Annotated in this window: 98 protein-coding genes, 1 tRNA gene and 4 pseudogenes (2 of these 103 cut by a window edge); 55 read left to right on the top strand and 48 right to left on the bottom strand. The window is 58.1% G+C overall.

Annotated elements, in window-relative coordinates; genetic code table 11:
- From infB to AC1DHT_RS16640, 6 genes are all read left to right on the top strand, one after another.
- Positions 1 to 1,913 carry the 3' portion of a translation initiation factor IF-2 gene (gene infB, locus AC1DHT_RS16665; RefSeq protein WP_427542740.1) on the top strand. 604 nt of this gene lie to the left of the window's left edge, so the window shows 1,913 of its 2,517 coding nt (coding positions 605–2,517); the start codon falls outside the window, past its left edge; its stop codon occupies positions 1,911 to 1,913.
- 159 nt (positions 1,914 to 2,072) lie between these two features.
- Positions 2,073 to 2,474 (top strand): 30S ribosome-binding factor RbfA, encoded by a 402-nt coding sequence (gene rbfA / locus AC1DHT_RS16660; RefSeq protein ID WP_019691795.1) that lies wholly within the window; start codon positions 2,073 to 2,075, stop codon positions 2,472 to 2,474.
- 3 nt (positions 2,475 to 2,477) lie between these two features.
- Positions 2,478 to 3,395 carry a tRNA pseudouridine(55) synthase TruB gene (truB, locus tag AC1DHT_RS16655; protein ID WP_054594058.1) on the top strand — a complete coding sequence of 306 codons (918 nt, stop codon included), beginning with the start codon at positions 2,478 to 2,480 and terminating at the stop codon, positions 3,393 to 3,395.
- Between the two features lie 117 nt (positions 3,396 to 3,512).
- Entirely contained in the window at positions 3,513 to 3,782 is a 270-nt protein-coding gene (gene rpsO / locus AC1DHT_RS16650; protein ID WP_011332409.1) for a 30S ribosomal protein S15, read from the top strand.
- Positions 3,783 to 3,978: 196 nt separating this feature from the next.
- Positions 3,979 to 6,084 (top strand): polyribonucleotide nucleotidyltransferase, encoded by a 2,106-nt coding sequence (pnp, locus tag AC1DHT_RS16645; RefSeq protein ID WP_477761403.1) that lies wholly within the window; start codon positions 3,979 to 3,981, stop codon positions 6,082 to 6,084.
- Positions 6,085 to 6,253: 169 nt separating this feature from the next.
- Positions 6,254 to 6,329, top strand: a tRNA-Thr gene (locus AC1DHT_RS16640).
- Positions 6,330 to 6,336: 7 nt separating this feature from the next.
- Here AC1DHT_RS16640 and AC1DHT_RS16635 read toward each other — a convergent pair.
- A complete protein-coding gene (locus AC1DHT_RS16635; protein ID WP_427542733.1) occupies positions 6,337 to 6,843 on the bottom strand; it encodes a hypothetical protein in 507 nt (168 codons plus the stop codon).
- 302 nt (positions 6,844 to 7,145) lie between these two features.
- Between AC1DHT_RS16635 and AC1DHT_RS16630 the strand changes: the two genes are divergently transcribed.
- Positions 7,146 to 7,451, top strand: coding sequence for a DUF6388 family protein (locus AC1DHT_RS16630; protein WP_054598178.1), 306 nt, complete (start codon positions 7,146 to 7,148; stop codon positions 7,449 to 7,451).
- A 38-nt stretch (positions 7,452 to 7,489) separates the two neighbouring features.
- On the opposite strand, the gene nadC is transcribed toward AC1DHT_RS16630, so the two are convergent.
- Positions 7,490 to 8,338 (bottom strand): carboxylating nicotinate-nucleotide diphosphorylase, encoded by an 849-nt coding sequence (gene nadC, locus AC1DHT_RS16625; protein WP_427542730.1) that lies wholly within the window; start codon positions 8,336 to 8,338, stop codon positions 7,490 to 7,492.
- Positions 8,339 to 8,694: 356 nt separating this feature from the next.
- Between nadC and AC1DHT_RS16620 the strand changes: the two are divergent.
- The 5 genes and pseudogenes from AC1DHT_RS16620 to AC1DHT_RS16600 all read left to right on the top strand — a co-directional run.
- Positions 8,695 to 10,122, top strand: a pseudogene (locus AC1DHT_RS16620) (DUF1631 family protein); the annotation flags it as partial.
- 151 nt (positions 10,123 to 10,273) lie between these two features.
- Entirely contained in the window at positions 10,274 to 10,834 is a 561-nt protein-coding gene (ampD, locus tag AC1DHT_RS16615) for a 1,6-anhydro-N-acetylmuramyl-L-alanine amidase AmpD (RefSeq protein ID WP_427542727.1), read from the top strand.
- Positions 10,831 to 11,667 (top strand): regulatory signaling modulator protein AmpE, encoded by an 837-nt coding sequence (ampE, locus tag AC1DHT_RS16610; protein ID WP_427542724.1) that lies wholly within the window; start codon positions 10,831 to 10,833, stop codon positions 11,665 to 11,667. The genes ampD and ampE overlap by 4 nt, the downstream gene beginning before the upstream one ends.
- Before the next feature lie 232 nt (positions 11,668 to 11,899).
- Positions 11,900 to 13,039: pseudogene (locus tag AC1DHT_RS16605) on the top strand (HAMP domain-containing protein); the annotation flags it as partial.
- A gap of 144 nt (positions 13,040 to 13,183) precedes the next feature.
- Complete coding sequence (locus AC1DHT_RS16600) at positions 13,184 to 13,897, top strand: methyl-accepting chemotaxis protein (protein ID WP_427542749.1); 714 nt, start codon at positions 13,184 to 13,186, stop codon at positions 13,895 to 13,897.
- A 28-nt stretch (positions 13,898 to 13,925) separates the two neighbouring features.
- Here the strand turns inward: AC1DHT_RS16600 and AC1DHT_RS16595 are convergent, their stop codons facing one another.
- Entirely contained in the window at positions 13,926 to 14,702 is a 777-nt protein-coding gene (locus tag AC1DHT_RS16595) for a TatD family hydrolase (RefSeq protein WP_427542721.1), read from the bottom strand.
- Positions 14,703 to 14,705: 3 nt separating this feature from the next.
- A complete protein-coding gene (gene cra / locus AC1DHT_RS16590) occupies positions 14,706 to 15,701 on the bottom strand; it encodes a catabolite repressor/activator (protein WP_427542718.1) in 996 nt (331 codons plus the stop codon).
- 308 nt (positions 15,702 to 16,009) lie between these two features.
- Here cra and ptsP point away from each other — a divergent pair, with 308 nt between their 5' ends.
- From ptsP to AC1DHT_RS16570, 4 genes are all read left to right on the top strand, one after another.
- Entirely contained in the window at positions 16,010 to 18,871 is a 2,862-nt protein-coding gene (gene ptsP / locus AC1DHT_RS16585) for a phosphoenolpyruvate--protein phosphotransferase (protein WP_477761402.1), read from the top strand.
- Positions 18,871 to 19,812 carry a 1-phosphofructokinase gene (pfkB, locus tag AC1DHT_RS16580; RefSeq protein ID WP_427542712.1) on the top strand — a complete coding sequence of 314 codons (942 nt, stop codon included), beginning with the start codon at positions 18,871 to 18,873 and terminating at the stop codon, positions 19,810 to 19,812. Before ptsP ends, pfkB begins: the two co-directional genes overlap by 1 nt.
- 11 nt (positions 19,813 to 19,823) lie before the next feature.
- Positions 19,824 to 21,563, top strand: coding sequence for a PTS fructose-like transporter subunit IIB (locus tag AC1DHT_RS16575; RefSeq protein ID WP_427542709.1), 1,740 nt, complete (start codon positions 19,824 to 19,826; stop codon positions 21,561 to 21,563).
- A gap of 259 nt (positions 21,564 to 21,822) precedes the next feature.
- Positions 21,823 to 23,364 carry an alkaline phosphatase D family protein gene (locus tag AC1DHT_RS16570; protein WP_427542706.1) on the top strand — a complete coding sequence of 514 codons (1,542 nt, stop codon included), beginning with the start codon at positions 21,823 to 21,825 and terminating at the stop codon, positions 23,362 to 23,364.
- 205 nt (positions 23,365 to 23,569) lie between these two features.
- Here the strand turns inward: AC1DHT_RS16570 and AC1DHT_RS16565 are convergent, their stop codons facing one another.
- The 3 genes from AC1DHT_RS16565 to AC1DHT_RS16555 all read right to left on the bottom strand — a co-directional run bounded on the left by AC1DHT_RS16565 (position 23,570) and on the right by AC1DHT_RS16555 (position 29,166).
- Positions 23,570 to 23,935 (bottom strand): endonuclease domain-containing protein, encoded by a 366-nt coding sequence (locus AC1DHT_RS16565; protein WP_427542703.1) that lies wholly within the window; start codon positions 23,933 to 23,935, stop codon positions 23,570 to 23,572.
- 231 nt (positions 23,936 to 24,166) lie between these two features.
- On the bottom strand, positions 24,167 to 26,698 hold the full coding sequence (locus AC1DHT_RS16560; RefSeq protein WP_442114569.1) for a PepSY domain-containing protein: 2,532 nt from the start codon (positions 26,696 to 26,698) through the stop codon (positions 24,167 to 24,169).
- Positions 26,699 to 26,841: 143 nt separating this feature from the next.
- Complete coding sequence (locus AC1DHT_RS16555; protein WP_427542700.1) at positions 26,842 to 29,166, bottom strand: TonB-dependent receptor; 2,325 nt, start codon at positions 29,164 to 29,166, stop codon at positions 26,842 to 26,844.
- Between the two features lie 206 nt (positions 29,167 to 29,372).
- On the opposite strand from AC1DHT_RS16555, the gene AC1DHT_RS16550 reads away from it, so the two are divergent.
- The 4 genes from AC1DHT_RS16550 to AC1DHT_RS16535 all read left to right on the top strand — a co-directional run bounded on the left by AC1DHT_RS16550 (position 29,373) and on the right by AC1DHT_RS16535 (position 34,337).
- Positions 29,373 to 30,053: a Fe2+-dependent dioxygenase gene (locus tag AC1DHT_RS16550; protein WP_427542697.1), complete on the top strand. Its 681-nt coding sequence runs from the start codon at positions 29,373 to 29,375 to the stop codon at positions 30,051 to 30,053.
- A gap of 2 nt (positions 30,054 to 30,055) precedes the next feature.
- Positions 30,056 to 30,811, top strand: coding sequence for a tetratricopeptide repeat protein (locus AC1DHT_RS16545; protein ID WP_427542694.1), 756 nt, complete (start codon positions 30,056 to 30,058; stop codon positions 30,809 to 30,811).
- A 381-nt stretch (positions 30,812 to 31,192) separates the two neighbouring features.
- Positions 31,193 to 33,409: an alpha-xenorhabdolysin family binary toxin subunit A gene (locus tag AC1DHT_RS16540; protein WP_427542691.1), complete on the top strand. Its 2,217-nt coding sequence runs from the start codon at positions 31,193 to 31,195 to the stop codon at positions 33,407 to 33,409.
- Between the two features lie 49 nt (positions 33,410 to 33,458).
- Positions 33,459 to 34,337 (top strand): hypothetical protein, encoded by an 879-nt coding sequence (locus tag AC1DHT_RS16535; protein WP_427542688.1) that lies wholly within the window; start codon positions 33,459 to 33,461, stop codon positions 34,335 to 34,337.
- Between the two features lie 43 nt (positions 34,338 to 34,380).
- Here AC1DHT_RS16535 and AC1DHT_RS16530 read toward each other — a convergent pair whose 3' ends face one another.
- On the bottom strand, positions 34,381 to 35,544 hold the full coding sequence (locus AC1DHT_RS16530) for a type III PLP-dependent enzyme (protein ID WP_427542685.1): 1,164 nt from the start codon (positions 35,542 to 35,544) through the stop codon (positions 34,381 to 34,383).
- Positions 35,545 to 36,148: 604 nt separating this feature from the next.
- Between AC1DHT_RS16530 and AC1DHT_RS16525 the strand changes: the two genes are divergently transcribed.
- Positions 36,149 to 37,072, top strand: a complete 924-nt coding sequence (locus AC1DHT_RS16525; RefSeq protein ID WP_427542682.1) for a hypothetical protein — start codon at positions 36,149 to 36,151, stop codon at positions 37,070 to 37,072.
- Between the two features lie 57 nt (positions 37,073 to 37,129).
- Here the strand turns inward: AC1DHT_RS16525 and AC1DHT_RS16520 are convergent, their stop codons facing one another.
- Genes AC1DHT_RS16520 through AC1DHT_RS16505 form a run of 4 tightly spaced genes read right to left on the bottom strand, consistent with a single transcriptional unit; the run spans position 37,130 to position 40,584 of the window.
- A complete protein-coding gene (locus AC1DHT_RS16520) occupies positions 37,130 to 38,287 on the bottom strand; it encodes an osmoprotectant ABC transporter ATP-binding protein OsmV (RefSeq protein WP_477761401.1) in 1,158 nt (385 codons plus the stop codon).
- Positions 38,284 to 38,937: an ABC transporter permease gene (locus AC1DHT_RS16515; protein WP_427542676.1), complete on the bottom strand. Its 654-nt coding sequence runs from the start codon at positions 38,935 to 38,937 to the stop codon at positions 38,284 to 38,286. Before AC1DHT_RS16515 ends, AC1DHT_RS16520 begins: the two co-directional genes overlap by 4 nt.
- 12 nt (positions 38,938 to 38,949) lie before the next feature.
- Entirely contained in the window at positions 38,950 to 39,843 is an 894-nt protein-coding gene (locus tag AC1DHT_RS16510; RefSeq protein ID WP_427542673.1) for a glycine betaine ABC transporter substrate-binding protein, read from the bottom strand.
- 24 nt (positions 39,844 to 39,867) lie between these two features.
- Entirely contained in the window at positions 39,868 to 40,584 is a 717-nt protein-coding gene (locus AC1DHT_RS16505) for an ABC transporter permease (RefSeq protein WP_427542670.1), read from the bottom strand.
- Positions 40,585 to 41,069: 485 nt separating this feature from the next.
- Here AC1DHT_RS16505 and AC1DHT_RS16500 point away from each other — a divergent pair, with 485 nt between their 5' ends.
- Positions 41,070 to 42,653, top strand: a complete 1,584-nt coding sequence (locus tag AC1DHT_RS16500; RefSeq protein WP_427530037.1) for a peptide chain release factor 3 — start codon at positions 41,070 to 41,072, stop codon at positions 42,651 to 42,653.
- 69 nt (positions 42,654 to 42,722) lie between these two features.
- Here AC1DHT_RS16500 and AC1DHT_RS16495 read toward each other — a convergent pair whose 3' ends face one another.
- The 3 genes from AC1DHT_RS16495 to AC1DHT_RS16485 all read right to left on the bottom strand — a co-directional run bounded on the left by AC1DHT_RS16495 (position 42,723) and on the right by AC1DHT_RS16485 (position 45,508).
- Positions 42,723 to 43,280 carry a protein-tyrosine phosphatase family protein gene (locus AC1DHT_RS16495; protein WP_427542667.1) on the bottom strand — a complete coding sequence of 186 codons (558 nt, stop codon included), beginning with the start codon at positions 43,278 to 43,280 and terminating at the stop codon, positions 42,723 to 42,725.
- Between the two features lie 157 nt (positions 43,281 to 43,437).
- Positions 43,438 to 44,424, bottom strand: coding sequence for an alpha-xenorhabdolysin family binary toxin subunit B (locus tag AC1DHT_RS16490; RefSeq protein ID WP_477761400.1), 987 nt, complete (start codon positions 44,422 to 44,424; stop codon positions 43,438 to 43,440).
- Positions 44,425 to 44,455: 31 nt separating this feature from the next.
- Entirely contained in the window at positions 44,456 to 45,508 is a 1,053-nt protein-coding gene (locus AC1DHT_RS16485) for a hypothetical protein (RefSeq protein ID WP_427542661.1), read from the bottom strand.
- 646 nt (positions 45,509 to 46,154) lie between these two features.
- Here AC1DHT_RS16485 and AC1DHT_RS16480 point away from each other — a divergent pair.
- Positions 46,155 to 47,273, top strand: a complete 1,119-nt coding sequence (locus tag AC1DHT_RS16480) for a hypothetical protein (protein ID WP_427542658.1) — start codon at positions 46,155 to 46,157, stop codon at positions 47,271 to 47,273.
- A 93-nt stretch (positions 47,274 to 47,366) separates the two neighbouring features.
- Here the strand turns inward: AC1DHT_RS16480 and AC1DHT_RS16475 are convergent, their stop codons facing one another.
- Positions 47,367 to 48,467, bottom strand: a complete 1,101-nt coding sequence (locus AC1DHT_RS16475) for a hypothetical protein (protein ID WP_427542655.1) — start codon at positions 48,465 to 48,467, stop codon at positions 47,367 to 47,369.
- A gap of 424 nt (positions 48,468 to 48,891) precedes the next feature.
- Here AC1DHT_RS16475 and AC1DHT_RS16470 point away from each other — a divergent pair.
- The 3 genes and pseudogenes from AC1DHT_RS16470 to AC1DHT_RS16460 form a co-directional block, all read left to right on the top strand.
- Positions 48,892 to 49,179 (top strand): annotated as a pseudogene (locus AC1DHT_RS16470) (IS110 family transposase); the annotation flags it as partial.
- A 161-nt stretch (positions 49,180 to 49,340) separates the two neighbouring features.
- Positions 49,341 to 49,850, top strand: a complete 510-nt coding sequence (locus tag AC1DHT_RS16465) for a GNAT family N-acetyltransferase (RefSeq protein ID WP_427542652.1) — start codon at positions 49,341 to 49,343, stop codon at positions 49,848 to 49,850.
- Between the two features lie 219 nt (positions 49,851 to 50,069).
- The gene (locus AC1DHT_RS16460; RefSeq protein WP_371919124.1) at positions 50,070 to 50,312 is read left to right on the top strand and encodes a hypothetical protein; all 243 of its coding nucleotides are present in this window, start codon (positions 50,070 to 50,072) and stop codon (positions 50,310 to 50,312) included.
- 120 nt (positions 50,313 to 50,432) lie between these two features.
- Here the strand turns inward: AC1DHT_RS16460 and AC1DHT_RS16455 are convergent, their stop codons facing one another.
- The 9 genes from AC1DHT_RS16455 to AC1DHT_RS16415 form a co-directional block, all read right to left on the bottom strand.
- Positions 50,433 to 51,404 (bottom strand): peptide ABC transporter ATP-binding protein, encoded by a 972-nt coding sequence (locus tag AC1DHT_RS16455; RefSeq protein WP_427542649.1) that lies wholly within the window; start codon positions 51,402 to 51,404, stop codon positions 50,433 to 50,435.
- Complete coding sequence (locus tag AC1DHT_RS16450; protein ID WP_427542646.1) at positions 51,404 to 52,372, bottom strand: ABC transporter ATP-binding protein; 969 nt, start codon at positions 52,370 to 52,372, stop codon at positions 51,404 to 51,406. The genes AC1DHT_RS16455 and AC1DHT_RS16450 overlap by 1 nt, the downstream gene beginning before the upstream one ends.
- A 10-nt stretch (positions 52,373 to 52,382) precedes the next feature.
- On the bottom strand, positions 52,383 to 53,294 hold the full coding sequence (locus tag AC1DHT_RS16445; RefSeq protein ID WP_019691855.1) for an ABC transporter permease subunit: 912 nt from the start codon (positions 53,292 to 53,294) through the stop codon (positions 52,383 to 52,385).
- A gap of 10 nt (positions 53,295 to 53,304) precedes the next feature.
- Entirely contained in the window at positions 53,305 to 54,315 is a 1,011-nt protein-coding gene (locus AC1DHT_RS16440) for an ABC transporter permease subunit (RefSeq protein WP_103315790.1), read from the bottom strand.
- Positions 54,316 to 54,389: 74 nt separating this feature from the next.
- Complete coding sequence (locus tag AC1DHT_RS16435; protein ID WP_427542642.1) at positions 54,390 to 55,985, bottom strand: ABC transporter substrate-binding protein; 1,596 nt, start codon at positions 55,983 to 55,985, stop codon at positions 54,390 to 54,392.
- A gap of 78 nt (positions 55,986 to 56,063) precedes the next feature.
- Positions 56,064 to 57,476: an OprD family porin gene (locus AC1DHT_RS16430; protein WP_427542639.1), complete on the bottom strand. Its 1,413-nt coding sequence runs from the start codon at positions 57,474 to 57,476 to the stop codon at positions 56,064 to 56,066.
- Positions 57,477 to 57,646: 170 nt separating this feature from the next.
- Positions 57,647 to 59,248 (bottom strand): ABC transporter substrate-binding protein, encoded by a 1,602-nt coding sequence (locus AC1DHT_RS16425; RefSeq protein ID WP_427542636.1) that lies wholly within the window; start codon positions 59,246 to 59,248, stop codon positions 57,647 to 57,649.
- A gap of 302 nt (positions 59,249 to 59,550) precedes the next feature.
- Complete coding sequence (locus AC1DHT_RS16420) at positions 59,551 to 61,176, bottom strand: ABC transporter substrate-binding protein (RefSeq protein ID WP_427542633.1); 1,626 nt, start codon at positions 61,174 to 61,176, stop codon at positions 59,551 to 59,553.
- A 258-nt stretch (positions 61,177 to 61,434) separates the two neighbouring features.
- Entirely contained in the window at positions 61,435 to 63,045 is a 1,611-nt protein-coding gene (locus tag AC1DHT_RS16415; protein ID WP_427542630.1) for an ABC transporter substrate-binding protein, read from the bottom strand.
- 506 nt (positions 63,046 to 63,551) lie between these two features.
- On the opposite strand from AC1DHT_RS16415, the gene AC1DHT_RS16410 reads away from it, so the two are divergent.
- A complete protein-coding gene (locus AC1DHT_RS16410) occupies positions 63,552 to 63,938 on the top strand; it encodes a DUF6124 family protein (protein ID WP_427542627.1) in 387 nt (128 codons plus the stop codon).
- A 46-nt stretch (positions 63,939 to 63,984) separates the two neighbouring features.
- Here the strand turns inward: AC1DHT_RS16410 and AC1DHT_RS16405 are convergent, their stop codons facing one another.
- Entirely contained in the window at positions 63,985 to 64,701 is a 717-nt protein-coding gene (locus tag AC1DHT_RS16405; protein WP_427542624.1) for an SIMPL domain-containing protein, read from the bottom strand.
- Between the two features lie 377 nt (positions 64,702 to 65,078).
- Between AC1DHT_RS16405 and AC1DHT_RS16400 the strand changes: the two genes are divergently transcribed.
- From AC1DHT_RS16400 to AC1DHT_RS16385, 4 genes are all read left to right on the top strand, one after another.
- Positions 65,079 to 66,341, top strand: a complete 1,263-nt coding sequence (locus AC1DHT_RS16400; RefSeq protein ID WP_427542621.1) for an ATP-binding protein — start codon at positions 65,079 to 65,081, stop codon at positions 66,339 to 66,341.
- Positions 66,334 to 66,894, top strand: coding sequence for a response regulator transcription factor (locus AC1DHT_RS16395; RefSeq protein WP_427542618.1), 561 nt, complete (start codon positions 66,334 to 66,336; stop codon positions 66,892 to 66,894). Before AC1DHT_RS16400 ends, AC1DHT_RS16395 begins: the two co-directional genes overlap by 8 nt.
- Positions 66,895 to 66,990: 96 nt before the next feature.
- Entirely contained in the window at positions 66,991 to 68,718 is a 1,728-nt protein-coding gene (locus AC1DHT_RS16390) for an ABC transporter ATP-binding protein/permease (protein WP_427542615.1), read from the top strand.
- Positions 68,719 to 68,909: 191 nt separating this feature from the next.
- Positions 68,910 to 69,656, top strand: coding sequence for a FadR/GntR family transcriptional regulator (locus tag AC1DHT_RS16385; RefSeq protein WP_427530074.1), 747 nt, complete (start codon positions 68,910 to 68,912; stop codon positions 69,654 to 69,656).
- Positions 69,657 to 69,660: 4 nt separating this feature from the next.
- Here the strand turns inward: AC1DHT_RS16385 and AC1DHT_RS16380 are convergent, their stop codons facing one another.
- From AC1DHT_RS16380 to AC1DHT_RS16370, 3 genes are all read right to left on the bottom strand, one after another.
- Positions 69,661 to 70,035, bottom strand: coding sequence for a hypothetical protein (locus AC1DHT_RS16380; RefSeq protein WP_427542612.1), 375 nt, complete (start codon positions 70,033 to 70,035; stop codon positions 69,661 to 69,663).
- Between the two features lie 635 nt (positions 70,036 to 70,670).
- Entirely contained in the window at positions 70,671 to 70,862 is a 192-nt protein-coding gene (locus AC1DHT_RS16375; protein ID WP_145015771.1) for a hypothetical protein, read from the bottom strand.
- A 14-nt stretch (positions 70,863 to 70,876) separates the two neighbouring features.
- Positions 70,877 to 72,496 (bottom strand): phospholipase, encoded by a 1,620-nt coding sequence (locus AC1DHT_RS16370; RefSeq protein ID WP_427542608.1) that lies wholly within the window; start codon positions 72,494 to 72,496, stop codon positions 70,877 to 70,879.
- A gap of 236 nt (positions 72,497 to 72,732) precedes the next feature.
- Here AC1DHT_RS16370 and kdgD point away from each other — a divergent pair, with 236 nt between their 5' ends.
- The 5 genes from kdgD (at position 72,733) to AC1DHT_RS16345 (ending at position 79,292) form a co-directional block, all read left to right on the top strand.
- On the top strand, positions 72,733 to 73,644 hold the full coding sequence (gene kdgD, locus AC1DHT_RS16365; RefSeq protein WP_427542605.1) for a 5-dehydro-4-deoxyglucarate dehydratase: 912 nt from the start codon (positions 72,733 to 72,735) through the stop codon (positions 73,642 to 73,644).
- A 74-nt stretch (positions 73,645 to 73,718) separates the two neighbouring features.
- Entirely contained in the window at positions 73,719 to 75,164 is a 1,446-nt protein-coding gene (locus AC1DHT_RS16360) for an aldehyde dehydrogenase family protein (protein WP_477761399.1), read from the top strand.
- A gap of 103 nt (positions 75,165 to 75,267) precedes the next feature.
- A complete protein-coding gene (locus tag AC1DHT_RS16355; protein WP_427542599.1) occupies positions 75,268 to 76,629 on the top strand; it encodes an MFS transporter in 1,362 nt (453 codons plus the stop codon).
- Between the two features lie 11 nt (positions 76,630 to 76,640).
- The gene (gene garD, locus AC1DHT_RS16350; RefSeq protein WP_427542596.1) at positions 76,641 to 78,194 is read left to right on the top strand and encodes a galactarate dehydratase; all 1,554 of its coding nucleotides are present in this window, start codon (positions 76,641 to 76,643) and stop codon (positions 78,192 to 78,194) included.
- Positions 78,195 to 78,350: 156 nt separating this feature from the next.
- Positions 78,351 to 79,292: an AEC family transporter gene (locus AC1DHT_RS16345; RefSeq protein WP_427542593.1), complete on the top strand. Its 942-nt coding sequence runs from the start codon at positions 78,351 to 78,353 to the stop codon at positions 79,290 to 79,292.
- 136 nt (positions 79,293 to 79,428) lie between these two features.
- On the opposite strand, the gene AC1DHT_RS16340 is transcribed toward AC1DHT_RS16345, so the two are convergent.
- The 6 genes from AC1DHT_RS16340 to gatC form a co-directional block, all read right to left on the bottom strand.
- Positions 79,429 to 79,821, bottom strand: a complete 393-nt coding sequence (locus AC1DHT_RS16340) for a carboxymuconolactone decarboxylase family protein (protein ID WP_427542590.1) — start codon at positions 79,819 to 79,821, stop codon at positions 79,429 to 79,431.
- Complete coding sequence (locus AC1DHT_RS16335) at positions 79,818 to 80,888, bottom strand: calcium/sodium antiporter (RefSeq protein ID WP_427542587.1); 1,071 nt, start codon at positions 80,886 to 80,888, stop codon at positions 79,818 to 79,820. Before AC1DHT_RS16335 ends, AC1DHT_RS16340 begins: the two co-directional genes overlap by 4 nt.
- A 50-nt stretch (positions 80,889 to 80,938) precedes the next feature.
- Positions 80,939 to 81,313: a septal ring lytic transglycosylase RlpA family protein gene (locus AC1DHT_RS16330; RefSeq protein WP_427530093.1), complete on the bottom strand. Its 375-nt coding sequence runs from the start codon at positions 81,311 to 81,313 to the stop codon at positions 80,939 to 80,941.
- A 148-nt stretch (positions 81,314 to 81,461) separates the two neighbouring features.
- Entirely contained in the window at positions 81,462 to 82,907 is a 1,446-nt protein-coding gene (gatB, locus tag AC1DHT_RS16325; protein ID WP_427530095.1) for an Asp-tRNA(Asn)/Glu-tRNA(Gln) amidotransferase subunit GatB, read from the bottom strand.
- A 10-nt stretch (positions 82,908 to 82,917) separates the two neighbouring features.
- Positions 82,918 to 84,369: an Asp-tRNA(Asn)/Glu-tRNA(Gln) amidotransferase subunit GatA gene (gatA, locus tag AC1DHT_RS16320; RefSeq protein WP_427542584.1), complete on the bottom strand. Its 1,452-nt coding sequence runs from the start codon at positions 84,367 to 84,369 to the stop codon at positions 82,918 to 82,920.
- A 16-nt stretch (positions 84,370 to 84,385) separates the two neighbouring features.
- On the bottom strand, positions 84,386 to 84,673 hold the full coding sequence (gene gatC / locus AC1DHT_RS16315) for an Asp-tRNA(Asn)/Glu-tRNA(Gln) amidotransferase subunit GatC (RefSeq protein WP_019691880.1): 288 nt from the start codon (positions 84,671 to 84,673) through the stop codon (positions 84,386 to 84,388).
- A gap of 210 nt (positions 84,674 to 84,883) precedes the next feature.
- On the opposite strand from gatC, the gene mreB reads away from it, so the two are divergent.
- The 8 genes from mreB (at position 84,884) to tldD (ending at position 96,086) form a co-directional block, all read left to right on the top strand.
- Positions 84,884 to 85,921 carry a rod shape-determining protein MreB gene (gene mreB, locus AC1DHT_RS16310; RefSeq protein ID WP_002555108.1) on the top strand — a complete coding sequence of 346 codons (1,038 nt, stop codon included), beginning with the start codon at positions 84,884 to 84,886 and terminating at the stop codon, positions 85,919 to 85,921.
- A 143-nt stretch (positions 85,922 to 86,064) separates the two neighbouring features.
- On the top strand, positions 86,065 to 87,189 hold the full coding sequence (gene mreC, locus AC1DHT_RS16305; RefSeq protein WP_427546862.1) for a rod shape-determining protein MreC: 1,125 nt from the start codon (positions 86,065 to 86,067) through the stop codon (positions 87,187 to 87,189).
- On the top strand, positions 87,189 to 87,671 hold the full coding sequence (gene mreD, locus AC1DHT_RS16300; RefSeq protein WP_427546838.1) for a rod shape-determining protein MreD: 483 nt from the start codon (positions 87,189 to 87,191) through the stop codon (positions 87,669 to 87,671). The genes mreC and mreD overlap by 1 nt, the downstream gene beginning before the upstream one ends.
- Before the next feature lie 47 nt (positions 87,672 to 87,718).
- Positions 87,719 to 88,336 (top strand): Maf family protein, encoded by a 618-nt coding sequence (locus tag AC1DHT_RS16295; RefSeq protein WP_427546841.1) that lies wholly within the window; start codon positions 87,719 to 87,721, stop codon positions 88,334 to 88,336.
- A gap of 45 nt (positions 88,337 to 88,381) precedes the next feature.
- The gene (rng, locus tag AC1DHT_RS16290; protein ID WP_054594003.1) at positions 88,382 to 89,839 is read left to right on the top strand and encodes a ribonuclease G; all 1,458 of its coding nucleotides are present in this window, start codon (positions 88,382 to 88,384) and stop codon (positions 89,837 to 89,839) included.
- A gap of 64 nt (positions 89,840 to 89,903) precedes the next feature.
- Complete coding sequence (locus tag AC1DHT_RS16285) at positions 89,904 to 93,707, top strand: YhdP family protein (protein WP_427546844.1); 3,804 nt, start codon at positions 89,904 to 89,906, stop codon at positions 93,705 to 93,707.
- A 70-nt stretch (positions 93,708 to 93,777) separates the two neighbouring features.
- Positions 93,778 to 94,638 carry a carbon-nitrogen hydrolase family protein gene (locus AC1DHT_RS16280; RefSeq protein WP_427546847.1) on the top strand — a complete coding sequence of 287 codons (861 nt, stop codon included), beginning with the start codon at positions 93,778 to 93,780 and terminating at the stop codon, positions 94,636 to 94,638.
- Positions 94,639 to 94,643: 5 nt separating this feature from the next.
- Entirely contained in the window at positions 94,644 to 96,086 is a 1,443-nt protein-coding gene (tldD, locus tag AC1DHT_RS16275; RefSeq protein WP_054594000.1) for a metalloprotease TldD, read from the top strand.
- Between the two features lie 48 nt (positions 96,087 to 96,134).
- On the opposite strand, the gene yjgA is transcribed toward tldD, so the two are convergent.
- Positions 96,135 to 96,659 carry a ribosome biogenesis factor YjgA gene (yjgA, locus tag AC1DHT_RS16270; protein WP_054593999.1) on the bottom strand — a complete coding sequence of 175 codons (525 nt, stop codon included), beginning with the start codon at positions 96,657 to 96,659 and terminating at the stop codon, positions 96,135 to 96,137.
- Positions 96,660 to 96,767: 108 nt separating this feature from the next.
- On the opposite strand from yjgA, the pseudogene pmbA reads away from it, so the two are divergent.
- Positions 96,768 to 97,949, top strand: a pseudogene (pmbA, locus tag AC1DHT_RS16265) (metalloprotease PmbA); the annotation flags it as partial.
- 67 nt (positions 97,950 to 98,016) lie between these two features.
- Here pmbA and AC1DHT_RS16260 read toward each other — a convergent pair.
- From AC1DHT_RS16260 to AC1DHT_RS16215, 10 genes are all read right to left on the bottom strand, one after another.
- Positions 98,017 to 98,295, bottom strand: a complete 279-nt coding sequence (locus AC1DHT_RS16260; protein WP_427546853.1) for an HPr family phosphocarrier protein — start codon at positions 98,293 to 98,295, stop codon at positions 98,017 to 98,019.
- A 15-nt stretch (positions 98,296 to 98,310) separates the two neighbouring features.
- The gene (gene rapZ, locus AC1DHT_RS16255) at positions 98,311 to 99,168 is read right to left on the bottom strand and encodes an RNase adapter RapZ (RefSeq protein WP_427546856.1); all 858 of its coding nucleotides are present in this window, start codon (positions 99,166 to 99,168) and stop codon (positions 98,311 to 98,313) included.
- Positions 99,169 to 99,170: 2 nt separating this feature from the next.
- A complete protein-coding gene (ptsN, locus tag AC1DHT_RS16250; RefSeq protein WP_054593995.1) occupies positions 99,171 to 99,635 on the bottom strand; it encodes a PTS IIA-like nitrogen regulatory protein PtsN in 465 nt (154 codons plus the stop codon).
- Positions 99,636 to 99,647: 12 nt separating this feature from the next.
- Complete coding sequence (hpf, locus tag AC1DHT_RS16245) at positions 99,648 to 99,956, bottom strand: ribosome hibernation-promoting factor, HPF/YfiA family (protein WP_054593994.1); 309 nt, start codon at positions 99,954 to 99,956, stop codon at positions 99,648 to 99,650.
- A 109-nt stretch (positions 99,957 to 100,065) separates the two neighbouring features.
- Positions 100,066 to 101,559, bottom strand: coding sequence for an RNA polymerase factor sigma-54 (locus tag AC1DHT_RS16240; protein ID WP_103315765.1), 1,494 nt, complete (start codon positions 101,557 to 101,559; stop codon positions 100,066 to 100,068).
- Positions 101,560 to 101,740: 181 nt separating this feature from the next.
- A complete protein-coding gene (lptB, locus tag AC1DHT_RS16235) occupies positions 101,741 to 102,466 on the bottom strand; it encodes an LPS export ABC transporter ATP-binding protein (protein WP_019691895.1) in 726 nt (241 codons plus the stop codon).
- A complete protein-coding gene (gene lptA, locus AC1DHT_RS16230) occupies positions 102,466 to 103,011 on the bottom strand; it encodes a lipopolysaccharide transport periplasmic protein LptA (protein ID WP_427530110.1) in 546 nt (181 codons plus the stop codon). Before lptA ends, lptB begins: the two co-directional genes overlap by 1 nt.
- Positions 102,998 to 103,570 carry an LPS export ABC transporter periplasmic protein LptC gene (lptC, locus tag AC1DHT_RS16225; RefSeq protein WP_427546733.1) on the bottom strand — a complete coding sequence of 191 codons (573 nt, stop codon included), beginning with the start codon at positions 103,568 to 103,570 and terminating at the stop codon, positions 102,998 to 103,000. Before lptC ends, lptA begins: the two co-directional genes overlap by 14 nt.
- Positions 103,571 to 103,577: 7 nt before the next feature.
- The gene (locus AC1DHT_RS16220; protein WP_401118396.1) at positions 103,578 to 104,102 is read right to left on the bottom strand and encodes a KdsC family phosphatase; all 525 of its coding nucleotides are present in this window, start codon (positions 104,100 to 104,102) and stop codon (positions 103,578 to 103,580) included.
- A complete protein-coding gene (locus AC1DHT_RS16215; protein ID WP_054593990.1) occupies positions 104,102 to 105,076 on the bottom strand; it encodes a KpsF/GutQ family sugar-phosphate isomerase in 975 nt (324 codons plus the stop codon). The genes AC1DHT_RS16220 and AC1DHT_RS16215 overlap by 1 nt, the downstream gene beginning before the upstream one ends.
- Positions 105,077 to 105,352: 276 nt before the next feature.
- On the opposite strand from AC1DHT_RS16215, the gene AC1DHT_RS16210 reads away from it, so the two are divergent.
- The 10 genes from AC1DHT_RS16210 to hisC all read left to right on the top strand — a co-directional run bounded on the left by AC1DHT_RS16210 (position 105,353) and on the right by hisC (position 113,322).
- Positions 105,353 to 106,162, top strand: a complete 810-nt coding sequence (locus AC1DHT_RS16210) for an ATP-binding cassette domain-containing protein (RefSeq protein ID WP_054593989.1) — start codon at positions 105,353 to 105,355, stop codon at positions 106,160 to 106,162.
- Positions 106,162 to 106,959 (top strand): lipid asymmetry maintenance ABC transporter permease subunit MlaE, encoded by a 798-nt coding sequence (mlaE, locus tag AC1DHT_RS16205; protein WP_427546729.1) that lies wholly within the window; start codon positions 106,162 to 106,164, stop codon positions 106,957 to 106,959. Before AC1DHT_RS16210 ends, mlaE begins: the two co-directional genes overlap by 1 nt.
- A complete protein-coding gene (gene mlaD, locus AC1DHT_RS16200; RefSeq protein WP_054593987.1) occupies positions 106,959 to 107,426 on the top strand; it encodes an outer membrane lipid asymmetry maintenance protein MlaD in 468 nt (155 codons plus the stop codon). The genes mlaE and mlaD overlap by 1 nt, the downstream gene beginning before the upstream one ends.
- Positions 107,427 to 107,438: 12 nt before the next feature.
- Positions 107,439 to 108,098 (top strand): MlaC/ttg2D family ABC transporter substrate-binding protein, encoded by a 660-nt coding sequence (locus AC1DHT_RS16195; protein ID WP_427546726.1) that lies wholly within the window; start codon positions 107,439 to 107,441, stop codon positions 108,096 to 108,098.
- Complete coding sequence (locus AC1DHT_RS16190; protein ID WP_427546723.1) at positions 108,095 to 108,400, top strand: STAS domain-containing protein; 306 nt, start codon at positions 108,095 to 108,097, stop codon at positions 108,398 to 108,400. The genes AC1DHT_RS16195 and AC1DHT_RS16190 overlap by 4 nt, the downstream gene beginning before the upstream one ends.
- Positions 108,401 to 108,514: 114 nt before the next feature.
- Entirely contained in the window at positions 108,515 to 108,766 is a 252-nt protein-coding gene (locus AC1DHT_RS16185; protein ID WP_019691904.1) for a BolA family protein, read from the top strand.
- Between the two features lie 22 nt (positions 108,767 to 108,788).
- A complete protein-coding gene (murA, locus tag AC1DHT_RS16180; RefSeq protein ID WP_427530124.1) occupies positions 108,789 to 110,054 on the top strand; it encodes a UDP-N-acetylglucosamine 1-carboxyvinyltransferase in 1,266 nt (421 codons plus the stop codon).
- A 125-nt stretch (positions 110,055 to 110,179) separates the two neighbouring features.
- Entirely contained in the window at positions 110,180 to 110,815 is a 636-nt protein-coding gene (gene hisG / locus AC1DHT_RS16175; RefSeq protein ID WP_007941260.1) for an ATP phosphoribosyltransferase, read from the top strand.
- Between the two features lie 126 nt (positions 110,816 to 110,941).
- The gene (gene hisD, locus AC1DHT_RS16170; RefSeq protein WP_054593983.1) at positions 110,942 to 112,267 is read left to right on the top strand and encodes a histidinol dehydrogenase; all 1,326 of its coding nucleotides are present in this window, start codon (positions 110,942 to 110,944) and stop codon (positions 112,265 to 112,267) included.
- 2 nt (positions 112,268 to 112,269) lie between these two features.
- Entirely contained in the window at positions 112,270 to 113,322 is a 1,053-nt protein-coding gene (hisC, locus tag AC1DHT_RS16165; protein WP_427546721.1) for a histidinol-phosphate transaminase, read from the top strand.
- Between the two features lie 215 nt (positions 113,323 to 113,537).
- Here the strand turns inward: hisC and AC1DHT_RS16160 are convergent, their stop codons facing one another.
- Both AC1DHT_RS16160 and AC1DHT_RS16155 read right to left on the bottom strand, forming a co-directional pair.
- Complete coding sequence (locus AC1DHT_RS16160) at positions 113,538 to 114,266, bottom strand: DUF4198 domain-containing protein (protein WP_427546718.1); 729 nt, start codon at positions 114,264 to 114,266, stop codon at positions 113,538 to 113,540.
- A gap of 12 nt (positions 114,267 to 114,278) precedes the next feature.
- Positions 114,279 to 115,343: the 3' portion of a TonB-dependent siderophore receptor gene (locus AC1DHT_RS16155; RefSeq protein ID WP_427546715.1), read on the bottom strand. Its footprint extends 1,041 nt past the window's final position; 1,065 of the gene's 2,106 nt are visible here — the last part of the coding sequence; its start codon lies off the right edge, out of view; the stop codon is at positions 114,279 to 114,281.

Below are 115,343 nucleotides of genomic sequence, written 5' to 3'. Positions count from 1 at the left end.
ACGCTCCACATCGCGCTTCGGTCAAGGAAAAGGCGCCTGCTCCACGCGTTGCTCCACGCACTACCGACGAAGAAAGCGATGGCTTCCGTCGTGGTGGTCGCGGCAAGGCCAAGCTGAAGAAACGCAACGCTCACGGTTTCCAGAGCCCAACCGGCCCTGTCGTGCGTGAAGTGAAGATCGGCGAGACCATCACTGTTGGCGATCTCGCTCAGCAGATGTCGGTCAAGGCAGCTGAAATTATCAAGTTCATGTTCAAACTGGGTACTCCAGCGACCATCAACCAGGTACTTGATCAGGAAACTGCTCAACTGGTTGCTGAAGAGCTGGGCCACAAAGTGACCCTGGTCAGCGACACCGCCCTGGAAGATTCCCTGGCCGAGTCCCTGAAGTTTGAAGGTGAGACTTTCTCCCGTGCGCCAGTCGTGACCGTAATGGGCCACGTTGACCATGGTAAGACCTCGCTGCTCGACTATATCCGTCGTGCCAAGGTAGCAGCTGGCGAAGCCGGCGGTATCACCCAGCACATCGGTGCGTACCACGTTGAAACCGAACGTGGCATGGTCACCTTCCTCGACACCCCGGGTCACGCCGCGTTTACCGCCATGCGTGCTCGTGGTGCCAAGGCGACCGACATCGTGATCCTGGTGGTTGCAGCGGACGACGGTGTAATGCCGCAGACCATTGAAGCCGTACAGCACGCCAAGGCTGCTGGTGTTCCACTGGTTGTTGCAGTGAACAAAATCGACAAGCCGGGCGCCGATCTCGATCGCATCCGTAGCGAACTGTCGGTTCACGGCGTGACCTCGGAAGAGTGGGGCGGCGACACTCCGTTCGTATCGGTTTCGGCGAAAGTCGGTACCGGTGTGGACGAACTGCTCGAAGCTGTTCTGCTGCAAGCTGAAGTTCTCGAACTGAAAGCGACTCCTTCGGCTCCTGGCCGTGGTGTCGTGGTTGAATCGCGTCTCGACAAAGGTCGTGGTCCGGTTGCAACCGTTCTGGTTCAGGACGGCACCCTGCGCCAAGGCGACATGGTACTGGTCGGTTCGAACTATGGCCGCGTTCGCGCCATGCTCGACGAGAACGGCAAGCCAATCAAGGAAGCCGGTCCATCCATCCCTGTCGAGATTCTCGGCCTGGACGGTACCCCGGACGCTGGCGACGAGATGAGCGTAGTGGCCGACGAGAAGAAAGCCCGTGAAGTGGCTCTGTTCCGTCAAGGCAAGTTCCGTGAAGTCAAACTGGCTCGTGCTCACGCAGGCAAGCTGGAAAACATCTTCGAAAACATGGGCCAGGAAGAGAAGAAGACGCTTAACATCGTCCTCAAATCCGACGTCCGTGGTTCGCTGGAAGCGTTGAACGGTGCCTTGAACGGCCTGGGTAACGACGAAGTGCAAGTGCGTGTAGTCGGTGGCGGTGTCGGTGGTATCACCGAGAGCGACGCCAACCTGGCACTGGCCTCCAACGCTGTACTGTTCGGCTTCAACGTGCGTGCCGATGCTGGCGCTCGCAAGATCGTCGAGCAGGAAGGTCTGGATATGCGTTACTACAACGTGATCTACGACATCATCGAAGACGTCAAGAAAGCCCTGACCGGTATGCTTGGCAGCGACGTTCGGGAGAACATCCTGGGTATCGCTGAAGTCCGCGACGTGTTCCGTTCGCCGAAGTTTGGCGCGATCGCCGGTTGCATGGTTATCGAAGGTGTTGTGCACCGTAACCGTCCAATCCGTGTACTGCGTGAAGACATCGTTATCTTCGAAGGCGAGCTGGAATCCCTGCGCCGCTTCAAGGATGACGCTTCCGAAGTACGTGCCGGCATGGAATGCGGTATCGGTGTGAAGAGCTACAACGACGTCAAAGTCGGTGACAAGATCGAAGTCTTCGAGAAGGTTCAGGTTGCTCGCAGCCTCTAACTCGCGCACTTCAAGAGCCGTGATGGGCAGCCGCATGCAAATGCACGGCGCATCACCCGGACTCTAAACGCAACGCCCGGTCTGGCTTCTGTCAGGCCGGGCGTTTGCCGCTTTCAGACCACACGGGTTTCACCGTGAGGCAGTAACAGGTAACAAGACATGGCAAAAGAATACAGCCGTACCCAACGTATCGGCGATCAGATGCAGCGTGAGCTGGCACAGCTGATCCGTCGTGAAGTCAAAGACCCGCGCGTCGGCCTGGTCACCATTACCGCTGTTGAAGTCAGTCGTGACGTCGGTCACGCCAAGATCTTCATCACCGTGATGGGGCAGGACAGCGCAGACGATATCGCCCAAAGCATCAAGGTTTTGAACTCGGCCGCCGGCTTCCTGCGCATGCAGCTGGCTCGCGAGATGAAGCTGCGCAGCGTTCCTCAGCTGCACTTCCACTACGACGAAAGCGTCGTGCGTGGCGCTCATCTGTCGGCATTGATCGAACGCGCCGTGGCTGAAGACAATCAGCACCCGGTTGCGGCAGAACCCGTAGACACCAAGGAGTAATCGGTGGCTCAGGTCAAACGTATCCGTCGTAACGTCAGCGGCATCATTCTGCTCGACAAGCCGCTGGGGTTCACCTCCAACGCGGCGTTGCAGAAGGTTCGCTGGCTGCTCAATGCCGAGAAGGCCGGGCACACCGGCAGTCTTGATCCGTTGGCCACCGGCGTGTTGCCGCTGTGCTTCGGTGAGGCGACCAAGTTCTCGCAATACCTGCTCGACTCCGACAAGGGCTATGAAACCCTGGCGCAATTGGGCAAGACCACCACCACGGCAGACGCTGAAGGTGAAGTTTTGCAGGAGCGCCCGGTGACCGTTTGTCGCGCCGATATCGAAGCGGTTTTGCCGAAATTTCGTGGGCAAATCAGTCAGATACCGCCGATGTACTCAGCCCTCAAGCGTGACGGCCAGCCGTTGTACAAGTTGGCTCGTGCAGGTGAAGTGGTGGAGCGCGAACCGCGTTCTGTTACTATTGCGCGCTTGGAATTGCTGGCCTTTGAAGGTGATACTGCGCGCTTCGCCGTAGATTGCAGCAAAGGCACCTATATCCGCACCCTCGTGGAGGATATTGGTGAAGCACTCGGTTGTGGCGCTTACGTTGCGCAGTTGCGACGTACCCAGGCCGGTCCGTTCAGCCTGGCCCAGACGGTCACGCTGGAAGAGTTGGAAGCAGTACATGCCGAAGGCGGCAACGAAGCGGTTGATCGCTTCCTGATGCCATCGGACAGCGGCCTGCTGGATTGGCCACTGTTGCAGTTCTCGGAGCACAGCTCGTTCTACTGGCTCAACGGCCAGCCGGTTCGCGCCCCGGATGCACCGAAGTTTGGCATGGTACGCGTACAGGATCACAATGGTCGCTTCATCGGTATCGGTGAAGTGAGCGAAGACGGGCGCATCGCGCCACGTCGACTGATTCGGTCAGAATGACCGAACGAGGGTGGCTGTTAACAGGCACGGTCACTACTCATTTTTAGATACAGGGATTTGTCCCTGGCCTGTTGAAGCTGTTTCTTTGAAACAGTTTCCTGATAAAAGGATTGCCTCATGGCTCTCGACGTTCAAGAAAAAGCTCAAATCGTAGCTGACTACCAGCAAGCTGTTGGTGACACCGGTTCGCCAGAAGTGCAAGTTGCACTGCTGACCGCCAACATCAACAAACTGCAAGGTCACTTCAAGGCCAACGGTAAAGATCACCACTCCCGTCGTGGTCTGATCCGCATGGTTAACCAGCGTCGTAAGCTGCTGGACTACCTGAAAGGCAAGGACGTGAGCCGTTACAGCGCTCTGATCGCTCGCCTGGGTCTGCGTCGCTAATCAGCGATTGCGCTAGAGGTTGGTTGTCTGTCGTGCGTCAGCGGGTTTCCCGCTGGCGCATGGCAGGCTCCCAGCCTCAAGTTTTATCTGGAGACACGTTTTACCCCTGGACAAGGGTTGGGCCGATTCCCGACATTGCCCAAGAATTTCGCAAGAAAACCAGTTCCCCCAAGAGCCACAAAGAAGGTAGGACACCGTGAACCCGGTAATCAAAAAATTCCAGTTCGGTCAGTCGACCGTTACCCTCGAGACTGGCCGTATCGCCCGTCAGGCCTCCGGCGCAGTATTGGTCACCGTTGACGACGACGTCAGCGTATTGGTGACTGTAGTCGGTGCCAAACAAGCCGATCCAGGCAAGGGCTTCTTCCCTCTGTCTGTTCACTACCAGGAAAAAACCTACGCTGCCGGTAAGATCCCTGGCGGTTTCTTCAAGCRTGAAGGCCGTCCTTCCGAGAAAGAAACCCTGACTTCCCGACTGATCGACCGTCCGATCCGTCCGCTGTTCCCGGAAGGCTTCATGAACGAAGTGCAGGTTGTCTGCACCGTCGTTTCCACCAGCAAGAAGACCGATCCGGACATCGCTGCGATGATCGGTACCTCGGCTGCGCTGGCGATCTCCGGCATTCCTTTCGATGGCCCGATCGGCGCTGCCCGCGTTGCGTTCCACGAAAGCACCGGCTACCTGCTGAACCCGACTTACGAGCAACTGAAAGCATCGAGCCTGGACATGGTCGTTGCCGGTACTTCGGAAGCGGTATTGATGGTTGAATCGGAAGCCAAAGAGCTGACCGAAGACCAGATGCTGGGCGCAGTACTGTTTGCTCACGACGAGTTCCAGGTTGTGATCAACGCTGTTAAAGAACTGGCCGCCGAAGCTGCCAAGCCAACCTGGACCTGGGCTCCTCAGCCTGAAGCCACTGCACTGCTGGACGCTATCCGTGCCGAGTTCGGCGACGCGATCTCCCAGGCCTACACCATCACCGTCAAGGCCGACCGTTACGCTCGCCTGGGCGAACTGAAAGACCAGGTTGTTGCCAAGCTGTCCGGTGAAGAAGGCCAGCCTTCGTCCAGCGAAGTCAAAGCTGCTTTCGGTGAAATCGAATACCGCACCGTTCGCGAAAACATCGTAAACGGCAAGCCACGTATCGACGGTCGCGACACCCGCACCGTACGTCCGTTGAACATCGAAGTCGGCGTTCTGCCGAAGACCCACGGTTCGGCATTGTTCACCCGTGGCGAAACCCAGGCTCTGGTAGTCGCGACTCTGGGCACCGCCCGTGACGCACAACTGCTGGACACCCTGGAAGGCGAGAAAAAAGACCCGTTCATGCTGCACTACAACTTCCCTCCGTTCTCGGTGGGCGAGTGTGGTCGCATGGGTGGCGCTGGTCGTCGCGAAATCGGTCACGGCCGTCTGGCCCGTCGTTCGGTTCAGGCCATGCTGCCTGCTGCTGACGTGTTCCCGTACACCATCCGTGTGGTATCGGAAATCACCGAGTCCAACGGTTCCAGCTCGATGGCGTCGGTCTGCGGTGCTTCCCTGGCCCTGATGGACGCTGGCGTGCCGATGAAGGCGCCGGTTGCCGGTATCGCCATGGGTCTGGTTAAAGAAGGCGAGAAATTCGCCGTCCTGACCGACATCCTGGGTGACGAAGACCACCTGGGCGACATGGACTTCAAGGTAGCCGGTACCTCCAAAGGTGTTACCGCGCTGCAGATGGACATCAAGATCAAAGGCATCACCGAAGAAATCATGGAAATCGCTCTGGGCCAAGCCCTGGAAGCGCGCCTGAACATCCTCGGCCAGATGAACCAGATCATTGCCCAGTCGCGTACCGAGCTGTCGGAAAATGCTCCGACCATGATCGCGATGAAAATCGACACCGACAAAATCCGTGATGTCATCGGTAAAGGTGGCGCGACCATTCGTGCGATCTGTGAAGAGACCAAGGCTTCGATCGACATCGAAGACGACGGCTCGATCAAGATCTTCGGCGAAACCAAAGAAGCTGCAGAAGCTGCGCGTCAGCGCGTTCTGGGTATCACCGCTGAAGCTGAGATCGGCAAGATCTACGTCGGCAAAGTTGAGCGTATCGTCGACTTCGGCGCATTCGTCAACATCCTGCCAGGCAAGGACGGTCTGGTTCACATCTCCATGCTGAGCGACGCTCGCGTTGAGAAAGTGACCGACATCCTGAAAGAAGGCCAGGAAGTGGAAGTACTGGTACTGGACGTGGACAACCGCGGCCGTATCAAACTGTCCATCAAAGACGTAGCAGCAGCCAAGGCTTCGGGCGTTTAATTACCCCGCAGCTTAAGCGCTGAACAAGCAAACGCCCCGACTGGTTCGGGGCGTTTTGCTGTGTGAAGTAAATGCGCCCTTGTAGCAGCTGGCTCAGAGCAAATCCGCGAAAAATGAGGCGCTTGTCCAGGTTGCCCGACCCCAAAGTCAGTGCTAGCTTTAGCCCACCGCCCGTGTAGCTCAGCCGGTAGAGCAGCGCACTCGTAACGCGAAGGTCGCAGGTTCGATTCCTGTCTCGGGCACCACTTCCCCTTATTTCACCTTGCGGCTCAATTCCTCGACGGTGCGTTTGAGCTGATCCATCGCACGGTCCTGATCGCTGATGGTCCGTTTCAGGTTCGAGATCTCGCTGCTATTCGAGCTGGAGCTGGAGCCGCTGTTGCGATTGAGATCTTCCACCTGCCGACCGAGCTTATCCAGATCACGTTCCTGCTCCTTGACCTTGTTCTTGAGGTCGTCGATCTCCTTGCTGCTGGAGCTTGAGCTGGAACCGTTGCTGCGCTTGAGTTCTTCGATCTGGCGTGTCTGGTCTTTGATGGTTTCCTGCATCTTTTTCAGTTCGTCGATGCGCAAGTCGCTTTTGACCAGAACGTCCTTGCCGTATTCACTGTGGATGGCGGAGAGTTTGTCATCGTAGGACGGACCGCTGTTGCTCAGCTCAATGCTGGCCATTGCGGTGCCCGGCAGAGCCAGGACACCCAGCAGGGCAGTCATTGCGGTGGCGGACAGAACAGAGGAAAGCTTCGAAAAACTGTGCATCACTGAGGTTCCTTGTGAAGTACCGATATGGCACATCGCTATGACTTTGGATTTTAAATTATGTTCCCGAGGCTCCTGATGCCCCCGGCATGAAACTTTTTGTGGAAGAGATGTAAAGAGCCGTGTAATTCGCGGGCCAAACGTCCTATATTCGTTGCCTGCATGAGCATCGCCCAGCAGTTTTCAGATGATCCCGAATGGTTCTGAAGGCCAGATAAACCGGGCTTCAAACGGTTTTCTGCGTCAGAGAGATCCTTGATGATCCAGATCCATCTTCCATTCCCATGATCAGCGAGAACGCCATGACCGTGAACGAAATGACTCAAGAACAAAGACACGAAGAGGCCCTCAAGAAGTACATGCTTGATGCGCCGGAATTGATGGAAGAGATCAAGAACCTGAGCGCCGACGATCAGAAAGATCAGATTCAGTGGGCGTTCGAGGACGAGGCAGAAGCACAGGGCTTGCAGCCTTGGGAGCTGACGCTCAAGTACACCTCAACGCCTGAAGAGTACGAAGCGACGCGCCTTGCGTTGCACAAGGAAGCAGCCGAAGTGCTGGGTGTCGAGTGGGAAGAATACTGCGAGATGAACAATCTGGTGGTTTGAAAGCAACGCCAGCCTCATGAGGCTGGCGTTTCTTTTTGTCAGAGACTCAAGCGCATCGACAGGTCTACAGCCTTCACATCCTTGGTCATCGCGCCAATCGAGATGTAATCCACGCCCGTCTCGGCGATTGGCCGCAAGGTGCTTTCGTTGACGCCACCGCTGGCCTCCAGTTTCGCCTTGCCGGCATTCAGCCGCACGGCTTCACGCATGTCGTCCAGGCTCAGCTCATCGAGCATGATGATATCGGCGCCCGCCGCCAGGGCCTCCTTGAGCTCCTCCAGGCTTTCCACTTCAACCTCCACCGGTTTGCCCGGCGCGATCTTGTGCGCGGCGGCGATGGCTTGAGGGATGCCACCGCAGGCCGCGATATGGTTTTCCTTGATCAGAAAAGCGTCGTACAGGCCGATGCGGTGGTTGTGGCAGCTGCCGCAGGTTACGGCGTACTTTTGCGCCAATCGCAGCCCAGGCAGGGTTTTGCGGGTATCCAGCAGTTTCACCTGAGTATCGGCAACGAAGTCGGCCAGGTATTGCGCACGAGTGGCGACACCGGAAAGCAGTTGCAGGAAGTTCAGTGCACTACGCTCGCCGGTCAGCAGCGAGCGGGCCGGACCTTCGAGGTGAAACAACGGCTGATTGGGGCTCACGCGCTCACCGTCGCGCACTTGCCAGTGCACCGCAACGCGCGGGTCCAGCTGCCGGAACACGGCGTCGACCCAGGCGGTGCCGCTGATGACGGCTGCATCACGGGTAATGATCGTGGCTTTGGCCAGGCGTTCGGCCGGGATCAGTTGTGCGGTGATGTCGCCGCTGCCGATGTCTTCAAGCAACGCACGGCGCACGTTGGCTTCGATTTCGGCGGTCAAATCGGCGAGGCGTAGATTCGGCATAACGGGCTCCACAAACAAAGTGATCCGATTATAGGGCCATGCTGCAAGCGAACCCAAGGCGCGCACTACTTTCAGCGGGTTCTAAAACCTGCATTTGGTCGACTCGCCATCGTTATTCCTCCTGCGTGCTGGTCTGTGATCGAACGCTGTTTTATGGGGGGATGCAGAGTCTGCTGGTACTCGGGAGGTCTTTTGCAGATAATTGCGCCTTTCATTTGACGTCATAGCCTTGACGTCTCTTTGGCTTCCCGATACTTGAAATGCAGCGCGGTGCATCACGATTGCGTTGTGAGCCGACGGTGAGCGTTTGTCGCTTCACATCGAACCGAGGAATCACCCCTTTGCAAGAGGCTTGGATGCACAACGACGGGAATGTAGTGCCTTTGCACAAGGCCGCTACCGATCAGGCGAATCGATCGCCGCTCGCGCGCCTGCCGGTGATTCTGCTCCAGGTTCGCGACAAGGCTGTGCAACAACTCAGGCTCGGCTTGCAGGAGCTGTTCGATAACGCCGACGACACCTTGTTCGAAATGGCCGACCGGGCACATCACACTGTCGAACAGAACATTTTCTTTGAAGCCATGCGCGATTTGCGCCTCAAGCGCAAAAACATCGAGCGCGGTTTTCACGAGCTTTTCTTCGAGGCCTTTGCCGGCCTCATCCAGTACGACCCGACTCACGCCGCCTTGCCGCTGGCGATGAGTGTCGACCCCTCGGACGAGCTCCCCAGTGACGAGTTTGAGCGGCAAGTGGCACTGGAAACCATGGTCGCCAAGGCGCTCAACCGGGACGGCTTTGCCCTTGGACAACTGACCGCGCGCCTGAGCACGCTGCTGGGCAAGCCTCTGGATGATTCGCGCAATCCCATGGGGCCGGCCATGCTCTGCGAGTACTTTTTGCAGGCCGGACGCAATCTGGGGATGGAGATCAAGGTCAAGCTGATCATCCTCAAATTGTTCGAACGCTATGTGCTCAGCGATGCTGATCAGCTCTATGCGCAAGCCAACCAGTTGCTGGTTGCCACTGGCGTTCTGCCTGAACTCAAGGCCGCTCCAGCGCGCCGTGTCACGGACCGGGCGGTGGCCAGTGTTCATGCGGAGTCCAGCGAGTCGGGCATCAGATCCAACAGCACGCACGTCGATGACAGCGTGCAGGAAGTTTTCGCCACCTTGCAGGAGTTGCTGTACCTCGTGCGCGGTAGTGTTGCGCCGACCCTCGAAGTCAGCGCCCAGAGCCAGCCCATCTCGACCCGCGATCTGCTGCGCCTGCTCTCGCACTTGCAGCAATACGTGCCGGTCCCTGCCACCCAGGATGATTTCGACCTGCGCAATCAGCTTGAACAGTTGCTGACCCGGGTCAGTGTCAAAAGTGGCAAGTCTCGGGTGGTCGGGGTAGTGGATGAGGATGTGATCAATCTGATCGCGATGCTCTTTGAATTCATTCTCGCCGACCGCAATCTGCCGGAGTCCCTCAAGGCGTTGATCGGCCGCTTGCAGATTCCGATGCTCAAGGTCGCAGTGCTCGACAAAAGTTTCTTTAGTCGCAGCAGTCACCCGGCCCGGCGTCTGCTCAATGAAATTGCCACAGCGGCAATGGGCTGGGAGCAATGCGATGATCATCAGCGCGACAGCCTGTACCTGCGCATCGAGCAGGTGGTGCAGCGGCTGCTGAATGACTTTGTCGATGATCCGGCGATTTTCTCCGAACTGCTGAGCGACTTTCTCGCCTTCACCAGCGACGAGCGCACTCGCACTGGGCTGGCCCTGGAGTTTCGCCGTGGCGCGGTGCGTACGTTCGACGACACCTTGTTGTTCGATCGGGCGCTGGAGTCGGTGATTGGCAACCTGCGTCGACTCAATTGCGGCAAGTGATCGCAACCTGAGGGGTGATCACGGCATACTGGAGCCCGTCAGAGCCGTCATTGAAGGAGCCTGTATGCAGTTGGACCCCGCGAGCGGTTGGTTTGAAGGCGTGCGCCATTGCCCGTCCCCCAACTTCAATGCGCGCCCCACGGGCGAAATCTCCTTGCTGGTAATCCACAACATCAGCCTGCCTCCGGCGCAGTTCGCGACGGGCAAGGTGCAGGAATTTTTTCAAAACCGCCTGGATGTCACCGAGCACCCTTATTTTGAAGGGATTGCCGACTTGCGCGTGTCTGCACATTTTCTGATCGAGCGTGACGGCGCGATCACACAGTTTGTCTCTTGTCTTGATCGGGCGTGGCACGCAGGCGTTTCCCGGTTCGAGGGGCGCGAAGGCTGTAATGATTTCTCCCTTGGCATCGAGCTTGAAGGCACTGATGATCTGCCGTTCACCGAGGCTCAATATCACGCCCTGATTGCCTTGACCCGCCAATTGCAGTCTACGTTTACAGCCATCACCCATTCACGTATCCAGGGGCATAGCGATATCGCACCCGGGCGCAAGACGGATCCGGGACCGGCGTTCGACTGGGCACGCTTTCGCGGGGCTCTGGAAAAAGGGGAAGCACAATGAGTTTTCTGGTGTTACTGCTGGCGGTCTGGGTCGAGAAGTTCTCGGCCTTGCGTCATCAAGTTCAGCGCGACAGTGGATGGCTGCGGGAGCTGGCCAAATATGAAGCCAGCCCAAAGCTTGCGAATCGGCCTTGGCTGGTACTGGCATTGCTGGTGCTGTTCCCTGTGGCGTTACTCGGCTTTTTGTTGCTGGTACTGGAACCGGTAGCCTATGGCTTGTTGGCCTTGCCGGTGCATTTGCTGGTGGTGATTTACAGCCTGGGCCGTGGTGATTTGCTCGGCGGCCTGGGACCGTTTCGTGATGCCTGGCGTCGGGAAGACCTGCAAGCGGCGGCGCTTGTCGCCAAACGTGACCTGGATATTTGCGCCGACAGCGGCGAGCAATTGCTGCAGAAGGTTCAAGCCCATTTGCTATGGCAGGCTTACCAGAGTTTTTTTGCGGTGATTTTCTGGTACTTCCTGCTCGGTCCAGTGGCGGCCTTGAGTTATCGCTTGCTGGCCCTGGCGGCCGAACATGGCAAGAACCCGGCAGTGGCCGAGCGCGCCGCACAATTGCGACATGCCTTTGACTGGCTGCCGGTGCGCTTGCTGGCAGCGAGTTTTGCTTTGGTCGGCAACTTCGTCGCGGTCAGCCGGGTGATGCTCCATGAATTGTTGAACTGGAATATCAGCGCCGCGCAACTGATCGAGAACGTCGGCGTGGTAGCGGGTGAGATTCCGGCGCCAGTGGCGGGGCCTGAAGGGGTTCAAAACCTGGATCAGATCTGGGAACTGCTGCTGCGGGCGGCGGTGGTCTGGTATGCCGGGTTTGCCGTTTGGACTGTGCTGCCCTGATTTCTGCATAACCCCGACCTGTAGCAACTGCCGAACGCAGCCTTCGGCAGCTGCTACAGGTGCGCGTGCGCTCTAGCTGTTAACCTTAAGTTACAAAACCTCCTTTCGATTTGAGCTATACAGAAGCAGCGCGCCATAGTGGCTATCTGCTGCATCTGCGTGCCAGCCCAAAAAAATAAGAAATGAAAGGGGGACGTCCGTGAAGAGTTTGCTCTATCCCGCCGTTGCGCTGATGAATCGCCTGAGCTTCGGCATGAAGTTCAGCCTGATCAGCGTGCTGTTTTTCTTCCCCATGCTGGTGACCAATTTCTATCTGGTTCGGGATTCGTATCGCGAGTTCCAGGGTACCCAGGTCGAATTGCAAAGCCTCGACCTGCTGGGCGGTGGGCTGACGTTGCGGCGGGATCTGGAAACCCTGAACAACCTGGTACAGATCAACGCGACCCTCGGGCAGTCTGGCAAGGCCGGAGATACCGAATCGAAAATCAGCGCTCTTGAGCAGGGAGTGCTTGCACGCCTGCAAAGYCTGACCGCGATGACCATCGATCCTGAGCAGGTCAGTGTTTTTGAGGGCAAGCGCGATGAAATGATTACCGCGTTCAAGGCTCAACAAGCGGAGACGTCCCTGCAAAGCAAAAGCGCGCTGATCGGCAAACTGCTCGGCAATGCGCAGATTTTCAGTCAGATCATCGCCAGCCAGGCCGGCTTGAGTCGTGACAACCAGAGTGATTTGCGCCAATTGAGTGAGCTGATCACCAACGTTACCCCGCGTGTGACGCAAACCCTCGGCGAAGGCCGGGCGATGGGGGCCTACTCGCTGGGGCAGGGGTTTCTCAACTCCGCTTCGAGCACCCGGTTCGATGAACTGCTGGCGCAGATCGACAAGCTCCAGGCCGAATATGCCTTGAAGTTGCAGGACGCACTGGCTGCCGGCAAAGCGGCGCGTGAGGTGCTGGAACCCTCGGCCAATGCCAGTAAAGCCACGCTCAAACAAGCCAGCGAGTTGTTTGAGGAGCAGGTGGTGGTGGCCGATACTCTCGATAAACCCTGGCAGGGTTTTTACGATCAGGTCACTGGGCTGATGGACAAGACCTATCAACTGAATGACGCGACGCTTAAGTTTCTCGGCGTTCAATTGCAGCAACGCCTGGAACAGAACCGCACGCACATGGTGCTGCAGGCGGTGGCACTGTCGGTGGTGTTCGTGCTGATTTTTTACCTCTACGGCGGCTTCTATGCCTCCACCCGCACCACCCTCAAGCGTCTCGGCGGAGTGATGGACAAGGTGGCGGCCGGTGACATGACCATCACGTTTACCGCTCACAGCCGTGATGAGCTGGGTGAATTGGGCAACGTCTTCAATGGCACCGTGGCGAAGATCCATGACCTGATCGAGTTGGTCGGCAAGACCGTCAACGAAGTGGAGCGTCAGGCGAGTCAGGTGGAAACGGTATCGGCCCGGAGCAATCAGGCGGTGGCCGGTCAGCGTACGCAGATCGAACAAGTCGCCACGGCGATGAACCAGATGTCGGCCACCGCTCAGGAAGTTGCACGCAGTGCGGCGGCTGCCGTCAGCAGTGCCCACAGCGTCAACGATGAAACCATTAGCGGCCGCGGCTTGGTCGAGTCGCAACAAGGCAGCATTGCGCAACTGGCCAGCGAGATCGACTCGTCAGTGCTGGTGATCAATCAACTGGCCAGCGACAGCCAGTCCATCAGTCGCGTGCTGGAAGTGATCAAGAGCATCGCCGAGCAGACCAACCTGTTGGCGCTCAACGCGGCCATCGAGGCCGCCCGTGCGGGTGAGCAGGGACGTGGCTTTGCGGTGGTGGCCGATGAGGTCCGTACCCTGGCCAAACGGACCCAGCAATCGACCGAAGAAATCGAGCAGATGATTACCAGGCTGCACGGTGGTGTTGGCGCAGCCGTGAAGGCCATGGGCGTCAGTCACCAGATGGCCAGCGGCACGGTCGGTCAATCGGAAAAGGTCCAGCAAGCCCTGGAAAACATCCTGGGCGCGGTGGGCATGATCGTCGATCAGAATCAGCAAATTGCCGCGGCAGTCGAGCAGCAAACTGCGGTGGCCCACGACATCGACCAGAACATTGTCGAGATCAACCGGGCCGGCGAGCGCACCGCCGAAGGTGCGCACCAGACCGAGCATGCCAGCCGTGCACTGTCGGCCCAAGTGGTGCAGTTGAAGCACTTGATCAGCGCGTTCAGGGTTTGACAATTGCCGGTCGCCGCAAACCGACGGATTACCAGTTGAACAGCTCGCAGGCGTTGGCGGTGCTGGCGGCGGCCAGTTGCTCAGGGCTGATGGCCATGATCTGCGCCAGTGCCGCGCAAATCGCCGGCAGGTGAGCAGGGCTGTTGCGTTGTCCGGGGTACATGGCGGGCGCCATGTCCGGTGAATCGGTTTCCAGCACGACCGATTCCAGCGGCAAACCGGCGATCACTTTGTGCATGCGCAAGGCTTGTGGCCAGGTTGCCGCGCCGCCCAATCCCAGTTTGAAACCGAGCTTGAGGTATTCGCGGGCCTCTTCCTGGCTGCCGGCAAAGGCGTGGATGATGCCGGCGCGTTTGAGCCTGAAACGTTTCAAGGTCGCAATCACCGCCGCATGGCTGCGCCGCACATGCAGCAGCGCCGGCAACTGGAAGTCTGCCGCCAGTTGCAGCTGTGCTTCAAACAGCGCTTGCTGGCGTTCGCGGTCCAGGTCCTCAAGAAAGTAATCCAGGCCAATTTCGCCCACGGCGCACAGTTGCCGATGGCCGGCCAGACGTGTCAGCCAGTCCGCCAACTCGGTCAGGTCAGCGGGACGGTGTTCATCGACGTAGACCGGGTGCAGGCCAAACGCGGCATGCAGGTCAGGATCGCTTTGCACCAGATCCCACACCCGCTGCCAATTGCGCTGATAAACCCCCAGCACCACCATCCGCTTCACACCCAAGGCGCGGCATTGAGCCAGCAGCGCCTGACGGTCCGGGTCGAAGTCCGGGAAGTCCAGATGAGTGTGGCTGTCGATCAGCTCCACGTTTCAGTCCTGGCGAATACGCTGTTTGAAGGTCCGCGCGATGGCTTGCACACCGGGTTGGTAATGGGCTTCTTCAATCGCCGCGACCGCCAGTTGCAGCGCTTTGTCGGCGATCAGTTGATGCTGCTGAGCCATGGCGTTGACCGGCAGCGGCAGGAAGTCCAGCAGCTGTGTGTCGCCAAACGTGCCGAGGCGCAACGGACGGGTTTTCAAAGGGAAGTCATGCAAGGCATCGAACACGCCTTGAAGCAGCACGTAGGACGTCGTCACCAGCGCATCCGGCAAGTGGCCGAGGCGTTGCAGTAATTCTTCCATCAGCTGTCGGCCGCAGTCGCGGCTGAATGCCTCGCCGTGTTCGATCAGGACGTCACCCTTGAAGTCGACTAAAGCCTGCTTGAAGCCGGCCGCACGCTCCTGGCTGATGCTCAGCTCGGGCCGCGCACCGATCAGCGCAATCTGCTTGGGCTCTGGCTGCAACAGGCTGCGGGTGAGGTTCAGGCTGGCTTCGCGATCATCGCTGATCACCGAGCAGAAATGCTCAGGCTCCATGACCCGGTCAATGGCAATGATCGGCAAGCCCTTGGCCTGCAACTGGCGATAGCTGTCATCACCGGCCGGCAGGCAACTGGCGACGATCAACGCATCGCAGCGCCGTGCGCGAAACAGCTTGAGCAACTGGCGCTCGCTTTCTGGTGCGTCGTCGGAGCTGGCAATCAGCAACTGATAGCCACGCGCCCGCGCACCCTGTTCGAGGAGTTTGGCGATCCGCGCGTAACTGGGGTTTTCTAGGTCCGGCAGAATGAAACCCAGTGTGCGGGTGTGCCGACTGCGCAACCCGGCCGCTTGAGGATTAGGCGTAAAGCCATGTTGCTCGACCACCGCGCGCACGCGCTCGACGGTGGCGTTGCTGATGCGCTGCTGTTCGGCCTTGCCATTGATGACATAGCTGGCGGTGGTGACGGACACACCGGCCAACTGGGCGATATCACTGAGTTTCAACCCGGGATTTCCTTGTTTTTTTCGAGCGTGTCCCGACATTTTGTCCAATCCTACCCGATTACGGCAGGCGACCTATGTCGCAACGCATCCGACAAGTTGGACTTCAAGGTTGGGAGATTATCGAGTAACGTGCAGACTCATCTAGATTAAACGTTTCAGCAAGCGTATTTTCTGCGCTATTGGCTATTTTTGCCGGTTCTGCCGCGAAACCGACAAAGGATGCTCTGAAAAAGAGTGCTCTGAATAAGGCCTAAACTGATTCAATCAAAACAATACCTGGCGCGACCCCGCGCCAAAAAGGAGAAAGCATGCTCGAGCTCACCATAGAGCAGATATCCATGGGCCAATCGGCTGTGGATAAAGCCGCCGCGTTGCATTTGCTGGCCGACACGCTGGTCACCGATGGCCTGGTGGCCGAGGGTTACCTCAGCGGCCTGCAGGCGCGTGAAGCCCAGGGTTCGACCTTTCTCGGCCAAGGTATTGCGATCCCCCACGGAACCCCCGATACCCGCGATCTGGTGCACACCACCGGCGTACGTTTGCTGCAGTTCCCCGAAGGAGTGGATTGGGGCGACGGTCATATCGTCTATCTGGCGATTGGTATCGCGGCCAAATCCGACGAGCATTTGCGCCTGCTGCAATTGTTGACCCGTGCCCTCGGTGAAACCGATCTGGGCCAGGCCTTGCGCCGCGCCAGTAGTGCCGAAGCCTTGCTGAAACTGCTGCAAGGCGCACCGCAAGAGCTGGCGCTGGATGCGCAAATGATCGGCCTGGGTGTCTCCGCCGACGATTTCGAAGAGCTGGTCTGGCGTGGCGCGCGGTTGTTGCGTCAGGCCGACTGCGTGAGCAATGGTTTTTCTGCGGTATTGCAGCAGGTCGAAGCACTGCCGCTGGGCGATGGCCTGTGGTGGCTGCACAGCGAACAAACGGTCAAGCGCCCGGGTCTGGCCTTCGTCACCCCGGACAAACCGATTCGTTACCTCGGCCAGCCACTGAGCGGGCTGTTCTGTCTGGCCAGCCTTGGCGAGGCGCATCAGGCTTTGCTCGAGCGTCTTTGTGCCTTGCTGATTGAAGGCCGTGGTCACGAGCTCGGTCGCGCCACCAGCCGTCGTGCGGTGCTGGAAGTGCTGGGCGGCGAATTGCCGGCCGATTGGCCGAGCGCTCGTATCGCCTTGGCCAACGCCCACGGTTTACACGCGCGGCCGGCGAAGATCCTTGCGCAATTGGCGAAAAGTTTTGAAGGCGAGATCCGCATCCGCATCGTCGACGGCCAGGACAGCGCGGTGTCGGTGAAGAGCTTGAGCAAACTGCTCAGCCTCGGTGCCCGTCGAGGCCAGGTGCTGGAGTTGATTGCCGAGCCGAGCATCGCCGCCGATGCGTTGCCGGCGCTGCTGAGGGCTATTGAAGAAGGCCTGGGCGAAGACATCGAACCGTTGCCGACGGTGAGTGCACAGAGCGAGGTCATCGACGAAATCATTGACGTCGTGGTTGCTCCCGCCTCCGGCAGCGTGATTCAGGCCGTTGCTGCTGCGCCGGGGATTGCCATCGGTCCTGCGCATATTCAGGTGTTGCAAGCAATCGACTACCCATTGCGTGGCGAGTCCACGGCGATCGAACGCGAGCGTCTGAAGACTTCACTGGCCGATGTTCGCCGCGATATCGAAGGGCTGATCCAGCGCAGCAAGGCCAAGGCCATTCGCGAGATTTTCATCACCCACCAGGAAATGCTCGACGACCCGGAACTGACCGACGAAGTCGACACTCGCCTCAAGCAAGGCGAAAGCGCTGAAGCGGCGTGGATGGCGGTGATCGACGCGGCAGCCAGACAACAGGAGTCCTTGCAGGACGCCTTGCTTGCCGAGCGTGCAGCGGACTTGCGCGATATCGGTCGGCGAGTGCTGGCGCAACTGTGCGGCATCGAGACCACGAGCGAGCCGGATCAGCCGTACATCCTGGTAATGGATGAAGTGGGTCCATCGGACGTTGCACGCCTTGATCCGACGCGGGTGGCCGGCATTCTTACGGCGCGCGGTGGGGCCACGGCCCACAGCGCGATCGTCGCTCGGGCCTTGGGCATTCCGGCGCTGGTCGGAGCGGGTGTAGCGGTGTTGCAGCTGGCGGCGGGCACGCCGTTGCTGCTCGACGGCCAGCGTGGTCGGTTGCATGTCGACGCCGATGCGGCGACGTTGCAGCGTGCCGCCGAAGAACGTGACAACCGCGAACAACGCCTGCAAGCGGCAGCGGCCCAGCGTCACCAGCCGGCGCTGACCACTGACGGCCATGCGGTCGAAGTGTTCGCCAACATTGGCGAAAGCGCGGGCGTGGTCAGCGCGGTGGAGCAGGGCGCTGAAGGGATTGGCCTGCTGCGCACCGAACTGATTTTTATGGCCCACCAGCAAGCGCCGGACGAAGCCACTCAAGAAGTCGAATACCGTCGGGTGCTTGATGGCTTGGCCGGGCGGCCGCTGGTGGTCCGGACCCTGGACGTTGGCGGTGACAAGCCGTTGCCGTATTGGCCGATTGCCAAGGAGGAAAACCCGTTCCTCGGCGTACGTGGCATTCGCCTGACCTTGCAACGCCCACAAATTATGGAAGCGCAGTTGCGCGCCTTGCTGCGCGCCGCCGACAACCGTCCGCTGCGGATCATGTTCCCGATGGTCRGCAGCGTGGATGAATGGCGTCAGGCGCGAGACATGACCGAGCGCCTGCGTCTGGAAATCCCGGTGGCTGACCTGCAACTGGGGATCATGATCGAAGTACCGTCGGCAGCTTTGCTGGCGCCGGTTCTGGCCAAGGAAGTCGACTTCTTCAGCGTTGGCACCAATGACCTGACCCAATACACCCTGGCCATCGATCGCGGGCATCCGACTCTGTCGGCACAGGCCGATGGCTTGCACCCGGCGGTGTTGCAACTGATCGACATCACGGTGCGTGCCGCCCATGCCCATGGCAAGTGGGTCGGCGTGTGTGGCGAACTGGCGGCAGACCCGCTGGCGGTTCCGGTGCTGGTCGGCCTGGGGGTGGATGAGTTGAGCGTTTCGGCGCGCAGCATCGGCGAGGTCAAGGCACGGGTTCGTGAGTTGAGTCTTGCGCAGGTACGACATCTGGCCCAACAGGCACTGGCCGTGGGCAGCGCGAATGAAGTGCGCGCATTAGTGGAGGCTCTGTAATGGCCAAAATCCTAACCCTGACCCTCAACCCGGCGCTGGACCTCACCGTTCAGTTGCCGCATCTGGAACCTGGTCAGGTCAATCGCAGCGACACCATGCACACCCACGCCGCCGGCAAGGGCATCAACGTGGCGCAGGTGCTGGCAGACCTCGGGCATCAGTTGACGGTCAGCGGCTTTCTCGGTGAGGACAATCTGCAGGCATTCGAAACCCTGTTCGCCAAACGCGGTTTTGTCGACGCCTTCATCCGCGTGCCTGGCGAGACTCGCAGCAACATCAAACTGGCGGAAGCGGACGGACGCATCACTGACATCAACGGTCCGGGGCCGGTGGTCAGTGCCGCCGCGCAGCAGGCGTTGCTCGATCGTCTGGATCAGATCACCTTGGGTCATGACGCTGTAGTGGTCGCCGGCAGTTTGCCGCGAGGCGTCAGCGCACAGTGGCTGCACGGGTTGTTGCTGCGCCTCAAGTCGCGGGGTTTGAAAGTCGCCCTCGACACCAGTGGCGAAGCCCTGCGTGCAGGGCTGTCGGCGGGCCCGTGGTTGATCAAGCCGAACACCGAAGAGTTGTCCGAGGCGCTGGATTGCGAGGCGGTTTCGGTGACTGCACAAGCTGAAGCGGCGAGTCGTTTGCACGCTCATGGCATCGAACACGTGGTGATTTCCCATGGTGCCGAGGGCGTCAACTGGTTCAGTGTCGGCTCGGCGATGCACGCCACGCCACCCAGGGTCAGTGTTGTCAGTACGGTGGGCGCCGGCGATTCATTGCTCGCGGGCATGCTCCACGGTTTGCTCAGTGCCGATACGCCAGAACAGACCTTGCGCACCGCCACGGCGATTGCCGCCATGGCCGTCACGCAGATCGGTTTCGGTATCGGTGACGCCGCGCAACTGGCGCAGCTCGAACAGGGGGTGCGCGTGCGCCCTCTGACAGAACAATAAGAGGGTTGGTCATGAAGTTAGCCATTGTTACTGCCTGCCCGAATGGCATGGTTACCAGTGTGCTGTGCGCGCGTTTGCTCGATGCCGCCGCGCAGCGTCAGGGCTGGAGCACTAGCGTTGAAGTGCATGACGCCGCGCACCCGGAACGCCAGCTGTCCGCCGCGACCCTGGAGGACGCCGAGTGGGTGCTGCTGGTCAGCACCGGGACTGTGGATATGTCGCGGTTTGTCGGCAAGCGGGTATTCCAGACCACGCCGTCCCAAGCCCTGCAAGACGTCGATGCGGTGCTGCGCCGTGGTGCTGAAGAAGCCCAAATCTACGTCGCCCCGCAAGCCGTCGTCGAACCCGCAGCCGTCAGCAAAACCGCGCCGCGTATAGTGGCGGTCACTGCTTGCCCGACCGGTGTCGCCCATACCTTCATGGCGGCCGAAGCCTTGCAGCAAGCGGCCAAGCGTCTGGGCTATGACTTGCAGGTGGAAACCCAGGGTTCGGTCGGCGCGCGCAATCCGTTGAGCACACAAGCCATCGCGGATGCCGATGTGGTGCTGTTGGCGGCAGACATCGAAGTCGCCACCGAGCGTTTCGCCGGCAAGAAAATTTACCGCTGCGGCACTGGTATCGCTCTGAAACAGGCCGAGGCCACACTCAACAAAGCACTGGCCGAAGGCAAGCAAGAAACCGCATCGAGCGGCGCCCAAGGCCCGGCCAAGCAAGAGAAAACCGGGATCTACAAACACTTGCTGACGGGTGTCTCGTTCATGCTGCCGATGGTCGTGGCCGGGGGCTTGATGATTGCCTTGTCGTTTGTCTTCGGCATCACTGCGTTCAAGGAACCGGGCACGTTGGCGGCGGCATTGATGCAGATCGGTGGCGATACTGCCTTCAAGTTGATGGTGCCGCTGCTGGCGGGTTACATCGCCTACTCGATTGCTGACCGTCCTGGTCTGGCGCCGGGGATGATCGGTGGCCTGTTGGCGAGTACCTTGGGCGCCGGGTTTATCGGCGGGATCATTGCCGGCTTCATCGCCGGCTACGCGGCGCAGGCGATCAACCGTTATGCGCGTCTGCCGCAAAGTCTGGAAGCACTGAAACCGATTCTGATCATCCCGTTGCTGGCGAGCCTGTTCACCGGCCTGGTGATGATCTATGTGGTTGGTAAACCGGTCGCCGGACTGCTGGAAAGCCTGACGCATTTCCTCGACAGCATGGGCACCACCAACGCGATTCTGCTGGGGGTATTGCTCGGCGGCATGATGTGCGTCGACCTCGGCGGGCCGATCAACAAGGCCGCTTATGCGTTCTCGGTGGGGCTGCTGGCGTCGCAAAGTTATGCGCCGATGGCCGCGACCATGGCCGCTGGCATGGTGCCGCCGATTGGCCTGGGCATCGCCACGTTCATCGCCCGGCGCAAGTTTGCCCAGACCGAGCGCGAAGCCGGTAAAGCCGCCTTGGTGCTGGGGCTGTGCTTCATCTCCGAAGGGGCGATTCCGTTCGCTGCCAAGGACCCGCTGCGGGTGATTCCGGCGAGCATCGCCGGTGGTGCGCTGGCCGGTGCGCTGTCGATGTATTTCGGCTGCAAATTGATGGCGCCGCACGGTGGGCTGTTCGTGATGCTGATCCCGAATGCGATCAACCATGCGCTGCTGTACTTGCTGGCGATTGTTGCCGGGAGTTTGCTGACAGCGGTGGTTTACGCAGCGGTCAAACGCCCGGAAGCCGCCGAGCTGGCATTGGAACCGGCCAACGCCTGATGCCGGTCTGGGCGCCTCACACGATCCGTAGCAGCTGGCGCAGCCTGCGTTCGGCTCGGTCCGCGTTCGGGCGAAGCAGTCGTAGAATCAGGCAACGCGGAGTTTCAGGTTCACCGCAGGCGCAGGTTTCACGACTGCTGCGCAGCCGAACGCAGGCTGCGCCAGCTGCTACGGGGGGCGTGGCGTTTGAGGACTCGGTGGTGAGTGTCACCGCGCGTTCACACAGCCATGTTTAAGTTTTCCTTTTAGGGAGAACTCCATGAGCGAATTCGACTTGGGACGCCGTCGAGTGATGCAGGTTGTCGGCGCCGGTTTGTTGTTACCTGGCCTGGCTCCGGCAGTGATCGCCTCGGTCAAGGATCGTCCACAGCTCACCGATGGTGTGCAGTCCGGTGATCTTCTGGGCGACCGAGCGATGATCTGGAGCCGCAGCGACCGCCCGGCGCGGATGGTCGTGGAATGGGACACTCGCAGCCTGTTCAGCAACCCTCGGCGTTTCGTCTCACCGTTGGCCGATGCCCGCACCGACTTCACGGCCCGGGTCGAGCTGAGCGGGTTGCCCGCCGATCAGGCGATCTTCTATCGCGTGTACTTCGAAGACGCCCAAAGCGGCGTGGCCAGCGAACCGTGGTTCGGTCACCTGCGCAGCGTGCCGCAGACCCGGCGCGACATCCGTTTCGTCTGGAGCGGCGACACTGTCGGCCAGGGCTTCGGGATCAACCCGGATATCGGCGGCATGCGCATCTACGAAGCCATGCGCTTGCGTCTGCCAGACTTCTTTATCCACAGCGGCGACACCATCTACGCCGACGGCCCGGTGCCGGCGCAACTGACCACCGAAAACGGTCGGGTGTGGCGCAACATCACTAGCGAAGCCAAGAGCAAAGTCGCGGAAACCCTCGACGAATATCGCGGCAACTACCGCTACAACCTGATGGACGAAAACATCCGTCGCTTCAACGCCGAGGTACCGCAGATCTGGCAGTGGGACGACCACGAAGTGGTGAACAATTGGTCGCCGGGCAAGCAACTCGACGAGCGCTACAAAAGCAAAGATATCCACAGCCTGGTCGGCCGTGCACGGCAAGCCTGGCTCGAATACGCGCCGATGCGCTTGCAGGCCGCCGACAACGGCGGGCGGATCTATCGCAAGCTCGGTTACGGGCCGCTGCTGGATGTGTTCGTGCTGGACATGCGCAGCTATCGTGGGGCCAATGACGACAACCTCGGCGGCGAAAAAGCCTTTCTCGGGCGTGAGCAACTGGAGTGGCTCAAGCATGAATTGAAAAACTCCGGTGCGCAGTGGAAAGTCATCGCCGCCGACATGCCGATTGGCCTTGGCGTGCCCGATGGCGAAGTCAGCCCCGGCGTTCCGCGCTGGGAAGCCGTGGCCAACGGTGACCCGGGCCCGGCCCAGGGCCGCGAGCTGGAGATCGCAGAACTGCTCGGTTTCTTGCGGGCGCGGCAGGTGCGCAATTACGTCTGGCTGACGGCCGATGTGCATTACTGCGCCGCCCACCATTACCACCCGGATCGCGCAGCGTTTCAGGACTTCGAACCCTTCTGGGAGTTCGTCGCAGGTCCCTTGAATGCCGGCAGCTTCGGCCCCAATCCGCTGGATAAAACCTTCGGCCCCGAAGTGGTGTTCGAGAAAGCCCCACCGGCGCAGAACACCTCACCGTTTGCCGGGTTTCAGTTTTTTGGCGAGGTGAATATCGACGGCCAGACCGGCGAAATGAGCGTGATCCTGCGGGATCTGGATGGGGTGGCGGTGTTTGAGCAGCGGTTGCAGCCGGTTTGAGTGTGTGGATCTTCAAAAACCACCCCTCACCCCAGCCCTCTCCCCGAGGGGGAGAGGGAGCTAATCTTCTTCGTTTTCAAACCTGAGTTCGACTCGGTATTTCAGGTCGATGGATAGCGCAAGACACCTCGGTCAGTCCCCTCGCCCCTTGGGGCGGTCCGACGTTTCGGGAGGGCTAGGGTGAGGGGACGATTTCAGATCAGGATCATGGCATTCGATCCGCCGCCACCCTGAGAACCTGCTCCAGAACATCACTCATCTGCTCAATGACCTCCAGATTACTGAACCGCGCAACCTCAATCCCTTGCTGCTGAAGGTAGAGCGTTCGACGCCGATCATGGATTATGGCGGCCGTTTCATAATGCTGACCGCCATCAAGTTCAATAGCCAGTTTCAGCTCGGCACAATAGAAATCCAGAATGTACGGCGGGCAGGGGAATTGGCGTCGAAATTTCAGATTGGCGATCTGCCGGCTGCGTAGCTTTTGCCAGAGCAGGCGTTCGCAATCGGTCTGGTTGACGCGAAGTGTGCGGGCGAGTTGGCGTTGGTCGAGGGTGGGGCGGTTGGGCATGCTTCACGTCCGTGTGAAGGGAATGGAGGTTTAACTGTAGTCGGGTTTTGTACTGCGGCTTTAGAACCACCCCTCACCCCAACCCTCTCCCCAGGGGGGAGAGGGGGAAAGGGAGCTAATCTTCTTCGTTTTCAAACCTGAGTTCGACTCGGTATTTCAGGTCGATGGACAGCGCAAGACATCTCGGTCAGTCCCCTCGCCCCCTGGGGAGAGGGTTAGGGTGAGGGGGCTTCAGTAGACGTCGCGGCGATAGCGCCCCTGCTCGATCAACCGCTCGACTTCATCAACACCGAGCACGTCGTTGAGTACCTGATCCACCCCTGTCGCCATCCCTTGCAGGCTGCCGCAGATGTAGATCGATGCACCGTCCGCCAGCCATTTCTTTAGCTCGACGGCACGTTGGCGCAGGCGATCCTGAACGTAGATCTTCTCGGCCTGATCCCGTGAAAACGCCAGGTCCAGTCGCTCCAGATCACCTTCGATCAACCATCCTTCGAGTTCATCGCGACAGAGGAAGTCATACTCGCGATTGCGTTCGCCGAACAGCAGCCAGTTGCGTGTCTGGCCATCGGCAATCCGTGCCTTGAGCAAGCTGCGCAGGCCAGCCAGCCCGGTGCCGTTGCCCAGCAGAATCATCGGCACGGGCGTGGCCGGGAGATGGAAACCGCTGTTGCGCCGTACTCGCAGGCTGATGGCAGAACCCAATGGCGCGTATTCGGTCAGCCAGCCGGAGCCGATGCCCAGACGTCCATCCGCATGACATTCCTGACGCACCAGCAGTTCGAGCACGCCGTCTGCGGCAATCGAGGCGATCGAGTATTCGCGCATGGCCAATGGCACCAGCGCATCGACCAGCGCCTGAGCGTGCAGGCCGACCAGATGCACGCGGTTCTCCGGCAACTGACGGCTGGCCAGGGCTTGTTCAAGGGTTTTGTGCAAACCATCGAGTTGCACTCGCGTATTACCGGCGATGCCCAGCCCTTCAAGGAACTGTTCAATCGCTCCCCGGCAGTTGCGCGGCAGCACTTCAACCAGGTCGCCGGCCAGCCAACTGCTGTTGTCGGGCGCCGTCAGGCCCAGCAGGTAAACGTCGGCGCCGCTGCTGTCAGGGTTGAGCAGTTCGCGTTTGCTCAAGGTCCAGTTGTTGTAGCTCGGGGCTTTCCAGGTATCGACCGGTGGCTGTCCGGTCAGTTGACCGAGTTGCTGCTGCCAATGACGCAGGGCATAAGGGTCGCCGCTGTCGACTTCCACCGGGGCAAACAACGTGGTGCCGCCGTGTTCCGAAAGCCAGCTGTGCAAGCGTTTGGCAAAGCCGCAGAAGTGTTGATACTGCCGATCACCGAGGCCAAGCACGGCGTAGTTCAGGCTCGAAAGGCTCAGCGCCCGACCGAGCAGCTTGCGCTCGAAACCACGAGCGCTGTCCGGTGCTTCGCCGTCGCCAAAGGTGCTGACCACGAACAGCGCATGGCTTGAATCGCGCAGATCCTGCTCGCTGACAGCCGCCAGCGATTGCACTTTTACCGGCAACCCGGCGGCCTGCAATTGGCTGGCGGTCTGCCACGCCAACTGTTCGGCAAAACCGCTCTGGCTGGCAAAACCGATCAGCCATGCCGGTGCATCGCTGGCGGTTTGCTCCAGATCTTTACGGGCGTTTTTGATCTGGCGTTTTTTGCGCCGACGGTCCAGGTACAACAACCAGCCGGTAATGAAGAACAGCGGCATGGTCAACGAAGCCAGGGTCAGCACAATTCGCCCGACCAGACCAAAGTAACTGCCGACGTGCAGCGCGTAAATACTGGTCAACAGTTGCGCCTTGAAGCTCTTGTCGCCATAGCGATCTTGACGGCTGATAACGCCGGTGGCCGGGTCGAGCGTGATCTGGTTCAGCGCCCGGTCATGGGGTGAGTTTTTCAACAGATAGAACACGGTCGCCGGTTGTCCGGCCACCGGTGGCATGCGCACGTTATAGGCGCTCAGGCCCGGCCCCGCGGCACTGTAGATGCTGCTCCAGATCGCGTTGTAATCGGCGGTCGGGAGGGGGCCGGCTGGTGGCGGGGTACCACGACCTGGTCTGATGCGTTCGTTTTGCGGTGTGTCGGACAGCAGTTTGCTCAGGCCCTTGTTGTACCACTCATAGGACCAGGACAGCCCGGTCAGCGCTGCCAGCAAATAAACCAGCAAGCACCAGGTGCCCGCGACCGAGTGCAGGTCCCAGTTGAAGCTGCGACCTTTTTTCGCCCAGTCGAGGGTCAGCCAGGCACGCCAGCTCGCCACCTGACGCGGCCAGCGCAAGTAGAGTCCGGACAGGCAGAAGAAAATCAGAATCAGCGTGCAGGCACCGGTAATTTGCCGGCCGGTGTCACCCATCGCCAGAAAACGGTGCAGTTGCAGCATCAGGCCAAAAAAGTCCTGGCCGACGGCATCGCCCATGTAGTCGCCGGTGTACGGGTCGACGTAGCGCATCTGGCCACGGCGTTCGCCCGGCGGTGGGGTGAAGGACACGCGCGCCGCAAAGCCGCTCTCGGTTTCGACCCAGAGCATCGCGACTTTCTTGCCCTCGGCAGCCTCGACCTTGGTCACCAGATCCGCCGGCGGCAGCACGCCGGCCACCTGCTTCTCGACCTGCAGGACCTGTGGGTTCAGTGCCCGCAGGATCTCATCCTGAAACGACACCGCCGCACCGGTAATGCCCATCAAGGCCAGCACCAGACCCGCGCTGATGCCGAAGAACCAGTGCAGCTGGAACAGGGTTTTCTTCAACACGTCGACCGCCTTGTTCATTTAAAAACTGTGTGTTCAGTAATTCCACGGCGCGCATTATGCCGTGAGTTGTCGAGAAACATTCTTTTTTACACGCAAAAGCCCCGCTCATCGGGATGGGCGGGGCTTGGCGACTTGGTTCTTTATCAGAAGTGGAAGTTGGTGCTCAGCAATGCCGTACGGCCCGGTGCCTGATTGGCGAAGTGGGTGGCGAAGGCTTTGTCGTAGTAGGTCACGTCGGTCAGGTTCTGCAGGTTCAGTTGCAGGTCGACGTTTTTGGTCAACTTGTAGCTGGCCATTGCGTCGTAACGAACGTAGGAATTGACCATGGTGGTATTGGCCACGCTGCCGAACACGTCGTCGACATAGAACGCGCCGCCACCCAGGGTCAGCTTTGGCGTGACGTTGTAGGTCGACCACAGGCTGGCGCTGTTTTTCGGGGTGTTAGGCAATTGATTGCCATCGGTGGCGTGGTTCAGCGGGCCGCCATCGACTTGTTCGCTGTCCATGTAGGTGTAGCCGGCGAAGACTTGCCATTTGTCGGTGATCTTGCCGTTTGCCGACAGCTCGATCCCTTGAACCCGGGTTTTGCCGGCGTTTGCGTAGGAAGTGGTATCAACCTGAACGCGTGCGTTCTCTTTCTCGGTACGGAACAGGGCGGCGGTCAACGACAGACGATCGTTGAGCAGGTCCCACTTGGTGCCGACTTCGTAGTTCTTGGTGGTTTCCGGCTCCATGTCGCTGCTCAGCAGATTGCCGTTGCGATCCTTGGTGCCCGACAGCGGGTTGCCGTCCATGCCTTCGCCCAAGGTATTACCCGGTGGTGTGGCGGAGGTCGCGTAAGAGGCGTAGATGCTGCCGTTTTCAGCCGGTTTGTAAACGACACCTAACTGACCGGTGACGAACTCGCTGGTGTCAGCGCCTTTCGCCGTGGTGGCACCCGCCGCGGTGAAGGTCTTGTACTTGGTGTCGAAGTGATCGTAACGCAGGCCCATGTTCACCAGCCATTGCGGCGACAGTTCCAGGGTGTCGAACACGTACAGGGCACGTGTGTTGGCGGTGGTGTCAGTGCCTGCGTAGTTACGCGAAATCGCGCCGTTCCACGGATCGTTCGGGTTCGGGTTGGCCAGCGAGGTGCAGTTGTAGCCGCTGGATGCGCCAATCATCGACGGCGTGCAGTTGCTGCTCGATGTCGCGGGCGATCCCGGGGTGGTATCGGTGTTCACGTTGTACGAGGATTTTTCGCCTTCTTCACGGGTGAACTCGACACCGGTGGAGAAGCTGTTCTTGAAGCCGGCGATGTAGAAATTGCCAAACAGATCAGTCTGGTTGGTAGTGGTCGCGACGTTGCTGACGCGGCTGTTGGCACGACGCCAGACACTGCCGTTGCTCACGTTGCCCTTGCTGTCGTCCGGCTGGGTCAGGATGTAATCCTGCATGCTGGTGCCGTGGCGCAGGGTGTTCTTGATGGTCAGCGCGTCGGTCAGGTCGTGCTCGATGGCGAAGGTCGCGGTATCGGTACGGGTCTTGCGGAAGTCACGGTCGGTCAAGCCATAGAAATTGCTGCTGTCGCCACCCGCGTAAGGTTTGTCCGGGTTGCTCTTGGTGCGATCAGCGGTCTTGCCCGAAGCGGGCACGGTGTACGGAATACCCGAGTCCGGCAGGTCGTTGCTTTGCAGATGGTAGTAGTCGAGGTTGACGCGGGTGTCGGTGCCCAGGCCGAAGGCCAGCGATGGCGCGATGCCCCAACGGTCGTAGTCGACCTTGTCACGGCCGGCGACGTTACTTTCGTGGCTCAACAGGTTCAGGCGGCCAGCGGCGGTATCGCTGAACTGGTAGTTGCTGTCCAGGGTGTAGCGCTGGGTCTGGTCCGAGCCCCAGGTGAAGCCGCCATTGAACGAGTCGCCCAGATGGGCTTTTTTGCTCACCAGGTTAATGCTGCCACCGGCTGCGCCGCGTCCGCCAATCGCGGAGTTCGGGCCTTTGCTGACTTCAATCGACTCAACGGCGAAGATTTCACGGCTCTGGGAGCCGGTGTCACGTACGCCATCCAGGTACGTATCGCCCTGAGCGTCGAAACCACGGATGAACGGGCGGTCGCCCTGCGGGTTACCGCCTTCACCGGCACCGAACGTGATGCCCGGGACGGTGCGCAATGCATCCTGCATGTTGAGGGCGCCAGTGTCCTTGAGGACTTGCTGTGGAATCACGGTCACCGAACGCGGGGTATCAATCAGCGGCGCGGTGTACTTGGGCGAAGAGGCTTTTTCGACCTGATAGGAGGTGGAGTCCTGGGCTTCACCGGTGACACTGGTGGCCTCCAGGGCAATTGCATTGCGCGGCGCTTTTTCGTCGGTCTTTTCTGCCGCGTAAGCCATGTGCGCTACAGAGCTGGCAGTGATCGCCACGCCAATTGCAGAGGCGAGTAGACGCGGTGAGCTGACCGGTGATTGTGGTAGTTGGCGTGACATTGTGAATTCCCCTCCCCAGGGTTTGAGGCGGCGGAATATAGGGTAAATACGTATTTGTATCAATTGAGATATATTGCTATTTGCGCTGAATTTACATTCTTTACAGTTTTCCCTTACGGGTTTTGCGGACTCATCCGTCAGAGCGATTTTACATTGCCAATAAGAATCAATACCATTGGCATCCTTTTGCCCTCAGGTATCGCCCCATGCTGCTGCATATTCCCGGCTTGTTCTCCCGCGAAGAGGTGCAGCGTATTCGCGAGGCCCTGGAGCAGGCTGACTGGGCGGACGGCAGGATTACCGCAGGCTTCCAGTCGGCCAAGGCCAAACACAACCTGCAACTGCCGGAAGGTCACCCGCTGGCGCAGGAAATTGGCGCAGCGATGCTTGAGCGGTTGTGGAAACATCCGCGATTCATGTCAGCGGCGTTACCGCACAAAGTCTTTCCACCACTGCTGAACTGCTACACGGCGGGGGGCAGCTTCGACTTTCATATCGACAACGCCGTGCGCCAGCCCAAGGGCAGTATCGAGCGCGTTCGCACCGACCTGTCGTCGACGTTGTTTTTCAGCGACCCGGACGAATACGACGGCGGTGAGCTGGAAATCCAGGACACCTTTGGCACCCAGCGAGTGAAATTACCGGCCGGGGACCTGGTGCTCTATCCGGGCACCAGCCTGCACAAGGTCAACGCCGTTACTCGCGGCACACGTTATGCCTCATTCTTCTGGACCCAAAGCCTGGTTCGCGAAGACAGCCAGCGCGCCTTGCTGTTCGAGATGGACGAGGCGATCCAGCAACTGACCCGCGACTTGCCGGATCACCCGTCACTGATTCGCCTGACCGGCACCTATCACAACCTGCTGCGCCGCTGGGTCGAGGTGTAACCGTGAGCTACCGACTGCGCCGCGAGGAAGTCCTCGACGGCGATCAACTCAGCGCGATGCTCGCCGAAAGCCCGGCCCGTGCCGCCCAGGCAATCCTGATCGCTGCAAAGGCCGGGATCCTCGATGGCCAGGCCTTGCTCGGTCAAATCCTGCTCGAAGGGCAGGGCATCGCCAAGGACCAGGCGCTGGCTTTGCGCTGGTTCGAGATCGCCGCCAACGGCGGGCATCTGATGGCGCGCAACATGCTCGGTCGCTGTCATGAACATGGCTGGGGCTGTAATGCCGACGCTACGGTCGCTGCGGGGCATTATCGCTGCGCCGCCGATGCCGGACTGGACTGGGCGATGTACAACTACGCCAACCTGCTGGCCACCGGGCGCGGAGTGATCGAGGATCAGTCGCAAGCTCTGGCGTTGTATCGCTGCGCCGCCGAGTTGGGCCACGCCAAATCCATGAACCTGCTGGGCCGCTATCTGGAAGAGGGACGCCAATGCACCGCGGATCCATTGGCGGCTCGGGAGTGGTATCGACGCTCGGCCGAAGGCGGGGATTTTCGCGGGCAGTTCAGTTATGCCGCGGTGCTGGCCGATCAAGGGCATGTCGATGATGCGCTGGGCTGGTTGCGCAAGGCGTTGGCCGGGGGGAACGTGAATTTCTTGCGGGTGGGCAGTGAGTCATTGCAAGGCGCACATCATCCGCAAATCCGTGGGATGGCTGATGCCTATCGGCTGCGGCTTTCTCAGCTGGCCATGTTGTAACGGTTTGTTGTTACCGTTAACTATCTCGATAGCGACGTTTCGCTGTCTTTAGACTATTACACGATAGAAAGTATTACCTGAATAGGTTTATGCACTCGTCAGGTGTGCGTGATATTTGGAGCTCAAACCGCAGTTGTAATAGTTTGATTTTGATGCAAGGTGATTCTGTTTGTGGAGGTGTTCTAAAAAAACCATTGCCCTGGTTAAGTAGTTGTTGTGCTGGCTGTCTTGATTTTTAATATTTAAAGTCTTGTGAATGTTCGTCGCAGCACATTAATGTCTGTTCTCACGGTGCCTGTAACTGAGCGGGATGAAACGGCTCATTAGTGTCGTGAATAAACTGGGCATATATTAAGATCCGAAGAAGACAAGGAGTCTCTGATGGAATTCAAGATGGACAGCAAGGTGGTCGAAGCCGCTGCAAAAGCGCCTAAGGTATTTGTGAGCGCATCGCTTGGCGAGGGCGAGGAATATAACCGGGCCCCCGGAATGCAGTTGACCAAAGAGCAGATTGTCAGCCTAAGGAAGTATGAAACCTTAGGGCTGTCTCTTCCCGTCCGGCTACAGGATGTCATTGCGTATTTAAATTATGGCGCGGGTGATGAGGGCCGCGTGGGACTGACGGGCAGGGATTTTTTACGCACATTCACCATGACGTATGACCATGCCAAGCGCTGGTCGCCATTGCGCGAGAAAATAATGCTGACGGGCACCGACCTTAAGATTTTCGCCGGTAGCATTATTAGGATTGGTAAAGCAATTGTAGATGTTTATAAAGAGCTAAGAATATCGAAATACCTGGAAGAACACAATATCAATACGCGGGAAGAGTATCTGAAACTGAAACACAAGATCCCGAACCTTCCCGATCTTGGCTTGCCTTCGGGAGATGTTCCGGATATCAAGCACTATCTCAATGACATGCTGGAGAGGGTCAGAATCTGTCATGATAAGGCCGAGAGTGTCAGGAAACAATTGGATTGTTTTGGCGCCGACATGCGCGAGAAGGTACTCCCGGAAATAAAGCTGCGACTGGAATTTATTTCGAGAAATACGTATCAGGCAGATATTCAGGATCTGCAAAAGCAAATCGACCTGCGCTCGGCAGACATTGACGAGCTCAATAAACAATACGATCAACTGGTTCAGGAAGCGATCAAGGCGGCAGCGACCCTCAATGTTGGCGGGTTGATTCTTGGCATCTATCAGGGTGTCAAGGCTGAAAATATACGCAGTGAACGTAATAAGCTGAAGGAGTTGCAACACGCCGATAATCAAAGGATGGCCAGCAAAAACCAGACACTGAGCTCCTTGAATAAAGTGCGTGATGATCTTCAAAACCTGAGCTACGTTGCGATCGAAGCTGAGCTCGCAACGCAAAATCTTATGCTGGTGTGGAATGCGCTGAGTACCTATATCGCTGCTTCCATCAAAGAGGTCGATAAACTGGAAGAGGCGACTTCGCTGAGGCAGTTTACAACACAGATAGTCGGTATTATTGATCCTTGGGAGCAAATACAAGTAGGTTCGGATCAATTGCTTGGCGTGTTCGAAGAGGCGGAAAAGGAATACAACAATAATCGTCAGTTTTTTTGGAGTGAGATAATGATGCGTTCATTATTTAATGGTTCGGATTATCCAGCGTTCAATATGGCGGAGTTGCGTAGCCATAATGCCTCGGTGCAAGGAACGAACACCACGGCACAAATGCTTGTCGAACAATTCAATTACTTGCCTGGCACCGTCGGAGCAATGAATGATCTGGCGCTCGCTATCAATAAGACAATGTTCGGTCTGCGTAACCAGGCTCAGACAACCAGTATCTACTTGGAGCGTGCGCAGAGGAAGCTGAAAGGCTATCAGGCAGAGCTTGACTACCCGGACGATGTAGACGAGGTTCGTGAGGACATGGAGCGCGAGCTCAAAAATGTATTCGATATCATGTTCGCACACACTGAAGATTTAAAAAGTATCCATAAGAGTATTAACGCCCCGTTTGACCGGGTAGCCTCGGAAAAATGGGTGGTCACGCTGAAACAGGATCGGGCATTCGTTGAAGAGCTAAAAATCAATTCCGAAGAAAAATTAGCTGAGCTGAATGAACAGATGAAGTCCGTGTCCGAAGCGATTGACTTGATCGGGAAAGCCGGCGTCGAAAAAATCGGTGAAGAGGCGCAGTTATCGCTGGATAATTTGAAAGCACTGGGGTTGGCGCCACCGCAGGTTCAAGTCGCATTGTTGGCTATTGATACGCTTAAGAAATTGATCTCTGGTATTGGGGAAGCCATTTCTTATCTCAACATGCTGGCGGCATACAACAGGCTCAAGGAGAGAGCGGGCGACCTGAGGGCGCAGTTGCAAAAACACACCAAAGATATCGCCCAGGTTGATGGGAAGATTGAATTGGTTATGACGCTGGACAAGCTGGACGATGAGCGCCAGGAATACGTGAGTGAATTTTCGAATCTGGTCTCCGACATTGAAAAGTTCTCCCGCGAATTTAAGCAGGATAAGTCACTGCCCGTCGAGGCGCGAACGGATACCGCGATTGCCCGGATCGCCGACGTCATTCAATACTTGAAAACCATTCGGCAGTAATAAGGAAAGAGGGCGGTGGGTCGCACGCCCACCCCCTCCAAGATAGAGTATGAATATACTTGCCTATGAGTTCACTGCGGCGCAGCGGCGCGTGTTAGATCGTTACACCCGTTTCCTTGGGACCCTGCACCCGACATTCGACAGTATACCGGTTGTGTTTGAGCGCCGTAGAAGAAGCGGCCATCAACTTGCGGTTCTGGCCAAGGATTCGCGTTTGAACAATGCTCAGTTTAATGGGCGATATCTGCAAGAGTATTGGGGGCGTACTGAAGAAACCAGGCTTCTATGCAGTGCTTATGTTGAAGACCTGGCAACATTCACCCGCGAATCGTTAGAAATAACCAGGCAGTTCTCCAGGAACGAACCCATTGCCCAAGTGGATTTCAGGTTGTACGGTTTATCCCGATCTCCGACCTGGACGTTATTTCCACCAAAGAATGTACAGGACCTGGTTCACGAATTGGCGCTTCGGTTTTATGATCTAAGAGCTGCGATGCGACAATTGAAATATACCGTCGAGGAAATGTATCACGAGTCATTTGGACTGAAAGCAGTATTCACGAGTGCAATGGATCATCAATCCTGTAATTGCCATCCACAACCGACTGTGGCGGAGGAGTTGTTTTTCGAGGTGGGCACTGCACCTGTCTGGGACATCACTTACTCTTCCAGGGACGCTTCGATCAGGGCGGCAGAATATAAAAGCGATATTGTGGCGTTATTTAGCGGGTTCGTTTCCGTAAACTCGCAGATGGGCCTGTTCATCAAGGAGGTCTATCAGCGTATAGACGGCGTAATCAACGAACTCTTGAGAGCAAAGAGTGCGTCAAAACTCGGGGAGTTGAATTTCAAATTAGGCGCAGCTATGGAGGGTGCTCATGAATCTATGGCGATGATTGACCATGTAGAAGCATGGCTGCGGAAATAAAAAAGGTCCATGGTTACATGGACCTTTTATTTCAAGAGATCGCTTATACGTAGAACGATTTCAGCGGCGGGAAGCCATTGAACTCAACAGCGCTGTAGCTGGTGGTGTACGCGCCGGTGGACAGCCAGTACAGGCGGTCACCGATGGCCAGGTTCAGTGGCAGGCCATACTTGTAGTTTTCGTACATGATGTCGGCGCTGTCGCAGGTCGGGCCGGCGATGACCACTTCTTCCATCTCGCCTTTTTTCTCGGTCCAGATCGGGAACTTGATGGCTTCGTCCATGGTTTCGATCAGGCCGGAGAACTTGCCCACATCGGTGTACACCCAACGCTCGACGGCGGTGCGGGATTTACGCGCGACCAACACCACTTCGCTGACCAGGATGCCGGCGTTGGCGATCAACGAACGGCCCGGCTCGAGGATGATTTCCGGCAGGTCGTCACCGAAATCTTCCTTGAGGAAACGGATGATTTCTTCGGCGTAGGTTTCCAGGCTGTTGGTGCGGGTGATGTAGTTGGCCGGGAAGCCGCCGCCCATGTTGATCAGTTTGAGGTTAATGCCGTCTTCTTCTTTCAGACGTTCGAAGATCACTTTGACCTTGGCGATCGCCGCGTCCCAGACGCTGATGTCGCGCTGCTGCGAGCCGACGTGGAAGGAGATACCGTAAGGCACCAGGCCCAGGTCGCGGGCGAGGATCAGCAGGTCCATGGCCATGTCGGTCTGGCAGCCGAATTTGCGCGACAAAGGCCAGTCAGCGGTGGTCGAGCCTTCGGTCAGGATGCGCACATAGACTTTCGAGCCCGGTGCAGCCTTGGCAATGTTGCGCAGGTCGGCTTCGGAGTCGGTGGCATACAGACGCACGCCCTTCTCGTAGAAGTAGCGAATGTCCTTGGATTTCTTGATGGTGTTGCCGTAGCTGATGCGGTCCGGGGTTACGCCGCGGCCCAGCACTTTGTCCAGCTCGTAGATCGAGGCGATGTCGAAGCTCGAGCCTTTCTCTTTCAGCAAGTCGATGATCTCGACGGCCGGGTTGGCCTTGACCGCGTAGTAAACCTTGGCGAATTCGAAACCGGCGCGCAGGTCGTCATAGGCCTGGGCAATCATCGCGGTATCGATGACCACGAACGGGGTTTCTTGCTTGTCAGCGAAGGCCTTCATTTTCTGAAAGGTTTCGCGCGCAAAATAGTCTTCGACGTTGATCGACATGCTGGGAACTCCTACTGGCAAACTGAAATTATCAATGGGTGCAAATGAACGTCCTCCGTATCCCCACTTTGGTTCGCCTACTTCCCAAGGCATGTCGCCGAAAGCAAAAAGGCCATGGGAAATGCAGATTCCCTTGGCCTTGCTGTCTCGTCGTCAGTACTTGAGCCGGATGGATCGTTTCCAGCATGGACGTTCGGCGCGAACTTTAGGGCGTGAGGGCCTTGAGATCAACAAAAAATGTCGCGTTTTTGCACGCATCCGTCGTGCGGTGCGTTTTAGTCACCTGTGTAACCGACCTGCATGACAGGCTGATGTTCCCCCGGATGACGTTTTTCAGACCAGGCACCCTGCCAGTTTCCCAAATGATGGAGAGCCTGTGCGAGCGGGTTTGGAAGCGCGGAACAGAGTCTTTATTCAATTAAATACTTTTAAACTGTCAACTCTGACAGGTGTGCACGGATTCACTTACCTATAGGATTTGAAAGGGGCGATGTAGGCCAGTTTTAACTTTTTGATAAATCATGCGCATACATGTTTAGCCCGGAGCTGCTTCTGTTTGTGCGGAGCTCAGGGAAGTTGATGTTTCTTATCTAGGAGTGAGGGGATGAAAAGAATAGTTGCGGTAATTTCTGCAATGCTGCTTTCAGCCTGTGTGAATCATCGGGGTTTTGCCGTTACACAACAATCTGCTCCGCCAGACGCAAACGCGATAGAAGACTTGCGCGTTGTCGGGCCGCAGACGGCGAAGAACCTGACGGATCGCTATAACAACGTTCCAAAGGTTTGCCGAACATTTTCCCCGGGCACAGTATTCGAGTGTTCAGGCGTCATTCTCAGAGGCACCAGTCACTCCACGCAGTATCACTCGTGGGATCCTAACCCCAGCCCGACGGTCAAGGGCGTATCGGCCTCGTACGTGAGACAGGATTCGAGGTTCAGGAGCATGTACATTTACAAGAATGGCTTCATTTTTTACGCGAAGCGCGATGCGCCTGCGGACAAGAAAAATATCGACATTCTTTGTTTTTTTCCTCGAGACGGGGCAACCAATGACAGGGAAGATCAGGGGTGTGGGCAAAGTTCGGATGGACCCACCAGCCGGGAATGCCAATCCCAGGGAATTACCACGGCTGAGCAGTGGGTTGTCCACTATAAAGAACATAAAGGTTATGGTGGTATGTGTGGATTCAATGTGCGAGATGCCTTGGGTGAACATGCGGTCAGCGCAATTAACGAAGGGTTGAAGGCCCAAGGGTTGATCTTCGAAGATTCGTTCAATGATTACAACGAAATCAGACTGGCCAAGTGGGAACAGGGTATTGGCAAAGTACTGCCTTTGCAGGCGTTCTTTTACTTCAATGCAGAGGGTAAGGCAGTTGCGCAATACGATCAAAAGGACTTTCTGACTCAGACAGGCATCTCGCGTCCGATTATTTACATCATCATGCCCGTCTCACCGTCAGATCAGGCGATGTTCAAGTTCATTGAAGAAGATCAGGCCATCCCCCTCGATCGTCAGCGGGGATAGAGGGTGTCGCGGACAAGGGCAAGCTGCCCCGGCCCAACTGTCCGCGATGGCGTCCTGTCAGGCCAGCGCAACCTCTGCCGGCGAAACGATACTGGTCTTGCCCCCACGGGATTTGCCAGAGCTCAAATACTCGGCAATCGACTCTTGGGTCACTTCCCCAAGGAACACCCGCTCGGCATCCATTACTGGCAACCACGACCGGTTGAACTCGTACATGCGCGACAAGAGGATTCGCAGGTGCTCGTCGTAGGCTGCCGTGGCGTTGAATTCGCGCAGGTATTGCACGCAGGTGCCGGCCTGACGGTGCAGATCGCGGCGCCGCACATAACCCAAGGCCTTGTTGTCGGCGCAGGTGACCACCACGTAGCGGCGGTCGAGTTCGTCCATCAACTCCAGCGCTTCGGTCACCGGCGTTTCCGGGCTGACTGACGGCGCGTTGTCCGCCGCGTCTTCGGCCTTGACCAGCAGCAGGCGCTTGAGCGTGCTGTCCTGGCCGACGAAGTTGCTGACAAAGTCATCCGCCGGGTGCGCGAGCAAGGTGTCCGGGTGATCGACCTGGATCAGCTTGCCTCCACGGAAGATCGCGATCTTGTCGCCGAGCTTGATCGCTTCGTCGATGTCATGACTGACCATGATCACGGTCTTGCCCAGCGCCCGCTGCATCTCGAAAAACTCGTTCTGGATCATCTCGCGGTTGATCGGGTCGACCGCGCCGAACGGTTCGTCCATCAACAGCAGTGKGGCGTCGGCGGCGAGGGCGCGGATCACGCCGATCCGCTGTTGCTGGCCACCGGACAGCTCGCGCGGGTAGCGGCTCAGATACTGCTTGGGTTCGAGCTTGATCATGCTCATCAACTCGCGGGCGCGGTCGTGGCATTGCTGTTTGTCCCAGCCGAGCAGGCGCGGCACGATGGTGATGTTTTCCTCGATGGTCATGTTCGGGAACAGGCCGATCTGCTGGATCACATAACCGATATTGCGGCGCAGCGTCACTGCGTCGAGGTCGGTGGTGTCTTCGCCGTTGATCAGGATTTTGCCCGAGGTTGGTTTGATCAACCGGTTGATCATTTTCAACGTGGTGCTTTTGCCGCAACCCGAGGGCCCGAGGAACACGCAAATCTCGCCTTCATTGACGGTCAGGTTCACCGAGTCCACGGCTTTGATGTCTTTGCCGTTGCTGTGAAAGGTTTTGCTGAGGTTTTGAAGTTCGATCATTTCAGGAGTCCTTTTGGAGTCAGCGAACGTTGCAGCCATTGCAGAAGCAGGTCGGCGAAGATCGCCAGAAGACTGACCAGCACCGCACCGACGATCAGCATCGACATATCGCTGCGGCTGATGGCAGCGAGGATCAATACGCCCAGACCACCGGCGCCGATGGTGGCGGCGATGGTCATCACACCAATGTTCATGACCACGGCGGTGCGCACGCCGGCGAGGATCACCGGCACCGCAATCGGTAATTCGACCATGCGCAGGCGTTGACCGAAGGTCATGCCGATACCGCGTGCGGCTTCGCGAATGCCGGGTTCGACGCCGGTCAGCGCCAGGTAGGTGTTACGCATGATTGGCAGCAGGGAATACAGAAACACCGCGGTGATGGCCGGCATCGGTCCCAGGCCCTGGCCGAATTTCGAGTAGAACGGCAATAGCAGACCAAACAGTGCAATCGACGGGATGGTCAACAGCACCGTGGCGCTGGCTTGCAAGGGACCGGCCAGCGTCGGGAAGCGCGTCATCAGAATGCCCAGCGGCACGCCGACCACAATCGCCAGGGTCACGGCGATGCCGACCAGGGTGACGTGTTGCCAGGTCAGGTGCAGGACGAGTGGCCAGTCCAGATGGGAAAAGGCGTTGAGAAACTCCATGGCTTTTCCTCCTTAGTTCAATGGGTGCTGGCGCAAGAAATCTGCGGCCACGGCGGAAGGGCTTTCATGATCGACATCGACCCGCGCATTGAGCTGACGCATGGTTTGGTCGTCGAACAGTTCGGCCAGTGGTTTGAGCTGTTCGGCCAGTTGCGGATGGGCATCGAGGTACACCTGACGCACAACCGGCGCAGCGGTGTAGTCGGGGAAGTAATGCTTGTCGTCTTCCAGCAGTTTCAACTTGAAAGCGTTCAAGCGACCGTCAGTGGTGTAGACCAGGCCGGCAAATACCTGGCCATTGCGCAGCGCGGTGTAGACCAGCCCGGCGTCCATCTGGCGGATATTGTTGCGGGTCAGGTTCATGTTGTAGAGCTTGACCATGCCTTTGAGGCCGTCGGAACGGTTGGCGAACTCGGTGTCCAGAGCCACCAGGTGGTTGGCCTTCACCTCAGCGCCGAGCACGTTGTTCAAGTCGCTGATGCGGTTGATCTGCGGGTATTCGTCAGCCACGTTCTTCGGCAGCGCCAAGGCGTAGGTGTTGCTGAATTTCGACGGACTGAGCCAGACCAGACCCTTTTTCGCGTCGAGCTCCTTAACCCGCGCGTAGGACTGTTCGCTGTCGAGTTTCTCGGTGACATGGTTGTAAGCCACCAGCGACACACCGGTGTATTCCCACATCAGGTCGAGTTGACCGTTTTCATGGGCGCTGCGGGCCAGGCTGCTGCCCAGGCCGCCGGTCACCTGAACCTCGTAACCCTTCGTCCGCAGGTATTGCGAGGTAATTTCCGCGAGCAGGGTTTGTTCGGTGAACACCCGGGCGCCGATGCGGATCAACGGTTTGTCGGCGGCATGGGCAAATCCTGCGCACAGCAGGACGCAGCCTAGTAACAAGCTAAATGTCTTCATGATTATTCCTTCGCTCAGCCGGATTCAGGACTGGGGTAAACCGCGTTCCAGCCAGAGTCGGCTGGCCAGTGTCACCAGACCGTCGAGCAGTAAGGCCAGCAGGGCAGTGCAGACTGCGCCGAGGATCAGTTGCGGCTGATTGTTCAAGGCGATGCCAGGGAAAATCAGGCTGCCCAGGCTGTTGGCGCCGATCAGGAACGCCAGTGGGGCGGTGCCGACGTTGATCGCCAATGCGACGCGCACGCCGCCGATGATGATCGGCACAGCGTTCGGCAGTTCGACCCGCCAGAGCACCTGACGCGGGGTCATGCCGATACCGACAGCCGCCTCCTTGAGTGAACCCTGAACGTTTTTCAGGCCTTCGTAGGTGTTGCGCACGATGGGTAATAGGGACGCGAGGAACAGCGCAAATATCGCGGGGCCGCTACCGATCCCGAGAATCCCCAGGGCGATGGCCAGTACGGCGAGAGGCGGGACGGTGTTGCCGATGTTGAAGAGCTGCATGAAGCGTTCGGCGCGTCCGACCATGGTCGGGCGGCTGAGGAGGATGCCGGCAGGAATGCCCACAACGAGGGCAGCCAGCATGGAAGCGAGGACGAGAATCAGATGAGCTTGCAGGTAAAACAACAAATCGTCGCGGTACAGGTTGATCGTGTTGATGCCGATCCAGTGGATCAGCAGGGCCAGAAGGGCGACGACAACCGCTCCTCCTATTAGCCCTTTGCCATAGCGGATAGCCACAGGCGGACTCCTTTATTTCAGTCGGCGGACAGTGCTTCGTGTGGCAACGCCATACTTGGCTGCCGAAGACACTGTTCGCGAAAAGCAGCTCGTTCGATGCCGGCAAAGCGGCATGAGATCGAGCCATAAGCGCAGCCTCGTCAGGCTGACTTGCTGATATTTCAGCCCCTGACGACAGGTCGTAACAGGGGAGTGGACGGCTCCACTCTTTAAAAGGTTCCACAATTAGCAGCATTTAGCCACCCCATTCGCCTCACATCCTGTAGCAGCTGCCGAGCCCGCGAGGCTGCGTTCGGCTGCGAAGCGGCCGTAAAACCGTCATGCGCGGTATGCCTGAAAGACCACGTTTTTTGATTTACGACGGCTGCGCCGCCGAACGCAGCCTCGCAAGCTCGGCAGCTGCTACAGGGTGAACGGTGGTCCGTGGCCCCATGTTTACGCTATACTCGCCGCCCTTTTTTGAATCACCTGCCAGGCGATTTCCCATGACCAAACAGGCCGCCGAAGTCGCGAAACGCCGCACTTTCGCCATTATTTCCCACCCCGATGCGGGTAAGACCACCATCACCGAGAAGCTCTTGCTGATGGGCAAGGCGATTGCGGTTGCCGGCACGGTGAAGTCTCGCAAATCCGACCGCCATGCCACCTCCGACTGGATGGAAATGGAAAAGCAGCGTGGTATTTCCATTACCACGTCGGTCATGCAGTTCCCGTATCGCGATCACATGATCAACCTGCTCGACACCCCGGGCCACGAAGACTTCTCCGAAGACACCTACCGCACCCTGACGGCGGTCGACTCGGCATTGATGGTCCTCGACGGCGGTAAGGGTGTAGAGCCACGGACCATCGCCCTGATGGACGTCTGCCGTCTGCGTGACACGCCGATCGTCAGCTTCATCAACAAACTCGACCGCGACATTCGTGACCCGATCGAACTGCTCGACGAAATCGAAGCCGTCCTGAAGATCAAGGCTGCGCCGATCACCTGGCCGATCGGTTGCTACCGCGATTTCAAAGGCGTCTATCACCTCGCCGACGACTACATCATCGTCTACACCGCAGGCCACGGCCACGAGCGGACCGATGTGAAAATCATCGAGAAGCTCGACTCCGATGAAGCCCGAGCGCATTTGGGTGACGAGTACGAGCGCTTCATCGAACAGCTGGAACTGGTGCAAGGCGCCTGCCACGAATTCAATCAACAGGAATTCCTGGACGGCCAACTGACCCCGGTGTTCTTCGGTACGGCGCTGGGCAACTTCGGGGTCGATCACGTGCTCGACGCCGTGGTCGACTGGGCACCGAAGCCGCTGGCCCGTGTCGCCAACGAGCGTACCGTGGAACCGGTGGAAGAGAAGTTCAGCGGTTTCGTGTTCAAGATCCAGGCGAACATGGACCCTAAACACCGCGACCGCATTGCCTTCATGCGTATCTGCTCCGGCAAGTACGAAAAAGGTATGAAGATGCGCCACGTGCGTACCGGCAAGGACGTCCGGATCGGCGATGCGCTGACCTTCTTCTCCTCCGAGCGTGAGCAGCTGGAAGAAGCGTTTGCCGGCGACATCATCGGTTTGCACAACCACGGCACCATCCAGATCGGCGACACCTTCACCGAAGGCGAAACCCTGGGCTTCACCGGTATCCCGCACTTCGCCCCGGAACTGTTCCGTCGCGTACGCCTGAAGGATCCGCTCAAGTCCAAGCAACTTCGCCAGGGCTTGCAGCAGCTGGCCGAAGAGGGCGCGACCCAGGTGTTCTTCCCGGAACGTAGCAACGACATCATCCTCGGCGCCGTCGGTGTGCTGCAGTTCGATGTGGTCGCCAGCCGCCTGAAAGAGGAATACAAGGTCGAATGCGCCTACGAGCCGATCACCGTGTGGTCCGCCCGCTGGATCGATTGCAGCGATAAGAAGAAGCTCGAAGAGTTCAGCGTCAAGGCCGTGGAAAACCTCGCCCTCGACGGCGGCGGCCACCTGACCTACCTGGCCCCGACCCGGGTCAACCTGGCACTGATGGAAGAGCGCTGGCCGGACGTGAAATTCCGCGCGACGCGTGAGCATCATTAAGCGCTGAGCGTTGTCAGTGATAGAGGGAGGTCATGATGACCACCCTCATTTGGCCAATACACAGTCTTTCTAAGAGTTTTGCATTTTGTAAAGCTCGCGGAGAGCTTTCTCCTGGTCATCGGTCTCCGCTGTAGACGCGTCGATAAGTGCTTCTAACTTGGAGGCCGGACTTCCTTTGGGGAGTTTGTATATTCCATAAGCTGTCATCATCGTTCCCGTCCTTCCCTGGCCAAAACCACAATAAACCAAAGCGTTACCTCCTTTATCCAGTACGCTATCTATGGCCTTACACCCCTGTAAAAGTTCTTTGGCTGAAGGGGTGCTGAAATCCACAATGGCGAGATTGTGATAAGTGATATTCTCTTTGCTCAATGCTACTGCGCTGGTTTCATATATTAAATTATGATTCAGGCTGATGATGCCTTTGATGTTGTAGACTTTTAAAAGTGCGATGGCCGGTGTGTCAAACTTTTGAAGTGTGTCATCTGTATCGTTGTAGTATGGCTGTGAACTTCTGAATACTTTGGTTGTACCTTTGTCAAAGGTAACCCAGTTTTTGAACACGGCGGTTTTGCCTGATGACAATTTTTCTACATAGCCTGTCAGGCTGCTGACACTTTTTTTCATTTTAGTTCTCCAGGTTAGTTCGCCCTTCCAGCATTGATAGTGTTCACTATCAATGCTGGAAGGGGGCGCTACAAAAAGAGGCGGCCAGATTAATACCTTGGTGTCGACAGATGGTTTGATAGAGCGTGGTAATTGCACTCACGCCCGTGAGGGCAGATTAAACACGAGYCCACTGCCGGAAGAGGTTGTCCGCATAAGACCGAAAAACAGATGCGTTATTTACAAAACGTTGGGCTACGCTCATCGGGTCTATTGGCGGTTCAGAAAAGACGGTTTGGATAAAAGAATCAAATGATGAAATTATTTTTTCGACCTCTTCGACATACTGTCTTTTTGGCTCCCGCAAGCGCTCGTAATCTTCGATTTGTGCTATTTCATCGAAGTAGTATTTGAGTTGCCTATCTGTATTGTCGGCACGTTGGTCTCGTGCCATGATCTTTTTGATGATTTCCGTTCGGGCTTTCACCATGTCTTCATATTTCAACTGCGCGTCGGCCATTTTAAGAACGCTCTTCGCTGCTTCGATGCCCTCTTTTACCAGGGTACGTTTGAAATTTGCCGGTGATTCGGATGTCACCACCCCTTCGACTTGCTCTATAAGTGGACTTATCTTGTCATAAAAAGACTGACTTTCGAATAGTTCAATGGCAGCATCAAGGGACTTTTTGTTCTTTAGTAAGACGTCATAATAATCGTCGCCCTTTTCCAGTTTAGAAATGGCCTGCAGGTTTGTTTTTGTTACATTGAGTTCGCTAAGTCTAAAATTATTGCTTGTAAAGCCCATCATTTTAAGATTAAAGGTTGGCTTGTACAGTTCATTGCGCAGGCTTGCCATGGTTTGCTTGCGCCTGAAAATAATAGCCTGTAGTTCATTTTCATAAGCTTTTTGTGCGTCGCCGGTCACTTCATTAATGTCTTCCATTGCGCCTTGGATGTCGTCGGTGTTCATAGCATCAATGGATTTTCGTAAAATGTCATTGGCATTTTGATGGGCGTCTTCGGTGTACTTGGCAAGGGCAAGGAGATCAGTGCGCAACGTGCTAATATCAATAAGACTCAATTTGATTTTTGCATAATAGTTAATGATCGCTCGGCAATCTTTTGCGATAAAAATATCAGGGTTAACAAGGTTAGCGGTAGTCATTTTATTTGCCTCTTTGAGTGTTATTATTCGATTATCGAATGTCTAATCTAAAGGCGTTAATCAGCGCCGTTGAGTTGTTTTCAACATTGCGCCAGTCAGCCAGTAACGCTTCAAGTTTTCGAACGAACAGGCCGAGAAGCGCATAATCAGCCCCGCTTCGGAATCGACTCAATGAGTCATCTATAAGAAAAATTACTGCCTCCCAGTGACTGTGGAGATGGGTGACGGTATTAATGGCTGGTGTCACTGCGTCATATAAGGAACCCATGCTGATATGGAGCGTCTGAAGGATACCTTTGAACTTGTCTCTTGACACTATTTGGTTAAGGGCGTCCTCTCTACGTTTTATCAGTTGGGCACCAGTGGCGCTTTTTTTGTCTCTTTCTATAACGGAAAGTGTCACAGCTAAGTCTTTCGCGAAGCCTAGAATCGTGCCCATGAAGGTTGGCTTTAATGTCACTTGAGTAGCAGAGTCCCCGAGCTTAAGGATTTCACGATGCAGGTTGGCAATTTCCGTATCCAACGCATCGGGATTCGAAAGCTGAATCATGGAACCGATCCAGGGTTCTACCTCACCGATCAATTTCCTTTTGAAGGTTTCAAGAGACTGCAACGCGCTGACGCTTCTTGTCTTCTTGTCAATAATCGATTTTTTGATGTAATTGACTGTTTGAATTAAGTCAGGAATGGTGCGCTGGTCATCGCCATCCAAAGAAATACTTGGAAAACTTTCCAGTTCTTGCGGGGTTAAAGAAGCGATCTTTCTAGACTTGTAACCTTCCATGTTTTTTACATGGGTCACCGCGTCGTCACCATACTCGCAGACGTCCTTTGAGAACGCAATGAGGATAGTACTAATATCGGTCATGCTCTTTTGTACTGTTTCCCACGACCGCGCGTGATCACGGATAGTCGTATAATTGGCTGTAACATCTGTAATTAGCGAATCTGGCGAGCTAGGCAGCACTTTTTTAACATCATCGGCCGTCACAGGAAGCGCTTTGCCTTCCCTGACATAACGTTCAATGACCCGCACATCATCACTGGTTATTACGGGTAGTGGATATTCGGTACCGTGTTCCATGATAGTTTCCCTTCAGTAATTTAAAGTAACTCCAGGTGTGCATGCAGTGCAGACAAACGTTACGTTAAAATCAGCGTGCATTTTTTACTCATGATGAGTGCCTGGTTTTATGAGAATGCCTATGAGGCAGCAAATTAATACGTTCGCGGTCTAGTTTGTAAGCACTCACGATTTATTTATAGATTCAGGTCGCGGGGCTGTCTACTGTCAATGTTGACAGTAGACAGGTTTGTTTTAGTGTGCTGAATGAAATTAATTTGAAAAGATATTGAAAAGCAACAGTTTGGGAAGTAATGGGTGCGTGATAATGAGAGGAAAGTTGCGGGGGTTGAAAAAGGTATTTCTTTTTGCCATTTATCAGAGTGTTTCGTGGTGTTCGATGTGTATCCTTATTTCGCTAAGTAATAGCAAGTTTGGTGTGTTGGCGCTGGGCATAAATATTCGTCAGCCGCAACTGTCAATGGTGACAGTTGTGCCGAACTCAGTACTGGATTATAAGAGCCTTCTGAGTCATTTCACCGCTTTTGCCAGCAATGACTAATTCTGATACTGGCGGGTGGGTGTGCCGGGCCCATCGAAGGGATAATTGATCATGCATAGCCGTTCGATGGGTGTCTTTATTACTAACCTAAAAAGGAGTTTTTTCATGGCTGACCAATTGGTAAATATCGCCATTCTTACACCTCGTGAGGTCGGGGTGATCAAGCAATATATCCGGCTCGCCACCAGGCTCAGAACCAGTTTTGGGCAAATGAAAGAATACTGGGGGGGGGAGGGTGTTTCTGCTAAATATGAGGAGATTACTAATGTTTATGGCCAGGGGGTGGGTAGCATAATCACGTACATTGTGGAGCATGCGGACAAATGGCCGTCCCTTGAAAGTCAGGTAACTGTACTCTGTGGAAGAGTTTCCGAATGTTCAAATATGTTTAAGTCACTGGTTGATCCGGTTGTGGAGACGATCGAAACAATGCCGTTGTATATTGACTACTCGCGCACCCTTCAGCAGGAGGAAGATGACGCGCAGGTGAGCGCGTTTTCATGTCCTCTGTGCCCGGAAGATATGCAAAAACTTGAATGGATTAGAAGCAGCGTGGCTGGTATGGAGCGCATGGTAAGTGAGTTGGAGCCTGAACTCGTTAACTTGGGTAATGCGATACAGTCGTTTAAAGAAAATCTCATGAATGGCGTTCAAACAGAAATTGATAAATTCGTGAGGCTGGATACGGCTGCCGAGATGGATGCAAAGTTACTGAGCATTCGAGTCAACGATTACCAGCGTGCGTTTTTCAGTACTTATATGGCTATGATACGGGGTGTTGTTTTAAGGGTGATAGAACAATATCCTGGGGGAAGTCCAGATAGTATGGAAGAGTTGGTGGGCACACAAATACACCCCAATCATTTTAGAGAATACAATACAATTCTTGAGGGCGTGCCCGTGGAGAGTAGAAACGAGATCGAAGCGCTCATGTCGCAAGTGAAAAAAGGAAAGGTATTGTTTGCGCAGTTGGAGAGCCTGCATGACTGGTTGAATATGTTTGGGCAACCATTGATCGACGCCAACAAGGGAGTTGGACAAATTCGTACGCTCTGGTTTGGGACAGCTGAAGAGCTTGGGCGTATTAAAGGCAGAGTCCTGCAGGTTGAACAGTATTCCACGTTGCGCAACATTGTCAGTTCTTTAAAGTCTGCATTACGCCCTTGGGGTGGAGCTGATAGTAATGCTAAAGCGTTGAGAGAATTATTGGAACGAGCCTATTAGCAAGTATTGGTGACGGTAGATAGCAAACGAGTAGCCGAGAGGGCCTGCTCACAAGCTATGGCAGGCACTCTCCTGGTTTACGGTTGTAGTGGGTTAGGTAATATCGTTAAAATAGGACATATCTTCGATATGCCCTTTGGCAAGTCCTTGATTGGGGGTAAAGCGATTGCCCTGCGCAGAGGTGAAGTTGGTAGGTTCGCCACCCATAAATATTTCGCGCTCACCACGGATATCTACGCTTGTAGAGTAAGTTGTATTGCGCATAACTACATAGTTGTTGTAATCAGCTTTAATTTTTGCCAGTTTTTCTGGTAAAAGGCTTTCATCTATCATGCCTTTCAAGGTGGCTCTCCATTGGTTCCATCGAGCCAGGCAAGCAGAAGCACAGTAAGTCACTATGTCACAAGGTTCTGGGAACTTATTAGATCCTCTGTCTCCGTCGTCTGCCGGGTTTCCGCCAAGAGTGGGATGACGTCCAGCCATGGGGTATATGTGTAACTGAGTGCTTTCATTTGTAGTGGGGATGACGCATGCGTAATTTGAAGATCGCTCGTCCCTGGCGCAAAATGCAACATATTCTTTTACATTATCGCCAAGCTTGACTTGATTGTCGCTTGGTCTTGAACTTGTAATGGCGATTACCGGATCAATAGCGAAAATATTAACCGGTATTCCACTTAATTCGCTGTCACCGAGCATGGCGTTGGCTAACATATGGCAACTGGTAGCACCTCGGCTGTAGCCTATAAGGTTTACTTCGGTTGGGGTTGCACTATCTGTTCGCTCATTAACAAGTGTGGAAGAAAAATCAAATTTATAATTTCGCGCCATCCAGCCAAGAGAGATTCCGGATTTTGCGAGGCGCTCAACAACATCTAATGTCATTGCTGTTGACGATGCATTTGGCTTTGATTTTATGATTTTTATGGCTTGACTTATGTTGTTTTCCCACTGGTTAATAAGTTGTGCTTCGTTCCATTTAAATTGATCGCTAATAATATCATCTGCTTGCGGCGTAGTGCAGCCAGGGCCGCCAATGCTGATCCGGTCAGGGATTTTGTTAGCGATGCTTTCCAAAGTTGGTTCTGACAGTCTGCGGATTGGGCTTCCCTCTGGCAAAGGATACGACGCAAAGCTGCCATGCGGATGCACGAGTTGTTCGTACCCGCCAAAGTAGATGCTTAGTGTGCTCATTGGAATATGCTCAAATTTAATGGGAGATGATGCTGAACTAGTAGAGCATCAATGAATACTTCTTGGGCACTGTGAAATATAACAGGTGGCTATACTATTTTTGAATAGGTGCACTGCAGTGCTGGTTTTTTTGTTATATGCGCTATGGTTATATCGAGGTGTAAATGAGGACTTTATAATTGTGCAATGTTTTTGCGTTTTCAGTCCTGAGTTGTCTATTTCTTGGGGCAGCGCTTCTGAAATATGTTTTACAATCCTACAGTCTTGTCTACTGTCAATGTTGATAGTAGACGGCGTTGCGATAGGAACTTATAAGTTTTCATGAGGCTCCTGCTTGATAGGTGTCTAGATGTGCATGAAAATTTATCTTTTAGTGCTTCTCAATTCAATTGTGAGGTGATGATCATGGCGTATCAATTGCAATATAAATCCATCATTACAACCCGGTATCGACATCGGCAAACACAGCTTCCACTTACATGGCCAGGACGCTAAAGGCCATAAGGTATTGCGCAAGAAATCCAGTCGCGGCCAATTACTCTGCACATTGGCTCAATTACCGGCCTGCACGGTGGTGATGGAGTCTTGCGGCGGCACCCATTGGCTGGCTCGACAAATCGGCGCGCTGGACCACACTGTCAAGCTGATTGCCCCGCAGTACGTCAAACCGTTCGTCAAAGGCCACAAAAACGACTTCATTGATGCCGAAGCGCCTGGCGGTGAAAATTTTGAGCGAGGAAAATAACTCAATCATCGCTTCACGAGACCCTGTAACCGTACAGTGAGACGGAATAGGTTTTGTGCCGTAGGCTAGGCGTCATTGATGCAACTCTTTATAGGGACTCGCTCAGAATAGAAGTTGGAGCACATAGGATGCTGTTTGCCACCACGCATAACCCGCTGGTCACTCTTGTCGCGACCCAATCCAGTGACTTCGAAACGCTTGTTGCTATTCGGATTGAGGCTATGCGTGAAAGTCTTGAGCGCATTGGTCGCTTCGATCCCGTGCGTGCACGAGAGCGTTTTCGCGATGGTTTTTCTCCCGCGTTCACTCGCTACATCGAGGTTTCCGGCGAGCAGGTTGGTTTCGTTGTCGTCAAGCCGCTCATCGATGGGTTGTTGCTTGATCACCTGTACATCAAACCAAGTGCGCAAGGTTTGGGCATAGGTTCGGCTGTCCTTCGTCAAGTCTTCGTGGAAGCGGATGCATCTGAATTGACATTGCGGGTGGGTGCTCTCAGAGAAAGCGCTTCAAATCGTTTTTATATTCGTCATGGTTTTCAGTTCGTCGAAAGTCGCGAGTTCGACAACTACTATGTTCGCCCGAACACACAGGTGCGCCCGCCAGCAGCCACTAGAGCCTCATCTTCTGCCTCAAACTGATTCAAGGGTATCGAGTGGCTCGATTGGCCCAAAAATGAGAATGTCCTGTCGTTGTTTTAGTTATAACCATTATTCAGAACCGATCTATCCAGCCACGGCATTTACCGGCAATCGGTAGCATCCTATCTGGAGAACCCGGCCGATCGGAACTAGATTTCATTCAGCGCCACGGCAACCGGGTTACCCGCCGTCAGGCACCCGTGCTTCACTTACGAAAGGATGGAATCAGCTATGAGCATTTTTCAACGCATGGTTTTATTGATCAAAGTGCTGGTGCTGCTGTCGGTGGGCACTTCGGCAGCGTGGGCGAGCAGCGGCGCGGTGCAGGACCAGGGTTTTTGGGCCGCAAAAAGTGTGCAGGGCAGTGGCTTGATGGTTGCCACTGGTGATCAGAGTCAAAGTGACACTAAAGGCGATGAGGACCCATCCTCCGACGATTCCGAAGACGATACCCAAGGCTAAGGCTTAAGGTTTCAGACAAAAGAAAACCCCCTCCTGTCGGACTGATGCGCAGTCAGACAGGAGGGGGTGGGTCAACGCATTTCAAAAAGCGCCCCGAGAGGGCGCTTTTTCATGCCCGGCCTAGACGACGAATTGTTCGGCGTAATGGCAGGCCACCTGGCGGCTGTCGAGCTGGCGCAAGGCCGGCTCTTCTTTGCTGCAGCGTTCTGTGGCGTACGGGCAGCGCTTGTGGAACGCGCAGCCGGACGGCGGGTTCAGCGGGTTCGGCAGTTCGCCGACGATCTTGATTTTCGGCTTGTCCGGATCCGGGTGGATCGTCGGCGTGGCCGACAGCAGGGCCTGGGTGTACGGGTGCAGAGGACGGGTGTAGATGTCTTCTTTCGGGCCCATTTCCACCGGGCGACCGAGGTACATCACCAGCACCTGATCAGCGACGTGACGCACCACCGCCAGGTTGTGGGAGATGAACACGTACGCGGTGTTGAACTCTTGCTGCAGGTCCATGAACAGGTTCAGTACCTGGGCCTGAATCGACACGTCCAGCGCCGAGGTCGGTTCGTCCGCGACCAGCACTTTCGGTTGCAGCATCATGGCGCGCGCCAGGGCGATCCGCTGGCGCTGACCACCCGAGAACATATGCGGATAACGCTGATAGTGCTCAGGACGCAAGCCGACCTGCTTCATCATCGCCTGGACTTTTTCACGGCGTTCGGCCGCGGAAAGTGTGGTGTTGATCAATAGTGGCTCTGCAAGCTGATCGCCGATTTTCTGCCGTGGGTTCAACGAGGCGTAAGGGCTCTGAAAGACCATCTGCACGTCTTTGCGCAGCTGTTTGCGTTCGGCCTTGTTGGCGCCGGTGACTTCTTGCCCGGCGATTTTCAATGAGCCCGAAGACGGCTCCTCGATCAGCGTCAGGGCGCGGGCCAGGGTCGACTTGCCGCAGCCGGATTCGCCTACAACAGCGAGGGTTTTGCCGGCTTCGAGTTCGAACGACACGCCATTGAGTGCGCGTACCAGCGCGGTGCCTTTGAACAGGCCGCGAGAGACTTCGTAGTGACGGGTCAGGTCACGGGCAGTGAGAACGACGGCCATTACGCCACCTCCTGATTCAAAGGATAGAAGCAGCGGGCGAGGCTGTTGCTTTTCGGGTCCAGGCCTGGACGTTGTTGGCGGCAGTTGTCCTGCACGTACGGGCAGCGCGGCGAGAGCAGGCAGCCTTGCGGACGGTCATAGCGACCGGGAACGATGCCCGGCAGGGTGGACAGGCGCGAGGAACCCAGGCTGTGCTCGGGAATGGCCTTGAGCAGCGCTTCGCTGTACGGGTGTGCAGGGATGTCGAACAACTGCGGCACCTGACCGACTTCTACCGCTTGGCCAGCATACATCACACACACGCGCTGGGCGGTTTCGGCTACCACGGCGAGGTCGTGAGTGATCAGCACCAGGCCCATGTCCTGCTCTTTTTGCAGCGCCAGCAGCAGGTCCATGATCTGCGCCTGGATCGTCACGTCCAGTGCGGTGGTCGGTTCGTCGGCGATCAGCAGTTTCGGCTCGCCGGCAATTGCCATGGCAATCGCCACGCGTTGGCTCATACCGCCGGAGAGTTGGTGCGGGTAGGCGTCCATACGGCTCGCAGCGCCCGGGATTTCTACTTTTTCCAGCAACTCGATGGCGCGCTTGCGGGCGTCCTTGCCGGACATTTTCAGGTGCAGGCGCAGCACTTCTTCGATCTGAAAGCCGACGGTGTAGCTTGGGTTCAGCGCGGTCATCGGGTCCTGGAAGACCATGGCCAGGTCTTTGCCGACGATTTGCCGACGCTGACGATTGCTGAGCTTGAGCATGTTCTTGCCATCGAAATTCAGGGCGTCAGCGGTGACGATCCCCGGATGTTCGATCAGGCCCATCAGCGCCATCATGGTCACGGACTTGCCGGACCCCGACTCGCCAACGATGGCCAGGACTTCGCCCTTGTCCACGGAAATGTCGAGACCATCGACCACCGGAACGGCGTTCTTGTCGCCGAAGCGAACGTTGAGATTCTTGATTTCCAACAGTGACATTTGAATCTCCTCAGGCGGCGTTCTTGAGTTTCGGGTCCAGCGCATCGCGCAGGCCGTCGCCCATCAGGTTGATTGCCAGCACGCTGAGCAAAATGGTCAAGCCAGGCAGGCTGACGACCCACCAGGCGCGTTCGATGTAGTCGCGAGCCGAAGCCAGCATGGTGCCCCACTCAGGGGTTGGCGGTTGTACGCCAAGGCCGAGGAAGCCCAGTGCCGCGGCATCGAGAATCGCCGAGGAGAAGCTCAGGGTTGCCTGAACGATCAGCGGCGCCATGCAGTTGGGCAGCACGGTGATAAACATCAGGCGCGGCAGACCGGCACCGGCCAGGCGCGCGGCGGTCACGTAGTCGCGGTTCAGTTCGCCCATCACCGCAGCGCGGGTCAGACGAACGTAGGCCGGCAGGGACACCACGGCGATAGCGATCACGGTGTTGATCAGGCCAGGGCCGAGGATGGCGACGATCGCCACAGCCAGCAGCAAGGACGGCAGGGCCAGCATGATGTCCATCAGGCGCATGATGGTCGGGCCCAGCAGACGCGGGAAGAACCCGGCGAACAGACCCAGCAGGATCCCCGGAATCAGCGACATGACCACCGATGACAAACCGATCATCAAGGACAGGCGCGAACCGTGGATCAGGCGCGACAGCAGGTCGCGTCCCAGCTCATCGGTGCCGAGCAGGAATTGCATCTGCCCGTTTGCCAGCCAGGCCGGCGGGGTCAGCAGGAAGTCGCGGAACTGCTCGCTCGGGTTATGCGGCGCAACCCATGGGGCGAAAATCGCGCAAAAAATAACCAGCAGCATGAACAACAGGCCGGCGACGGCGCCCTTGTTCTTGGAGAACGCTTGCCAGAACTCTTTGTACGGCGATGGATACAGCAGGCTTTGGTCGACTGCTACGGCGGTAGTTGGAGTACTCATACGTAGGGTCTCAGCGCTGGTGACGGATGCGTGGGTTTGCGAAGCCATAAAGAATATCCACTACAAAATTGACCAGAATCACCAGGCAGGCGATTAACAGAATTCCGTTTTGCACCACGGGGTAGTCCCGGGCGCCAATGGCTTCGATCAGCCATTTGCCGATACCGGGCCAGGAGAAGATGGTTTCGGTCAGGACCGCACCGGCCAGCAATGTGCCGACTTGCAGGCCGACCACGGTCAGTACCGGGATCAAGGCGTTGCGCAGGCCGTGAACGAACACCACGCGCGACGGCGACAGGCCTTTGGCCCGGGCGGTGCGGATGTAGTCTTCACGCAGGACTTCGAGCATCGAGGAGCGGGTCATCCGGGCGATTACTGCCAGCGGGATGGTGCCGAGCACGATGGCCGGAAGAATCAGGTGGTGCAGGGCGTCGAAGAACGCGCCGGTGTCATTGGCCAGCAGGGTGTCGATGAGCATGAAGCCGGTTCTTGGCTCGATGTCGTACAGCAGGTCGATCCGCCCGGACACCGGGGTCACGCCCAGGGAGACCGAGAAGAACATGATGAGGATCAGGCCCCACCAGAAAATCGGCATCGAATACCCGGCAAGGGAGATGCCCATCACCCCATGGTCGAACAGGGACCCTCGCTTCAGCGCCGCGATCACCCCGGCCAGCAGGCCGAGTACGCCGGCGAACAGCAGGGCTGCCATGGACAGTTCCAGGGTGGCCGGGAACAGCGAAGTGAATTCAGTCCATACGCTTTCACGGGTCCGCAGGGATTCACCCAGGTCGCCGTGGGCCAGTTTGCCGATGTAGTCCAGGTACTGGGCATACAGCGGTTTGTTCAGACCAAGGCGTTCCATTGCCTGAGCATGCATTTCGGGATCGACCCGACGTTCGCCCATCATGACTTCCACGGGGTCGCCGGGAATCATGCGAATCAACGCGAAAGTCAGCAAGGTGATGCCGAAGAACGTGGGGATCAATAATCCCAATCGGCGGGCAATAAAACTAAACATCTTCTGGTGTACCTCATCAGCCGGTTAGGCGTTCCCGGCAGCGTTGGGATCAACGTTGCCGGGCGTTTTCTTATCTACTTCACTTGGGTGGTAGCGAAGTTGTTAGTGGTCAGGGGGCTAATGTGATAACCCTCGACGTTATTGCGCATGGCCGTAAACATTCGGGTGTGCGCCATGCTGATCCATGGCTGGTCCTGATTGAAAATAGCCTGCGCCTGTTCATAGAGCGCTGCACGTTCGGTCGGGTTTACTTTAGCCCGGGCTTCATCGATCAGCGTCTGGAACTTCTCATTACACCAGCGGGCGTAGTTTTCGCCGTTCTTCGCGGCTTCACAACTGAGCATAGGCGTCAGGAAGTTATCCGGGTCGCCGTTATCACCGGCCCATCCGGCGGACACCATATCGTGTTCACCATTTTTTGCGCGCTTGAGCATCTCGCCCCATTCCATGACGCGAATGTCGAGCTTGATCCCGACCTTGGCCAGGTCCGCTTGCATCATCTGCGCACCGAGCATCGGGTTCGGGTTGGTCGGGCCGCCACCGTTACGGGTGAACAGGGTAAGCACGGTGCCATCCGGCACGCCGGCTTCCTTGAGCAGGGCACGCGCCTTGTCCAGGTCACGTTTCGGGTTTTGCAGGGTCTTGTTGTAACCCAGCAGGGTCGGTGGGTACGGGTTCACGGCTACCGAGGCGTTGCCTTTGCCGAACAGCGCGTTGACGTAGGCTTCCTTGTCGAAGGCGATGTCGATGGCTTTGCGGACCCGCACGTCGCTCATGTACTTGTGGGTGGTGTTCATGGCGATGTACGAGACGGTCATCGCGTCGAGTTCATCGACGCTCAGGTTGGCGTCTTTCTTGATGCTCGGGATGTCATCGGGCTTGGGATACAGCGCGATCTGGCACTCGTTGGCCTTGAGCTTTTGCAGGCGAACGTTGTTGTCGGTGGCGATGGCCAGAATCAACGCATCAGCCGGTGGCTTGCCACGGAAGTAGTCCGGGTTGGCCTTGAAGCGCACCTGGGCGTCCTTGGCGTAACGCTGGAAGATGAACGGGCCGGTGCCGACCGGTTTGTTGTTCAGGTCGCCGGTCTTGTTGGCCTTGAGCAACTGGTCGGCGTATTCGGCCGGGTAGATCGAGGAGAACGCCATGGCGATGTCTGCCAGGAACGGTGCTTCGCGGCGGGTCAGGGTGAACTTGACCGTGTTGTCGTCGACTTTTTCTACGCTTTTGAGCAGTTCCTTGAAGCCCATGCTCTCAAAGTACGGGAAGCCCACGCTCGACAGCTTGTGCCATGGGTGATTCGGGTCCAGCTGACGCTGGAAGCTCCAGACCACGTCGTCGGCATTCATGTCGCGGGTCGGCTTGAAGTATTCGGTGGTGTGGAACTTGACGCCTTTGCGCAAGTGGAACGTGTAGGTCAGACCGTCCTCGCTGATGTCCCAGGAGTCGGCCAGTGCCGGAATCACTTCAGTGGTGCCGGGCTTGAAGTCCGCCAGACGGTTGAAGATGGTTTCGGCCACCGCATCGGCTGTGACTGCAGTCGTGTACTGGACCATATCGAAGCCTTCCGGGCTGGCTTCGGTACAGACCACCAAGGGTTTGGCCGAGGCGCCGATAGCGACACTCAGCAACGTGGCGGCGATGGCCGCTCGTAAAGGAAGCATTTTCATCAAGAGCCCTCTGCAATCGGTTAAAGGACAAAAGCCGAACGGCCGATTCTTCACTGAATCAGCCGTTCGGCAGGTGAATTACAAAATGTTGAACGGGATGGTGGTCACGAGACGGAACTCGTTGAGGCTGCCGTCAGCCTGGTTTTCGGAGGCGCGGTGCGCGGTGTAGGTCGCGCGAATGGTGGTGGCTTTCAGCGGGCCACTTTGTACGGCGTAGGAAGTACCGATGCCGTATTCATAGTGGTGCTCGCCATCCATGTTTTTCACGTCATAGGCGGTGCCGGTGTAGTGCGTACCGTCGATGCCCCAGCCGCGAGCCTGGTAGATATTGAACTTCAGGCCTGGCACGCCGTATTCAGCCATGTTCAGGCCATAGGCGATCTGGAAGGACTTCTCGTTCGGGCCGTTGAAGTCCGAGAGCAAGGAGTTGGCCAGGTAGATGCCGTTGGTTTCGTGCAGGTAGTCGAAGTATTCGTCGCCGGCAATTTGCTGCCAGGAGAACGTCAGGCTATGGGCTTGGTGGGTCAGGCCGAACGACACGGAGTAGGCATCGTTGTTGATGTTGCCCATTTCCTTTTTGCCGGTGTCGAGGGTTTTGTAGTAGTTCAGGCCGGTGGTCAGGCCCAGCACCGAGCTATCGCCCAGTTCGTGGGTGGCGCCGAAGTAGTACTGGTTCCAGAAGTCTTCGACGTTCGCGACGTACAGGCTGGTCTTCAGGCTTTTGAACGGCTGATAGTTGAGACCAGCGGTGTTAACGCGATCGGTTTCGGCTTTGTTATTGGTGTACTCGGAGCGGAATTTCGACAGGCTCTCTTCGGTCCGCGGGGACACGCGGTCGAAGGAACCCGCATCGAACGACAGATTGTTCAGCTCTTCGCTGTGCAGGCTCACGCCCTCAAAGCTCGAAGGCAACGCACGGTTGCCGATGGTGTCGACAATCGGGGTGCTGAAGTTCTGGCGGCCGGCGGTCAGGGTCGTGTTCGATACGCGGAACTTGACGTTGGCCAAGCCCAGTTTGCTCCACTGGCCTTGGGCATCGCCGCCTTCTTTGGTCAGGGTACGGTTGTTGCCTGCGCCTGGACGAGAGCCCGGTGCACCGCCGTTGTTGGATGCCAGATCCTTGTGATCACGATCCAGTGCAATGGCGTTGTAGGCAGCTACTTCAGTGCTGACACCGATGGTGCCCTGAGTGAAGCCGGAGTTGTACTTGACGATAGTGCCCTGAACCCAGTTGATACGGCGGTCGGTTGGCGTCGCCACACCGTCTTTGCGGTAGGTGAATTTGCCGCCACGTTTCAATTGTTCGTTGGCGTACCAGTTACGCGTGGAACCGTCGATCTTCTGACCTTCGACAAAGCCGGTTGCGGCGGCCTGTGCGCTGCTGGTGTTGACCGTAACCGGGGTGAATTCCTGGCTTTGGGTTTCAGCATAGGCCGTGGCCGTGATGCTGCTGATGGCCAAGGCCAATATCGCGGTGCTGCTCAGTTTCATGGGTGACGCTCCTTTCTTTCTTTTTTTAATGCCGGTCTTTTTTGGTGATCCGGCTATTTGGTTTTTAACTCATTCACGCATAGCAAACGTTTGCATTTGGCGTGTTCGCCGAATTCAGGCAACACCTTTGCGTGAGGGCGAAAATCGCCCTCAGGTTTTTGGCTAATCAGTTATTGGTCGATGCTGACACCCGAGAAGACGTTACGGCCGAAGGGGCTGACCTTGAATCCTTCGACTTTGGCGCTCAACGGCTGGTTGACCGTCGAGTGGGCGACAGGCGTGATCGGCACTTGCTGTTTGAGCAATTGCTGAGCCTGTTTGTAGAGCACCGTGCGTTGCTCACGGTCGGTGACAATCTTGGCTTGCTTGATCAGCTTGTCGTATTGCGGGTCACACCACATGGAATAGTTGTTGCCGCCAATCGCGTCGCAGCTGTACAGGGTGCCCAGCCAGTTGTCCGGGTCCCCGTTGTCGCCGGTCCAGCCGATCAGGCTGATGTCGTGTTCGCCATTCTTGGTGCGCTTGATGTACTCGCCCCATTCGTAGCTGACGATTTTTACTTTCAGGCCGATTTTCGCCCAGTCCGACTGCAACATTTCTGCCATCAGCTTGGCGTTCGGGTTGTAGGGACGCTGTACCGGCATGGCCCAGAGCGTGATCTCGGTGCCTTCCTTGACCCCGGCTGCCTTGAGCAATTCCTTGGCTTTTTCCGGGTTGTAGGCGGCGTCCTTGATGGTTTCGTCGTAGGACCACTGGGCCGGTGGCATGGCGTTGACCGCCAGTTGGCCGGCGCCCTGGTACACCGCCTTGAGAATCCCCTGCTTGTTCACCGCCATGTCCAGCGCCTGGCGTACTTCGAGCTGGTCGAAGGGTTTATGCCGCACGTTGTAGGCGATGTAGCCAAGGTTGAAACCGGGCTTCTCGATCAGTTGCAGCTTGGGGTCGTTTTTCAGCGCGTCGACATCGGCGGGGCGTGGGTGCAGGGTGATCTGGCACTCGTTTTTCTTGAGCTTCTGCACACGCACCGACGCATCGGTGTTGATGGCGAAAATCAGTTGGTCGAGCTTGACCCGGCTCGGGTCCCAGTACTGCTTGTTGCCGGTGTAGCGGATGTTGGAGTCTTTCTGGTAACTCTTGAACACGAACGGCCCGGTGCCGACCGGCTTCTGGTTGATGTCGCTCGGCTTGCCGGACGCGAGCAACTGGTCGGCGTATTCGGCGGAGAGAATCGCGGCAAAACTCATGGCGATGTTCTGAATGAACGCGGCGTCTACCGAGTTCAGGGTCATGACCACGGTCAACGGCCCGGTCTTCTCGACCTTGGCGATGTTCTTGTTCAGGCTCATCCCGTTGAAGTACGGAAACTCGGTCGGGTAAGCCTTGCGGAATGGGTGCTCGGTATCGAGCATGCGATTAAAGGTGAACAACACATCGTCAGCGTTGAAGTCGCGGCTCGGTGTGAAGTACTGGGTGGTGTGAAATTTCACCCCTTCGCGCAGGTGGAACGTGTACTTGAGACCATCCTCGGAAATATCCCAACGTGTGGCCAGGCCCGGTACGACATTGGTGGAGCCTTTTTCGAACTCGGCCAGCCGGTTGTACAACGGTTCGGCGGCGTCGTTGTCGGTCGCAGTGGTGTACTGCGCGGTGTCGAAGCCCGCCGGGCTGCCCTCGGAGCAAAACACCAGGCTGTTATTGGCGGCCTGGCTGATTGACGTGGCGGCCAACAGACCGGTGCCCAGTAATGCGGATAAAACCAAAGTATGGCGCATAACGCTCCCTCTCTTTTTAGGTGTTAAACAGTGAGTCGTCGTCCCGTCCTGGGACGTGCAGACATCACTGATCCAAAGCCATGGGGTCAGCAGTTGCCAGCCGCAGCGAAAAAACGGCCGAACCCCGACGGTATGAGTCGAAGGTCAGGCGGTAAATGCGTAAGGCCTGAAAAACAGGTAGGAAAAGGCGACACGTCCTAAGCCCGCTGCAGTGGTCCGCAGTGGTTTGGGAAGTAGGCGAATTCCAGCTGTCTTGGCAGATAAGGCAACGGCGACGTCAGGGACGTCACCGTTGCAAAACCTTATTTGCTGACGCTGACTCCGTAGAAGGAGTTCAAGCCAAACGGGCTGATCTTGAAGTCCTGCACGTTGTCGCGCATGGGTTGGAACACCGTCGAGTGAGCGATAGGTGTCATTGGAACGGCGTCTTTGAGGACGTGTTGCGCCTGTTTGTACAGTTCGGTGCGCTTGGCCTGATCGGTGGTGCGCTTGGCTTCTTTCACGATGCCGTCAAACTTCTTGTCACACCATTTGGAGAAGTTGTTGCCCTGCAGCGAATCGCAGCCGAACAGCACGTTCAGCCAGTTGTCCGGGTCACCGTTGTCGCCGCTCCAGCCAATCAGCATCGCGCCGTTTTCGCCGCCTTTGGAGCGCTTGATGTACTCGCCCCACTCATAGGTCACGATCTTGGCCTTGATACCGATCTTGGCCCAGTCGGACTGCAGCATTTCAGCCATCAGCTTGGCGTTCGGGTTGTAAGGACGCTGCACTGGCATCGCCCACAGGTTGATCTCGGTGCCTTCCTTGATGCCGGCTTCCTTGAGCAGCTCGCGGGCTTTCTCAGGGTTGTATGGCGCGTCCTTGATGGTGGTGTCGTAGGACCACTGGGTTGGCGGCATGGCGTTGACCGCCAGTTGACCTGCACCCTGGTAAACCGAGTCGATGATCTGCTGCTTGTTGACGGCCATGTCCAGTGCCTGGCGCACTTTCAGTTGAGCCATCGGGTTCGGCTGATCGCTGCCCTTGATCTTGTCCATCACGTTGTAGGCGATGTAACCCAGGTTGAAACCAGCCTGTTGAGGCACCTTCAGGGTCTTGTCCTCTTTCAGCGCCTTCAGGTCGGCCGGGCGTGGGAACAGGGTGATCTGGCACTCGTTCTTTTTCAGCTTCTGAATACGCACCGACGGGTCGGTGGTGATAGCGAAGATCAGGTTGTCGATCTTGACGTCGTCAGGCTTCCAGTAGTCCTTGTTCCCGGTGTAGCGGATGTTGGAGTCTTTCTGGTAGCTCTTGAACACGAACGGACCCGTGCCGACCGGCTTCTGGTTGATGTCGGCGGCTTTGCCTTCCTTGAGCAGTTGGGCAGCGTACTCGGCGGACTGGACCGAAGCGAAGCTCATGGCCATGTTCTGGATGAACGCGGCATCAACTTCCTTGAGGGTGAACTTGACGGTGTGATCGTCGACTTTATCGATCTTGGTGATGTTGGTGTCCATCCCCATGTCGGTGAAGTACGGGAATTCGGTCGGGTACGCCTTACGGAACGGATCATCCTTGTTAATCATGCGATTGAAGGTGAACAGCACGTCGTCGGCGTTGAACTCACGAGTTGGCTTGAAATACGGGGTGGTGTGGAACTTGACGCCTTCACGCAGGTGGAAGGTGTAAGTCAGGCCATCCGGGGAAATGTCCCAGCTGGTGGCCAGGCCAGGAACAACGGCGGTGCCGCCACGTTCGAACTGGCTCAAACGGTTGAACATGGTTTCTGCAGAGGCGTCGAAGTCGGTTCCGGTGGTGTACTGACCAGGATCAAAACCGGCCGGGCTCCCTTCGGAGCAAAACACCAGGTTAGTCGCTGCATGGGCGAAAGGTGCGCTAGCTAACAAGCTTGCGCCGACTAAAAACGGAATGACCGCGTGTTTAAGCATGGTGGCCTCATGATTTGTTGTCATTTTTGGAATTAGAGGACGACCTCGTGAGTCGACCTGCGGATACTTATGCAGGGCCCATACCCAATGCAAGATGCCGGGGAGCTACAACCCTTAAACAGTGGAACGAACGTACCTTAATGTCGCATATGTATAAATACTGACGCATTTGACCGTTTGCGGTCGTTTTTCTCGGTGCAAACGACGCACCATAGAGGTGCGGCCAGGGCGCCTGTCGCACCCGGCCGGAGCGCGGTGTTACTTATTTATACCCACCCCGTAGAACGGTGTGAGCCCGAACGGGCTGATCTTGAAGTCGGAAACTTCTTTGCGCAGAGGCTGAAAAACCGTCGAGTTGGCGATCGGTGTGATAGGCACTTGTTGCTTAAGGATTTTTTGTGCCTGTTGGTAGAGCTTGACCCGCTCGTCACGGTCGGTGGAGACCTTGGCCTGCTGAACCAGCTTGTCGTAGGCCGGGTCGCACCACTTGGCGTAGTTGCTACCTTTAACGGCGGCGCAGCTATAGAGCACGCCGAGCCAGTTGTCCGGGTCACCGTTGTCGCCGGTCCAGCCGTAGATCATCGCGTCGTGCTCGCCGTTCTTGGCGCGCTTGATGTACTCGCCCCATTCATAGCTGACGATGTTGGCCGTGATACCGACCTTGGCCCAGTCCTGCTGGATCATCTGCGCCGACATCCGTGCGTTCGGGTTGGACGCACGCTGCACGGTCATTGCCCATAAGTTGATAGTGGTACCGGGTGCAACCCCTGCTTCTTTTAGTAGCGCCTTTGCCTTGGTCGGGTCGTAGGGCGCGTCCTTGATGTTCGGGTCATACGACCATTGCGCTGGCGGCAGGGCGTTCTGCGCCAGTTGCCCGGCGCTTTGATAGACGGCCTTGATGATCGCCGGCTTGTCGATGGCCATGTCCAGCGCCTGGCGAACCTTGAGCTGGTCCAGTGGCGGGTGGGATACGTTGTAGGCCAGGAAGCCAAGGTTGAAACCGGCTTGCTTGAGCACCCGCAGGTTCGGGTCCTGTTCCATCACCTCGATGTCGGCCGGTCGCGGATAACCGCTGACCTGGCACTCGCCGGTCTTGAGCTTTTGCAGGCGCACGGCGGCGTCCGGGGTGATCGAGAAAATCAGGTTGTCGAGTTTCACGTCCTCGGGTTTCCAGTAAGCGCGGTTGGCGCTGTAGCGGATCTGCGAGTCCTTCTGATAACGCTTGAACACAAAGGGCCCAGTGCCGACCGGCTTCTGGTTGAGGTCAGCGGCTTTGCCCTCCTTGAGCAACTGCGCGGCGTACTCGGCGGACTGGATCGAGGCGAAGCTCATCGCCAGGTTCTGCACAAACGCGGCGTCGATGTTGTTCAGGCTGAAGCGCACCGTGTGCTCATCGAGCTTATCGACACTTTTGATCGTGGTGTTCAGGTCCATGTCGGTGAAGTACGGCGACTCGGTGGGGTAGGCCTTGCGAAACGGGTTTTCAGGGTCGAGCAAGCGCTGGAAGGTGAACAGCACATCGTCCGCATTGAAATCGCGGCTCGGCGTGAAGTAGTCGGTGGTATGAAACTTCACCCCGTCACGCAGGTGGAAGGTGTAGGTCAGGCCGTCTTTGGCGACCTCCCAACTCGTCGCCAAGCCTGGCTCGACTTCGGTGCCACCGCGTTTGAATTGGGTGAGACGGTTGAAGACTGTTTCGGCCGAGGCATCGAAGTCCGTGCCGCTGGTGTACTGGCTCGGGTCGAACCCGGCAGGACTGGCTTCGGAGCAGTAGACCAGGGTAGTCGCGGCGTGGGCGAATGGGGCGAATGGGGCGATGGTGGCGAGGGTGAGGGCAAGCAGAAGCGGTTTGACGGTGGTTCTATCCATGGAGTCCCCGAGGGTTTGGCGGCGGCTTTTTCTGGAGAGTAGCGTTGTTGCCGGGGCGCGCGGAAATATCCGTTTGTTAGGGTGACCCCTCTGTTTGGGCATACACAGGCCTCTGTCAAACGGACCCGCCACCCATCCGTTACCGACATTTACGGTAACAACACGGTTCGCTCCTACGAAAAGCGCTGTCAGACCAGGGCATGAGGGCGATTGTTCCGACGAGTTGTGGCGGTTGCGTTGGGTTTGGGGCTGCGCCTAACCTTTTGCTGTCGCTGAAAACTCAGCGAACGGGAGTGAGATCCCGGCAAAGAGTATGAATCGAGTGCCAGTACCACCATAATTGCCGCCAGCTTATCCGCTGTTCGCAATGCTTTATGGCGACTGTGTGCGGGCAGACTTCGGTCTGGCCGGTTCTACTCCCGGTAATCTCACACCGCACACAGCTGCCACCCCTTCGCCGAGTGAGATCGGCAAGCGATGGCTCCCAAAATGAGTGGAGTGTTCACATGGACAAGTTAATCCCTGATCCCCCCGCACCCGACGACGTTTCGCCGTACGAATCCCTCGACTCCAAAAAGCTCCACGACGCTGCCCACCGGGCACTGGATCACTACCTGAAACCGACGCTCGCCAAACTGCGCTTCAGCAATTTGCGTTCTGACCGGTTATTCAGCGTCGCCCCTGATGTGGGCACAGAAAGCCTCTTGGCCAACGCCTCGGAAGACCTGGCGTCGGTGAAAGTCATGGCCGCCGACCTGGCGTTCGAGATCGAAGGTTCGCGGCGCCATGTGGCACTGGCGATTTGTCGGCTGGTGGATGGGGTGCAGTTGCAGGTGGACAGGGCGCTGGATGATTTTGATGTGCCGGAGCCGGCGGAGTATCAGGTCAAGTAGGGCTCAGTGGGTCAGTCAGCGGAAGGCTGGCTGACCCACCTCAATTTCAAGGCATCAACACTTCAATCGAGCCATCGGCGGTCATGCTGACCTGGCTGGTGCCGGCTTCGACATCCGGGGTCACCGGTGCCGAGTCCATGCCCGCGGCTTTCATCATCATTGGCGCGCGCAGGTACGGCTGTGGATAACCGTTGCTGTTGAGGTTCAGGTTGACGATTTTGTAACCCTTGCCGCCCAGTGCATCGGTGGCCAGTTGGGCGCGGGCCTTGAAGGCGGTGACGGCTTCCTTGAGCAGCGCATCTTCGCTGGCCTTGCGGGTCGGAGTGGCGATGGCGAAATCCATGCCGCCCATCTTCAGATCAGTCAGCAGTTCGCCGGTGAGTTTGGACAGCGCTGCGAAGTTCGAGCTTTCCAGGCGCAGTTCGGCGCGTTCACGCCAGCCGGTGATTTTCTGGCCCTTGGTGTCGTAGATCGGGTAGCTGTGACGGCTGCCCTGGCGCAGGGTGATGTCCTTGACCTGTTTGGCCTGGGCCAGCGCCTTGTTCATGGTGGTGCTGACGTCGGCGGCGAGTTTCGCCGGGTCGGTGTTTTGTTCTTCGGTGTAGAGGGTCACGATCATCAGGTCGCGGGCCACTTCCTGACTGACTTCGGCACGCAGGGAAATCTGGTTGTAGTGAAGTTCGTCGACGGCCAATGCCGGCAGGCTGACGACGGTGCCGACACTGAGGGCGAGAAGGGCGGCGCTGCGGCGCAATGTGTTCATGAAGTCTCCTTGGGCGGTGCGCAGGGGTAAGGGTCCAAGCCTGCGTGAAACCATCAGACTGTAGCTTTTATTGCCGGGTTCACCCGATTACAACTTCTATACAGATCGAGCTCGCACTACTACCTGTAGCAGCTGGCGAAGCCGGCGTTCGGCCGCGAAGCGGTCGTAAAATCAGCTACCGCGTTGTTTCAGATTGAATGCGTTCTCCGGATTGCGAGCGCTTCGCGGCCGAACGCAGGCTTCGCCAGCTGCTACAGGGATTGTGGTGTGATGTGAACTGTCTTTGCCGTGTGGCGCTTTGCCGCACTTTTGCCTGTCGGGGCCCTCGCTTGGTTATACTCGACGCGATCCGCCTGGAGCGCTCATCAGGAGAGCTCATGCTCGCCCCCGTACAACTGCTTTCCGCGACTCGCCAGAACCTCTGGCGACTGACGTTCATCCGCACCCTGGTGCTGGCCGCTCAGGCCGGTTCGGTGGGGCTCGCCTACTGGTTCAACCTGCTGCCGCTGCCGTGGTTTCAACTGGCGGCGACCCTCGGCTGCTCGATGCTGCTGTGTGCCTTTACCGCGATCCGCTTGCGCACTTCATGGCCGGTGACTGAACTCGAATACGCCGTGCAACTGGCCTGCGACCTGTTTATCCACAGTGCGCTGCTGTATTTCTCCGGTGGTTCGACCAACCCGTTCGTTTCCTATTACCTGGTGCCGCTGACCATCGCCGCCGTGACGCTGCCGTGGCGTTATTCGGTGATTCTCTCGGGCATCGCGCTGGCGATGTACACCTTGTTGCTGGCGCAGTTTTACCCGCTGGAAACATTCCCGATGTACCGGGAAAAGATGCAGATCTACGGCATGTGGCTGAGTTTTGCCCTAGCGGCTGCGGTGATCACCTTCTTCGCTGCGCGGATGGCCGAAGAGTTGCGCCGTCAGGAAGAACTGCGGGCGATTCGCCGTGAAGAGGGCCTGCGCGACCAGCAACTGCTGGCTGTTGCGACCCAGGCCGCTGGCGCCGCTCACGAATTGGGCACGCCGCTGGCGACCATGAGCGTGTTGCTCAAGGAAATGCAGCAGGATCATCACGACCCGCTGCTGCAAGATGACTTGAGGGTGCTGCAGGATCAGGTGAAGCTGTGCAAGGAAACCTTGCAGCAACTGGTTCGCGCTGCCGAAGCCAATCGTCGGTTGGCGGTGGAGATGCAGGGTGTCAGCGTCTGGCTCGATGAAGCGCTTAACCGTTGGCACCTGATGCGTCCCGAAGCGACCTACCGCTTGCGGCGCCTGGGGCTTGGCGATGAACCGCGTCTGGCGCCGCCGCCGGACCTGACCCAAGCCTTGCTGAATTTACTGAACAACGCCGCCGATGCCTGCCCCGAAGGGCTGGAAGTGACGCTGAACTGGGATTCCGTCGAGCTGACCATCAGCATTCGCGACCACGGCCCCGGTGTGCCGCTGGCGATTGCCGAACAGATCGGCAAGCCGTTTTTTACCACCAAGGGCAAAGGTTTCGGCCTGGGCCTGTTTTTGAGCAAGGCCAGCGTGACACGCGCTGGCGGCTCAGTGAAACTCTACAGTCATGAGGAAGGCGGTACGCTCACCGAGCTGCGCCTGCCCCGTGTCGCCCGAGGAGACGAACATGAGTGACGAGATCCAAGTCGAAGGCGAAGACCTGCCGCATTTGTTGCTGGTAGACGACGACGCAACCTTCACCCGCGTGATGGCCCGCGCCATGAACCGTCGCGGTTTTCGTGTCAGCACTGCAAGCTCTGCCGAAGAGGGCCTGACCATCGCCCAGCAGGATCTGCCGGACTATGCCGCGCTGGACCTGAAAATGGACGGTGATTCGGGCCTGGTGTTGCTGCCAAAACTGCTCGAGCTCGACCCGGAAATGCGCGTGGTGATCCTCACCGGTTACTCGAGCATTGCCACCGCCGTCGAGGCGATCAAGCGCGGCGCCTGCAACTACCTGTGCAAACCGGCCGACGCCGATGACGTGCTGGCCGCCTTGCTCTCAGAGCACGCCGACCTTGATACCCTGGTGCCGGAAAACCCGATGTCGGTGGACCGCCTGCAATGGGAGCACATCCAGCGCGTGCTGACCGAGCATGAAGGCAACATCTCTGCCACTGCCCGCGCCCTGGGCATGCACCGGCGCACCCTGCAGCGCAAACTGCAGAAGCGTCCCGTTCGTCGCTGAACCGGCGCTGAACGGTTATCGCCAGACCTCGCGACAACCCGAGCCGATCATCTATGATCGGCTCGTGCCTGTTCTTTTCTTTATCGAGTCTGAACCATGAATCAGAACGCTGAATATTCCGCGGTCAACGACAGTGTGCGCGGGCAGTTTTTTCGCCGTGTCTGGCAGATGATCACGCCGTACTGGCGCAGTGAAGAGAAGGGTACCGCCTGGGCGCTGCTGATTGCGGTGATCGTGCTGTCGCTGATCAGCGTGGGGATCTCGGTGTGGTTCAACACCTGGTACAAGGACTTCTACAATGCCCTGCAAAAGAAGGACGAAGCGGCGTTCTGGCATCTGATCCTGTATTTCAGCGCGATTGCCGCAGTGGCGATTGTCGGTGCGGTGTACCGGCTCTATCTGACCCAGATGCTGACTATTCGCTGGCGGGCCTGGCTCACCGAGAAGCACTTCGCCCGTTGGCTCGGCGACAAGAATTACTATCAGCTGGAGCAGGGCGGTTATACCGATAACCCGGACCAGCGGATTTCCGAAGACCTTAACAACTTCACGTCCAACACCCTGGCTTTGGGGCTGGGCCTGATCCGCAATATCGTCAACCTGGTGTCGTTCTCGATCATCCTGTGGGGGGTGTCGGGCAGTATCGAGGTGTTTGGCTTTACCATTCCCGGCTACATGTTCTGGTGCGTGCTGGTCTATGCGGCGGTTGGCAGCTGGCTGACGCATTTGATCGGTCGCCGCTTGATCGGTCTGAATAACCAACAACAACGCTTCGAAGCCGACCTGCGTTTTTCCATGGTCCGGGTGCGTGAAAACGCCGAGAGTATCGCCCTGTACAACGGCGAACCTAACGAGCATCAGCGCTTGAGCACACGGTTTGGCAGGGTCTGGCACAACTTCTGGGACATCATGAAAGTGTCCAAGCGCCTGACCTTCTTTACCTCCGGCTATGGCCAGATCGCGATTATCTTCCCGTTCATGGTCGCCGCGCCGCGCTACTTTGCCGGCAAGATCGAACTCGGTGAACTGATGCAAATCAGCTCGGCCTTCGGCAACGTGCAGGAGAGTTTCAGTTGGTTCATCAGTGCGTACCAGGAGCTCGCCTCGTGGCGCGCCACCTGTGACCGTTTGCTGAGTTTCCGTCAGGCCATGAGCGAAAACGAAGAGCGCCAGCCGGCCATCGACGTGCAGAATCAGGGCTCGGAGCTGAAAATCCACAACCTGGGTCTGGACCTGGCCGACGGTCGTCACTTGCTGACCAATGCCGACATGACGGTAGAGGCGGGCGAGCGCGTCATGCTCAGCGGTCGTTCCGGCAGTGGCAAATCCACCTTGCTGCGGGCGATGGGGCATCTTTGGCCTGCGGGTCACGGCAACATCCGACTGCCGGCTGCGCGCTATCTGTTCCTCCCGCAAAAGCCGTATCTGCCGATTGGCAGCCTGCGTGACGCCCTGAGTTATCCACAGGCCGGCGACACCTACACGCACGAGCACTACGCGCGCGTGCTGGAAACCTGCCGTTTGCCGCATCTGGTTTCCCGTCTCGACGAAGCCAATCACTGGCAGCGAATGCTCTCGCCGGGCGAGCAGCAACGTCTGGCGTTTGCCCGAGCGCTGCTCTACGCACCGCAATGGCTGTACATGGACGAAGCGACTTCGGCAATGGACGAAGAGGATGAAGCGTCGCTGTATCAGGCACTGATCGATCATTTGCCAGGCCTGAGCATCGTCAGCGTCGGCCATCGCAGCAGCCTGAAACGTTTCCATCCACGGCATGTGCGGATCGACAGCGGCCATCTGCTGGAGCAGACCGTTACCGCCTAAACACCATAAACCCCCTGTGGGAGCGAGCCTACTCGCGATGACGGACTGACATCCAGCCTCAAGGTGTCTGACACTCCGCTATCGCGAGCAAGCTCGCTCCCATAAAGGGTATGGTGTTCTCAGGCAGTGATCGTACAACCGCGCTGCGCTATGATGCGTGCTCAACCGTTTGCCTGAGACTGATGTTCACCATGGAAAACCCGATCGACGCCCCCCGTCTTCCGCGCAAGCGCCGCAGCCTCGCGCAGGAACTGGTCACGGTGCTGTCCGAGCAGATTCGCGACGGCCTGCTCAAGCGTGGCGACAAGTTGCCCACCGAGTCGGCGATCATGGAAGCCCATGGCGTCAGTCGCACCGTGGTGCGTGAAGCGATATCGCGTTTGCAGGCGGCGGGGCAGGTTGAGACCCGTCATGGTATCGGTACGTTTGTGCTCGACACGCCGAGCCCAAGCGGCTTTCGCATCGATCCGGCGACGGTGGTGACGTTGCGCGATGTGCTGGCGATTCTGGAGTTGCGCATCAGCCTGGAAGTGGAATCCGCAGGCCTTGCCGCACAACGCCGCAGCCCCGAACAGTTGGCCTTGATGCGCGCGGCACTGGATGCCCTGAACGAAAGCGCCGCCCACGCAGGCGATGCGGTGGCATCGGACTTCCAGTTCCATTTGCAGATTGCCCTGGCCACCGGCAACCGCTACTTCACCGACATCATGACCCACCTGGGCACCAGCATCATTCCGCGTACCCGGCTCAATTCTGCGCGGCTGGCCCACGATGACCAGCAGCACTACATGAATCGCCTGGCGCGTGAACACGAAGAAATCTACGACGCCATCGCCCGCCAGGATTCGGACGCAGCCCGAGCGGCCATGCGCCTGCACCTGACCAACAGCCGTGAACGACTGCGCCATGCCCATGAAGAGGCAGAGGCGCAGCGTTGAAGGTTCACGCTTCGATGTACAGCTTCACACACTCCGAATAAGGCTCGAGGCTGGATTCATCGGTGAATTTGTAGCGCAATTCGACGGCTGTATTCGAGTACGCCTCCAGTACCGCTTTCGGGATGTACAGTTCGATTCCTGTGAGTTTGATCATGTCATCGACGGCGTCATTCCAGACGCCGGTTGGTGCTTGAAGACCTTCCCAGTCGGGCGATTCCGGATCGGCTCCGAGGATCGGGTAAACGTCCCAGTTCGCTTCGAAATGGTCCGAGTCGGGAACAAGCATTTTCAGCGTGTCACTCAGGCTCGACAATTTCACAGTTGTTTTTTCAGGGTGCAGACTGGACAGCTGCGGAAGAATGGGCGGGGCAAGCATCATGATGGGGGGCTCTCCGTGCGTGGCAGGCCATGATTCATTCACGGCGGGATCTGCACAGTACGAGTGTTTAGCCGGGGGCGCTGAAAATGATGATGACCAGGCGTTTCTGAGATGGCGCGACGACACACTCATGCCTGCGTATGCGCTTACACCTGACCAAAGGATGAACCGTAAGCCTGATCATCTGCCCTACCAATATATGGGGGTACGACCGAATCAACGCATGGGCGGGGCCTTCCAGTTCTCGACGTTTGAGGGTTCCCTTGACGACTTCCTGGAGTTCCGGTTTATGCAAAACCTTCTGTTGTGCAGTCATGATCAAAATCCCTTTAGCGATATTTCAAACCGTTTGATGAACGCCGCTTTGAACCCTGCGCTAAAGGAGCCGGTTTGTTAACTCCAGAGCTATTTACATCGCAATTGCCCAACGTCGCCAACTGTCAGAAATTACAGGTTCGACGAGTGGTAGGTATTCGGAGGTCCGGAGCAAGAACGGTATTGCCTGGCAGATTGCCTTCGCGAGCAAGCCCGCTCCCACATTTGATCTTTGTCGTACCCGGAATCTCAGTACGACGTGAATCTAGTGTGGGAGCGGGCTTGCTCGCGAAGGGGCCGGCAGCCCTCTCGCTATAACTTCAGCCAGTCTTGAGGATTGAACGATCCACCCTTACCGCCAATTGTCCGGCTCCGGGCTTGGCATCAAACGCCACGTGGCCCTTGTCATCCACAGTCGCCCGCGCAACCGGCACGCCATTGGCCAGCAGTTCCAGCGGTGCGCCGTTGAGGGATTGGCCCGAGGCCAGTTCGAGTGTCAGGTTGATAGTCATCAGTGATTTCCTTATCAGGCGTTGCGGTCTATGAAGGTGGTGGTGTGCGCGTCGATCGAGCCGATCAGTTCCGGCGAGCCGCCACGGAACTGGCGGAAAATGTTGCGTGAGGCGCCATTGCCCGGCACGTTCAGCGTCGGCTGGAAGCGCTCACTCAACTCCGCGTAATTCGACCAGGGGCCGATGTAGGACTCATTCAAGCCGTTGGTGTAGCTGAAGGCGTAACGCACGGCATTGCCGGGCAACCAGTTGGGTTCGCCGGGCGTTTGGCTCTGCCAGCCATCAGCCTGGATCGTCGGTGCGGCGGTGGGGGAGTCCAGGTAGCCGGTCGGTTTGTTCGGTGTGTAGTCCTTGAGCAGCAAGTAAGTGCTCCAACCCCACCAGTTGTCGATCCGGCTGCTGTCGTTGAGGTTGTTGACGTCACTGCGACGCAGCACCTTGTTGCCGTCCAGAACAAACAACCCGGAGAAGTTGCCCGCCGGTTTTTTCACGGTGTTGAGGTCAGGCAGATACTTCAGCGCAACGTAGCTGGAAGGCGCAGGCAGTGAACCGCTGAGGAACGTATCGAAGACTTCGTCGGCCGAGCGCTGGACCGCGAGTTTGACCTGTTTGCGGTTGGCGCTGTCGACCGAGTCGAAGTAGCGTTTGTCGCCGTAGGCATGCCACTGATCACCGTTGGTGTTGTTCACGTTGAGGCCGTATTTGCTGTCTTCATCGTGCATGAAACGGGTGATCAGCGAACCCAGGTCACTCGGCGTAACCGCTGCTGCCAGTTGTTTGCGCGGGATTCGCAGATGGCCGGCAGAGAACAGGTCGGTCAGGTAATGGTCGGCAAATGCGTTCATTGCGTAGGCCAGTTCCAATTGTTTTTCATCGCCACTGTTGTGGGCCAGAACGGCCTGTTGCAGGGCGGCGGTGTGCCCGGCGATGTACGCCAACAACGCCCATTCACCGAAGTGGTCGGCGTTGTTCGCCGCCAGTTTCAGATAGCGTCCCAAGGGGAACAGTGCCGAGACGAAACTGCCACCGCCGGTGATCTTGTTCCACTCTTCAGACAACGTATCACCGAGTGCGTCGTAGACCTCGTGGGGTTGTTTGCCGTCCCTGATCGCCTGATTGGCGGCAGCGATTTCCTTCTGCATCACGCTGAGAATCAACCCGGCTTCTGCTCGTGACGCCGGCAGTACGGCCAGTGAGTTGAACGCGGCAGTAAAACGCTGGATGCGATCAACCGGGGTCGCGCCATCGCAGATTGGCTGGTCGGGAATGCCGTAGAAATCACCGCCTAGCGAAACGATTTGGCCGTAGCTCAGTGCCAGGCCATTGGGCAGGTGCAATGGCACTTGCCAGGCCGCAACGGCCGGTGCGTCATTGACGAAGCGCAGCAGGGTGGCATCGCCGATGGCGGTGTGTTCGCCGCCTTCGAAACGCGGTGCAGGCTCGGTGTTCAGCGATTTTCCAGCCAGACCGGGTGCGTGATGTTTGGGGCTGTGTTGACTGTGAGTCAGCAGTATCAGGTGATCGCCGTCACCGGAAATGGCAATGCCATGTTCGCTGAACAGCTGATCCAGATCGGCAATGATCCGGTCGTCATGAGTGAGGTTTTCCTGCGATTGGGTATGTAGACCTGACATTTCTAGCTCCTTGATATGTCATAGGTTGTGTCTCGAATTGCTGTATGTATATACAGTTGTTGTCGAGCATAGCTGCAAACTTTCCTACGTCAAGGAAGTGATTTTTCCTACCCGGATTTTCCATCTGGCGATGAAATGCAGTTGACGGTCGCATTTTAAGTTGTACGATGACCTACAACTTCGGCGAGAGCTGATCAGGTTTTCTCATCACAACGTGCGTCCAGGGTGTTCGAATAATGAATCCACAAGAACTGAAGTCCATCCTCTCCTCCGGTCTGCTGTCTTTCCCGGTTACCGATTTCAATGCTCAGGGCGATTTCCATCGCGCGGGCTATATCAAACGTCTCGAATGGCTGGCCCCATACGGCGCTTCGGCCTTGTTCGCCGCAGGCGGCACTGGTGAGTTCTTCTCCCTGGCGGCCAGCGAATATTCCGATGTGATCAAGACGGCTGTAGACACCTGCGCCAGCAGCGTGCCGATTCTGGCCGGTGTCGGTGGTTCAACCCGTCAGGCCATCGAATACGCTCAAGAAGCCGAGCGCTTGGGCGCCAAAGGCTTGTTGCTGCTGCCGCACTACTTGACCGAAGCCAGTCAGGACGGTGTTGCCGCCCACGTTGAAGCCGTGTGCAAATCGGTGAAGATCGGTGTGGTGGTTTACAACCGCAATGTCTGCCGCCTGACCGCGCCGCTGCTGGAACGCCTGGCTGAACGCTGCCCGAACCTGATCGGCTACAAGGATGGGCTGGGCGATATCGAGTTGATGGTGTCGATCCGTCGCCGCCTCGGTGATCGCTTCAGCTACCTGGGTGGTCTGCCGACTGCCGAAGTCTACGCCGCCGCTTATAAAGCACTGGGCGTTCCGGTCTATTCCTCGGCGGTGTTCAACTTCCTGCCGAAAATGGCGATGGATTTCTACCACGCCATCGCTCGCGACGATCACGCTACCGTCGGCAAACTGATCGATGATTTCTTCCTGCCTTACCTGGACATCCGTAACCGCAAGTCGGGTTACGCGGTGAGCATCGTCAAGGCAGGCGCGAAAATCGCTGGCTACGATGCCGGTCCCGTACGTACCCCGCTGACTGACCTGACGCCGGAAGAGTTTGAAATGCTCGCGGCGTTGATGGACAAGCAAGGCGCGCAATAACCCGCTGAATCAACCAGGGCCGCTGAGCAATCGGCGGCTTTTTGTGCAAGAACTTCTGTTAAGGGGAAAGCGCTGTGGCAGACGTAAAACGATTCGACAACTTCATTGGCGGCCAATGGGTCGCGGGTGCCGAGTACTCGACCAATATCAACCCGTCCGAGTTGACCGATGTCATTGGCGAATACGCCAAGGCGGACCTGGCTCAGGTGAACGCGGCCATTGACGCCGCTCGTGCTGCTTTCCCGGCCTGGTCGACGTCAGGCATTCAGGCCCGCAGCGATGCGCTGGATAAAGTCGGCAGCGAAATCCTCGCGCGTCGCGAAGAGCTCGGCACCTTGCTGGCGCGGGAGGAGGGCAAGACCCTGCCTGAAGCTATCGGCGAGGTGTCTCGCGCCGGCAACATCTTCAAGTTCTTCGCGGGTGAATGCCTGCGCTTGTCCGGCGATTACCTGCCGTCGGTGCGTCCTGGCGTCAACGTCGAAGTCACCCGCGAAGCCCTTGGCGTGGTCGGCTTGATCACGCCGTGGAACTTCCCGATTGCCATTCCGGCCTGGAAAATCGCCCCGGCCTTGGCCTACGGCAACTGCGTGGTGCTCAAGCCGGCAGAGCTGGTGCCCGGTTGCGCCTGGGCCCTGGCCGAAATCATTTCCCGTGCCGGTTTCCCGGCCGGGGTGTTCAACCTGGTGATGGGCAGCGGTCGAGTGATTGGCGATGCCATGGTCAACAGCCCGAAAGTCGATGGCATCAGCTTCACCGGCTCGGTGGGCGTAGGCCGGCAGATCGCGGTCAACTGTGTGTCGCGTCAGGCCAAGGTTCAGTTGGAAATGGGCGGCAAGAACCCGCAGATCATTCTCGACGACGCCGACCTCAAGCAAGCCGTCGAACTGTCGGTGCAGAGTGCGTTTTATTCCACCGGCCAGCGTTGCACGGCCTCGAGCCGCTTGATCGTCACTGCCGGGATTCACGACAAGTTCGTCGAGGCCATGGCTGAGCGGATGAAGTCGATCAAGGTCGGACATGCCCTGAAAAGCGGCACCGACATCGGCCCGGTGGTTTCCCAGGCACAACTGGAACAGGACTTGAAGTACATCGACATCGGCCAATCCGAAGGTGCGCGACTGGTCAGTGGCGGTGGCCTGGTGACCTGCGACACCGAAGGCTATTACCTCGCGCCAACGCTGTTTGCCGACAGTGAGGCKGYGATGCGTATCAGCCGCGAAGAGATCTTCGGCCCGGTGGCGAACATCGTTCGGGTGGCCGATTACGACGCGGCGCTGGCGATGGCCAACGACACCGAGTTCGGTTTGTCGGCGGGTATCGCCACCACCTCGCTGAAGTACGCCAACCACTTCAAGCGCCACTCCCAGGCCGGGATGGTGATGGTCAATCTGCCGACTGCCGGTGTGGATTACCACGTGCCTTTTGGTGGCCGAAAAGGTTCATCCTATGGATCGCGGGAGCAAGGTCGCTACGCGCAGGAGTTCTACACCGTGGTGAAGACTTCCTATATCGGTTCGTAACACGCAACACCGCTCTCTGTGGAAGCGAGCTTGCTCGCTCCCACAGAAAGCAAAAAATAAAACGATTACCCGCAAAAAAAATAATTAGTGGGAGTACATCTACATGCAAGCGACCAAGCCGACCCACGTCCGCTATTTAATCCTGCTCATGCTGTTTCTGGTGACCACGATCAACTACGCCGACCGTGCCACCATCGCCATTGCCGGCTCCAGCCTGCAAAAAGACCTGGGCATCGACGCCGTCACCCTCGGCTACATATTCTCTGCATTCGGTTGGGCCTACGTCGCCGGTCAGATCCCCGGCGGCTGGCTGCTCGACCGCTTCGGTTCGAAAAAAGTCTATGCCCTGAGCATCTTCACCTGGTCGCTGTTCACCGTGCTGCAAGGCTATGTCGGTGAGTTCGGTGTCTCCACCGCCATCGTCGCGCTGTTCATGTTGCGCTTTCTGGTGGGCCTGGCCGAAGCGCCATCCTTCCCCGGTAATGCACGCATCGTTGCGGCCTGGTTTCCAACCGCCGAACGCGGGACCGCCTCGGCGATCTTCAACTCGGCGCAATACTTCGCCACGGTGATCTTCGCGCCGCTGATGGGCTGGATCGTCTACAGCTTTGGCTGGCAGCACGTGTTTATGGTGATGGGCGGGATCGGCATCGTGTTCTCGCTGATCTGGTTGAAAATTATCCACAGCCCGCGCCAGCACCCGATGATCAACGAGGCCGAGTTCAAGCACATCGCCGACAACGGCGGCCTGGTCGACATGGATCAGGACCGGGGCAAGCGCAGCGACGGGCCGAAGTGGGATTACGTGCGCCAACTGCTGAGCAACCGCATGATGCTGGGCGTGTACCTGGGCCAGTACTGCATCAACGGCATCACTTATTTCTTCCTGACCTGGTTCCCGGTGTACCTGGTGCAGGAACGCGGCATGACCATTCTCAAAGCCGGTTTCATTGCCTCACTGCCAGCCATCTGCGGGTTTATCGGTGGGGTGCTGGGCGGGCTCATTTCCGACTACCTGCTGCGCAAGGGCCACTCGCTGACCTTCGCCCGCAAGGCGCCGATCATCGGTGGGCTGTTGCTGTCGACCAGTATCGTGGCCTGCAACTATGTGGACATCGAATGGATCGTCGTGGGCTTCATGGCCCTGGCCTTCTTCGGTAAAGGCGTGGGCGCATTGGGTTGGGCGGTGGTTTCCGACACGTCGCCAAAACAGATCGCGGGCTTGAGTGGCGGGCTGTTCAACATGTTCGGCAATATCGCGTCGATCACTACACCGATCGTGATTGGCTACATCATCAGTACCACCGGCTCCTTCAAATGGGCGCTGGTGTTTGTCGGCTGCAACGCGCTGGTCGCGGTGTTCAGCTACCTGGTCATCGTTGGGCCGATCAAGCGCGTGGTACTCAAAGAGCCACCCGCCAATGGCTCCGAACTGACTAACAAATTGTCTCAAGCGCATTCCTGAGGAGCGGCGTCATGCAGTTGATTGAACATTCCGACTCGCCGCGCTACATCCGGCTGCACGAGCGCGACAATGTGGTGATCGTGGTCAATGACCAGGGCGTACCGGCCGGCACTGAATTCCCGGACGGCTTGGTGACCGTGGAGTTCGTGCCACAGAGCCATAAGGTGACGCTGGAGGATATCCCCGAGGGTGGCCGGGTGATTCGTTACGGCCAGACCATCGGTTACGCCTTGCAGCCGATCCCGCGTGGCAGTTGGGTCAAGGAAGATCAACTGCGCATGCCCACCGCGCCGCCGCTCAACAGCCTGCCGCTGTCCACCGAGGTGCCGGCCGCACAAGCGCCGCTGGAAGGCTTCACCTTCGAGGGTTATCGCAATGCTGACGGCACCGTCGGTACGCGCAACATTCTCGGGATCACCACCACCGTGCAATGCGTGACCGGGGTGCTCGACCATGCGGTCAAGCGCATCAAGGATGAGTTGCTGCCCAAGTACCCGCACGTCGATGACGTGATCGCGTTGACTCACAGCTACGGCTGCGGCGTGGCGATTACCGCCACCGACGCCTACATCCCGATCCGCACCGTGCGCAACCTGGCGCGCAATCCAAACCTGGGCGGCGAAGCGTTGGTGATCAGTCTGGGCTGCGAGAAATTGCAGGCCGGGCAGGTGATGCACGAGAACGACAGCTCGGTGGACCTCAGCGAGCCGTGGTTGTATCGCTTGCAGGATTCCAGTCATGGTTTCAGCGAGATGATCGAGCAGATCATGGCGTTGGCTGAAATCCGCCTGAAGAAACTCGATCAGCGCCGCCGCGTAACCGTGCCGGCGTCCGAGCTGATCCTCGGCATGCAGTGCGGTGGCAGTGATGCGTTTTCCGGGATCACCGCCAACCCGGCGCTGGGTTATGCCTCGGATTTGTTGCTAAGGGCCGGGGCGACGGTGATGTTTTCCGAAGTCACTGAAGTGCGCGATGCGATCTACCTGCTGACTTCGCGGGCAGAAACCAAGGAAGTCGCCCAGGAACTGGTGCGCGAAATGGATTGGTACGACCGCTACCTGGCCAAGGGCGAAGCGGACCGCAGCGCCAACACCACGCCGGGTAACAAGAAGGGCGGGTTGTCGAACATTGTCGAAAAATCCCTGGGCTCGATCGTCAAGTCCGGCAACAGCGCGATCAATGGCGTGCTCGGTCCGGGCGAACGCTTCAAGCGCAAAGGGCTGATTTTTTGTGCGACACCGGCCAGTGATTTTGTCTGTGGGACCTTGCAACTGGCGGCCGGGATGAACCTGCACGTGTTCACCACCGGGCGCGGCACGCCTTATGGCCTGGCGATGGCGCCGGTGGTCAAGGTTTCGACCCGAACCGACCTGGCCCGGCGTTGGCCGGATCTGATCGACATCGATGCCGGGCGGATTGCCACCGGACGTGCATCCATCGAGGAATTGGGCTGGGAGTTGTTCCACTTCTACCTGGACGTAGCCAGTGGCAGGAAGCAGACGTGGGCGGAGCGGCACAAACTGCACAACGACATTACCTTGTTCAACCCGGCGCCTATCACGTAGGACCGCGTTATCGTTCATCGCGAGCAGGCTCGCTCCCACAGGTTCAGCGCCATCCTTGTGGGAGCGAGCCTGCTCGCGATGGCGGTCTACCAGACGCCAGCGTCCTCGGTGGCTTATCATTAGCCCCCTAACGACGCCCCTCAAGGTTCACCCGGCATGCTGGCAATCTTTTTCGAAACGCTGACCATCACCGCGCCAGTCTTTGCCATGCTGTTTTTGGGTGTTCTGCTCAAGCGCATCAACTGGATCAACGACGACTTTATCCACACCGCCTCGTCGCTGGTGTTCAATGTCACCATGCCGGCGTTGCTGTTTCTCGGGATCGTGCACGCCGACCTGCACGCGGCCTTGAAGCCGGCGCTGCTGATTTATTTCGCGCTGGCAACCCTGGCGTGTTTCGCGATTGCCTGGGGCTGGGCGATCTGGCGTTGCCCGCGAGAGGATCGCGGGATCTACACCCAAGGCGCGTTTCGCGGTAATAACGGGGTCATCGGCCTGGCGCTGGCGGCGAGCATGTACGGCGACTACGGAATTTCCCTCGGGGCGATTCTTGCCGCGCTGGTGATCCTGTTTTACAACACGCTGTCGACTATCGTGCTGGCGGTGTACAGCCCGGTGATCAAGTCCGATCCGTGGAGCATCTGCAAAAGTGTGCTCAGCAATCCGCTGATCATCAGTGTGATATCTGCCGCGCCGTTCGCCTATTTCAAGATTGGTTTGCCCGGCTGGCTGGAGACGTCCGGCAACTACCTGGCGCAGATGACCTTGCCGCTGGCGTTGATCTGTATTGGCGGCACGCTGTCGCTGGCGGCGTTGCGCAAGAGCGGTGATCTTGCGTTGAGTTCAAGTCTGGTGAAGATGGTCGGCTTGCCGATCCTGGCCACGCTCGGCGCCTGGCTCTGGGGATTTCGCGGGGCGGAGTTGGGGATTCTGTTCCTGTACTTCGGCAGCCCGACGGCGGCCGCCAGTTTTGTCATGGCCCGGGCGGCCAACGGCAACCATGAACTGGCGGCGGCGATCATCGTCATCACCACGTTGATGGCGGCGGTCACCACCAACCTCGGGATCTTTGTGTTGCAGTGGGGTGGGTGGATCTAGCCAATAGATCCTCATTGCCCTCAGGTCCAATCGCGAGCAGGCTCGCTCCCACAATGGATTTTGGTGTACACAGATCAAATGTGGGAGCGAGCCTGCTCGCGATAGCAATTTTGCAAGCACCCGAAATGCCGGCGTCTTACTCTGGCTTCTGGTAACTGTCGATCACTTCCTGCGCCGCCCGAAACGCTTCCATCGCTGCTGGCACGCCAGCATAGACCGCACAGTGCATCAGCGTTTCGCGGATCTCGTCGACCGTGCAGCCGTTGTTCAGCGCACCGCGCACGTGGCCTTTGAGTTCTTGCGGGCACTTGAGCGAGGTCAGGGCCGCGAGGGTGATCAGGCTGCGGGTCTTCAGTGCAAGACCCTCACGGTTCCATACCGCGCCCCAGGCGTGTTCGTTGACGAACTCCTGAAACGGTCGGGTCAGCTCGGTGGCATTGCCCATGGAGCGGTCGACGAAGGCATCGCCCATGACCTGGCGGCGTACCTCGATGCCGGTCGGTTTGCTGAAGTCGGGTTTGTCGGTCATGGCGATTCCCTCTTGTGGTGTTGGCGGCGCCAGGCGCGCAGTGACGTAAACAGCAGAAACGCCACCAGCGCCGGCAGGACGAAAAACAGCATCAGGTGTTCAAGCTTGCCGGCCAGCGGCATGCCGGTGGTAAACGACACGACATGCAGCCCATACGCCAGGTACAAGGCCAGAAACAGCAGGCCTTCGGCGCGGGTGATTCGATAGCCGGAATAGAACATCGGCAAACACAGCACGCTGACCGCCAGCAGCACCGGCAAGTCGAAATCCAGTGCATTGGGCGATACCGACAGCGGCGTCGGCGCGACCAGGGCGGTGACACCCAGCACGCCCAGCAAGTTGAACAGGTTGCTGCCGATCACGTTGCCTACGGCGATGTCGCGCTGACCACGCAAGGCGGCGATCAGCGAGGTGGCGAGTTCCGGCAGCGACGTGCTGACGGCAATGATGGTCAGGCCGATGATACGTTCTGACAGGCCGAGTTCAGTCGCCACCTCGACCGCTGCACTGAGCAGTAGATGCCCGGCCAACACCAGCAACGCCAGCCCCATGAGCATCAGCAACACGCTGCTCAACCATGGCGCACCGGATGTGTTGGCGCTGTCCGCCGGGGTGGTCTGCGGGCGCACCGAGTGCCGCGACTGGCGCAGCAACAACCCGAGGTAAAGCACCAGCGCGGCTAACAGAATTGTGCCGTCGAGCGGTGTCAGTCGTTCATTCCAGGCGAGGGCGAACACCAGCAGGCTGGCGCCGATCATCACCGGGATATCCAGGCGCACCAATTGCCGGGAGACCCGCAACGGGATGATCAGCGCCGAGAGTCCGAGGGTCACCAGGATGTTGAAGATGTTGCTGCCAATCACGCTACCGACAGCGATGTCGGTGTTTTGCATCAGGGTGGCTTGCAGACTGACCGCCATTTGCGGCGCGCTGCTGCCGAGGGCGACGACGCTCAGGCCGATAATCAACGGACGCACCTTCAAGCGTGCGGCCAGGCGCACGGCGGCGCGGACCAGTAACTCGGCGCCGGCGATCAGCAGTACCAGGCCACCGAACAGTTGAAGCACGCTGAGCAGTGGTAAATCGGCAAGTCCGAAAATAACCTGGGCTCCGTCTGTCAGTTGTCGAGGGATTGCACGCGAACCCGCGCGGTGCCACTGCCCATCATGCCCAACCGCTGGGCCGCTTCACGAGACAGATCGATCAGGCGCCCACGAGTGTGCGGTCCACGATCGTTGATACGCACGACACAGGATTTATCGTTATTGAGGTTGGTGACCTTCACCCGGGTACCAAAGGGTAACTGGCGATGGGCAGCGGTCAGGGAATTGGCGTTGAAACGCTCGCCACTGGCGGTGCGTTTCCCCTGGTGTTTGGCGCCGTAGTACGAGGCCACGCCGGTCTTGTCGTAGCCGCGTGGATCGATGACATCGGTGCTGGCGCAACCGGCCAGCAGAGAGAGCAGGGCGCACGCGCCAAGTAGACGTTTCATTAACGGTACCCCTGTAACAAATGTGGGAGCGAGCCTGCTCGCGATGGCGGAATGTCAGTCACATCGATGGTGGATGTGCCGCCGTCATCGCGAGCAGGCTCGCTCCCACAGGAGGGTGAGCCAGGCTTTAAATCTGGCTCCATTCCGGTCAGCCCTCGAGCTTGCTTTTCAGCAGTTCGTTGACCTGTTGCGGGTTGGCTTTGCCTTTGGAGGCTTTCATCGCCTGGCCCACGAAGAAGCCGAACATCTTGCCGCGTTTGGCTTCGTCTGCCGCGCGGTACTGTTCAACCTGTTCGGCGTTGGCTGCGAGCATTTCATCGAGTACGGCCGAGATTGCGCCGCTGTCGGTGACCTGCTTCAAGCCGCGCTTGTCGATGATCTCGTCGGCGCTGCCTTCGCCGTTGGCCATGGCTTCGAACACAGTCTTGGCGATTTTGCCGGAGATGGTGTTGTCCTTGATGCGCAGCAGCATGCCGCCCAACTGCTCGGCCGAGACCGGTGCTTCGTCGATTTCCAGGCCTTGTTTGTTCAACAGGCTGCCCAGCTCGACCATGACCCAGTTGGCCGCCAGTTTGGCGTCACCGGCAATGCTCACGACTTTTTCGAAGTAGTCGGCTTGCTCGCGGCTCGAGGCCAATACGCTGGCATCGTAGACCGACAGGCCGAACTGCTCCTGGAAGCGCTCGCGTTTTTGCGGTGGCAGTTCCGGCAGGGTGGCGCGGATATCATTGAGGAACGAGTCCTCGATGACCACCGGCAACAGGTCCGGATCGGGGAAGTAACGGTAGTCGTTGGCTTCCTCTTTGCTGCGCATGGCGCGGGTTTCGTCTTTGTTCGGGTCGTACAGGCGCGTCTGCTGGATCACCTTGCCGCCGTCTTCGATCAGTTCGATCTGGCGACGCACTTCGGTGTTGATCGCCTTCTCGATGAAACGGAACGAGTTGACGTTCTTGATCTCGCAGCGCGTGCCGAACTCGACCTGGCCTTTTGGACGGACCGACACGTTGCAGTCGCAACGCAGCGAACCTTCGGCCATGTTGCCGTCGCAGATGCCCAGATAACGCACCAGCGCGTGGATCGCCTTGACGTAGGCCACGGCTTCCTTGGCGCTGCGCATGTCCGGCTCGGAAACGATCTCCAGCAGCGGCGTGCCGGCACGGTTCAGGTCGATGCCGGTGGCGCCGTTGAATTCTTCGTGCAGGCTTTTGCCGGCGTCTTCTTCCAGGTGCGCGCGGGTAATGCCGACGCGTTTGACCGTGCCGTCTTCCAGCGGGATGTCCAGGTGGCCCTTGCCGACGATCGGCAATTCCATCTGGCTGATCTGGTAGCCCTTCGGCAGGTCCGGATAGAAGTAGTTCTTGCGGGCGAACACGTTGTGCTGGCCGATTTCGGCGTCAATCGCCAGGCCGAACATCACCGCCATGCGCACCGCTTCCTGGTTCAGCACCGGCAGTACGCCGGGCATGCCCAGGTCGACCAGGCTGGCCTGGGTATTGGGCTCAGCGCCAAACGTGGTGGCGCTGCCGGAGAAAATCTTCGATTGGGTGGCGAGCTGGGTATGAATCTCCAGCCCGATCACGACTTCCCATTGCATGTGTTTCTCCTCAGAAGCCTGTCGGGGTGCGGGTGTGCCAGTCAGTGTTGAGCTGATACTGGTGGGCGACGTTCAACAGACGGCCTTCCTGGAAATACGGGGCGAGCAGTTGTACGCCGACCGGCAGACCATCGACGAAACCGGCTGGCATCGACAGGCCCGGCAGGCCCGCGAGGTTGGCGGTGATGGTGTAGACATCTTCCAGGTACTCGGCGACCGGGTCGTTGTTCTTGGCGCCGAGTTTCCAGGCCGGGTTCGGCGTGGTCGGGCCGAGGATGATGTCGACTTCATTAAAGGCTGCCATGAAATCGTTTTTCACCAGGCGACGGATTTTTTGCGCCTTCAAGTAGTAGGCGTCGTAGTAACCGGCCGACAGTGCGTAGGCACCGACCATGATCCGGCGCTGCACTTCCGGGCCGAAACCTTCGCCGCGCGAACGCTTGTAGAGATCGGTCAGGTCTTTCGGGTTTTCGCAGCGATAGCCGAAACGCACGCCGTCAAAACGCGACAGGTTGGAGGAGGCTTCGGCCGGGGCGATCACGTAGTACGCAGGAATCGCGTGCTGCATGTTCGGCAGGCTGATTTCCTTGACCACCGCGCCGAGCTTTTCCAGCTCCTTGACGCTGTTATGGACCAGTTCAGCGATGCGCGGGTCGAGACCTGCGCCGAAGTATTCCTTCGGCAGGCCGATGCGCAGGCCTTGCAGCGAGCCATTGAGGCCGGCGCTGTAATCCGGCACGGGTTCGTCGATGCTGGTGGAGTCTTTCGGGTCGAAACCGGCCATCCCTTGCAGCAGGATCGCGCAGTCTTCAGCGGTGCGCGCCAATGGGCCACCCTGATCGAGGCTGGACGCGTAAGCGATCATGCCCCAGCGCGAAACACGACCGTACGTCGGTTTCAGACCGGTGAGGTTGGTGAAGGCAGCCGGCTGTCGGATGGAACCGCCGGTGTCGGTGGCCGTCGCTGCTGGCAACAGGCGAGCGGCAACGGCTGCTGCCGAACCGCCGGACGAACCACCGGGTACGTGCTCCAGGTTCCACGGGTTTTTCACCGCGCCGTAGTAGCTCGACTCGTTGGCCGAACCCATGGCGAATTCGTCCATGTTGGTCTTGCCCAGGGTCACGGCCCCGGCAGCGGCCAGCTTGGCGACCACGGTGGCGTCATACGGCGCCTTGAAGTTGTCGAGCATCTTCGAGCCGCAGCTGGTGCGGATGCCCTGGGTGCAGAACAGGTCTTTGTGAGCGATCGGCGCGCCAAGCAGGGCACCGCTCTCACCGTTGGCCCGGCGTACGTCTGCGGCTTTCGCCTGCGAGAGTGCAAGGTCTTCGGTGAGGCTGATGAAACTGTTGAGCTGAGGGTCGAGCTGGGCGATACGCGCCAGCAGCACTTTGGTCAGCTCTTCGGAAGAAAACTTTTTGTCGGCGAGTCCGCGGGCGATCTCGGCCAGAGTCAATTGATGCATTGCAGGCTCTTTCCCTTTAGTCGATGACTTTCGGAACCAGATACAGGCCGTTTTCGACCGCTGGTGCGATGGACTGATAGGCCTCGCGGTGATTGGACTCGGTCACGACGTCTGCACGCAGGCGCTGACTGGCTTCCAGCGGGTGGGCCAGAGGCTCGATACCGTCGGTATTGACAGCCTGCATTTCGTCGACCAGCCCGAGAATGCTGTTCAGGGCCGAAGTAATATGTGGAAGATCGGCATCATTAAGGCCAAGGCTGGCCAGATGAGCGATTTTTTCCACGTCGGAGCGTTCAAGCGCCATGGGATTCTCCAGTGGAAAACAGAACGGACGCTGTCCGTGTGTTAGATTGTCGGAACACTACCGCATTTCTACGGTCATAAGGCCGCGATTGAGGGGGTTGGTGCACAGAAAAGCGGCCAATTTAACATATTGGCGCCTTGCCCAAAATCCCTGTCGTTGTTAGAGTTTGCCGCACTTTTTTACCCACGCGTTGCCTAGGGTCCCTTTCCCATGTTCAAGAAACTGCGTGGCATGTTTTCCAGCGATCTTTCCATTGACCTGGGCACTGCCAACACCCTTATTTACGTGCGCGAGCGCGGTATCGTCCTGAATGAACCATCGGTTGTGGCCATTCGGACCCACGGTAATCAGAAAAGTGTCGTTGCTGTCGGCACCGAGGCCAAGCGTATGCTCGGCCGTACACCGGGCAACATTGCTGCCATTCGTCCGATGAAGGACGGCGTTATTGCCGACTTCAGCGTCTGCGAAAAGATGCTGCAGTATTTTATCAACAAAGTTCACGAAAACAGCTTTTTGCAGCCGAGCCCTCGTGTGCTGATCTGCGTTCCATGCAAATCCACTCAGGTCGAGCGTCGTGCCATCCGTGAATCGGCCTTGGGTGCCGGTGCCCGTGAAGTGTTCCTGATCGAAGAGCCAATGGCTGCTGCGATCGGTGCCGGCCTGCCGGTTGAAGAAGCGCGCGGTTCGATGGTCGTCGATATCGGTGGTGGTACCACTGAAATCGCGCTGATCTCCCTGAACGGTGTGGTTTACGCCGAATCCGTACGGGTTGGCGGTGACCGCTTCGACGAAGCGATCATCACTTACGTGCGTCGTAACTACGGCAGCCTGATCGGCGAATCCACCGCCGAGCGCATCAAACAGGAAATCGGCACGGCCTACCCGGGCGGTGAAGTTCGCGAAGTCGACGTTCGCGGCCGTAACCTGGCTGAAGGCGTTCCACGTGCATTCACCCTGAACTCCAATGAAGTGCTGGAAGCTCTGCAAGAGTCCCTGGCAACTATCGTTCAGGCCGTGAAAAGCGCGCTGGAGCAATCGCCGCCAGAACTGGCGTCGGATATCGCCGAGCGTGGCCTGGTACTGACCGGTGGTGGCGCCTTGCTGCGTGACCTCGACAAGTTGCTGGCCCAGGAAACCGGTCTGCCGGTGATCGTCGCCGAAGACCCGCTGACCTGCGTTGCTCGCGGCGGTGGCCGTGCATTGGAAATGATGGATAAACACACCATGGACCTGCTCTCCAGCGAATAATCTCGCCGGAGGCTTCTATGCTGTTCCGCGCGCAGGCAGCACTTTGCAGTGCTGCCTGTTGGCGTTTATCTTCTGTCAGTCTGCATCCAGGCCGGTTTGATGGCGTATGAATAAACAGAACATTTGCCTGGGAGGAGCGGCTTATTAAACCGCTTTTCGCCAAAGGCCCCTCAATGGGCGTGCGCTTTCTGGTGCTGGCCGTGCTATCGGTCGCGCTGATGGTGGTCGATGCCCGCTTTGAAGCGCTCAAGCCTGCGCGCAGTCAGATGTCGCTGGTCTTGATGGACGCCTATTGGATCACCGACTTGCCGGAGCGGTTGTGGCAGGGTGTGAGCAGTCAATTTGGCAGCCGTACCGAACTGGTCGCCGAAAACGAAAAACTCAAGACTGAAAACCTGCTGCTGCAGGGGCGCATGCAAAAGCTTGCGGCCTTGACCGAGCAGAACGTTCGGCTGCGCGAGTTGCTCAACTCGTCGGCCCTGGTCAACGAGAAGGTCGAAGTGGCCGAGTTGATCGGCGTCGATCCCAACCCCTTCACCCATCGCATCATCATCAACAAAGGTGAGCGCGACGGCGTGGTACTCGGCCAGCCGGTGCTCGATGCCCGTGGTCTGATGGGGCAGGTGGTCGAGTTGATGCCTTACACCTCGCGGGTGTTGTTGCTGACTGACACCACCCACAGCATTCCCGTGCAAGTGAACCGTAACGGTTTGCGGGCGATTGCCAGCGGCACCGGCAACCCGGAACGTCTGGAATTGCGTCACGTGGCGGACACGGCTGACATCAAGGAAGGCGACTTGCTGGTGAGTTCCGGTCTCGGCCAGCGTTTCCCGGCCGGTTACCCGGTGGCGACCGTCAAGGAAGTGATCCACGATTCCGGCCAGCCGTTCGCCATCGTGCGTGCGGTGCCGACCGCAGCGCTGAACCGCAGTCGATACATGTTGCTGGTGTTCAGCGATAGCCGCACCCCGGAAGAGCGCGCCAACGAAGCTGCTCAGGCCCAGGATGCGGAGCAGCACCCCGGCGGTGCGGCATTTGTGCCAGCCACCGTACCAAAACCTGCCGCCGCAGTTGCCCCGGCGCCAGCCGCCACTGCAGTTGCGCCTGCAACGGCAACACCCGCGGCGGCCAAGCCTGCGAGCAAACCTTCGACCCCGGCCAAGCCTGCTGCGCATTCCGCAGCGGTCAAACCGGCAGCGGTCGCCAAACCGGCGGCGGCCAAACCGCCTGCCGCGGCGCCTGAAGCCACCACTCAGGGTAGAGAATAATGGCCAGTACCCGCTCTCGTAATGGCTGGATGATCTGGCTGACATTTGTCATCGGTTTGTTGCTCAGTATCGTACCGTTCCCGCATGTCGAAATTTTACGTCCGATGTTCCTCGCGCTACCGTTGGCGTATTGGGCATTGGAAGTGCCGCAGAAAGTCGGGATGCTCACGGCCTGGTGTCTCGGCATGGCGCAAGACGTGCTGTTCGGAACCTTGCTGGGGCACAACGCGCTGATTCTGACCCTGATCACCTTTTTGATCATGACGCTGCGACCGCGTTTGCGGATGTTTCCGATGTGGCAGCAAAGCCTGGTGATCCTGGTGATCCTGGGGCTCGCACAACTGCTGCAATTGTGGCTCAGCGCCTTGACCGGTAACCGTCAGACGCTGGCCGTACTTTTGCCTGCACTGATCAGCGCCTTGCTCTGGCCCTGGGTCAGCTTCGGATTACGTGGGTTGAGCCGCCGCTACAAAATCCATTAATTTATTCGGYCAGGCATTAGCCCGCACCTCGACAGGGAGATGTCTTGATGAATCCGCTATACCTCGCCTCGGGCTCGCCGCGTCGGCGTGAACTGCTCACGCAGATCGGCGTGCCGTTCACCGCCATCAGCGCGGACATCGATGAAACCCCTTTGACTAACGAGTCCCCTGCGGCCTATGTCGAGCGTCTGGCGCGCAGCAAGGCCGAGGCCGGTCATGCGTTGCTGGCGCTCAACCAGCCGGGGGCACCCGTTTGTGTGTTGGGTGCCGATACGGCCGTGGTGCTCGATGGGCAGATTCTTGGCAAACCGCTCGACGAGGCCGAAGGGCTGAGCATGTTGATGAACCTGTCGGGGCGTGAACATGAAGTGCTGACCGCCATCGCCGTGCTTGATGGCCAGTATTGCGAATCACGCGTGGTGCGCAGTCTGGTGCGTTTTCGCTTCATCAGTCATAAAGAAGCAGCGGCCTACTGGGCCAGCGGCGAGCCACAGGACAAGGCTGGCGGCTATGGCATTCAGGGCCTTGGCGCAGTGTTTGTCGCGGCACTCAACGGCAGTTACTCCGCCGTGGTTGGCCTGCCGCTGTGCGAAACCGCGGAACTGCTCGGCCATTTCGGCATACCCTGTTGGCAAAACCTTGTCGCGCGCCAAGCGCCGTACTGACTTGATGCGGCCATAATCGTGAATATGCCTGAACGAGACCTTGCCATGAGTGAAGAGATTCTGATCAACATCACGCCGATGGAATCGCGTGTGGCGGTGGTCGAAAACGGTGTCCTGCAAGAGGTTCATGTCGAGCGCACCCAGCGTCGCGGAATTGTCGGCAACATTTATAAAGGCAAGGTCGTTCGCGTTCTGCCAGGCATGCAGGCGGCGTTCGTCGATATCGGTCTGGACCGGGCAGCCTTTATCCACGCCTCGGAAATCTCCCTGCGCGAAGGCCCTGCAGTGGAAAGCATCAGCGCACTGGTGCATGAAGGCCAGAGCCTGGTGGTGCAGGTGACCAAGGATCCGATCGGCTCCAAAGGCGCGCGCCTGACGACCCAACTGTCGATTCCCTCGCGCTATCTGGTGTACATGCCGCGCACGGCTCACGTCGGTATTTCATTGAAAATCGAGGATGAAACCGAGCGCGAGCGCCTCAAGCAAGTGGTCACCGATTGTGTCGCGAAGGAAGGCATCAAGGAGGCCGGCGGTTTTATTCTGCGCACCGCGGCTGAAGGCGCCGGTGCCGATGAGATCCTGATGGACATTCGCTACCTGCGCCGCCTCTGGGATCAGATTGGCACGCAGATCAAGACTGTCAGCGCGCCGAATGTCATCTACGAAGACCTCGGCCTGGCCCTGCGTACCTTGCGCGATCTGGTCAGCCCGAAGATCGAGAAAATCCGTATCGACTCGCGGGAAACCTTCCAGAAAACCACGCAGTTCGTTGCCGAGCTGATGCCGGAAATCGCCGACCGTCTGGAGCACTACCCGGGCGAACGGCCGATTTTCGATCTGTATGGCGTCGAGGATGAAATTCAAAAGGCCCTGGAGCGCAAAGTGCCGCTCAAGTCCGGCGGCTATCTGGTAGTCGATCCGGCAGAAGCCATGAGCACCATCGATGTGAATACGGGTGCTTTTGTCGGGCACCGCAATCTTGAAGAAACCATTTTCAAAACCAACCTGGAAGCGGCCACCGCGATTGCCCGGCAACTGCGCCTGCGCAATCTGGGCGGGATCATCATCATCGACTTCATCGACATGGAAGATGAGGAACATCAGCGCCAGGTGCTGCGTACGCTTGAAAAGCAGCTGGAGCGCGATCACGCCAAGACCAACATCATCGGTATCACCGAGTTGGGCCTGGTGCAGATGACGCGCAAGCGCACGCGCGAAAGTCTCGAACAGGTGCTCTGTGAGCCGTGCAGCAGTTGCCAGGGCCGTGGCAAGCTCAAGACCCCGGAAACCGTGTGTTATGAAATCTTCCGGGAGATCCTGCGTGAAGCTCGCGCCTATCAGGCTGAAGGCTATCGTGTACTGGCTAACCAGAAGGTGGTTGACCGGTTGCTTGACGAAGAGTCGGGTAATGTCGCGGAACTTGAGGGTTTTATCGGGCGAACCATTCGTTTTCAGGTAGAAACCATGTACTCCCAGGAACAATACGACGTGGTGCTGCTCTGATCCGCTGTGTTATTAACGGCCGGCTTCAGCTTGCTGCACTTTTTCGCCATGGGAGCCCACTGACATGGATCGTCTGATCCGCATTTTGACCACATTGACCCGCTGGGGGCTGGGGCTTTGTGCGTTATTGCTGGTGCTGGCGGCGCTGTACAGCAGCCTCGGTCGCGAGCTGATTCCGCTGGTGGCCGAGTATCGCGCGGATGTTGAAGCCAAGGCTCGTGAAGCGCTGGGCATGCCCTTGCACATAGGCAGCCTGGAAGGCCGCTGGAGTGGCATGGCGCCGATTTTGCTGGCGCATGATGTGGTGGTCGGTGAGGGTGCCAATGCCTTGCACCTGGATCAGGTACGGATGGTGCCGAATGTCTGGACCAGCTTGCTGGTGCGTGCGGTGCGGATCGAACATCTGGAACTCAACGGTCTGAAGATCAGCCTCAAGCAAGGCCCGCAGGGGCAATGGACGCTCGAAGGCTTGCCCGTGCGGGAGAATCAGCCGCTGGACCCCGAGCAGTTGCTCAACCGCATGCAGATGGTGGAGCAGCTGTCGGTACTCGACAGCCAGGTCACCTTGCTACCGATCGACCACGTGCCGCTGACCCTGACCTATGTCGGCCTGAACCTTAAAACCGGTATCAGCCAGCAGCGCCTCGACGCCCGGTTGACCTTGCCCGACGGCCAGCCGCTGGCCATGAGTCTGAGCAGCCGGACTCAAGCCAGTCTGTGGAAAGAGGCTGAAATAGATGCCTATCTGAGCTTGCCGCAAAGTGACTGGTCTAAATGGTTGCCCGAGAGTCTGACCGGGAAATGGAATTTTTCCGAGATCAAGGCCGGTGGCGAGCTCTGGGTTAACTGGAGCAAGGGGGCCCTGCAGCGTGCCGCGATTCGTCTGAATGCACCGCAACTCAACGGTGCCTACGCCGAGCGCAAGCCGATCCAGATCAACAATCTGGCGCTCAATGGGTATTTCCAGCGCAATACCGAAGGTTTTCAGGTGTCGTTCGATTCCCTGGCCATGACCCTGGAGGACATCCGCTGGGAAACCCGTCTGCAACTTCAGCAGACCGCGACCACTGACACGACCTCCGAACTCTGGCACCTGCAAGCCGACCGCTTTGACCTCACGCCTATCACACCCTTGCTCAATGCCCTGGGACCGCTGCCCAAGGACTTTGCCACGGTGGTCGAGCGGCTGAAGGTCACTGGCGTGTTGCGCAATGTGCTGATCGACGTCCGGCCCGAGGCGACCGATAACAGCAAATTCAGTTTTGCCGCCAATCTGGAGCGTGTCGGGTTTGATGCTTATCACGGAGCTCCGGCGGCGCGTAATGTTTCCGGGAGCATCAGCGGTGACCTCGGCCAGGGTGAGCTGCGCATGGACAGCAAGGATTTTTCCCTGCACCTGGACCCGATCTTTGCCAAACCATGGCAGTACATCCAGGCGAATGCCCGGCTGACCTGGAAACTCGATCAGCAAGGTTTCACCCTGATAGCGCCGTACCTGAAGGTGCTGGGCGAGGAGGGCAAGATTGCCGGCGACTTCCTGATTCGCCTGCATTTCGATCATACCCAGGAAGACTACATGGACCTGCGGGTCGGTCTGCTGGAAGGTGATGGACGCTACACCGCCAAGTACCTGCCCAAGGTCTTGAGCCCGGCGCTCGACGAATGGCTGCGCACGGCGATTCTCAAAGGCGCGGTGGATGAAGGTTTCTTCCAGTATCAGGGTTCGCTGAACCACGATGCTGTCGATGCGGCGCGCAGCATCAGCCTGTTCTTCAAAGTGCATGACGCCGAACTGGCCTTCCAGCCGGGTTGGCCGCATGTCGGCAAGGTCAGTGGCGATGTGTTCATCGAGGACAGTGGGGTGCGTATTCTGGCCAGCAAGGGCCAGTTGCTCGATACCCAGGTTCGCGATGTCTACGTCAACATCCCCCATGCGCCTGCCGGACAGAACCCTCATATGTTCCTCGACGGCACTTTCGCCGGCGGTCTGGGTGATGGCCTGAAGATTCTTCAGGACGCACCGATCGGTACCGGTACGACCTTCGCTGGTTGGCAGGGCGAGGGTGATCTGCAAGGTAGCCTGAAACTGGATATCCCCTTGGCCAAGGGCGAAGAGCCGAAGATTGTGGTCGACTTCAAAACCGCCAGGTCGCGTCTGAAGCTGAGTGATCCTGTGCTTGAGCTGACGCAGCTCAAAGGTGATTTCCGCTTTGACAGTGCCAAGGGGCTCAGTGGCCAGAACATTACGGCACAAGCCTTTGAACGACCGATCAGTGCACAGATCTATGCCGATGGCAGCCCTGGCAAGTTCAACACCCGGGTCACCGCCAACGGCCAGGTGGCAGTGAAAAAACTCACCGATTGGCTGAACGTCACTCAGCCGTTGCCGGTTTCCGGGACGATCCCTTATCAGTTGCAGCTCAACCTCGACGGCCCCGACAGCCGATTGATGGTCAGTTCCAGCCTCAAAGGTGTTGCAGTCGATTTGCCGGCACCGTTCGGCATGTCCGCCGCGCAAGGCCGCGACACGGTGTTCCGGATGACCCTGCAAGGACCGGAACGGCGTTACTGGCTCAACTACGGTGATCTGGCGGACTTCACTTACGCGGCGCCCAGCGGCAATTTTGCCGATGGCCGTGGCGAGTTGTTCCTGGGTAGCGGTAGTGCGCAGTTGCCGGGTGATAAAGGCCTGCGCATACGAGGCGTGCTGTCGGAACTGGATGTCGAACCGTGGAAAGCCCTGATTGATCGGTATGCCGGACAGGATCCAGGCGGCAACGCCAAGCAATTGCTCAGTGGCGCAGATTTCAAGGTCGACAAGCTCACGGGGTTTGGTACCACGCTGGATCAGGCCCGCCTGCAACTGGATCGCAAGCCGACAGCCTGGGCATTGCAACTCGATAGCCAGCAGGCCAAAGGCACTGTAGGGATTCCCGACGCCAAGTCCGCGCCGATTGCGATCAACCTGCAATACGTGCGGTTGCCGGCGCCTGATCCGAAAGTACAGGCCGACGAGAATGCACCGGACCCGCTGGCGTCGGTAGACCCAACGAAAATTCCTGCACTGGATATCAGTATTGACCAGTTGTTTCAGGGCCCGGACCTGGTAGGTGCCTGGTCGCTTAAGGTCCGCCCGATCGTCAAGGGCATTGCCTTCAACAGCATGAATCTGGGCCTCAAGGGCATGCAGTTGCAAGGCGCGGGTGGCTGGGAAGGCGTGCCGGGATCTACCAGCAGTTGGTACAAGGGACGCATCGAGGGCAAGAACCTCGGTGATGTGCTCAAGGGCTGGGGGTTCGCACCGACAGTGACCAGCGAAGAGTTCCATATGGACATCGACGGCCGTTGGCCTGGCTCGCCGGCCTGGGTCGGACCCAAGCGTTACTCCGGTAGCCTGGATGCGACGCTGCGCAAAGGTCAGTTCGTCGAAGTCGAAGGTGGCGCGCAGGCGTTGCGGGTGTTTGGCCTGCTCAACTTCAACTCGATCGGCCGTCGCTTGCGCCTGGACTTCTCCGACCTGTTCGGCAAAGGCCTGAGTTACGACCGGGTCAAGGGATTGTTGGTGGCCAGCAATGGGGTGTACGTCACTCGTGAGCCGATCATCATGACCGGCCCGTCGAGCAACCTGGAGCTCAACGGCACGCTGGACCTGGTGGGTGACAGGGTCGATGCGAATCTGTTGGTGACCTTGCCATTGACCAACAACCTGCCGATTGCCGCACTGATCGTCGGTGCGCCAGCGGTAGGCGGTGCGCTGTTTCTGATCGACAAACTGATCGGTGATCGCGTGGCGCGCTTTGCCAGCGTCAAATACACCATCAAAGGTCCGTGGAAAGAGCCGAAAATCACCTACGACAAACCTTTTTGAAGTGTTTTTTTGAAAAGCCACGGTTCGTCCTATGGAGTAGCATGACCGCATACCTGATACGGAGTGCGCCATGTCTCTTGCGGTGATTCAAATGGTCAGCCAGAGCGATGTGCCGGCTAACCTGGTCCAGGCTCGACACCTGCTCGAACAAGCGGCAGCGGGCGGTGCGCGACTGGCGGTGTTGCCGGAAAACTTTGCGGCCATGGGCCGTCGCGACATCGCTGACATCGGTCGCGCCGAAGCCTCGGGCGAAGGCCCGATCCTGCCCTGGTTGAAACAGGCCGCTCGCGACCTCAAGTTATGGATAGTGGCTGGCACCTTGCCGTTGCCGCCGGTGGATCAACCGCTGGCGAAGTCCAATGCCTGCTCGTTACTGATCGATGAACACGGCGAGACGGTGGCTCGCTATGACAAGCTGCATTTGTTCGATGTCGATGTGGCGGACAATCGCGGGCGCTACCGTGAATCCGATGACTATGCTCATGGCAGTAAGGTGGTGGTTGCCGATACGCCGGTCGGTCGGGTTGGCCTGACGGTTTGCTACGACTTGCGCTTTCCAGAGCTGTACAGCGAATTGCGCGCCGCCGGGGCAGAACTGATTACTGCACCGTCAGCGTTTACGGCGGTAACAGGCGCGGCCCATTGGGAAGTATTGATTCGCGCGCGGGCCATCGAAACCCAGTGTTACGTGTTGGCGGCCGCCCAGGGTGGCACTCATCCGGGGCCGCGTGAAACCTTTGGCCATGCAGCGATTGTTGACCCGTGGGGGCGCGTGCTGGCGGAACAGGATCAAGGCGAGGCCGTGCTGCTGGCCGAACGCGATAGCAGCGAACAGGCGTCCATCCGGGCGCGGATGCCGGTGTCCAGTCACCGGCGCTTTTTCTCGCAGGGCGCACAGCGACCTGCCTCAGAACGTGGAATTAAGGCGTAAAACCTATGAGCGAGTTGTTGTCCTCAGTCAGTGAACATCTGCTTGCGCCGGGCGGCGTGACGATCGAGAACCTGCAAAGCGTGTTGGGTGACCTGGCCGGCCCGGGCATCGATGCGGCCGACCTGTATTTCCAGGGACAGATCTCCGAGTCCTGGGCGCTCGAAGACGGTATCGTCAAGGAAGGCAGCTTCAACCTCGATCAGGGGGTCGGCGTGCGTGCGCAATCGGGTGAAAAAACCGGTTTTGCTTATAGCAATGCGATCACCCTCGAAGCCTTGGGTCTGGCGGCCCGTGCTGCGCGCTCTATCTCCCGTGCCGGGCAAAACGGTACGGTACAAGCGTTCAGCACCCAGGATGTTGCCCGTTTGTACGGGCCCGATAACCCGCTGGAAGTAATGACTCGCGCCGAGAAAGTCGAGCTGCTCAAGCGTATCGACGTGGCCACTCGCGCGCTCGATCCGCGTATCCAGCAAGTCACCGTGAGCATGGCCGGGGTCTGGGAACGGATTCTGGTGGCCTCCACCGACGGTGGACTGGCGGCGGATATACGACCGCTGGTGCGCTTCAATGTCAGTGTGATCGTCGAGCAGAACGGTCGCCGTGAACGCGGTGGTCATGGCGGCGGCGGGCGTACCGATTACCGCTATTTCCTCGCTGAAGACCGTGCCATGAGCTACGCCCGTGAGGCATTGCGCCAGGCGCTGGTGAATCTCGAAGCCATTCCGGCGCCGGCCGGTACCTTGCCGGTGGTTCTGGGTTCGGGCTGGTCCGGCGTGTTGCTGCACGAAGCGGTCGGTCATGGCCTGGAAGGAGACTTCAACCGCAAAGGCAGTTCGGCCTACAGCGGCCGCATGGGTGAAATGGTTGCCTCCAAACTCTGCACCATCGTCGATGACGGCACACTGGCCGGTCGCCGTGGATCGCTGAGTATCGACGACGAAGGTACCCCGACCGAGTGCACCACACTGATCGAAAACGGCGTGCTCAAGGGCTACATGCAGGACAAGCTCAATGCTCGCCTGATGGGCCTGGCGCGCACCGGCAACGGTCGCCGCGAGTCTTACGCGCATCTGCCGATGCCACGCATGACCAACACGTACATGCTCGGCGGCGAAAGCGATCCGGCAGAAATCATCGCTTCGGTGAAGAAGGGTATCTACTGCGCCAACCTGGGCGGTGGTCAGGTCGACATCACCAGCGGCAAGTTCGTGTTCTCCACCAGCGAAGCGTACCTGATCGAGGACGGCAAGATTACCGCGCCGGTCAAAGGCGCAACGTTGATCGGTAACGGTCCGGAAGCCATGAGCCGGGTGTCGATGGTCGGTAACGATCTGGCGCTGGACAGCGGGGTAGGGACGTGCGGCAAGGATGGTCAGTCGGTGCCGGTGGGTGTCGGCCAGCCAACCTTGAAAATCGACGCGATTACCGTGGGTGGCACGGGCGCGTAAGGGATGGAGCCTGGGGTGCGCGGCATGGCCGAACACCCCGGTCGAAGACTAACGCAAACCGCGTTGAGTCTCGTCCAGCTCACGGATGTACTTGAAGATTTTTCGGCTGGAAGCAGGAGGCTTGCTTTGGGCGAGCTCGTGCTGGGCCTGACGGATCATGGAGCGCAGTTGCTGGCGATCCGCGTCCGGGTAGTCGACGACGAACTTTTCCAGTACGGCATCGTCGCCAGCGATCAAGCGATCGCGCCAGCGTTCCAGACCGTGGAAACGTTCGTTGTACTGGCGAGTGGAGGCATCGAGTTGGTCAAGCAGCACCAAAATGGCGCTGGTGTCCTGATCGCGCATCAGCTTGCCGATGAACTGCAGGTGCCGTTTACGCGCGATATTCGCGGTGTGCTTGGGCGCATCGGCCAGGGCCCGGCGCAAAGCGTCGGTCAACGGCAGTTTTGCCAGCAAGTCAGGCTTGAGTGTTGTAAGGCGCTCGCCAAGGTCAACCAGAGCATGCAGCTCGCGTTTGACCTGGGATTTGCTTTTTTCTCCCCCGTCGAGGGAGTCGTCGTAAGAATCAACCATGGTGGCAGTCCGCAAAGAAACGCCGCCATGATAACCAGTCGGGGGCCGCTTGTCCGGCCCGGTCGCTCGATGACCTTAACCGAAAGCAGAATTTGAGTGGAGAACAGCATGAGTGCAGTTGAAAGCGTCGGCCCACAAGCGTTGCCGGCACTGCAAGAGCAAGTCGAGCAGATCATCGCCGAAGCCAGGCGTCAGGGCGCCAGCGCCTGCGAAGTGGCTGTGTCTCTGGAGCAAGGCCTGTCGACCACGGTGCGTCAGCGGGAGGTTGAAACCGTTGAGTTCAACCGTGACCAGGGTTTTGGCATTACCTTGTATGTTGGCCAGCGCAAAGGCTCGGCCAGCACCTCGGCCAGTGGCCCGGAGGCCATTCGCGAAACCGTCGCCGCCGCCTTGGCCATCGCCAAGCACACCTCCGAAGATGAGCACTCGGGCCTGGCCGACGCCGCGCTGATGGCCAAGGACTTGCCGGACTTCGACCTGTTCCACGAATGGGACATCACCCCTGAGCAAGCGATCGAGCGGGCGCTGGCCTGTGAAGCGGCGGCGTTCGCCACCGACAGCCGGATCAAGAACGCCGATGGCACCACCTTGAGCACTCACCAGGGCTGCCGCGTCTATGGCAACAGCCATGGCTTTATCGGTGGTTATGCGTCGACGCGTCACAGCCTGAGCTGCGTGATGATCGCCGAAGCTGACGGCCAGATGCAGCGCGACTATTGGTATGACGTCAATCGCCAGGGCAACTTGCTGGCCGATCCGGTGAGCATCGGCCAGCGTGCGGCGCAACGGGCAGCCAGCCGTTTGGGCGCGCGTCCGGTGCCGACCTGCGAAGTGCCGGTGCTGTTTTCCGCGGAACTGGCGGGTGGTCTGTTCGGCAGTTTCCTCGGGGCAATTTCGGGCGGCAACCTGTACCGCAAGTCGTCGTTCCTCGAAGGTGCGCTGGGCCAGAAACTGTTCCCTGAATGGCTGACTATCGATGAGCGCCCGCATCTGATGCGCGCCTTGGGCAGCTCTGCGTTTGATGGCGATGGTCTGGCGACGTACGCCAAACCGTTCGTCGAGAAGGGCGAGTTGGTGTCTTATGTGTTGGGTACGTATTCCGGACGCAAACTCGGCATGCCAAGCACCGCCAACGCCGGAGGCGTGCACAATCTTTTCGTTACCCACGGCGACGAAGACCAGGCGGCGCTGTTGCGTCGCATGGGGCGCGGCTTGCTGGTGACCGAATTGATGGGGCAGGGTTTGAATATGGTCACGGGTGACTACTCTCGCGGCGCGGCGATTGGGTGGCGCGCTTTTTTATTGCCCGACGCAAGCTCCCTCGCCACACAAGCCCGCTCGCAAAAAGGTTATGCGTTTACTCGCCTTCGCCGAAATAGTTGTTGATCAGTTCCTTCAACGCATCCAACGCATCCTGAGCCCGGTCCCCTTCTGCGTGAAGGTGGATCGTCGTTCCCTTGCCGGCAGCGAGCATCATCATGGACATGATGCTTTTGCCATCGACCATCTTGTCCTTGTCGGGGGTGCGGCCCACTCTGATCTCACAGGGAAACTCCGCAGCTTTGCCAACGAATTTGGCTGAAGCACGGGCATGCAGACCCAGTTTGTTGATGATTTCAATTTCCAGAGCAGGCATCGCGGTGTGAATCCTTTAGCTAAGGTCGCGGTGGCGAACCTGGACGTTCTTCAGGGATTGTTGCAGGACCTGGCCCAGACGTTCGGTCAGGTAGACGGAGCGGTGATGCCCGCCGGTGCAGCCAATGGCGATGGTGACGTAAGCGCGATTGCTGGCGGCAAAGCGCGGCAGCCATTTGAGCAGGTATGTGGAGATGTCCTGGAACATCTCTTCGACATCCGGCTGAGCCGCCAGATACTCGGCAACCGGCTGGTCCAGCCCGGACTGAGCGCGCAGTTCCGGCTTCCAGTACGGGTTCGGCAAGCAACGTACGTCGAACACCAGATCGGCATCCACCGGCATGCCCCGCTTGAAGCCGAAGGATTCCACCAGAAACGCAGTGCCCGGCTCTGGCTGGTTCAAGAGGCGCAACTTGATGGTATCGCGCAGCTGATACAGGTTCAGATTGGTGGTATTGACCTTGAGGTCTGCCAGGTCGGCAATCGGCCCCAGCAGATTGGTCTCGTCATTGATGGCTTCGGCCAGCGAGCGGTTGGCGTTGCTCAGCGGATGCCGGCGGCGGGTTTCCGAGAAACGCTTGAGCAAGGTTTCTTCGTCGGCGTCCAGATACAGCACATCGCATTGGATGTGCCGACTGCGCACTTCTTCCAGCAGCTCCGGGAAGCGTGAAAGGTGGCTGGGCAGGTTGCGCGCATCAATGGAAACCGCGACCAGTGGTTGCGCCAGTTCGGTGTGAATCAGTGCGCGCTCGGCCAATTCCGGTAGCAGGCCGGCCGGGAGGTTGTCGATGCAGTAATAACCGCTGTCCTCCAGTACATCGAGGGCGGTGCTTTTACCTGAGCCGGAGCGGCCGCTGACGATGATCAAACGCATGATTAGTGACCGTTCTGCTCGTCGAGGACAACCTGGTACAAGGCTTCATTACTTTTTGCGCTGCGCAGGCGATCACGGACTTCTTTGCGATCGAGCATGCTGGCGATCTGGCGGAGCAGTTCCAGGTGCGCATCGGTGGCGGCTTGCGGGACCAGCAGAACGAATAGCAGGTCGACCGGAGCACCATCGATGGCGTCGAAATCTATAGGGGCGTCCAGGTGCATCAAGGCACTGATGGGCGACTCGCAACCTTTGAGGCGGCAGTGGGGGATGGCGATGCCGTTGCCAAAACCGGTGGAACCGAGTTTTTCACGGGCGACCAGACTCTCAAAGACATCCTGCATGGCCAGACCCGGCACTTCACGGGCGATCAGGTTGGCAATTTGTTCGAGGGCTTTCTTTTTACTGCCGCCCGGCACGTTCACCAAGGAACGGCCGGGGGTCAGGATGTTTTCAAGTCGGATCATGGGTTGGGAGTGTTAACGACCGGTCGCGCCCTGGAGGAGGCTCTGGGTCTTTTCCTTATGCTTTTTGAGTTGTTTATCCAGCTTGTCGGTCAGGGCGTCGATCGCGGCATACATGTCGTTATGCTCAGCGTTGGCGACCACTTCTCCACCGGGGATATGCAGCGTGGCTTCGATTTTCTGCAGCAGCTTCTCGACGGTCAACGTGACCTGCACATTGGTGATCTTGTCGAAATGCCTTTCTAATCGGTCGAGCTTTTCGCCGATGTAGATGCGCAGGGGTTCGGTCACTTCCAGTTGGTGTCCACTGATGTTGACTTGCATACAGCTTCTCCTTCGTTGCCAGTGCATAAGGCGGCAGGCTGGCTTGCCTGCCACTAGAGCGTGTCCGAAAAGCTTTCGAACACACCCTGGAACGCTATGGCGTAGCCCGTCACATCAACCGCTTGCGTTCGCTCGAAGGCGCGATCCCCAGGGACTCGCGGTACTTGGCGACGGTGCGGCGGGCCACCTGAATGCCTTGTGCCTCCAGTAAACCAGCGATCTTGCTGTCACTCAACGGCTTTTTCTGATTTTCCGCGGCAACCAGTTTTTTGATGATCGCGCGGATCGCTGTGGACGAGCATTCACCGCCTTCAGAGGTACTGACATGGCTGGAGAAAAAATATTTCAGTTCATAAATACCGCGTGGGGTATGCATGAATTTTTGCGTGGTCACTCGTGAAATCGTCGACTCGTGCATGCCGACCGCTTCCGCGATGTCATGCAGGACCAACGGCTTCATGGCTTCATCGCCGTACTCAAGGAAGCCGCGCTGGTGCTCGACGATCTGGGTGGCGACTTTCATCAGGGTTTCGTTGCGGCTTTGCAGGCTCTTGATGAACCAGCGCGCTTCCTGCAACTGATTGCGCATGAAGGTGTTATCGGCGCTGGTGTCGGCGCGACGGACGAAGCCGGCGTACTGCGGGTTGACGCGCAGGCGCGGAACCGACTCCTGGTTCAGCTCCACCAGCCAGCGCTCGTTGTCTTTGCGCACGATGACGTCGGGAACCACGTACTCGGCTTCGCTGGATTCGATCTGCGAGCCCGGACGCGGGTTGAGGCTCTGCACCAGTTCGATGACCTGGCGCAGCTCATCTTCCTTGAGCTTCATGCGGCGCATCAACTGGCTGTAGTCGCGGCTGCCCAGCAGGTCGATGTAATCGATTACGAGTCGCTTGGCCTCGGCCAGCCAAGGGGTTTTGGCGGGCAATTGACGCAGTTGCAGCGATAGGCATTCGCTGAGATTGCGTGCGCCGATACCGGCCGGCTCGAATTGCTGGATGCGATGCAGGACGGCTTCGATCTCGTCGAGCTCGATGTCCAGTTCTGGATCGAAGGCTTCGAGGATTTCCTCGAGGGTTTCGTCCAGGTAGCCCTGATTGTTGATGCAGTCGATCAATGTCACCGCGATCAGTCGATCGGTGTCGGACATCGGCGCCAGGTTCAATTGCCAGAGCAGATGGCTCTGCAGGCTTTCGCCTGCGGAAGTGCGAGTGGTGAAATCCCATTCGTCGTCATCGTTGCTTGGCAGGCTGCTGGCGCTGGTCTGGTAAACGTCTTCCCAGGCGGTGTCGACCGGCAGTTCGTTAGGAATGCGCTCGTTCCAGTCGCCTTCCTCGAGGTTATCGACCGTAGGCGCGGTTTCCTGGTAGGAGGGTTCCTGGATGTCGGTGTTGGGTTTCTGCTCGATATTGTCCGCCATCGGGTCGGCGTTATCGAAGTCGTCGCCTTCTTCCTGGCGTTCGAGCATTGGATTGGACTCCAGTGCCTCCTGGATTTCCTGTTGCAGGTCCAGGGTCGACAATTGGAGCAGGCGGATGGCCTGTTGCAGCTGCGGTGTCATCGTCAGCTGCTGGCCCATTCTCAAGACTAGCGATGGTTTCATGGCAGGGGCTTAACACCTTATTCGCCGGCGCACATGCGCCATCCACTACAGGGCGCCGGAGCGCCAAACATAAGCAAATTATATGCCTGAAACTGAAGTGTTTGCCTAGAGCGCTGTAACAATAAATACGTATAGTTTTATTGGGGCAAGCGCTCCGGCGACTGACCAGGCACCTCAGTGCTTACAGGCGGAACTCATGGCCCAGATACACTTCCTTGACCAGGTCGTTGGCCAGGATGGTTTCGGCGTCGCCTTCGGCGATCAGTTGGCCGTCGTTGACGATGTAGGCGGTTTCGCAGATGTCCAGGGTTTCACGAACGTTGTGGTCCGTGATCAGCACGCCGATACCCTTGGCCTTGAGGTGATGAATGATCTGCTTGATGTCGCCCACCGAAATCGGGTCCACGCCGGCGAAAGGTTCGTCGAGCAGGATGAATTTCGGCGCCGTGGCCAGGGCGCGAGCGATTTCCACACGGCGACGCTCGCCACCGGAAAGGCTCATGCCGAGGTTGTCGCGGATGTGGTTGATGTGGAATTCCTGCAGCAGGCTTTCCAGCTCTTTGCGACGACCGGCCTTGTCGAGTTCCTTGCGGGTCTCGAGGATGGCCATGATGTTGTCGGCGACCGAAAGTTTGCGGAAGATCGACGCTTCTTGTGGCAGGTAGCCGATACCCGCTCGTGCACGACCGTGCATTGGCTGGTGGCTGACGTCCAGGTCGTCGATCAGTACGCGCCCCTGATCGGCCTGGACCAGGCCCACGATCATGTAGAAGCAGGTTGTCTTGCCGGCACCGTTCGGGCCAAGCAGGCCGACGATCTGGCCGCTGTCGATCGACAGGCTGACGTCACGCACGACCTGGCGGCTCTTGTAGCTCTTGGCCAGATGCTGGGCTTTCAGAGTTGCCATTACTGGGCCTTCTGCTCGTCGGTTTTCTTTTTCGGCTGGATAACCATATCGACTCGTGGGCGCGGTGCGGTCACCGATGAACCGGTAGCGCGGCCTGCGTTAGCAACCTGCTTGACGGTGTCGTAGACGATTTTCTCGCCTTCAGTGGTGTTGCCTTCGTTGATCACCTTGGCGCGGTCGATCAGTACGATGCGGTTTTGCGAAGCATGGTACTGGATAGTCACCCCATAGCCCTGGACGGGTTTCGTGTCGGTAGGCTTTTGCAACTGCTCGAAATACGCCAGGTTGCCCACCGAGGTCACGACATCGATGTCGCCGGCCTTGGTGCGGGTAATGGTCACGGTGTTGCCTTTGATGATCATCGAGCCCTGGGTAATGATCACGTCACCTTTGTAGGTGGCCACGCCATTCTTGTCGTCCAGCTGAGCATCGTCAGCCTGAATGCGAATGGGTTGCTGGCTATCGTTCGGCAGAGCCCAGGCGCTCACGCTTCCCAGTGCTGCGCCCAGACTGAGCAAAATAGGGAGAGTTTTAACGAGCCTCATACTGTCCTCTTACGTTCGATAGCAGGTGTATCCTGCTGTCTTTCAAATACGCTTTCATTCCGTTACCCGTCGATACACCACCAGCGCCGTCGATTCTAACGGCTTGCTCGGTCTGCGCATATTGCTCTTGCGGGAATACCGTCATACGACTACTGGTAATCAGCATTGGACGGTTCTGCTCGTCCGTGCGTGCGATACGCACCGAGTCGATCAATTCAACTTCAGTACCGCCTGAATTGACCTCGCCACGCTTGCTCTGGACGTGCCAGGGGTACACGGTGCCCCGATACATGTTCAGGTCGGGGTTGGTCAGCAGGGTGATGTCGGTCGCCTTGACATGCTCGACCTTGTCGGACGTCAGGTCGTACTGCAATTTACCATCGGGCAGGAACTGCACGCTGTGGGCGTTGATGGCGTAATAGTCGATCTGGCTCTCGTCGACGTGTGCTACCGGCTTGTCGAGAAAGCGTTCGGGGCTGATGTTCCAGTAGCCAACGGCCACGAGCAACGCGGCGATGACCCCGAAAAACACTATGTTGCGAATTTTCTTGCTCAGCATAAGTGGCTCACAGGTACGCGGCATTAGCCGCTTCAAGGTTGCCCTGGGCACGCAGGATCAGCTCGCAGAACTCGCGAGCGGCACCTTCGCCGCCACGGGCCTGAGTGATGCCGTGAGCGTGTTCGCGGACGAAGCTGGCGGCGTTGGCCACTGCCATGCCCAGGCCAACACGGCGAATCACCGGCAGATCCGGCAGGTCGTCGCCCAGGTAGGCAACCTGCTCATAGCTTAGGCCCAGTTGCGCCAGAAGCTCGTCAAGCACTACCAGTTTGTCCTCGCGGCCCTGATACAGGTGAGGAATACCAAGGTTTTTGGCGCGTCGCTCGACCACCGGGGTCTTGCGTCCGCTGATGATGGCGGTCGTTACGCCGGAGGCCATCAGCATCTTGATGCCCTGGCCGTCGAGAGTGTTGAAGGTCTTGAATTCGCTGCCGTCTTCGAGAAAGTACAGGCGGCCGTCGGTCAGCACGCCATCGACGTCGAAGACCGCGAGCTTGATGTTTTTGCCGCGTTGCAGCAGGTCCGTGCTCATTACATTACTCCCGCACGCAGCAAGTCGTGCATGTTCAAGGCGCCCACCGGACGGTCCTCGTTGTCGACCACCACCAGTGCATTGATTTTGTGGTCTTCCATGATTTTCAGGGCTTCGGCGGCGAGCATTTCAGCGCGCGCAGTCTTGCCATGAGGCGTCATGACGTCGTCAATGGTGGCTTGATGGATGTCGATGGTCCGGTCGAGTGTGCGACGCAGGTCGCCGTCCGTGAAAATGCCGGCGAGTTTGCCGTCAGCTTCCAATACCACGGTCATGCCCAGGCCCTTGCGGGTCATTTCCATCAGCGCGTCTTTGAGCGGCGTGCCGCGCACGACTTGCGGCAACTCCTGGCCCGCGTGCATGACGTTTTCGACTTTCAGCAACAAACGGCGACCCAGAGCGCCGCCAGGGTGTGAGAACGCGAAGTCTTCGGCAGTGAAGCCGCGGGCTTCCAGCAAGGCAACGGCCAGTGCATCGCCCATCACCAGCGCCGCCGTGGTGGAGGAGGTCGGTGCCAGGTTCAGCGGGCAGGCTTCGTGCTCGACATGAACATTGAGGTTCACTTCGGCAGCCTTGGCCAGCGGCGAATCAGGATTGCCGGTCAGGCTGATCAGCTTGATGCCCAGGCGCTTGATCAGCGGCAGCAGCGTGACGATTTCGTTGGTGGAGCCGGAGTTCGACAACGCGAGGATGATGTCATCGCGAGTGATCATGCCCATATCGCCATGACTGGCTTCGGCCGGGTGGACGAAAAAAGCCGTGGTGCCGGTGCTGGCAAGGGTGGCGGCAATCTTGTTGCCGATGTGCCCCGATTTGCCCATGCCGACCACGACCACGCGGCCTTTGCTGGCCAGAATCATCTCGCAAGCGCGTACGAAATCTGCGTCGATGTGGGCCAGCAAGCCTTCTACGGCTTCAAGCTCGAGGCGGATGGTGCGTTGTGCTGATTGAATCAGGTCGCTGGATTGGCTCATGTCAGAAATCGTATAGCCTGAGAAAAGGCGGCGATTATAGCGGTAATGAGCAAATCCCTCACGTTAGTTCGTCGTGCTTTATTCAGGCGCCCCCCGCAAACGCTGAAACTTGCGTCTATTTGCCTGTCTTGATGCTGAACACCGCGGGCTTCGGCCTTGGGCGCTTTGCATTAGCGGTGATATAGTTCGTCGCCAGTTCGGCCTGCCCAGGTTGTTGTGTGCTCTCGGCAGGGAGCCCGGCGTCCGAGTGAGAGGCTTGCATCGCAAGGAGTTTAGATGAGTGCCGATAACGCCTACGCGGTCGAGCTGAAGGGAGTGTCCTTCAAGCGCGGCGCGCGCAGCATTTTCAATAATGTCGATATTCGCATTCCGCGCGGTAAGGTCACCGGCATCATGGGACCTTCCGGTTGCGGAAAAACCACACTGCTGCGCCTGATGGGCGCACAGTTGCGCCCTTCAAGTGGCGAAGTGTGGGTCAACGGGCAAAATTTGCCCACCCTGTCTCGTAGCGACCTGTTCGATGCGCGCAAGCATATGGGCGTGCTGTTTCAGAGCGGCGCGCTGTTCACGGACCTCGATGTTTTCGAAAACATCGCCTTTCCGCTGCGTGTTCACACCAAACTTCCGGATGAAATGATCCGTGACATCGTCCTGCTCAAATTGCAGGCGGTGGGGTTGCGCGGTGCCATCGACCTGATGCCCGATGAGTTGTCCGGCGGCATGAAGCGCCGTGTCGCGCTGGCACGGGCGATTGCCCTCGATCCGCAAATTCTGATGTACGACGAGCCTTTTGTCGGGCAGGACCCAATCGCCATGGGTGTTCTCGTGCGCCTGATCCGCCTGCTTAACGACGCCTTGGGCATCACCAGCATCGTGGTTTCCCATGACCTGGCCGAAACCGCGAGTATTGCCGACTACCTGTATGTTGTAGGCGATGGGCAGGTGTTGGGGCAGGGGACTCCCGATGAGCTGATGAATTCCGATAATCCGCGGATTCACCAATTCATGAAGGGTGATCCAGACGGGCCGGTACCGTTCCACTTTCCAGCGACGGATTACCGCGCAGATCTTCTGGGGAAGCGCTGATGCGCAAGATTTCACTAATAGAGAGAGTTCGTCGATTCGGCCAGACCGGCATCGACAGCATCGCGGTGCTCGGTCGTTCATCGCTGTTCCTGTTTCACGTGCTGTTGGGGCGCGGTGGCGTCAGTGGCGCATTTGGCCTGCTGGTCAAGCAGTTGCACTCGGTTGGCGTGATGTCCCTGGTGATCATCGTGGTCTCCGGGATATTCATCGGCATGGTGCTGGCGTTACAGGGCTTCAACATTTTGTCCAGCTACGGTTCGGAGCAGGCGGTCGGGCAGATGGTTGCGCTGACGCTGTTGCGTGAGCTGGGGCCGGTGGTGACCGCATTGCTGTTCGCCGGGCGTGCCGGTTCTGCGTTGACCGCCGAGATCGGCAACATGAAGTCCACCGAGCAGTTGTCCAGTCTGGAAATGATTGGCGTCGACCCGCTCAAGTACATCATTGCCCCCCGTCTGTGGGCCGGTTTCATCTCCCTTCCAGTGCTGGCGATGATTTTCAGCGTGGTCGGTATCTGGGGCGGTTCCTGGGTGGCTGTCGACTGGTTGGGTGTGTATGAGGGCTCCTACTGGTCGAACATGCAAAACAGCGTGACGTTCGACGGTGACGTATTCAATGGCATCATTAAAAGCATTGTATTTGCCTTTGTCGTGACCTGGATCGCCGTATTCCAAGGCTATGACTGTGAGCCCACTTCGGAAGGGATCAGTCGTGCCACCACCAAAACCGTGGTGTATGCCTCATTGGCCATCCTCGGCCTGGACTTTATTTTGACTGCCTTGATGTTTGGAGATTTCTGATGCAAAACCGCACCCTGGAAATCGGTGTCGGCCTTTTCTTGCTGGCTGGCATCCTGGCTTTAGTGTTGCTTGCCCTGCGGGTCAGTGGACTGTCCCCYGTTTCGAGCACCGACAGCTATAAACTTTATGCGTATTTCGACAATATCGCCGGTTTGACGGTCAGATCAAAAGTGACCATGGCCGGTGTGACTATCGGCAAGGTCACGGCAATCGATCTGGATCGCGACAGTTTCACCGGACGAGTGACCATGCAGCTGGAAAAGCGGGTAGATAATCTGCCGACCGACTCCACTGCATCTATCCTCACGGCTGGCCTGTTGGGCGAGAAATACATCGGTATCAGCGTGGGCGGGGAACAGGCCCTGCTCAAGGATGGCGGGACCATCCATGACACGCAGTCATCGCTGGTGCTCGAAGACCTGATCGGTAAATTCCTGCTCAATACCGTTAGCAAAGACGCTAAATAAGGAGTTTTTTTCATGATCTCAACCTTGCGACGTGGCCTGTTGGTATTACTTGCGGTCTTGCCGTTCATGGGTAACGCCGTGGCTGCGCAGTCCGCGCACGATATCGTGCAGGACACCACCAATCGGTTGCTCGCCGATCTGTCGGCCAATAAAGCGAAGTACAAGCAGGATCCGAAAGGCTTTTACGATGCCTTGAATGCCATCGTCGGGCCCGTGGTGGATGCCGAGGGCATCTCCAAGAGCATCATGACGGTCAAGTACTCGCGCAACGCCACACCTGCGCAAATGAAAACCTTTGAAGATAACTTCAAGCGCGGGCTCTTCCAGTTCTATGGCAATGCTTTGCTTGAGTACAACAATCAGGGCATTACCGTTGACGCGGCCAAGGATGAGTCGGGAGACCGTACCAGCGTTGGCATGACGGTCAAAGGCAGCAATGGCGCGATCTATCCTGTGTCCTACACACTCGAAAAGATCAATGGCGAGTGGAAGCTGCGTAACGTGATCATCAACGGCATCAACATTGGCAAGCTGTTCCGTGATCAGTTCAGCGACGCGATGCAGCGCAATGGCAATAACCTGGACGCGACCATCAATGGTTGGGCCGGTGAAGTCGCCAAGGCCAAGGAAAAGACCGACGCAGAAGCGACTCAGAAGAAGTCCGTTCAATGAGTGAGTCGGCTGTCAGCATGGGCGAGGCCGGTGAGCTGATGCTCAGCGGCGTACTCGATTACAGTACCGGGCCGGCCTTGCGCAAGCAGGGCCAGGCCTTGATCAAGTCGAGCACGGCGTCGGCCCTGGTAGTTGATTGCTCGGGTGTGCAAAAGTCCAGCAGCGTCGGTTTGTCGTTGTTGCTGTGTTTCATGCGTGACGCGCAAGCGGCGGGCAAGGCGCTGAGCATCCGTGCCTTGCCTGACGACATGCGTGAAATCGCTCAGGTCAGCGAATTGACCGAGCTGTTGGCACACCCCTAACTATCATCTATAAAGAAGCCCCCCGTCAGAGTCCTGCTATGCGGGGTTCGCAGGCGCGGGGCTTTTTTGTATGATGTCCGACCCGCGCGCACAGGGCGCCGATTGAGGTTGAGCATGCAGGCCAACGAAGTGAAGAGCTTTCTTGAAGGAAAGCTGTCCGAGACTCTTTTATCAGTACAGGTAGAAGTTGAGGGCGAAGGCTGCAACTTTCAGCTGAACGTGATTAGCGATGAACTGGCGGCATTGAGCCCGGTCAAGCGTCAGCAGCAGATCTATGCCCATTTGAACCCATGGATCACCGATGGCAGCATCCATGCGGTCACTATGAAATTTTTCAGCAGCGCGGCCTGGGCCGAGCGCACCTGAGCCCAAGGGCGTCGAGATTCTTATGGATAAACTGATTATTACCGGCGGTGTTCGTCTTGATGGCGAAATCCGCATTTCCGGGGCAAAGAACTCTGCCCTGCCGATTCTGGCGGCAACGCTGCTGTGCGATGGCCCGGTGACGGTCGCCAACCTGCCGCACCTGCACGACATCACCACCATGATCGAGCTGTTCGGTCGCATGGGCATCGAGCCGGTGATCGACGAGAAACTCAGCGTCGAAATCGACCCGCGGACCATCAAGACCCTGATCGCTCCGTACGAACTGGTTAAAACCATGCGTGCGTCGATTCTGGTTCTGGGCCCGATGGTCGCGCGTTTCGGTGAAGCTGAAGTCGCACTGCCTGGCGGTTGCGCCATCGGTTCGCGTCCGGTCGACCTGCACATCCGTGGCCTTGAAGCCATGGGTGCAGTCATTGACGTGGAAGGCGGCTACATCAAGGCCAAGGCGCCAGAAGGCGGCCTGCGCGGTGCAAACTTCTTCTTCGATACCGTCAGCGTGACCGGTACCGAGAACATCATGATGGCGGCCGCCCTGGCCAAGGGCCGCAGCGTTCTGGCTAACGCCGCTCGCGAGCCTGAAGTCGTCGACCTGGCGAACTTCCTGAACGCCATGGGCGCGAAGGTTTCCGGTGCCGGTACCGACACCATTACCATCGACGGCGTCGAACGTCTGCACACCACGACTTACAAAGTGATGCCGGACCGTATCGAAACCGGTACTTACCTGGTGGCTGCTGCCGTGACTGGCGGCCGCGTGAAGGTCAAGGACACCGATCCGACCATCCTTGAAGCCGTTCTGGAAAAACTCAAGGAAGCCGGCGCTGAAATCACTACCGGCGAAGACTGGATCGAGCTGAACATGCACGGCAAGCGGCCGAAAGCCGTCAACGTGCGTACCGCTCCGTACCCGGCGTTCCCGACCGACATGCAAGCGCAGTTCATCTCCCTCAACGCGATTGCCGAAGGCACGGGCGCAGTGATCGAGACGATCTTCGAAAACCGCTTCATGCACGTCTACGAGCTGCACCGCATGGGCGCTCACATCCAGGTCGAAGGCAACACTGCGATCGTCACCGGCATCGAAAAGCTCAAGGGCGCGCCAGTCATGGCCACCGACCTGCGGGCTTCGGCCAGCCTGGTGATTTCGGCGCTGATCGCCGAAGGCGACACGCTGATCGATCGCATCTACCACATCGACCGTGGTTACGAGTGCATCGAAGAGAAACTGCAGATGCTCGGCGCGAAAATCCGCCGCGTACCGGGCTAGTTTCTGCTTCATGGGCGCAGGGACGTGCCCGTTGATTTGTTAAGATCGAGCCCGTTACGGCTCGATGTGTGTCCGGCGCCATTTGCGACCGGGCATGAGTACCTTGATAAGGACTGACGTTTCCCATGTTGACCATCGCACTGTCCAAGGGCCGCATCCTTGACGACACCCTGCCGCTTCTGGCTGAAGCGGGCATCGTGCCGACCGAGAATCCGGACAAGAGCCGCAAGCTGATCATCCCCACGACCCAGGCCGATGTGCGCTTGCTGATCGTGCGCGCCACCGATGTGCCGACCTATGTCGAGCATGGTGCCGCTGACCTGGGCGTCGCCGGTAAAGATGTGCTGATGGAATACGGCGGCCAGGGCCTGTACGAGCCACTGGACCTGCAAATTGCCCAGTGCAAGCTGATGACCGCAGGTAAAGTCGGCGCGGTCGAGCCCAAGGGCCGTCTGCGCATCGCCACCAAGTTCGTCAACGTTGCCAAGCGTTATTACGCAGAGCAGGGTCGTCAGGTCGACATCATCAAGCTATATGGCTCGATGGAACTGGCACCGCTGATCGGTCTGGCGGACAAGATCATCGACGTGGTCGATACCGGTAACACGCTGCGGGCCAACGGCCTGGAGCCACAGGATTTCATTGCTGCCATCAGTTCCCGGCTGATCGTCAACAAAGCTTCGATGAAAATGCAGCACGCCCGTATCCAGGCGTTGATCGACACCCTGCGCAAGGCAGTGGAGTCTCGACACCGCGGCTGATTCACCTGCGCGACGCTCCGTCGCGCCCGTCTATCCGCCTCATAGCCAGAATTCTCAGGTGCCCAAGCGGATGGAGTGCTAGCTTCGGGTACCTGAGTTTTTCGCCAATCCTATGAGGCTCCCGCTATGACCGCACCGACTGCAATTCGCCGACTCAACGCTGCTGACCCGGATTTCGCGCATCATCTGGATCATCTGCTGAGCTGGGAAAGTGTGTCTGACGACTCGGTCAATCAGCGGGTGCTGGACATCATCAAGGCTGTGCGTGAGCGCGGCGACGCGGCGCTGGTTGAGTTCACCCAGAAATTCGACGGCCTGCAAGTGGCGTCGATGGCCGACCTGATCCTGCCGCGCGAGCGCCTGGAACTGGCACTGACCCGGATCACCGTGCCTCAACGCGAAGCGCTGGAAAAAGCCGCGGCGCGGGTGCGCAGCTACCACGAAAAACAGAAGCAGGACTCCTGGAGCTACACCGAAGCCGACGGCACGGTGCTGGGCCAGAAAGTCACGCCGCTGGATCGCGCCGGCCTGTACGTGCCGGGCGGCAAGGCGTCTTACCCGTCTTCGGTGTTGATGAATGCGATTCCGGCCAAGGTGGCCGGCGTGACCGAAGTGGTCATGGTCGTACCGACGCCACGCGGTGAAGTCAACGAACTGGTGCTGGCAGCGGCGTGCATCGCGGGCGTCGACCGGGTGTTCACCATCGGTGGCGCGCAAGCGGTTGCCGCGCTGGCCTACGGCACCGAAAGCGTGCCGAAGGTCGACAAGGTCGTTGGCCCGGGCAACATCTATGTCGCCACCGCCAAGCGTCATGTGTTCGGCCAGGTCGGTATCGACATGATTGCCGGCCCTTCGGAAATCCTCGTGGTGTGCGACGGCCAGACCGATCCGGACTGGATCGCCATGGACCTGTTCTCCCAGGCCGAGCACGACGAAGACGCGCAGGCGATTCTGGTCAGCCCCGATGCCGGGTTCCTCGACCAGGTGGCGGCAAGCATCGCCAAACTGCTGCCGACCATGGAACGCGCCGAAATCATCAACACCTCGATCAATGGCCGTGGTGCGCTGATTCAGGTTCGCGACATGCAGCAAGCCATCGACGTGGCCAACCGCATTGCGCCGGAACACCTGGAACTGTCGGTGGCCGATCCGCAAGCCTGGTTGCCGCAGATCCGCCACGCCGGCGCAATCTTCATGGGCCGCCATACGTCCGAGGCTTTGGGCGATTACTGCGCCGGTCCCAACCACGTGCTGCCGACTTCCGGCACCGCGCGTTTCTCCTCGCCGCTGGGTGTGTATGACTTCCAGAAACGTTCGTCGATTATCTTCTGCTCCGAGCAGGGTGCCTCCGAACTGGGCAAGACCGCTTCCGTGCTGGCCCGTGGCGAGTCGCTGACCGCTCACGCCCGCAGCGCCGAATACCGCATCGTTGACGACAAGCAGGGGAACTGAGCATGAGCAAATTCTGGAGTCCATTCGTCAAGGATCTGGTGCCATACGTACCGGGCGAGCAGCCGAAACTGGCGAAGCTGGTCAAGCTCAACACCAACGAAAACCCTTACGGCCCATCGCCTAAAGCACTGGCGGCGATGCAAACCGAACTGAATGACAACCTGCGTCTGTACCCGGACCCCAACAGCGACCTGCTCAAGCAGGCAGTGGCTGAGTATTACGGTGTACAGGGCAATCAGGTGTTCCTCGGCAATGGTTCGGATGAAGTCCTGGCGCACATCTTTCACGGTTTGCTGCAACACGATAAACCGTTACTGTTCCCGGACATCAGCTACAGCTTTTATCCGGTGTATTGCGGCTTGTACGGCATTCCATTCGACGCGGTACCGCTGGACGAGCAGTTCCAGATTCGTGTTGCGGATTATGCCAAGCCGAACGGCGGGATCATTTTCCCCAACCCGAACGCCCCGACCGGTTGCCTGTTGGCGCTGGACGCCGTCGAGCAAATCCTCAAGGCCAGCCCTGATTCGGTGGTGGTGGTCGACGAAGCCTATGTCGATTTCGGCGGTGAAACCGCAATCAGCCTGGTCGACCGTTACCCGAACCTGCTGGTGACTCAGACCCTCTCCAAGTCGCGTTCGCTGGCCGGTTTGCGCGTGGGCCTGGCGGTAGGGCATCCGGACCTGATCGAGGCGCTGGAGCGGATCAAGAACAGCTTCAACTCCTATCCCCTGGATCGCCTGGCGATTGTCGGTGCGGCAGCGGCGTTTGCCGATCGCGAGCACTTCGACAAGACCTGCCAGCTGGTGATCGAGAGTCGCGAGTGGGTGGTCAAGCACATGCAGGAGAAGGGCTTTGAGGTGTTGCCGTCGGCGGCGAACTTCATCTTCGCCCGTCACCCGCAGCATGACGCGGCAGGCCTGGCGGCGAAGTTGCGCGAGCAAGGCGTGATCGTCCGGCACTTCAAGCAGGAACGGATTGCCCAGTTCCTGCGTATCACCATCGGTACGCCAGAGCAGAACCAGGCGTTGATCGACGGTTTGGGCGATCTCTAAAACCATCCCCTCACCCTAACCCTCTCCCCAGAGGGGCGAGGGAACTGACCGAGAGGGGCTGGTCGATGTGCTGCGACCTGAGAGATCAAGCCGAACTCAGGTTTTGAAAACAACAGAGTTCGGCTCCCTTTCCCCCTCTCCCCCCTCGGGGAGAGGGCTGGGGTGAGGGGTGGTTTCTGGATCTGCCTATGATTCAAACCACCCCTCAACCTCATTCACTCGTGATGCGGTTCACCGAGGAACGTCAACGAACTGAACACCCCTCGCGTCGCCACATCCGGATTGTCCTTCAACGGGATTTCCACCTGCGCGGCAATCACATTCAACCCTTCGTTGCGCACCAGCACCTGCGCCCGGCCTTCGGCATCGGTTTCCGTGCTCAAGGTGTTCGGCGCATTGCGATAGTCGCCAATCAACTTGATCCCCGCCGCCGGTTTGCCATCGAGCAACACCCGCACCGGCAATGATTTGCCCGGGCCAACGGTCAGCGGATCAACTTCCGGCACAATCAGCAGTTTGATCTGATCGAGTTTAGGCAGCGTCGCTCCCGGCTGATAAATCGCCAGGCTGTACTTGAACGTCTGGGTCGACTCGATGGCGCCCGGCACTTTGCTGCGCCCCTGATTGATCCACTTTTTGTCGGCAGTCTGCGACCACATGCCATTGTCCAGCGCCACGGCCAGCACCGCTGGCGATTTGAGTGGTTGCAGGCGCGCGTGATCGGCCAGGCGTTCTACGGTAACCGGGATCATTTTGCCGCCGATGTCGTAGGCCCAGGCGCCGCTGATTTTTTGCGCCTTGAAGGCGTTGTCTTCGGCGCCGTGGCCGTAGATGACTTCGATGTTGCCGCGACGTTGTTCGGTCCACAGGCCATGGGCCGAGACCTGGCCGGTAAACATCAGGCCGAGCAGCAGGCTGAGCGCTACGGGTTTGAAGTGTTGCATGGTGACTTCCTTTTACAGGTTGAGTGTCAGGCTGACGGTGAAATTGCGCGGCTCGCCGGGGTTGACCCAGTAGTTGCTGTAGGAGCGCTCGAAGTATTTCTCGTCGAAAAGGTTGTTCAGGTTCAGCCCCAACGTGACGTTTTCACTGGCCTTGTAATGGGCCAGCAGGTCGACGGTGTGGTAGGCCGGCAGTTCGAAGTCGCTGCCGGCTTCGCCCGAGCGATCGCCGACATAGGTGTAGGCCGCGCCGACATCCGAGCCACGCAGCAGACCTTCCTGAAATTCATAAACGCCCAGCAAACTGCCGCTGTGCCTGGCCACGCCGAGAATCCGGCTACCGGTCGCAATGGCTTTGTCGCCTTGGGTAACCTCGGCGTCGATGTACGCAAACGCACCGATCACTCGCACAGCGTCAGTGAGTTGCCCGCTCACTTGCAGATCGAAACCCTGGCTGCGGGCCTTGCCCATGGCGCGGTTGCTATCGGTGGCGGGGTCGAGGGCGAGAACGTTTTCTTTCTCGATCCGAAAAGCGGCGAGGGTGCTGCTCAGGCGCTCATCGAACAGCTCGCTCTTAATCCCGACCTCGTAGCCAACGCCTTCTTCCGGATCGAAGGATTTGCCTGTGGCATCCAGGCCGTTGTTCGGTTTGAACGAGGTCGAGGCGTTGGCGAACAGTCCATGCTGTGGCGTCAGTTGATAGAGCAGACCGGCGCGTTGGGTCAGAGCGTCGTGGTGCTGTCGGCTGCGGTTGTTCAGCGTGTGGTCGTCGATGGTTTGCTCGAAGTGTTCCAAGCGTACCCCGAGCATGCCGCGCAGGCGCTCGGTGAACACGATCTGGTCCTGAAGGTTCAGTGCCTGGCTTTCGACCTGCTCGAAAAAGTCCGGGCCCGAGCGCTTGCCATCGGGTTTGGGCTGACCGTAAACCGGGTCGTAGATGTCGATCGCGTAAGGGCCGCCAGCGATCGTGGTGACCCGCTCGTTCTTGCGGAAGTTTTCGTACTCGCTGCCAATCAGCAGTTCGTGTTGCCAGCTGCCGATGTCGAACAAACCGCGCAGTTCGAGCTGGGTGATGCTGTC

This window comes from Pseudomonas sp. 05N432 (genome assembly GCF_056396945.1).
The sequence above is the reverse complement of the archived record's forward strand: the minus strand, read 5'-3'. Positions and strand labels throughout refer to the sequence as shown.

Bases quoted from the DNA above. Each gene is read 5' to 3' on its own strand.
- rbfA (WP_019691795.1), top strand. From the start codon at position 2,073: ATGGCAAAAGAATACAGCCGTACCCAACGTATCGGCGATCAGATGCAG.
- rpsO (WP_011332409.1), top strand. From the start codon at position 3,513: ATGGCTCTCGACGTTCAAGAAAAAGCTCAAATCGTAGCTGACTACCAG.
- AC1DHT_RS16635 (WP_427542733.1), bottom strand. From the start codon at position 6,843: ATGCACAGTTTTTCGAAGCTTTCCTCTGTTCTGTCCGCCACCGCAATG.
- AC1DHT_RS16630 (WP_054598178.1), top strand. From the start codon at position 7,146: ATGACCGTGAACGAAATGACTCAAGAACAAAGACACGAAGAGGCCCTC.
- nadC (WP_427542730.1), bottom strand. From the start codon at position 8,338: ATGCCGAATCTACGCCTCGCCGATTTGACCGCCGAAATCGAAGCCAAC.
- ampD (WP_427542727.1), top strand. From the start codon at position 10,274: ATGCAGTTGGACCCCGCGAGCGGTTGGTTTGAAGGCGTGCGCCATTGC.
- ampE (WP_427542724.1), top strand. From the start codon at position 10,831: ATGAGTTTTCTGGTGTTACTGCTGGCGGTCTGGGTCGAGAAGTTCTCG.
- AC1DHT_RS16600 (WP_427542749.1), top strand. From the start codon at position 13,184: ATGAACCAGATGTCGGCCACCGCTCAGGAAGTTGCACGCAGTGCGGCG.
- pfkB (WP_427542712.1), top strand. From the start codon at position 18,871: ATGGCCAAAATCCTAACCCTGACCCTCAACCCGGCGCTGGACCTCACC.
- AC1DHT_RS16575 (WP_427542709.1), top strand. From the start codon at position 19,824: ATGAAGTTAGCCATTGTTACTGCCTGCCCGAATGGCATGGTTACCAGT.
- AC1DHT_RS16570 (WP_427542706.1), top strand. From the start codon at position 21,823: ATGAGCGAATTCGACTTGGGACGCCGTCGAGTGATGCAGGTTGTCGGC.
- AC1DHT_RS16565 (WP_427542703.1), bottom strand. From the start codon at position 23,935: ATGCCCAACCGCCCCACCCTCGACCAACGCCAACTCGCCCGCACACTT.
- AC1DHT_RS16555 (WP_427542700.1), bottom strand. From the start codon at position 29,166: ATGTCACGCCAACTACCACAATCACCGGTCAGCTCACCGCGTCTACTC.
- AC1DHT_RS16550 (WP_427542697.1), top strand. From the start codon at position 29,373: ATGCTGCTGCATATTCCCGGCTTGTTCTCCCGCGAAGAGGTGCAGCGT.
- AC1DHT_RS16540 (WP_427542691.1), top strand. From the start codon at position 31,193: ATGGAATTCAAGATGGACAGCAAGGTGGTCGAAGCCGCTGCAAAAGCG.
- AC1DHT_RS16535 (WP_427542688.1), top strand. From the start codon at position 33,459: ATGAATATACTTGCCTATGAGTTCACTGCGGCGCAGCGGCGCGTGTTA.
- AC1DHT_RS16530 (WP_427542685.1), bottom strand. From the start codon at position 35,544: ATGTCGATCAACGTCGAAGACTATTTTGCGCGCGAAACCTTTCAGAAA.
- AC1DHT_RS16525 (WP_427542682.1), top strand. From the start codon at position 36,149: ATGAAAAGAATAGTTGCGGTAATTTCTGCAATGCTGCTTTCAGCCTGT.
- AC1DHT_RS16515 (WP_427542676.1), bottom strand. From the start codon at position 38,937: ATGGAGTTTCTCAACGCCTTTTCCCATCTGGACTGGCCACTCGTCCTG.
- AC1DHT_RS16510 (WP_427542673.1), bottom strand. From the start codon at position 39,843: ATGAAGACATTTAGCTTGTTACTAGGCTGCGTCCTGCTGTGCGCAGGA.
- AC1DHT_RS16500 (WP_427530037.1), top strand. From the start codon at position 41,070: ATGACCAAACAGGCCGCCGAAGTCGCGAAACGCCGCACTTTCGCCATT.
- AC1DHT_RS16495 (WP_427542667.1), bottom strand. From the start codon at position 43,280: ATGAAAAAAAGTGTCAGCAGCCTGACAGGCTATGTAGAAAAATTGTCA.
- AC1DHT_RS16485 (WP_427542661.1), bottom strand. From the start codon at position 45,508: ATGGAACACGGTACCGAATATCCACTACCCGTAATAACCAGTGATGAT.
- AC1DHT_RS16480 (WP_427542658.1), top strand. From the start codon at position 46,155: ATGGCTGACCAATTGGTAAATATCGCCATTCTTACACCTCGTGAGGTC.
- AC1DHT_RS16475 (WP_427542655.1), bottom strand. From the start codon at position 48,467: ATGAGCACACTAAGCATCTACTTTGGCGGGTACGAACAACTCGTGCAT.
- AC1DHT_RS16465 (WP_427542652.1), top strand. From the start codon at position 49,341: ATGCTGTTTGCCACCACGCATAACCCGCTGGTCACTCTTGTCGCGACC.
- AC1DHT_RS16460 (WP_371919124.1), top strand. From the start codon at position 50,070: ATGGAATCAGCTATGAGCATTTTTCAACGCATGGTTTTATTGATCAAA.
- AC1DHT_RS16455 (WP_427542649.1), bottom strand. From the start codon at position 51,404: ATGGCCGTCGTTCTCACTGCCCGTGACCTGACCCGTCACTACGAAGTC.
- AC1DHT_RS16450 (WP_427542646.1), bottom strand. From the start codon at position 52,372: ATGTCACTGTTGGAAATCAAGAATCTCAACGTTCGCTTCGGCGACAAG.
- AC1DHT_RS16445 (WP_019691855.1), bottom strand. From the start codon at position 53,294: ATGAGTACTCCAACTACCGCCGTAGCAGTCGACCAAAGCCTGCTGTAT.
- AC1DHT_RS16440 (WP_103315790.1), bottom strand. From the start codon at position 54,315: ATGTTTAGTTTTATTGCCCGCCGATTGGGATTATTGATCCCCACGTTC.
- AC1DHT_RS16435 (WP_427542642.1), bottom strand. From the start codon at position 55,985: ATGAAAATGCTTCCTTTACGAGCGGCCATCGCCGCCACGTTGCTGAGT.
- AC1DHT_RS16430 (WP_427542639.1), bottom strand. From the start codon at position 57,476: ATGAAACTGAGCAGCACCGCGATATTGGCCTTGGCCATCAGCAGCATC.
- AC1DHT_RS16425 (WP_427542636.1), bottom strand. From the start codon at position 59,248: ATGCGCCATACTTTGGTTTTATCCGCATTACTGGGCACCGGTCTGTTG.
- AC1DHT_RS16420 (WP_427542633.1), bottom strand. From the start codon at position 61,176: ATGCTTAAACACGCGGTCATTCCGTTTTTAGTCGGCGCAAGCTTGTTA.
- AC1DHT_RS16415 (WP_427542630.1), bottom strand. From the start codon at position 63,045: ATGGATAGAACCACCGTCAAACCGCTTCTGCTTGCCCTCACCCTCGCC.
- AC1DHT_RS16410 (WP_427542627.1), top strand. From the start codon at position 63,552: ATGGACAAGTTAATCCCTGATCCCCCCGCACCCGACGACGTTTCGCCG.
- AC1DHT_RS16405 (WP_427542624.1), bottom strand. From the start codon at position 64,701: ATGAACACATTGCGCCGCAGCGCCGCCCTTCTCGCCCTCAGTGTCGGC.
- AC1DHT_RS16400 (WP_427542621.1), top strand. From the start codon at position 65,079: ATGCTCGCCCCCGTACAACTGCTTTCCGCGACTCGCCAGAACCTCTGG.
- AC1DHT_RS16395 (WP_427542618.1), top strand. From the start codon at position 66,334: ATGAGTGACGAGATCCAAGTCGAAGGCGAAGACCTGCCGCATTTGTTG.
- AC1DHT_RS16390 (WP_427542615.1), top strand. From the start codon at position 66,991: ATGAATCAGAACGCTGAATATTCCGCGGTCAACGACAGTGTGCGCGGG.
- AC1DHT_RS16385 (WP_427530074.1), top strand. From the start codon at position 68,910: ATGGAAAACCCGATCGACGCCCCCCGTCTTCCGCGCAAGCGCCGCAGC.
- AC1DHT_RS16380 (WP_427542612.1), bottom strand. From the start codon at position 70,035: ATGATGCTTGCCCCGCCCATTCTTCCGCAGCTGTCCAGTCTGCACCCT.
- AC1DHT_RS16375 (WP_145015771.1), bottom strand. From the start codon at position 70,862: ATGACTATCAACCTGACACTCGAACTGGCCTCGGGCCAATCCCTCAAC.
- AC1DHT_RS16370 (WP_427542608.1), bottom strand. From the start codon at position 72,496: ATGTCAGGTCTACATACCCAATCGCAGGAAAACCTCACTCATGACGAC.
- kdgD (WP_427542605.1), top strand. From the start codon at position 72,733: ATGAATCCACAAGAACTGAAGTCCATCCTCTCCTCCGGTCTGCTGTCT.
- AC1DHT_RS16355 (WP_427542599.1), top strand. From the start codon at position 75,268: ATGCAAGCGACCAAGCCGACCCACGTCCGCTATTTAATCCTGCTCATG.
- garD (WP_427542596.1), top strand. From the start codon at position 76,641: ATGCAGTTGATTGAACATTCCGACTCGCCGCGCTACATCCGGCTGCAC.
- AC1DHT_RS16345 (WP_427542593.1), top strand. From the start codon at position 78,351: ATGCTGGCAATCTTTTTCGAAACGCTGACCATCACCGCGCCAGTCTTT.
- AC1DHT_RS16340 (WP_427542590.1), bottom strand. From the start codon at position 79,821: ATGACCGACAAACCCGACTTCAGCAAACCGACCGGCATCGAGGTACGC.
- AC1DHT_RS16330 (WP_427530093.1), bottom strand. From the start codon at position 81,313: ATGAAACGTCTACTTGGCGCGTGCGCCCTGCTCTCTCTGCTGGCCGGT.
- gatB (WP_427530095.1), bottom strand. From the start codon at position 82,907: ATGCAATGGGAAGTCGTGATCGGGCTGGAGATTCATACCCAGCTCGCC.
- gatA (WP_427542584.1), bottom strand. From the start codon at position 84,369: ATGCATCAATTGACTCTGGCCGAGATCGCCCGCGGACTCGCCGACAAA.
- gatC (WP_019691880.1), bottom strand. From the start codon at position 84,673: ATGGCGCTTGAACGCTCCGACGTGGAAAAAATCGCTCATCTGGCCAGC.
- mreB (WP_002555108.1), top strand. From the start codon at position 84,884: ATGTTCAAGAAACTGCGTGGCATGTTTTCCAGCGATCTTTCCATTGAC.
- mreD (WP_427546838.1), top strand. From the start codon at position 87,189: ATGGCCAGTACCCGCTCTCGTAATGGCTGGATGATCTGGCTGACATTT.
- AC1DHT_RS16295 (WP_427546841.1), top strand. From the start codon at position 87,719: ATGAATCCGCTATACCTCGCCTCGGGCTCGCCGCGTCGGCGTGAACTG.
- rng (WP_054594003.1), top strand. From the start codon at position 88,382: ATGAGTGAAGAGATTCTGATCAACATCACGCCGATGGAATCGCGTGTG.
- AC1DHT_RS16285 (WP_427546844.1), top strand. From the start codon at position 89,904: ATGGATCGTCTGATCCGCATTTTGACCACATTGACCCGCTGGGGGCTG.
- AC1DHT_RS16280 (WP_427546847.1), top strand. From the start codon at position 93,778: ATGTCTCTTGCGGTGATTCAAATGGTCAGCCAGAGCGATGTGCCGGCT.
- tldD (WP_054594000.1), top strand. From the start codon at position 94,644: ATGAGCGAGTTGTTGTCCTCAGTCAGTGAACATCTGCTTGCGCCGGGC.
- yjgA (WP_054593999.1), bottom strand. From the start codon at position 96,659: ATGGTTGATTCTTACGACGACTCCCTCGACGGGGGAGAAAAAAGCAAA.
- AC1DHT_RS16260 (WP_427546853.1), bottom strand. From the start codon at position 98,295: ATGCCTGCTCTGGAAATTGAAATCATCAACAAACTGGGTCTGCATGCC.
- rapZ (WP_427546856.1), bottom strand. From the start codon at position 99,168: ATGCGTTTGATCATCGTCAGCGGCCGCTCCGGCTCAGGTAAAAGCACC.
- ptsN (WP_054593995.1), bottom strand. From the start codon at position 99,635: ATGATCCGACTTGAAAACATCCTGACCCCCGGCCGTTCCTTGGTGAAC.
- hpf (WP_054593994.1), bottom strand. From the start codon at position 99,956: ATGCAAGTCAACATCAGTGGACACCAACTGGAAGTGACCGAACCCCTG.
- AC1DHT_RS16240 (WP_103315765.1), bottom strand. From the start codon at position 101,559: ATGAAACCATCGCTAGTCTTGAGAATGGGCCAGCAGCTGACGATGACA.
- lptB (WP_019691895.1), bottom strand. From the start codon at position 102,466: ATGGCAACTCTGAAAGCCCAGCATCTGGCCAAGAGCTACAAGAGCCGC.
- lptA (WP_427530110.1), bottom strand. From the start codon at position 103,011: ATGAGGCTCGTTAAAACTCTCCCTATTTTGCTCAGTCTGGGCGCAGCA.
- lptC (WP_427546733.1), bottom strand. From the start codon at position 103,570: ATGCTGAGCAAGAAAATTCGCAACATAGTGTTTTTCGGGGTCATCGCC.
- AC1DHT_RS16220 (WP_401118396.1), bottom strand. From the start codon at position 104,102: ATGAGCACGGACCTGCTGCAACGCGGCAAAAACATCAAGCTCGCGGTC.
- AC1DHT_RS16215 (WP_054593990.1), bottom strand. From the start codon at position 105,076: ATGAGCCAATCCAGCGACCTGATTCAATCAGCACAACGCACCATCCGC.
- AC1DHT_RS16210 (WP_054593989.1), top strand. From the start codon at position 105,353: ATGAGTGCCGATAACGCCTACGCGGTCGAGCTGAAGGGAGTGTCCTTC.
- mlaE (WP_427546729.1), top strand. From the start codon at position 106,162: ATGCGCAAGATTTCACTAATAGAGAGAGTTCGTCGATTCGGCCAGACC.
- AC1DHT_RS16195 (WP_427546726.1), top strand. From the start codon at position 107,439: ATGATCTCAACCTTGCGACGTGGCCTGTTGGTATTACTTGCGGTCTTG.
- AC1DHT_RS16190 (WP_427546723.1), top strand. From the start codon at position 108,095: ATGAGTGAGTCGGCTGTCAGCATGGGCGAGGCCGGTGAGCTGATGCTC.
- AC1DHT_RS16185 (WP_019691904.1), top strand. From the start codon at position 108,515: ATGCAGGCCAACGAAGTGAAGAGCTTTCTTGAAGGAAAGCTGTCCGAG.
- murA (WP_427530124.1), top strand. From the start codon at position 108,789: ATGGATAAACTGATTATTACCGGCGGTGTTCGTCTTGATGGCGAAATC.
- hisG (WP_007941260.1), top strand. From the start codon at position 110,180: ATGTTGACCATCGCACTGTCCAAGGGCCGCATCCTTGACGACACCCTG.
- hisD (WP_054593983.1), top strand. From the start codon at position 110,942: ATGACCGCACCGACTGCAATTCGCCGACTCAACGCTGCTGACCCGGAT.
- hisC (WP_427546721.1), top strand. From the start codon at position 112,270: ATGAGCAAATTCTGGAGTCCATTCGTCAAGGATCTGGTGCCATACGTA.
- AC1DHT_RS16160 (WP_427546718.1), bottom strand. From the start codon at position 114,266: ATGCAACACTTCAAACCCGTAGCGCTCAGCCTGCTGCTCGGCCTGATG.